The organism is Phyllobacterium myrsinacearum (genome assembly GCF_014138285.1).
Classification (GTDB): domain Bacteria; phylum Pseudomonadota; class Alphaproteobacteria; order Rhizobiales; family Rhizobiaceae; genus Phyllobacterium; species Phyllobacterium myrsinacearum_A.
In genome coordinates this window covers 344,613-459,601 of record NZ_JACGXN010000003.1, presented here as the reverse complement: position 1 = coordinate 459,601, position 114,989 = coordinate 344,613, and the positions used below count along the sequence as shown (strand labels likewise).

General features: G+C 55.3%; 114 protein-coding genes and 9 pseudogenes (2 of these 123 cut by a window edge). 77 read left to right on the top strand and 46 right to left on the bottom strand.

What is annotated here, in order from left to right; genetic code table 11:
• On the top strand, positions 1-865 hold the 3' portion of the coding sequence (locus FHW16_RS14465; protein ID WP_182549889.1) for a type II toxin-antitoxin system HipA family toxin. 458 nt of this gene lie to the left of the window's left edge; the window shows 865 of its 1,323 coding nt (coding positions 459-1,323); the start codon falls outside the window, past its left edge; its stop codon occupies positions 863-865.
• A gap of 17 nt (positions 866-882) precedes the next feature.
• Positions 883-1,161 carry a helix-turn-helix transcriptional regulator gene (locus tag FHW16_RS14460; protein ID WP_182549888.1) on the top strand — a complete coding sequence of 93 codons (279 nt, stop codon included), beginning with the start codon at positions 883-885 and terminating at the stop codon, positions 1,159-1,161.
• Between the two features lie 315 nt (positions 1,162-1,476).
• Here the strand turns inward: FHW16_RS14460 and FHW16_RS14455 are convergent, their stop codons facing one another.
• The 4 genes from FHW16_RS14455 to FHW16_RS14440 all read right to left on the bottom strand — a co-directional run bounded on the left by FHW16_RS14455 (position 1,477) and on the right by FHW16_RS14440 (position 6,187).
• Positions 1,477-2,724, bottom strand: a complete 1,248-nt coding sequence (locus FHW16_RS14455; protein ID WP_182549979.1) for a HipA domain-containing protein — start codon at positions 2,722-2,724, stop codon at positions 1,477-1,479.
• Positions 2,717-3,052 (bottom strand): helix-turn-helix domain-containing protein, encoded by a 336-nt coding sequence (locus FHW16_RS14450; RefSeq protein ID WP_182549887.1) that lies wholly within the window; start codon positions 3,050-3,052, stop codon positions 2,717-2,719. Before FHW16_RS14450 ends, FHW16_RS14455 begins: the two co-directional genes overlap by 8 nt.
• Before the next feature lie 1,300 nt (positions 3,053-4,352).
• Positions 4,353-4,751 (bottom strand): DUF2809 domain-containing protein, encoded by a 399-nt coding sequence (locus tag FHW16_RS14445; protein WP_182549886.1) that lies wholly within the window; start codon positions 4,749-4,751, stop codon positions 4,353-4,355.
• 554 nt (positions 4,752-5,305) lie between these two features.
• Entirely contained in the window at positions 5,306-6,187 is an 882-nt protein-coding gene (locus FHW16_RS14440) for a LysR substrate-binding domain-containing protein (protein WP_182549885.1), read from the bottom strand.
• A 117-nt stretch (positions 6,188-6,304) separates the two neighbouring features.
• Between FHW16_RS14440 and FHW16_RS14435 the strand changes: the two genes are divergently transcribed.
• Both FHW16_RS14435 and FHW16_RS14430 read left to right on the top strand, forming a co-directional pair.
• On the top strand, positions 6,305-7,009 hold the full coding sequence (locus FHW16_RS14435; RefSeq protein WP_182549884.1) for an SDR family oxidoreductase: 705 nt from the start codon (positions 6,305-6,307) through the stop codon (positions 7,007-7,009).
• A 71-nt stretch (positions 7,010-7,080) separates the two neighbouring features.
• Positions 7,081-8,013: a DMT family transporter gene (locus FHW16_RS14430; RefSeq protein ID WP_182549883.1), complete on the top strand. Its 933-nt coding sequence runs from the start codon at positions 7,081-7,083 to the stop codon at positions 8,011-8,013.
• A 35-nt stretch (positions 8,014-8,048) separates the two neighbouring features.
• On the opposite strand, the pseudogene FHW16_RS14425 reads toward FHW16_RS14430, so the two are convergent.
• Positions 8,049-8,225: pseudogene (locus FHW16_RS14425) on the bottom strand (IS110 family transposase); the annotation flags it as partial.
• A 50-nt stretch (positions 8,226-8,275) separates the two neighbouring features.
• Here FHW16_RS14425 and FHW16_RS29285 point away from each other — a divergent pair.
• The 15 genes and pseudogenes from FHW16_RS29285 to FHW16_RS14350 form a co-directional block, all read left to right on the top strand.
• A pseudogene (locus tag FHW16_RS29285) lies at positions 8,276-8,482 on the top strand (hypothetical protein); the annotation flags it as partial.
• A 13-nt stretch (positions 8,483-8,495) separates the two neighbouring features.
• Positions 8,496-8,756: a PIN domain-containing protein gene (locus FHW16_RS14415; protein WP_182549881.1), complete on the top strand. Its 261-nt coding sequence runs from the start codon at positions 8,496-8,498 to the stop codon at positions 8,754-8,756.
• A gap of 261 nt (positions 8,757-9,017) precedes the next feature.
• Entirely contained in the window at positions 9,018-9,572 is a 555-nt protein-coding gene (locus tag FHW16_RS14410) for a hypothetical protein (protein WP_182549880.1), read from the top strand.
• A 350-nt stretch (positions 9,573-9,922) separates the two neighbouring features.
• Positions 9,923-10,561: a class I SAM-dependent methyltransferase gene (locus FHW16_RS14405; protein WP_182549879.1), complete on the top strand. Its 639-nt coding sequence runs from the start codon at positions 9,923-9,925 to the stop codon at positions 10,559-10,561.
• A 291-nt stretch (positions 10,562-10,852) separates the two neighbouring features.
• Entirely contained in the window at positions 10,853-11,503 is a 651-nt protein-coding gene (locus FHW16_RS14400) for a transcriptional regulator (RefSeq protein ID WP_182549978.1), read from the top strand.
• Positions 11,504-11,822: 319 nt separating this feature from the next.
• Positions 11,823-12,317, top strand: a complete 495-nt coding sequence (locus FHW16_RS14395) for a hypothetical protein (RefSeq protein ID WP_182549878.1) — start codon at positions 11,823-11,825, stop codon at positions 12,315-12,317.
• Between the two features lie 204 nt (positions 12,318-12,521).
• Positions 12,522-12,755 carry an AbrB/MazE/SpoVT family DNA-binding domain-containing protein gene (locus FHW16_RS14390; RefSeq protein WP_182549977.1) on the top strand — a complete coding sequence of 78 codons (234 nt, stop codon included), beginning with the start codon at positions 12,522-12,524 and terminating at the stop codon, positions 12,753-12,755.
• A pseudogene (locus tag FHW16_RS14385) lies at positions 12,752-12,958 on the top strand (PIN domain-containing protein); the annotation flags it as partial. The gene FHW16_RS14390 and the pseudogene FHW16_RS14385, both read left to right, overlap by 4 nt.
• A gap of 591 nt (positions 12,959-13,549) precedes the next feature.
• Complete coding sequence (locus tag FHW16_RS14380; RefSeq protein WP_182549876.1) at positions 13,550-14,686, top strand: transporter substrate-binding domain-containing protein; 1,137 nt, start codon at positions 13,550-13,552, stop codon at positions 14,684-14,686.
• A complete protein-coding gene (locus FHW16_RS14375; RefSeq protein ID WP_182549875.1) occupies positions 14,683-15,264 on the top strand; it encodes an ANTAR domain-containing response regulator in 582 nt (193 codons plus the stop codon). The genes FHW16_RS14380 and FHW16_RS14375 overlap by 4 nt, the downstream gene beginning before the upstream one ends.
• Entirely contained in the window at positions 15,264-16,112 is an 849-nt protein-coding gene (locus tag FHW16_RS14370) for an ABC transporter permease (protein WP_182549874.1), read from the top strand. Before FHW16_RS14375 ends, FHW16_RS14370 begins: the two co-directional genes overlap by 1 nt.
• Before the next feature lies 1 nt (position 16,113).
• Positions 16,114-17,034, top strand: a complete 921-nt coding sequence (locus FHW16_RS14365) for an ABC transporter permease (protein WP_182549873.1) — start codon at positions 16,114-16,116, stop codon at positions 17,032-17,034.
• Between the two features lie 30 nt (positions 17,035-17,064).
• Positions 17,065-18,684 (top strand): ABC transporter substrate-binding protein, encoded by a 1,620-nt coding sequence (locus FHW16_RS14360; RefSeq protein ID WP_182549872.1) that lies wholly within the window; start codon positions 17,065-17,067, stop codon positions 18,682-18,684.
• 69 nt (positions 18,685-18,753) lie between these two features.
• Entirely contained in the window at positions 18,754-19,698 is a 945-nt protein-coding gene (locus tag FHW16_RS14355) for an acetamidase/formamidase family protein (RefSeq protein ID WP_182549871.1), read from the top strand.
• A 2-nt stretch (positions 19,699-19,700) separates the two neighbouring features.
• Positions 19,701-21,371: an ABC transporter ATP-binding protein gene (locus FHW16_RS14350; RefSeq protein WP_182549976.1), complete on the top strand. Its 1,671-nt coding sequence runs from the start codon at positions 19,701-19,703 to the stop codon at positions 21,369-21,371.
• 202 nt (positions 21,372-21,573) lie between these two features.
• Here the strand turns inward: FHW16_RS14350 and FHW16_RS14345 are convergent, their stop codons facing one another.
• From FHW16_RS14345 to FHW16_RS14295, 11 genes and pseudogenes are all read right to left on the bottom strand, one after another.
• Positions 21,574-22,476 (bottom strand): NAD-dependent epimerase/dehydratase family protein, encoded by a 903-nt coding sequence (locus tag FHW16_RS14345; RefSeq protein ID WP_182549870.1) that lies wholly within the window; start codon positions 22,474-22,476, stop codon positions 21,574-21,576.
• Between the two features lie 12 nt (positions 22,477-22,488).
• A pseudogene (locus FHW16_RS14340) lies at positions 22,489-22,688 on the bottom strand (ABC transporter permease); the annotation flags it as partial.
• Between the two features lie 440 nt (positions 22,689-23,128).
• Positions 23,129-23,749, bottom strand: coding sequence for a hypothetical protein (locus FHW16_RS14335; protein ID WP_182549869.1), 621 nt, complete (start codon positions 23,747-23,749; stop codon positions 23,129-23,131).
• Between the two features lie 34 nt (positions 23,750-23,783).
• Positions 23,784-24,548, bottom strand: coding sequence for a metallophosphoesterase (locus tag FHW16_RS14330; RefSeq protein ID WP_182549868.1), 765 nt, complete (start codon positions 24,546-24,548; stop codon positions 23,784-23,786).
• A 70-nt stretch (positions 24,549-24,618) separates the two neighbouring features.
• A pseudogene (locus FHW16_RS14325) lies at positions 24,619-24,866 on the bottom strand (pyridoxamine 5'-phosphate oxidase family protein); the annotation flags it as partial.
• A 4-nt stretch (positions 24,867-24,870) separates the two neighbouring features.
• A pseudogene (locus FHW16_RS14320) lies at positions 24,871-25,062 on the bottom strand (IS3 family transposase); the annotation flags it as partial.
• 66 nt (positions 25,063-25,128) lie between these two features.
• Positions 25,129-25,890: an ABC transporter ATP-binding protein gene (locus FHW16_RS14315; RefSeq protein ID WP_182549867.1), complete on the bottom strand. Its 762-nt coding sequence runs from the start codon at positions 25,888-25,890 to the stop codon at positions 25,129-25,131.
• Positions 25,887-26,915 carry a FecCD family ABC transporter permease gene (locus FHW16_RS14310; protein ID WP_348643894.1) on the bottom strand — a complete coding sequence of 343 codons (1,029 nt, stop codon included), beginning with the start codon at positions 26,913-26,915 and terminating at the stop codon, positions 25,887-25,889. The genes FHW16_RS14315 and FHW16_RS14310 overlap by 4 nt, the downstream gene beginning before the upstream one ends.
• Positions 26,916-26,941: 26 nt before the next feature.
• Positions 26,942-27,964, bottom strand: coding sequence for an ABC transporter substrate-binding protein (locus tag FHW16_RS14305; RefSeq protein ID WP_182549865.1), 1,023 nt, complete (start codon positions 27,962-27,964; stop codon positions 26,942-26,944).
• A gap of 249 nt (positions 27,965-28,213) precedes the next feature.
• Complete coding sequence (locus FHW16_RS29090; RefSeq protein WP_182549864.1) at positions 28,214-28,375, bottom strand: WGR domain-containing protein; 162 nt, start codon at positions 28,373-28,375, stop codon at positions 28,214-28,216.
• A gap of 39 nt (positions 28,376-28,414) precedes the next feature.
• Positions 28,415-29,515 (bottom strand): hypothetical protein, encoded by a 1,101-nt coding sequence (locus FHW16_RS14295; protein WP_182549863.1) that lies wholly within the window; start codon positions 29,513-29,515, stop codon positions 28,415-28,417.
• Between the two features lie 286 nt (positions 29,516-29,801).
• Here FHW16_RS14295 and FHW16_RS14290 point away from each other — a divergent pair, with 286 nt between their 5' ends.
• Positions 29,802-30,896, top strand: coding sequence for a hypothetical protein (locus tag FHW16_RS14290; RefSeq protein WP_182549862.1), 1,095 nt, complete (start codon positions 29,802-29,804; stop codon positions 30,894-30,896).
• A 185-nt stretch (positions 30,897-31,081) separates the two neighbouring features.
• On the opposite strand, the gene FHW16_RS14285 is transcribed toward FHW16_RS14290, so the two are convergent.
• On the bottom strand, positions 31,082-31,579 hold the full coding sequence (locus tag FHW16_RS14285; RefSeq protein ID WP_182549861.1) for a hypothetical protein: 498 nt from the start codon (positions 31,577-31,579) through the stop codon (positions 31,082-31,084).
• Positions 31,580-31,919: 340 nt separating this feature from the next.
• On the bottom strand, positions 31,920-32,519 hold the full coding sequence (locus FHW16_RS14280) for a TetR/AcrR family transcriptional regulator (protein ID WP_182549860.1): 600 nt from the start codon (positions 32,517-32,519) through the stop codon (positions 31,920-31,922).
• A gap of 183 nt (positions 32,520-32,702) precedes the next feature.
• Here FHW16_RS14280 and FHW16_RS14275 point away from each other — a divergent pair, with 183 nt between their 5' ends.
• The 3 genes from FHW16_RS14275 (at position 32,703) to FHW16_RS14265 (ending at position 34,913) form a co-directional block, all read left to right on the top strand.
• Positions 32,703-33,557, top strand: a complete 855-nt coding sequence (locus tag FHW16_RS14275) for an alpha/beta fold hydrolase (RefSeq protein WP_246711764.1) — start codon at positions 32,703-32,705, stop codon at positions 33,555-33,557.
• Positions 33,558-33,786: 229 nt separating this feature from the next.
• Entirely contained in the window at positions 33,787-34,323 is a 537-nt protein-coding gene (locus tag FHW16_RS14270) for a dihydrofolate reductase family protein (RefSeq protein ID WP_182549859.1), read from the top strand.
• A 44-nt stretch (positions 34,324-34,367) separates the two neighbouring features.
• Positions 34,368-34,913, top strand: a complete 546-nt coding sequence (locus FHW16_RS14265) for a TetR/AcrR family transcriptional regulator (RefSeq protein ID WP_246711763.1) — start codon at positions 34,368-34,370, stop codon at positions 34,911-34,913.
• A 72-nt stretch (positions 34,914-34,985) separates the two neighbouring features.
• Here the strand turns inward: FHW16_RS14265 and FHW16_RS14260 are convergent, their stop codons facing one another.
• Together FHW16_RS14260 and FHW16_RS14255 are read right to left on the bottom strand one after the other, a co-directional pair.
• Complete coding sequence (locus FHW16_RS14260; RefSeq protein WP_182549857.1) at positions 34,986-35,267, bottom strand: GSU2403 family nucleotidyltransferase fold protein; 282 nt, start codon at positions 35,265-35,267, stop codon at positions 34,986-34,988.
• A 63-nt stretch (positions 35,268-35,330) separates the two neighbouring features.
• The gene (locus FHW16_RS14255) at positions 35,331-36,200 is read right to left on the bottom strand and encodes a helix-turn-helix domain-containing protein (RefSeq protein ID WP_182549974.1); all 870 of its coding nucleotides are present in this window, start codon (positions 36,198-36,200) and stop codon (positions 35,331-35,333) included.
• 95 nt (positions 36,201-36,295) lie between these two features.
• Here FHW16_RS14255 and FHW16_RS14250 point away from each other — a divergent pair, with 95 nt between their 5' ends.
• From FHW16_RS14250 to FHW16_RS14210, 9 genes are all read left to right on the top strand, one after another.
• The gene (locus tag FHW16_RS14250) at positions 36,296-37,612 is read left to right on the top strand and encodes an alpha-glucosidase/alpha-galactosidase (protein WP_182549856.1); all 1,317 of its coding nucleotides are present in this window, start codon (positions 36,296-36,298) and stop codon (positions 37,610-37,612) included.
• A gap of 184 nt (positions 37,613-37,796) precedes the next feature.
• On the top strand, positions 37,797-38,591 hold the full coding sequence (locus FHW16_RS14245) for a DeoR/GlpR family DNA-binding transcription regulator (RefSeq protein WP_182549855.1): 795 nt from the start codon (positions 37,797-37,799) through the stop codon (positions 38,589-38,591).
• On the top strand, positions 38,588-39,553 hold the full coding sequence (locus FHW16_RS14240; RefSeq protein WP_182549854.1) for a BadF/BadG/BcrA/BcrD ATPase family protein: 966 nt from the start codon (positions 38,588-38,590) through the stop codon (positions 39,551-39,553). Before FHW16_RS14245 ends, FHW16_RS14240 begins: the two co-directional genes overlap by 4 nt.
• A gap of 27 nt (positions 39,554-39,580) precedes the next feature.
• Entirely contained in the window at positions 39,581-40,837 is a 1,257-nt protein-coding gene (locus tag FHW16_RS14235) for an ABC transporter substrate-binding protein (RefSeq protein WP_182549853.1), read from the top strand.
• The gene (locus FHW16_RS14230) at positions 40,834-41,751 is read left to right on the top strand and encodes a carbohydrate ABC transporter permease (RefSeq protein WP_182549852.1); all 918 of its coding nucleotides are present in this window, start codon (positions 40,834-40,836) and stop codon (positions 41,749-41,751) included. The genes FHW16_RS14235 and FHW16_RS14230 overlap by 4 nt, the downstream gene beginning before the upstream one ends.
• A gap of 23 nt (positions 41,752-41,774) precedes the next feature.
• Positions 41,775-42,608 carry a carbohydrate ABC transporter permease gene (locus FHW16_RS14225; protein ID WP_432652031.1) on the top strand — a complete coding sequence of 278 codons (834 nt, stop codon included), beginning with the start codon at positions 41,775-41,777 and terminating at the stop codon, positions 42,606-42,608.
• Between the two features lie 11 nt (positions 42,609-42,619).
• Positions 42,620-43,573 carry an SIS domain-containing protein gene (locus FHW16_RS14220; RefSeq protein WP_182549850.1) on the top strand — a complete coding sequence of 318 codons (954 nt, stop codon included), beginning with the start codon at positions 42,620-42,622 and terminating at the stop codon, positions 43,571-43,573.
• Positions 43,570-44,868, top strand: a complete 1,299-nt coding sequence (locus FHW16_RS14215; protein WP_182549849.1) for a D-tagatose-bisphosphate aldolase, class II, non-catalytic subunit — start codon at positions 43,570-43,572, stop codon at positions 44,866-44,868. Before FHW16_RS14220 ends, FHW16_RS14215 begins: the two co-directional genes overlap by 4 nt.
• Before the next feature lie 62 nt (positions 44,869-44,930).
• Positions 44,931-46,007 (top strand): ABC transporter ATP-binding protein, encoded by a 1,077-nt coding sequence (locus tag FHW16_RS14210; RefSeq protein WP_182549848.1) that lies wholly within the window; start codon positions 44,931-44,933, stop codon positions 46,005-46,007.
• Positions 46,008-46,320: 313 nt separating this feature from the next.
• On the opposite strand, the pseudogene FHW16_RS14205 reads toward FHW16_RS14210, so the two are convergent.
• Positions 46,321-46,485: pseudogene (locus FHW16_RS14205) on the bottom strand (transposase); the annotation flags it as partial.
• Positions 46,486-46,617: 132 nt separating this feature from the next.
• Here FHW16_RS14205 and FHW16_RS14200 point away from each other — a divergent pair.
• The 7 genes from FHW16_RS14200 (at position 46,618) to FHW16_RS14170 (ending at position 52,604) form a co-directional block, all read left to right on the top strand.
• A complete protein-coding gene (locus FHW16_RS14200) occupies positions 46,618-47,619 on the top strand; it encodes a LacI family DNA-binding transcriptional regulator (RefSeq protein WP_182549973.1) in 1,002 nt (333 codons plus the stop codon).
• A 153-nt stretch (positions 47,620-47,772) separates the two neighbouring features.
• The gene (locus tag FHW16_RS14195; protein ID WP_182549847.1) at positions 47,773-48,807 is read left to right on the top strand and encodes a sterol desaturase family protein; all 1,035 of its coding nucleotides are present in this window, start codon (positions 47,773-47,775) and stop codon (positions 48,805-48,807) included.
• A complete protein-coding gene (locus FHW16_RS14190; RefSeq protein WP_182549846.1) occupies positions 48,804-49,115 on the top strand; it encodes a MocE family 2Fe-2S type ferredoxin in 312 nt (103 codons plus the stop codon). The genes FHW16_RS14195 and FHW16_RS14190 overlap by 4 nt, the downstream gene beginning before the upstream one ends.
• Positions 49,116-49,195: 80 nt before the next feature.
• The gene (locus tag FHW16_RS14185; protein ID WP_182549845.1) at positions 49,196-50,140 is read left to right on the top strand and encodes a substrate-binding domain-containing protein; all 945 of its coding nucleotides are present in this window, start codon (positions 49,196-49,198) and stop codon (positions 50,138-50,140) included.
• Positions 50,141-50,198: 58 nt separating this feature from the next.
• Positions 50,199-51,404, top strand: a complete 1,206-nt coding sequence (locus FHW16_RS14180; protein WP_182549844.1) for an NAD(P)/FAD-dependent oxidoreductase — start codon at positions 50,199-50,201, stop codon at positions 51,402-51,404.
• Positions 51,404-52,297 (top strand): sugar phosphate isomerase/epimerase family protein, encoded by an 894-nt coding sequence (locus tag FHW16_RS14175; protein WP_182549843.1) that lies wholly within the window; start codon positions 51,404-51,406, stop codon positions 52,295-52,297. Before FHW16_RS14180 ends, FHW16_RS14175 begins: the two co-directional genes overlap by 1 nt.
• On the top strand, positions 52,266-52,604 hold the full coding sequence (locus tag FHW16_RS14170; protein WP_432652030.1) for a LysR substrate-binding domain-containing protein: 339 nt from the start codon (positions 52,266-52,268) through the stop codon (positions 52,602-52,604). Before FHW16_RS14175 ends, FHW16_RS14170 begins: the two co-directional genes overlap by 32 nt.
• 42 nt (positions 52,605-52,646) lie before the next feature.
• Here FHW16_RS14170 and FHW16_RS14165 read toward each other — a convergent pair whose 3' ends face one another.
• From FHW16_RS14165 to FHW16_RS14130, 8 genes are all read right to left on the bottom strand, one after another.
• Positions 52,647-54,158, bottom strand: coding sequence for an amidohydrolase family protein (locus tag FHW16_RS14165; RefSeq protein ID WP_182549841.1), 1,512 nt, complete (start codon positions 54,156-54,158; stop codon positions 52,647-52,649).
• 63 nt (positions 54,159-54,221) lie between these two features.
• Positions 54,222-55,115, bottom strand: a complete 894-nt coding sequence (locus tag FHW16_RS14160) for an ABC transporter permease (protein ID WP_182549840.1) — start codon at positions 55,113-55,115, stop codon at positions 54,222-54,224.
• Positions 55,100-56,146, bottom strand: coding sequence for an ABC transporter permease (locus FHW16_RS14155; RefSeq protein WP_182549839.1), 1,047 nt, complete (start codon positions 56,144-56,146; stop codon positions 55,100-55,102). The genes FHW16_RS14160 and FHW16_RS14155 overlap by 16 nt, the downstream gene beginning before the upstream one ends.
• On the bottom strand, positions 56,143-57,702 hold the full coding sequence (locus FHW16_RS14150) for an ABC transporter ATP-binding protein (protein ID WP_182549838.1): 1,560 nt from the start codon (positions 57,700-57,702) through the stop codon (positions 56,143-56,145). Before FHW16_RS14150 ends, FHW16_RS14155 begins: the two co-directional genes overlap by 4 nt.
• 22 nt (positions 57,703-57,724) lie before the next feature.
• Positions 57,725-58,795, bottom strand: coding sequence for a BMP family ABC transporter substrate-binding protein (locus FHW16_RS14145; protein WP_182549837.1), 1,071 nt, complete (start codon positions 58,793-58,795; stop codon positions 57,725-57,727).
• 124 nt (positions 58,796-58,919) lie between these two features.
• The gene (locus tag FHW16_RS14140; RefSeq protein ID WP_182549836.1) at positions 58,920-59,240 is read right to left on the bottom strand and encodes an NIPSNAP family protein; all 321 of its coding nucleotides are present in this window, start codon (positions 59,238-59,240) and stop codon (positions 58,920-58,922) included.
• Entirely contained in the window at positions 59,237-60,868 is a 1,632-nt protein-coding gene (locus tag FHW16_RS14135) for a GMC family oxidoreductase (protein WP_182549835.1), read from the bottom strand. The genes FHW16_RS14140 and FHW16_RS14135 overlap by 4 nt, the downstream gene beginning before the upstream one ends.
• A gap of 2 nt (positions 60,869-60,870) precedes the next feature.
• Positions 60,871-61,722, bottom strand: a complete 852-nt coding sequence (locus FHW16_RS14130; RefSeq protein WP_246711761.1) for a uracil-DNA glycosylase — start codon at positions 61,720-61,722, stop codon at positions 60,871-60,873.
• A 220-nt stretch (positions 61,723-61,942) separates the two neighbouring features.
• Here FHW16_RS14130 and FHW16_RS14125 point away from each other — a divergent pair, with 220 nt between their 5' ends.
• Positions 61,943-62,623, top strand: coding sequence for a TetR family transcriptional regulator C-terminal domain-containing protein (locus tag FHW16_RS14125; RefSeq protein WP_182549834.1), 681 nt, complete (start codon positions 61,943-61,945; stop codon positions 62,621-62,623).
• A gap of 314 nt (positions 62,624-62,937) precedes the next feature.
• Here FHW16_RS14125 and FHW16_RS29280 read toward each other — a convergent pair whose 3' ends face one another.
• Entirely contained in the window at positions 62,938-63,246 is a 309-nt protein-coding gene (locus FHW16_RS29280) for a hypothetical protein (protein ID WP_182549833.1), read from the bottom strand.
• A gap of 404 nt (positions 63,247-63,650) precedes the next feature.
• On the opposite strand from FHW16_RS29280, the gene FHW16_RS14115 reads away from it, so the two are divergent.
• The 10 genes and pseudogenes from FHW16_RS14115 (at position 63,651) to FHW16_RS14075 (ending at position 70,591) form a co-directional block, all read left to right on the top strand.
• The gene (locus FHW16_RS14115; RefSeq protein ID WP_182549971.1) at positions 63,651-64,127 is read left to right on the top strand and encodes an Hcp family type VI secretion system effector; all 477 of its coding nucleotides are present in this window, start codon (positions 63,651-63,653) and stop codon (positions 64,125-64,127) included.
• Positions 64,128-64,307: 180 nt separating this feature from the next.
• Positions 64,308-65,207 carry a hypothetical protein gene (locus tag FHW16_RS14110; protein ID WP_182549832.1) on the top strand — a complete coding sequence of 300 codons (900 nt, stop codon included), beginning with the start codon at positions 64,308-64,310 and terminating at the stop codon, positions 65,205-65,207.
• Positions 65,208-65,483: 276 nt separating this feature from the next.
• Positions 65,484-65,660: a metalloregulator ArsR/SmtB family transcription factor gene (locus FHW16_RS14105; protein WP_210278127.1), complete on the top strand. Its 177-nt coding sequence runs from the start codon at positions 65,484-65,486 to the stop codon at positions 65,658-65,660.
• A gap of 137 nt (positions 65,661-65,797) precedes the next feature.
• Complete coding sequence (locus FHW16_RS14100; RefSeq protein WP_182549831.1) at positions 65,798-66,094, top strand: SRPBCC domain-containing protein; 297 nt, start codon at positions 65,798-65,800, stop codon at positions 66,092-66,094.
• Positions 66,095-66,741: 647 nt separating this feature from the next.
• Positions 66,742-67,278 (top strand): annotated as a pseudogene (locus FHW16_RS29210) (nucleotidyl transferase AbiEii/AbiGii toxin family protein); the annotation flags it as partial.
• Between the two features lie 41 nt (positions 67,279-67,319).
• Positions 67,320-67,757 carry a GNAT family N-acetyltransferase gene (locus FHW16_RS14090; protein ID WP_210278126.1) on the top strand — a complete coding sequence of 146 codons (438 nt, stop codon included), beginning with the start codon at positions 67,320-67,322 and terminating at the stop codon, positions 67,755-67,757.
• A 285-nt stretch (positions 67,758-68,042) separates the two neighbouring features.
• The gene (locus FHW16_RS28860; protein WP_246711759.1) at positions 68,043-68,543 is read left to right on the top strand and encodes a methyltransferase domain-containing protein; all 501 of its coding nucleotides are present in this window, start codon (positions 68,043-68,045) and stop codon (positions 68,541-68,543) included.
• Positions 68,540-68,908 (top strand): hypothetical protein, encoded by a 369-nt coding sequence (locus FHW16_RS28855; protein ID WP_246711758.1) that lies wholly within the window; start codon positions 68,540-68,542, stop codon positions 68,906-68,908. Before FHW16_RS28860 ends, FHW16_RS28855 begins: the two co-directional genes overlap by 4 nt.
• 318 nt (positions 68,909-69,226) lie before the next feature.
• Positions 69,227-69,853, top strand: coding sequence for a class I SAM-dependent methyltransferase (locus FHW16_RS14080; RefSeq protein WP_182549830.1), 627 nt, complete (start codon positions 69,227-69,229; stop codon positions 69,851-69,853).
• 525 nt (positions 69,854-70,378) lie between these two features.
• A complete protein-coding gene (locus FHW16_RS14075; protein ID WP_182549829.1) occupies positions 70,379-70,591 on the top strand; it encodes a DUF1127 domain-containing protein in 213 nt (70 codons plus the stop codon).
• 300 nt (positions 70,592-70,891) lie between these two features.
• On the opposite strand, the pseudogene FHW16_RS14070 reads toward FHW16_RS14075, so the two are convergent.
• Positions 70,892-71,165: pseudogene (locus FHW16_RS14070) on the bottom strand (SDR family NAD(P)-dependent oxidoreductase); the annotation flags it as partial.
• A gap of 91 nt (positions 71,166-71,256) precedes the next feature.
• Entirely contained in the window at positions 71,257-71,895 is a 639-nt protein-coding gene (locus tag FHW16_RS14065; protein ID WP_182549828.1) for a TetR/AcrR family transcriptional regulator, read from the bottom strand.
• A gap of 98 nt (positions 71,896-71,993) precedes the next feature.
• On the opposite strand from FHW16_RS14065, the gene FHW16_RS14060 reads away from it, so the two are divergent.
• The 4 genes from FHW16_RS14060 to FHW16_RS14045 all read left to right on the top strand — a co-directional run bounded on the left by FHW16_RS14060 (position 71,994) and on the right by FHW16_RS14045 (position 83,991).
• Positions 71,994-73,106, top strand: a complete 1,113-nt coding sequence (locus tag FHW16_RS14060) for an efflux RND transporter periplasmic adaptor subunit (RefSeq protein ID WP_182549827.1) — start codon at positions 71,994-71,996, stop codon at positions 73,104-73,106.
• A complete protein-coding gene (locus FHW16_RS14055; RefSeq protein ID WP_182549826.1) occupies positions 73,106-76,213 on the top strand; it encodes an efflux RND transporter permease subunit in 3,108 nt (1,035 codons plus the stop codon). Before FHW16_RS14060 ends, FHW16_RS14055 begins: the two co-directional genes overlap by 1 nt.
• Positions 76,214-77,289: 1,076 nt before the next feature.
• On the top strand, positions 77,290-83,571 hold the full coding sequence (locus FHW16_RS14050) for a putative Ig domain-containing protein (RefSeq protein WP_210278125.1): 6,282 nt from the start codon (positions 77,290-77,292) through the stop codon (positions 83,569-83,571).
• Positions 83,572-83,697: 126 nt separating this feature from the next.
• Positions 83,698-83,991, top strand: coding sequence for a DUF6916 family protein (locus FHW16_RS14045; protein ID WP_182549824.1), 294 nt, complete (start codon positions 83,698-83,700; stop codon positions 83,989-83,991).
• On the opposite strand, the gene FHW16_RS14040 is transcribed toward FHW16_RS14045, so the two are convergent.
• From FHW16_RS14040 to FHW16_RS14010, 7 genes are all read right to left on the bottom strand, one after another.
• The gene (locus FHW16_RS14040) at positions 83,984-84,568 is read right to left on the bottom strand and encodes a GNAT family N-acetyltransferase (protein WP_182549823.1); all 585 of its coding nucleotides are present in this window, start codon (positions 84,566-84,568) and stop codon (positions 83,984-83,986) included. The two genes, FHW16_RS14045 and FHW16_RS14040, sit on opposite strands and share 8 nt — an antisense overlap.
• Positions 84,568-85,101: a phage tail protein gene (locus FHW16_RS14035; RefSeq protein ID WP_182549822.1), complete on the bottom strand. Its 534-nt coding sequence runs from the start codon at positions 85,099-85,101 to the stop codon at positions 84,568-84,570. Before FHW16_RS14035 ends, FHW16_RS14040 begins: the two co-directional genes overlap by 1 nt.
• Before the next feature lie 30 nt (positions 85,102-85,131).
• The gene (locus FHW16_RS14030; RefSeq protein WP_182549821.1) at positions 85,132-85,662 is read right to left on the bottom strand and encodes a phage tail protein; all 531 of its coding nucleotides are present in this window, start codon (positions 85,660-85,662) and stop codon (positions 85,132-85,134) included.
• Between the two features lie 36 nt (positions 85,663-85,698).
• Positions 85,699-86,229, bottom strand: a complete 531-nt coding sequence (locus FHW16_RS14025; protein WP_182549820.1) for a phage tail protein — start codon at positions 86,227-86,229, stop codon at positions 85,699-85,701.
• A gap of 312 nt (positions 86,230-86,541) precedes the next feature.
• Positions 86,542-86,715 carry a LuxR C-terminal-related transcriptional regulator gene (locus FHW16_RS14020; RefSeq protein WP_182549819.1) on the bottom strand — a complete coding sequence of 58 codons (174 nt, stop codon included), beginning with the start codon at positions 86,713-86,715 and terminating at the stop codon, positions 86,542-86,544.
• 194 nt (positions 86,716-86,909) lie between these two features.
• Positions 86,910-87,842 (bottom strand): NAD(P)-dependent alcohol dehydrogenase, encoded by a 933-nt coding sequence (locus FHW16_RS14015; RefSeq protein ID WP_182549818.1) that lies wholly within the window; start codon positions 87,840-87,842, stop codon positions 86,910-86,912.
• A 217-nt stretch (positions 87,843-88,059) separates the two neighbouring features.
• Complete coding sequence (locus FHW16_RS14010) at positions 88,060-89,229, bottom strand: serine hydrolase domain-containing protein (RefSeq protein ID WP_182549817.1); 1,170 nt, start codon at positions 89,227-89,229, stop codon at positions 88,060-88,062.
• Positions 89,230-89,331: 102 nt separating this feature from the next.
• Here FHW16_RS14010 and FHW16_RS29275 point away from each other — a divergent pair, with 102 nt between their 5' ends.
• Positions 89,332-90,216 carry a LysR family transcriptional regulator gene (locus tag FHW16_RS29275; protein WP_182549816.1) on the top strand — a complete coding sequence of 295 codons (885 nt, stop codon included), beginning with the start codon at positions 89,332-89,334 and terminating at the stop codon, positions 90,214-90,216.
• 415 nt (positions 90,217-90,631) lie between these two features.
• On the opposite strand, the gene FHW16_RS14000 is transcribed toward FHW16_RS29275, so the two are convergent.
• Positions 90,632-90,964: a sensor histidine kinase gene (locus tag FHW16_RS14000; protein ID WP_281410118.1), complete on the bottom strand. Its 333-nt coding sequence runs from the start codon at positions 90,962-90,964 to the stop codon at positions 90,632-90,634.
• 28 nt (positions 90,965-90,992) lie between these two features.
• Positions 90,993-91,730, bottom strand: coding sequence for an SDR family oxidoreductase (locus tag FHW16_RS13995; protein WP_182549815.1), 738 nt, complete (start codon positions 91,728-91,730; stop codon positions 90,993-90,995).
• A gap of 542 nt (positions 91,731-92,272) precedes the next feature.
• On the opposite strand from FHW16_RS13995, the gene FHW16_RS13990 reads away from it, so the two are divergent.
• The 5 genes from FHW16_RS13990 to FHW16_RS13970 all read left to right on the top strand — a co-directional run bounded on the left by FHW16_RS13990 (position 92,273) and on the right by FHW16_RS13970 (position 96,483).
• Entirely contained in the window at positions 92,273-92,644 is a 372-nt protein-coding gene (locus FHW16_RS13990; protein ID WP_182549814.1) for a DUF2255 family protein, read from the top strand.
• Positions 92,645-92,731: 87 nt separating this feature from the next.
• Complete coding sequence (locus FHW16_RS13985) at positions 92,732-93,715, top strand: aldo/keto reductase (protein ID WP_182549813.1); 984 nt, start codon at positions 92,732-92,734, stop codon at positions 93,713-93,715.
• A 190-nt stretch (positions 93,716-93,905) separates the two neighbouring features.
• Positions 93,906-94,700 carry a carboxymuconolactone decarboxylase family protein gene (locus FHW16_RS13980; RefSeq protein WP_182549812.1) on the top strand — a complete coding sequence of 265 codons (795 nt, stop codon included), beginning with the start codon at positions 93,906-93,908 and terminating at the stop codon, positions 94,698-94,700.
• 127 nt (positions 94,701-94,827) lie between these two features.
• The gene (locus FHW16_RS13975; RefSeq protein WP_182549811.1) at positions 94,828-95,721 is read left to right on the top strand and encodes a LysR family transcriptional regulator; all 894 of its coding nucleotides are present in this window, start codon (positions 94,828-94,830) and stop codon (positions 95,719-95,721) included.
• A 366-nt stretch (positions 95,722-96,087) separates the two neighbouring features.
• Positions 96,088-96,483, top strand: a complete 396-nt coding sequence (locus FHW16_RS13970) for a DUF1330 domain-containing protein (protein ID WP_182549810.1) — start codon at positions 96,088-96,090, stop codon at positions 96,481-96,483.
• Positions 96,484-96,491: 8 nt separating this feature from the next.
• Here FHW16_RS13970 and FHW16_RS13965 read toward each other — a convergent pair whose 3' ends face one another.
• Entirely contained in the window at positions 96,492-97,394 is a 903-nt protein-coding gene (locus FHW16_RS13965; protein ID WP_182549809.1) for a LysR substrate-binding domain-containing protein, read from the bottom strand.
• 220 nt (positions 97,395-97,614) lie between these two features.
• On the opposite strand from FHW16_RS13965, the gene FHW16_RS13960 reads away from it, so the two are divergent.
• The 8 genes from FHW16_RS13960 to FHW16_RS13925 all read left to right on the top strand — a co-directional run bounded on the left by FHW16_RS13960 (position 97,615) and on the right by FHW16_RS13925 (position 104,088).
• Entirely contained in the window at positions 97,615-98,184 is a 570-nt protein-coding gene (locus FHW16_RS13960) for a flavodoxin family protein (protein WP_182549968.1), read from the top strand.
• 26 nt (positions 98,185-98,210) lie between these two features.
• Positions 98,211-98,510: a superoxide dismutase gene (locus tag FHW16_RS13955; protein ID WP_182549808.1), complete on the top strand. Its 300-nt coding sequence runs from the start codon at positions 98,211-98,213 to the stop codon at positions 98,508-98,510.
• A gap of 52 nt (positions 98,511-98,562) precedes the next feature.
• Complete coding sequence (locus FHW16_RS13950; RefSeq protein WP_182549967.1) at positions 98,563-99,612, top strand: NAD(P)-dependent alcohol dehydrogenase; 1,050 nt, start codon at positions 98,563-98,565, stop codon at positions 99,610-99,612.
• Positions 99,613-99,624: 12 nt separating this feature from the next.
• Complete coding sequence (locus FHW16_RS13945) at positions 99,625-100,314, top strand: type 1 glutamine amidotransferase domain-containing protein (RefSeq protein WP_182549807.1); 690 nt, start codon at positions 99,625-99,627, stop codon at positions 100,312-100,314.
• 297 nt (positions 100,315-100,611) lie between these two features.
• Positions 100,612-101,619, top strand: coding sequence for an amidohydrolase family protein (locus FHW16_RS13940; RefSeq protein ID WP_182549806.1), 1,008 nt, complete (start codon positions 100,612-100,614; stop codon positions 101,617-101,619).
• A 98-nt stretch (positions 101,620-101,717) separates the two neighbouring features.
• Positions 101,718-102,149, top strand: a complete 432-nt coding sequence (locus FHW16_RS13935; RefSeq protein ID WP_182549805.1) for a DoxX family protein — start codon at positions 101,718-101,720, stop codon at positions 102,147-102,149.
• A 130-nt stretch (positions 102,150-102,279) separates the two neighbouring features.
• Positions 102,280-103,440, top strand: coding sequence for a hypothetical protein (locus FHW16_RS13930; protein WP_210278123.1), 1,161 nt, complete (start codon positions 102,280-102,282; stop codon positions 103,438-103,440).
• A gap of 174 nt (positions 103,441-103,614) precedes the next feature.
• Positions 103,615-104,088, top strand: a complete 474-nt coding sequence (locus tag FHW16_RS13925) for a DUF2750 domain-containing protein (protein WP_182549804.1) — start codon at positions 103,615-103,617, stop codon at positions 104,086-104,088.
• 401 nt (positions 104,089-104,489) lie between these two features.
• Here the strand turns inward: FHW16_RS13925 and FHW16_RS13920 are convergent, their stop codons facing one another.
• The gene (locus FHW16_RS13920; protein ID WP_182549803.1) at positions 104,490-105,386 is read right to left on the bottom strand and encodes a LysR family transcriptional regulator; all 897 of its coding nucleotides are present in this window, start codon (positions 105,384-105,386) and stop codon (positions 104,490-104,492) included.
• A gap of 258 nt (positions 105,387-105,644) precedes the next feature.
• Between FHW16_RS13920 and FHW16_RS13915 the strand changes: the two genes are divergently transcribed.
• From FHW16_RS13915 to FHW16_RS13885, 7 genes are all read left to right on the top strand, one after another.
• Positions 105,645-106,379, top strand: a complete 735-nt coding sequence (locus FHW16_RS13915) for an SDR family NAD(P)-dependent oxidoreductase (RefSeq protein ID WP_182549802.1) — start codon at positions 105,645-105,647, stop codon at positions 106,377-106,379.
• Positions 106,380-106,429: 50 nt separating this feature from the next.
• Positions 106,430-107,182, top strand: a complete 753-nt coding sequence (locus FHW16_RS13910; protein WP_182549801.1) for an SDR family NAD(P)-dependent oxidoreductase — start codon at positions 106,430-106,432, stop codon at positions 107,180-107,182.
• Between the two features lie 31 nt (positions 107,183-107,213).
• A complete protein-coding gene (locus FHW16_RS13905; protein ID WP_182549800.1) occupies positions 107,214-107,816 on the top strand; it encodes an NADPH-dependent F420 reductase in 603 nt (200 codons plus the stop codon).
• A gap of 80 nt (positions 107,817-107,896) precedes the next feature.
• Entirely contained in the window at positions 107,897-108,310 is a 414-nt protein-coding gene (locus tag FHW16_RS13900; RefSeq protein ID WP_182549799.1) for a nuclear transport factor 2 family protein, read from the top strand.
• Positions 108,311-108,413: 103 nt separating this feature from the next.
• Positions 108,414-109,046, top strand: a complete 633-nt coding sequence (locus tag FHW16_RS13895; protein ID WP_182549798.1) for a class I SAM-dependent methyltransferase — start codon at positions 108,414-108,416, stop codon at positions 109,044-109,046.
• A gap of 247 nt (positions 109,047-109,293) precedes the next feature.
• Entirely contained in the window at positions 109,294-109,803 is a 510-nt protein-coding gene (locus FHW16_RS13890; protein WP_182549965.1) for a nucleoside kinase, read from the top strand.
• Between the two features lie 454 nt (positions 109,804-110,257).
• Positions 110,258-111,175 carry an MBL fold metallo-hydrolase gene (locus tag FHW16_RS13885; RefSeq protein ID WP_182549797.1) on the top strand — a complete coding sequence of 306 codons (918 nt, stop codon included), beginning with the start codon at positions 110,258-110,260 and terminating at the stop codon, positions 111,173-111,175.
• A gap of 433 nt (positions 111,176-111,608) precedes the next feature.
• Here the strand turns inward: FHW16_RS13885 and FHW16_RS13880 are convergent, their stop codons facing one another.
• Positions 111,609-112,043, bottom strand: coding sequence for a winged helix-turn-helix transcriptional regulator (locus tag FHW16_RS13880; protein ID WP_182549796.1), 435 nt, complete (start codon positions 112,041-112,043; stop codon positions 111,609-111,611).
• Between the two features lie 87 nt (positions 112,044-112,130).
• Between FHW16_RS13880 and FHW16_RS13875 the strand changes: the two genes are divergently transcribed.
• Both FHW16_RS13875 and FHW16_RS13870 read left to right on the top strand, forming a co-directional pair.
• A complete protein-coding gene (locus FHW16_RS13875) occupies positions 112,131-112,943 on the top strand; it encodes an oxidoreductase (RefSeq protein WP_182549795.1) in 813 nt (270 codons plus the stop codon).
• Between the two features lie 60 nt (positions 112,944-113,003).
• On the top strand, positions 113,004-114,005 hold the full coding sequence (locus FHW16_RS13870) for an NADP-dependent oxidoreductase (protein ID WP_182549794.1): 1,002 nt from the start codon (positions 113,004-113,006) through the stop codon (positions 114,003-114,005).
• 448 nt (positions 114,006-114,453) lie between these two features.
• Here FHW16_RS13870 and FHW16_RS13865 read toward each other — a convergent pair whose 3' ends face one another.
• Both FHW16_RS13865 and FHW16_RS13860 read right to left on the bottom strand, forming a co-directional pair.
• Positions 114,454-114,774, bottom strand: coding sequence for a HigA family addiction module antitoxin (locus FHW16_RS13865; protein WP_182549793.1), 321 nt, complete (start codon positions 114,772-114,774; stop codon positions 114,454-114,456).
• Positions 114,749-114,989, bottom strand: partial view of a type II toxin-antitoxin system RelE/ParE family toxin gene (locus FHW16_RS13860; protein WP_182549792.1) — the 3' portion only. 41 nt of this gene lie beyond the right edge of the window; only the last 241 of its 282 coding nucleotides appear in the window; its start codon lies beyond the right edge, outside the window; its stop codon occupies positions 114,749-114,751. Before FHW16_RS13860 ends, FHW16_RS13865 begins: the two co-directional genes overlap by 26 nt.

Below are 114,989 nucleotides of genomic sequence, written 5' to 3'. Positions count from 1 at the left end.
GGATCGCTTCATGGAAGTCGCCGATCGCTTTGGAATGCTTGCCTCCGGCTCCGGCGGCCTGCAAGGAGAATGGCCGAAGGTCTCTATGACCCAGGCGAATGACGGGCTCTATTATCCTGACAGCTTCGTGACCGACGATGAGGCTGTGCGCCACGTCATCGTCAAGCTGGTACGCAGCAATGAGCCCGTGGACCGCCTGATTCTCGAAGGCGAAGCCCTCTATTCGCGGATCGCTCAAGAGATCGGTCTGAAGGTCAGCGAACCGTCGACCTATGCCGAAGGCGTCCTGATCATTCCCCGCTTCGACCGGAAGAAGAGCGAAGGCGGCGGAGCCGTCCGGCTGGGCCAGGAAAGCCTCGTGTCCGCGATCGGCGTTGCCGATTTCGGCCATGTCGGCACACATGAGGCCTATATCGACGTTCTGCGCCAGTCTTCGGCTGATCCCTTCGTGGACATTGTTGAATACCTTAAACGCGATATCGCCAACCTGGCGCTCGGCAATCCCGACAATCACGGCCGAAATTCGGCTCTCAGCAAGCACCAGAACGGCATGATTCGTCTATCTCCGCTCTTTGATTTCGCACCAATGCGGCTCGCCAAAGAGGGTATCGTTCGCTCTACCCGATGGGCGACGATGCGTGACGATGGTCGCGATCATCTTCCCGATTGGAAGCGCATTTGCGCTGAGCTGATGCCTGATCCTGCAGAGCAGAAAGCTGTAGCGTTTGCGCTTTGCACGTTCGCCGAACACCTGCAGCATGCACCAGATAAGGGGAAGGACATGGGTGCGTCTCCGGAAATTCTGGAGCGTGCAATGGGACGCTGCATGGAAATCGCGGATAGCGTTCTGGCGGCGTGCCAGTGATGCCGGAGGACAGCTAAATGGCCCGCTGGAAGAAACCCACGAAAGAAGAGATTCTTGAAAACCGGCGAACACTGGCCGAGCGTGCGCGAAACGGCGATTTAAGGCTGCCCGAAGCGGTTGCGGAGATCCGTAAGGGGTTTGGTTTGACTCAAGATGAGTTCGCCAGGACGCTATCGCTTACCAGGCGCCAGGTTGCTGAGATTGAAGCCGGCACAGCGAACCCAACGCTCGAAACCTTAGCGAAGATTGGCCGATTGTTCGGATTTGGTGTGGGGTTTGTTCCAAAGGCGCAATGAAGGCTGAATTTTAATCTGGCCGCATTGATGAGCCGAACGTCAAGCTAAAGCCTGAATACGTCGAAAGCCTCGGCGCGGACTTTGAAAAAAGCCCGAAAGGTTTCATCGATTTCCTATTGCTGGACAAGGACGGCAAGCCGCTGATCGTCCTCGAAGCGAAGTCGGAAGATAAAGACCCCCGTATCGGCAAGGTGCAGGCGCGCAGATATTCGTCCCCTGCGAACCAGCTTGGAATAGCCGACCCTAAGTTTTGCAAATCTGAATCGATCCCTCTCAGCCGATCCGCGAATTGAGTCAGCGATCTTGTCGCTGCCTTTATAACGCCAATGCCCGTTTTAGATCATCGTGCTCGAAGGCGCTGGCCATCCGGGTGATCTCGGCGGAACGGGCGCCGGTCGCCTTGGCGGTCTCTCGCCACGTCGCAGTAACGGTCGCTACCTCTTTGATGATCGCGCGGGCCTGTGGAAGCGTGAGGCCGAAGAACTCCGAAGCCGCCTCAAGCAGGTCGAGCGAGCAGGTGCCTTCGTCGAGGTCGATGTTCGTCGTCAGCACACGCGCCTTGAGATCGGTGGGCACGGGGTTCAGGTCATAGGCGGGAGAAAGGGACCATCCCGCCTTGCCGAGCCAAAGGAAGCCATGGTTGCGCAGGTGATCATCGACATTGGAAATCAGCACGTTGAAGACGACCCGCCGATAGAGCGCATGGGCGTCGGTCTTCCCCTGCGCGCCATGTTGTGTAAGAGCGTCGACGATCTCAGGGTAGCTGCCGCGCTCACCGTCCCTGGCGCCCATCATCGCCATCGCTGACAGGAAAGGAATGCGGATTGCGCCGGAACGATCGAAGCGTCGGGACAGCATCACCGCCTTGTCAGCGACCTTGATCAGCTCATGGTGCGGCGTGGTAATGCCGGACTGCTCGGCCAGCCGCAGCGCGATCTCCTCCCATGTCTCCATGCTGTAGTCGTCCGTCTCCTTCGGAAACTTGGCGATGGAGAGGTGTCCGTGCTGGTCGATGACCGAGGCTTTCGGCCGGGCACCGCCGAGGGAAGAGCCGGGGGCAAAGATGAGTTGAAGGTCCTCGTCCGTTTCCTCGTCCCGGAGGATCCGTTCGGTGATCTGGAGCAACCGCCCGAGTTCGATCAGGGCTGGGACGCCGGCGCGGATAGGAGCCTGGAACATCTCTTCGCCTGCCCAGCGGAATCTGAGGGCACCCAGGCGGGTCTCGTCGGCGACGCCGAGCAGGTAATCGCTTTCCGCAAGGGTGCGAACGGCGCGGCCTTCACGTTCGGCAAGACGGCGCTCGGCCCGTTGCATAAGACGGCGCCCCCATGTGTCGGGCGCTGAATCTCCGATGGAGCCGAAAGTCGTCAGTCCGGCAGGAGGGGCGAAGGCACCGCGGGTCAGGGCAAGGGCAGGCTCAAGCGAGAACCGGTCTGGATCGGCGAGCCACCCGGCATCATATTCGAAAAGGATAGTCTGCGTGCCTCGGACGCGATTGCTCCTCGCCAGGCCGATAGGACGCGTGCGGCCGTCCCGGTCGATATGTATCTCGAAATCAGCCACCGCTAGATGATCCGGCTGTTCGCTTGAGATGGACATGCTTCGGCAGTTCCGCGCTGGCCAGCGCTTGTCCGACCGGGTCGTTGCCGATGTCGGCGATCTGGCCCAGACCATCGAGCAGACCGAGCGCCTGAAGGACGCCCGCATAAATGCCGATACTGACATTGGTGTCCCCAGCCTCGACCTTTTGCAAGGTCGAGCGGGACGTGAAGGCGCGCTCTGCGACGACAGACATTGGAAGCCGTCGACGCCGACGCGCATCGTGGATGTCTGCACCGAGCTTGCGCAGGATGCGCCGCACAGCGGCGGGAGGGTTATGTGGTGTAGGCATTTGAAACCTTCGCACTACCGATTGGCGAGATATGTAGCACGAAGATTACAATTTTCCTAGCCTATCGCGCGGTGGTCATCCCGTTGAGGGGCGGCGAGAACTGTTCCAAATTATACGCTAGTCAGATATGAAAATGATTACAATGAGTTGAGTGGGCGTGGTTTTTGCTATGAATTGGACGAAATGAGTGAATTCTGGGGCGTTTTAGCTTCAATTTCGGTTATGTTCTCTTGCAGTATGATTTGGAACAGTTCTTGTCGCCCCCAAGTTGGGTTGGACACCAAACGACGCCGCGAATTGTCCTGCGACGATTTTCGATGTAATCATCGCATGCTTGGCTATCGGTAAGCTTGGATATCATCGGTCATTGAATGTCGAGGCAACGGGTTTGCCGTTGACCTAATTTCAGTGAGAGGCGTCATTGTTTACCCTTGAACACATCATTTTGGCCTTTGTCACCGCGGTGGTGGCGTTCGTGCTTGGCACATTTGCCTATGTGAGTATGGACAAGAAAGGGCGACTTTCCATAGATCGCACCATGTTAGTGATGCTACTGATTCCCATTCTTTCAGCTATGGCCATTTTCGCTGTCGTAATTTTCATATTAAGCTAATCTTATAGCTTGACGATCGGGAAGAGCCGTTGGGAGATCCGGGTGAATTCACCTAAGGCAAATTAGGTTAAGAGCATGTTCGCAGTCAGGAACATTATTGGCCCCCCTTTTAAAAATAAAAGACATCATCGACTACCTCGCGTCGCACAGAACGCACAGGATGGGAGCCGTCGCCGTTAGTCGGCAAGAATACTCGTAACTTCCCTTACGTTGAACGTGAATCTCCCCAGGCGGGGATGGACGCTTGTCAAGCAGACGAAGAACTACGCCTGTTTAACGCCAGCTGTAGATCAGCGGCCCCACAGGACGTTATTTGGGCGAGTCCAAACTCAGCGGTAAGGGCCAAACGATGGGAGCGAGCTGCATTGTCGGTTGCAGGGGCATACAGCAACGCCATCATCTTAACCGCATGCATCCTGGAAGAGGTATAGATATCTGGGTCTACGGTTCGGGTTGGTTCAAGGCAGCCATTTGTACATCGCTGAATTCAAACGCCTGAATGAGCAATTGTGGACTTATTGTCTCTAATCGAAACTACCGAAAACTGCCTGTTATCGGCATTTTCAAACGAACACTTGTCTATGGCCTTTGCGCTTCTGCCGTGCCAGCTTTCTCATGCCGGCAACAGCACCACTGGTTGACGAGAATACGTGACTTTTATTTGCAGTGTCCCGCCTATGCCTGCATCTAACGTTCAACCATTCTTGCGCGCCATGCAACTCCGGACGCCAGTTCACCGAATATGACAATCATTGTGCCGCACGCATAGGCTAGCATGTCATGCCAATCAGGCGTGGCTCCAATGACAATGCGCAGCGTTGGATTAGAAATATGAACACCAAAGTGCACCATAAAATACTGTGTGAGCTCGACTGAAGCGGCCAACCCAAATGCAGCAAATGCCAGATACACAGGCCGCGTTTCCAAAGCAGCTTTGAATATGAAGTATACCCAGATAACGGCTAGTACATCGCCAGCCCAGCTGCGGATCCACCCTAGTTGCGCTCCCAGCGTCGCCAACAAGGCAAGGACACCAAATAGAAGGATGGCTATTAAAAATGATATGCGATCAAAGTGTGTTTTCATCTTCCGTTGTCTAATCTGATCAAGTTTCTATGTCTATCATCCAACAGACCCGTGGCACTTGGATCGATCAGCTTCGTCCGAACGCTCTAAATCATCGTCTCCAAGGCCAGACCGTGAAACCGTTGCTATGATCTGATCGTTTTCTAACGACTTTCTATTTTGTACACATGGCTGTCTGACGCATTTTATAACCACACCGGGGGATTCGAGAGCGTCGCGGGCATATAATAGCTCACCTTCAATATGACGGCTTTCGCTGATCGAAATGACAAAGCTTTTTTCCTGAGATACCGGTGGTTTTCGCATTCAAGACAAGAGCCAGCATTATCATGTTCCGGTGATTGTAAGTCCTTTTGGCTGTTCGTTTCGCGCAAAAATTGATCCGCCTTTCCATTCGCGCCTAACCATGATCATTCCCCTTACAGGCTTGAATTATAAAGGATATATGAAAGGTTGATGGATCACGGCGAAATGAAAAAGTGGTTCAATTTGAGCTTAAAATCAACACGAACAGTCCATAAATTGCTTTCTCAGGTATTTCAGCTGTGAGCTTTTCAAGGTTGGCTCGTCATCCAATCCTGCAGTTTGTCGACTGCGTCTGACTTGCGATATCGCGGTCGCACGCAATAGAAGCCACTTTGGGCAAGGAGGACGCCGTCGAACACCTGTCTAAGTCTGCCTGCCCGGATATCCGCAGAGACGAATGCAAGCGTTGCCATCGCGATGCCCTGGCCTGCTATAGCAGCTTCGATTGCATGGGAGGTCTGCGAGAAACTGATACTGCGAAACAATGCGGGATCGCTGAATCCAAGAAACCGGTCGATGTATTCCGGCCAGAAGTTATGGGTATCATGAAGGAGCGTGTACTGCGAGAGTGCCTTCCCGTCATGGGGCTCAGCGCCGATGGCAATAAGTGAAGGGTTACAAACGGGAATAATTTCCTGATCGAATAGAAGCTCAGCGGCAAGCGCTGTGCCAAATGGAGGGTTTCCATAGCGGATCGCAAGATCGACGCCGTCTGACTGGAAGCTCGAGATTCGATCCGTTGCAAGAATATGAAGATCGAGATCGGGGTGCTTGGCTCTGAAATCCGGCAGACGGGGTATCAGCCACTTTGACGCAAAAGTCGGTGTGGTGCTGACGGTCAGCTTAACGGGCTGCGGCCTCAACTTGGTGGTCGCGTTTGCGATCAGTTCAAACGCTCTGCGGATGTCTGCAATATAAGCTCGTCCTTCTCCTGTTAGCGCGAGTGATTTCGGTAGGCGTTCGAAGAGGGCTAACCCCAGTTCGGCTTCAAGTCCTCGAACGTGCTGGGCAACAGCTCCTTGCGTCACCCCCAGTTCCTCTGCCGCCAGCCTAAAGTTCAGATGCCGAGCCGAGACTTCGAAGGCTCTGAGGCCATTCAAAGGTGGAAGTTTCCCGATTGGGTTCACCATCGATAGTTTTTCTACTGTCAAATTTGAGGATAACTGGTTCGGTATTCGTCAATTCAAATGATACATGAAGCCCAATGGTTGAGCAATTGGTATGAGTTTTTGAAGGGAATGATGGCGATGTCAGTAGAAAAGGTAGCTGTAGTTACGGCTGGCGGTAGCGGCATGGGTGCCGAGGCGGCAAAACGTCTTGCGGCCGACGGGTACAAGGTGTCGATCCTTTCTTCTTCCGGCAAGGGCGAAGCGCTGGCAAAAGAATTGGGCGGCATCGGCATCACAGGTTCGAACCAGAATAATGATGACATCAAACGGCTCGTTGATACGACGGTCGAGAGGTGGGGCCGCATCGATGTGCTGGTCAACAGCGCCGGGCATGGTCCTCGTGCGCCGATCAACGAGATCACTGATGAACAGTGGTACTTAGGTATGGACACATACTTCCTGAACGTTGTTCGTGCGGCACGGCTGGTAACTCCGATCATGCAGGCTCAAGGATCCGGTTCGATTGTCAATATATCGACTGCGTGGGTGTTTGAGCCGACACCGATGTTTCCAACGTCCGCCGTTTTTCGCGCCGGTCTTGCTGCCTTCACAAAGATTTATGCGGATACCTATGCTGCCGAAGGCATTCGGATCAACAATGTACTGCCGGGCTGGATCGATAGCTTGCCGGAAGTAGAGGAGCGCCGCGTCGGCGTACCAATGGGCCGTTATGGAACGAGTGCAGAGGTGGCGGCAACTATCGCCTTCCTGGCATCCGATGCGGCCAGTTATATCACCGGACAAAGCCTCAAGGTCGATGGCGGCCTGATGCGTTCAGTCTGATCTACCAGCATCTGCTATTTGGAGGTCCACCCGCAAGGGCGCGACTTTTTCATTCCAGAAAAGAGCAAGCCATGTTTCGCGCTTATGCCGCACTCGTCACACTCGGCCTCATCTGGGGAACCAACTTCATCTATATGAAATGGGCGACGGCGCTGATTTCCCCCATGCAGGTCGTTTTCATCCGCGTGCTCTTCGGTTTCCTGCCGTTGGCATTGATGGCGTGGAAAGCGAAGGTCATTAGCCGCGCGCAACTAGAACACCTGCCGCATTTCATCATCATGTCGCTGTTGGCGACGACGCTTTATTACTATTGTTTCGTCGCGGGTACTGCGCTGCTTCCGACAAGCGTTGCAGGCATGCTGAGTGGATCGATACCTCTGTTCACTTTCTTTGCAACCTTGCTGTTTCTTCGAGAAGAACGACCTACAGGGCAAATGGCTATGGGAGTTGCGCTCGGATTTGTCGGCATCGCCCTCAGTGCCCGCCCTTGGGACGGCACTTCCGGTACTTCTCTGCAAGGCACTCTCTGGATGCTCGGTGGAACGCTTAGCATTGGCTGTTCCTTTGTCTATGCGCGTAAGTTCCTTTCTCCGCTCAACCTGCCTCCGTTGGCACTGGCGACATGGCAGTGCGGACTTGCCGTACTCACCCTTCTGCTCGTTACAGACTTTAGCGGAATCGGCAACGTGACGACATCCTTGCATGCAACTTTCGGCGCCATAATCGGCCTCGGGATGGTGGGTACGGGCGGCACGTTCCTGATCTACTACTTCATTATTGCAAAGCTCGGACCCGTGAAGGCATCCGGCGCAACCTATATCGCACCAGTTGTCGCCGTCATCATCGGCGCATGCGTTGGCGAGGAGGTTACGGTCTGGGAATTGGTCCCTCTGGCGATGATATTCGGTGGTGTCGTTTTGATTCAGACTGGAAAACGCAGGCCAGTTCCGCCATCGCCAGACGGTCCTCTGACAGCAGTGCAGCCGGCCAGAATATCAACCTGAGGGCAGTAACGGCATGCGATTAGTTTCCGTTGTGATCAAGCATGTTTTTCGACCCACATGCGATCGGCTTTGACGAGCGCATTGGCGGTGACGAGAAGCTTGCGCATAACCGCGACTATGGCGATTTTGGCGGGCTTGCCCGATGCAATGAGGTGCTGATACTTTTCCCTGAGGTCGGGGTTAAAGCGGGCCGCAACGAGAGCGGGCATGTAGTCCCAATCTCAAGGCGGAATGGCGGTATGATCTCTCGGGCGAAAGCGATGCCAGCCTGAACTATATTGATTGGACGGGAGGTCCTTCGTTTCGTCTTGCAAGCGATGTGGCGCTACGCAATGCCGTTCGCTTGGGTTTTGGCGTTGATGCTGTGTTCGATCAGGGGCTGAGTTTCGGACTTGGATATACAACGACCCTTGGTGAAGGTGGTGTAATACGCCACGGCTTTAATACAAAAATCGCAATGCGGTTTTGATCGAGTTCATGCTATGCCCGCCAAGAATAGATCATTGGTTGAAAGCTTTGCTGCCCGACTGGCTGTATTGCCGTTTGACGAAGCAGCGGCGGCCCATGCTGCCAATATCCGCGCTGTATTGGAACGGAAACGGTTGCCGATAGGGGGCTATGATTTGCTGATAGCTGGCCACGCGCGAAGCGCTGGCCTGATGGTCATTACCGGCAATCTGCGGGAGTTTACGAGGGTGGAAGGTTTGATTGCAGAGGATTGGCTTCCGGAAAGCAACCACTGAGATTCCAACCATAGCTGAAGAGTTTGGCCGTTGTACAAGCAGGCTGGGAAGATAAAGCGTTCATCCCTCGCATTAGGAAGTTATGTCGAGATTCGGCGGCGGACTGTTCCGGAGATACTCACACTTTCAGTTGCAAATGACTGAGCAGGTTGCTCTACTGATGCAAGCTTCGATGCAGTAGAATTTCTGAATGCATCCAGCGGACTGGTAAGTTCGGTAGTCTGACGGAATTGTCTATCCAGTATCGGACGGTGAGGGGACATGATAAAACTCGGATTTGCACGTATCGCGCAAGTCGCGACATTGAGCTGTATCGCGCTGGGTACAGCCGTCTTTGCCGCAAAAGCAGGCACGATCATCCAGGATTTCAGCAAGATCTCGCTGCAAATACCGATCCCCGGTCCTTTCAGGTCCAGCGGTTGTGAGCGGGAGAGTGAAGCACAAAGTATCTATTTGTCATGTAGACTCAAATCTGCGTTCTGGCGTCAGCTTTCCATTTATGGAATGACCGGAGGAAGTCGACCGGAATTGTCAAGCCAGCAACCGGCTGCACTGCTAAGACTTGCACTCATCCGGGAATGCCATCGGATCAAGAGCGCTGCGAGCAATTGTACGCCCGTGCAAAGCATCAAATACAGGAATGTGCCGGGTTGGCAGCTATATGAGGCCGAGGGCAAAACCGTCCACACAATGACCTATGGCTTCAGTACTGGCGCACGGGCGGTTCATTTCCGCCTGCTGGCAAACAGCGAGTCTGAAGTCAAAAACCTGGCTGCCAGCTTCGAAAAACTGATATTGCCCAAGATCATCAAGTGATCGGGTTTGATAATCGGCCCCCTCCGGCTGTTCTGTCGCAAAAAATTGTAATCGTCGTGGGCGATACTCCTTACTAGCGAGTTTTGGAGCATCAGATGTTCAAAGGCCGTCATTTCGAATTGCTCGACATGATGCGTAGCGACAGGCAGATACACCTTCAATCCTCAGCCGAGCCTCAAAGAACAATTTCAAATCCTGGCTTGCGACGGCTAGACTATGGGGCACCCCGTCATATCCGCGTTGTGTATCAAAGTTTGCGACAGAACCATCACACGTGGGATTGAATGGCTTCAACGGAGTCAACATCATCCGTTTTGATTGTTCCGGTGGCTGAAAGAGGAAAGTTGACCATGAGCATAGCAAATGACACCCGTTTCTGGGACAGGAGTTCACGAAGGTATGCGGTCAGCAAAATTGCGGATCAGACCGCATACGAGCACACGCTGTCTAGAACCCGAGCTCTGTTGCGGCCTAACGACCGGGTTTTGGAGCTGGGTTGCGGAACAGGTACAACCGCACTCCGGCTCGCAGATGTTGTGAAAACTTATCTCGCGACAGATATTTCCGGAGCGATGATAACGATTGCTGCAGAGAAGGTGGTCGCCAATCCGATTCCGTCGCTCGCCTTCCGCATCGCGACGGCAGAGGGGCTTTTGCCCGAAGACCGGCCGTACAACGCAGTTCTGGGATTCAACTATCTCCATCTCGTCCGTGACCTGCCCGGCACGCTGTTACGCATCCACACATTGCTTGCGACGGAGGGGTTGTTTATTTCCAAGACCCCATGCGTTGGAGAGATGAATCCACTCATCCGTCTTGCCCTGCTGCCCGCTATGCGTGCGATCGGCATGGCACCCTATGCCGGTATCTTCCGCGCATCTGATCTCGCACAATTAATAAGTGCTGCAGGCTTCGATATTCTTGCCTCTGAAATTCACTCAACCAATGGCAACGACAATCGTCCTTATATAGTGGCGCGCAAGAGATGACGTGAAAAGAACAGGTCGTGAGCGGGGCTTGCCATGGTTGCCCTGGTTTTAAGGGCATTGGGCAGCTAACTACGGTGTCAGCCGTTGGTTTCGGTTCAAGGCGTTTGTGGTTTAATTTTACTGCGATTATTTTGTTCAATCATCGATGAGCTAGCTGACGGAAGGCGCTCATGCGGGGAGGTTCATCGCAATGAGGCTGGACCTTCGGCGCCGGAATTGTTATCTGCAGGACTTGTTGCGATGCTGAAGACGTCGCCGAAACATCCGGACAGACACCCAAGGTCTCGTAAAGTGAAAAAAGTACAACGCGGTTTTGCCATCGAGTACAAATCGAGTCGGCGAAAACCTGAATCCAAATCGAACGCGATTTGGGGAAATCTAAATCTCAAGGCTGTTGCACAAGATCTGCAGGAAGAGGCAATACCCTTTTTGCAAGGGGGCACTCAGGATAGTAGCGTTGATGCCGAGGTGTCTTTGTCCGGAGAAGAACAAGCCGGGTCATTATTGACACCGCTGGTCGGACAGCTGACAACTGCAGTAGATTTACAGGAGATAAAAATGGCCGACGAGGAAGACACGACGCTTGATGCTGGAGCGCCGGCTGCCGCGGGGCCCGATGTACCCAGGAAGCAGCGCAAACCTCGTGCCAGGAAGGTAGCCGATGAAACGATGTCCGGCGAAGTTGCCACAGCATCGGCAGCGGGAAAACAGAATAGGGGACGTAAGCCCAGGTCTGAACACGGTGGGAGCAGCGCCAAACGCGCCTATATCAAACGCACCCCGAACGCTGTGCAAGCAGTGACGGCATCGTCGACGGCTGGAATTGATGAGATCGCCGAACTTCGGCAACTGGAAGAGGAAAACCAAAGGCTGCGCAAGCTGCTGGCTGAGAAGCTGCGTGCTGAAAATGCCGATCTGCGAAAGCGGCTCAACCTCGGTTGATCGGCAAAGCCGTTGCAGCCGACCACGGCACTTTCACAGAAGCGCAGTTCATGCGGTCCATAGCATCCGATCTCTCGGGACATCTGATGTTTTCAATTCCCATTGCTCAAGCCCGTTTGAATAATGTCCACACGGTTCAACGCAATTCTTATGAAGAAAGCCCCCTGACCTCATCTTTGGAGGGGAAGAAGGACTTGGTGCGCTTGTGCATCATAAGAGTATTTTAAGCATCGAATTGGTTGCCCCGTTTCGTTCTACCGGACCACTCGCTATAACACTATGCAAAAATACACACCTGCAACGTTAAAGAGGGACGTCCATGAAACTGAACCGACATTTGACAAGCTTATTTGCTGCAGCTTCGCTGAGTGCGTTCATGGCACATGGTGCCGTCGCTCAATCAGGCGGGAAAGCAATGCCAACTGACAGCTCCCGCACCTATTTTGCAGTGTCGAACGGCACTTCGGCAACGCTGGGAGAAACGATGAAGCTGAGCCACACATCAGCACACTTTTCCTTATTGAAAGGGGGAATGAAGCTACGATATTCGGGCGAGCGGAAAAGCGATAATGATAGTGATACGGAATTCAGCGGAGACGTTTATGAGGTGCTGAACGCCGATGAGTTTTTCTCTCTCAACAAAGGCAAGAACGGCTTTTGTGACAAGCCGGTCCGGTGGGTCACTATCAAGGATTCAAGCGATAGTATTGGCGAAGGGACCGTTCGCGTTGGCATGTTGAGCATCAACGACTGGCACAAATATAATCCCAACTCACTCGATGCGTGCAGCGCGGATTCATTCAAGCTGAAATAATCTCTGTTTAGCTGAGACGCGGACGCAATTTACGTTCTGACCGATAGGGCAGCGCAAATGGGGTGTATTGCCTCGAGTTGTGTAGCGATAATACGCGAGATGAGTTGCGGATTGGCAATAGTCTGCTGTTGAAGCAGGGAGAAATATTTGAAACCGTGCCTCAAAGGCATTACCTTCTGTGGAGCGATTATTACCGAGGCAGAAATGACAACTACCGTGACGACAAAGGGGCAAGTGACCATTCCCAAGCCAGTGCGTGATTTTCTTGGAATCGTACCTGGCAGTAAAATCGATTTTCATAGAGCCAGCAACGGAAGCGTTGTGATTACTCGTGCTGACAGACATCAGCCGAAGAGCCGATTTAACAATCTGCGCGGTCATGCTGGAGAGGGGCTTAATACGGACGCGATCATGGCGCTCACGCGCGATGAAGGATGACCCTTATTGATACGAACGTGCTGCTTGATCTTGTTACAGATGACCCAAATCGGGCGGATTGGTCGATTGCACAACTGGAAACCGCTTCGTTGCGCGGCCCGCTGTTAATTAACAATATCGTCTACGCCGAGCTGGCAGTGCGTTACAAGACTATTGAGGAACTTGACGCATTTGTTGATGCTGCAGGTCTTGAAGTTCAGCCAATCTTTTTCTAACGACTTCCATATTTGTATAAACTCGCCACTGCGGCATTTTTTGGGTGTATCTTATACCACAGTGCAATCTAGGAGACGGCCCAGATAACGCAGAGCACAAGTTGAAGCGATCGCTTGAGTAGTGCTATTCAGGGGGCTCGGGGCAGATTTGGGGCCGGTGACATTCGAATGGGCCGAGTAGCTGGCGACAGGGTTTCAAGCCGTGTGCTGCAGTAAGACTGGCCAGAGGCGGGATGGGGTTCTTTTCATCCCCTCAATCAAACACAGATAAGGCCTTTGTTTGCGGATAAACGCTGTGTTCGCCTGCGCTGATCTCATTCAACAGAAGTCCGGCTGATCAGACAAACCTACGGATTTATTCGTAGTTCTACATATGTCCTGTTTGGCGTATGATTTGGTGGGAATCTTGTCATGGCCCCTGCTTGACAAGGGTGGCTGCACGTATTTTAATCGTGCCTGCAGATTGAGCAAAGACTCAGCTGCATCCACATGACTTCGATAGTCGACGGGCAGTTTGGCCCCATGACGCCCCATCTTCGATGGGCGCTGCGTCATGGGGCTTTTGGTTTTGGGGGATAAATGGGCGACGCAGTCAAAATTGGGATTCTTTATTCGACGACCGGCCCTTACGCCGCTATTGGCCGCGACAGCCGTGACGGCGCCGAATTTGCCATGGAAGAAATAGAGGCTGCGCATCCCGGCACCGTTGAAGCGGTCTATATCGATCCGCAGGGACACATACCGGATTATCTCGAAGGTGCGCGCTCGATGCTGCGCGAGTCCGGTTGCCGCCATATCGTCGGAACCATCACTTCCATCGCCCGCAAGGAAGTCATTCCGCTCGTGGAAAAACATGACGGCCTGCTCTGGTATATGTGCCCCTATGAGGGGTTCGAGGCCAACGAGAACGTCATCTATACAGGCGCTTGTCCCAACCAGCATCTGCTGCCGCTGTTCGATTACCTCCTGCCGCGTTATGGTCGTCGGCCCTATCTTGTCGGCGCCAATTATGTTTGGGGATGGGAGATGAACCGGCTTGCGCGCGAGCTGATCAACAATGCTGGCGGTGAGGTGCTCGGCGAGCGCTATCTTCCGCTCGAAGAAACTGCTGTCGAGCGCATCATTCTCGATATCGAGCAGCGACAGCCCAGCTTTGTCCTCAATAATCTGATTGGCCCGGCGAGTTATGCGTTTCTTCGGGCATTCCGAGAACTCGGTGAGCGCGATCCTGCCTTCCTGCCGGAAAATTGCCCCGTCGTCAGTTGCGACCTCTCGGAATGTGAGCTGGACGAGATTGGTGCTGGGGTTGCTACGGGGCATCTGTCCGTGGCTGCTTATTTCGATAGTCTGGTTTCGCCTGAGAATCTCGCTTTCAAGTTGCACGCCTCCGAACATTTCGGCCCGGATCGTCACTTCTCCAACATCTTTGCCAGTGCCTATACGGCGGCCAAGCTATGCGCCGAAACGATTATCTCCGCCGGAACGGACGATCCGCAAACCGTGCGCCGTCTGGTGTCGGGCACATTGCTGTCGACCGTATACGGCCCGGTGAAGATCGATCCTGACACCAATCACATGGCATTGCCGTTCCACCTCGGCCGGATCAATGATGACAACGGGTTTGACATCGTCAATTCACAGGCGGCTATAGCAGCCGATCCGTACCTCACTCGGCGCCGCACCAAAATGCCCGTCAGATTGCGGATCGTTTCATGAGAGAGACCCCCAATTTTACCGGCTGGCATGCCACGATCCTGCATCGCCCGGAGGCAACAACCGAACGCCTGACCCGCCAGCTCAAGCTGCTGGGCCTGACGGTTTGCGTGCAATGGCAGCCGCTCGGCGCGCACGAACTGCCGGATATTGTGCTCATTGATGCTGATCAGGGTTGGGATGACCTTCTGCCATGGAATGACGGCAAAGCATCTCTGCCTGTTGTTGCCCTGCTGGGTTCCGAAGCGCCTGGCCGTATTGCCTGGGCAATGCAACAGGGCGCGGGCGCAATCATCGCCAAGCCTGTGGCAACGTCGGCGGTCTATCCTGCCCTGGTCATGGCTGTTGCCATCCATGAGGAAAGGGCCGCAGCGGCCAAGCACTTGCAGCATCTGGAAGAGCGTGTGCGGCTGCGGCCGCTGGTGCACGCGGCTGTGCAGAAAATCATGATGGCGCGCAAAGTTGATGAGGAACACGCCTACAGCATCCTGCGCAATTGCGCGATGCAGCGGCGCTTTCCCATGGAGCAGGTCGCAGCCCTTATTCTCGCCGGTGCAGAACCGCTGCCGGAGGCCGGTTGATGCACGTTCTGAAGACGATGCTGCGCCAGCCATCGGCATTGTTCGGGCTGATCATCGTGACCGTCGTCGTGCTGATGGCGCTCGGCGCACCATGGATTGCCCCCTATAGTCCTGACAACCAGATGTTCGATGGTCTCTCCATTGAAGGCGCACCATTGCCGCCCAGCACCCGGTTCCTGCTTGGCACCGACACGCTCGGGCGGGATCTGTTCTCGCGGTTGCTGTTTGGGGCACGCACGTCGCTGGTCATCGGACTTGTCGCCAATGGCATTGCCGTCGCCATTGGCCTGCTCGTCGGTGTTCTTTCCGGCTATCTGCGTGGGGCCGTTGGCGGCCTGTTGATGCGGTTCACCGATCTGATGATGGCCTTTCCTGCGCTGCTGCTCGCCATTGTGCTGGCGGCATTGTTGCACCCGAGCCTGTGGATCGTTGCCATGGTTATTGCGCTGGTTAACTGGGTGCAGGTGGCGCGCATCGTCTATACGGAAACGCGCGGGCTGGTGGAGCGCGACTTCATCCTGGCCGAACGCTCGCTCGGCGCCGGGCACCTGCGCATTCTCTTCGTGCATATCCTGCCGCATCTGATGCCGACGGCGATTGTCTGGGGCACACTCGGCATTGCCACCACAGTGCTGCTTGAGGCGACGCTGTCGTTTCTCGGCATCGGCGTCCAGCCGCCGCAGCCGTCCTGGGGCAACATCATTTTCGAAAGCCAGAGCTATTTTCAGGCCGCGCCATGGCTGGTGTTCTTCCCCGGTGCGATCATTCTGTTGACAGCCCTTTCCTTCAATCTGGTCGGCGATGCGCTGCGCGATATTCTCGACCCGACCCAGCGCGGGAGGGGCTGACATGCTGCTTCTCGTTCTGCGCCGTCTGTTGCAAACCGCGCTGATCCTGCTGGGCGTTGCCGCGATCACTTTCCTTTTGCTTTATGCCTTGCCCGCAGATCCTGCCCGTATGATTGCCGGACGCAGCGCCACCGCGCAGACCGTCGCCAATATCCGCCGGGAACTTGGGCTCGATCAACCTTTTCCCGTGCAGTTCTGGACCTATCTGCACGGTATTCTTCAGGGCAATCTTGGCCGCTCCTATGCACAAAAGACAGATGTCGGCGCGCTGATCATGGCCCGTCTGCCTGCAACCCTGATCCTGATGGCCGCCGGTATTTTCGTCGAAGTGGTGCTGGGACTGATCCTCGGCATCATCGCCGCATTGCGCCGTGGCGGACCTGTCGATCGCGTGGTGATGATGGCTTCATTCGTCGGCGTTTCGGCGCCGCAATTCGTCGTTGCCCTGTTGCTGCTTTATGTGTTTGCCGTCACGCTCGGCTGGTTTCCGATGAGTGGATTTGGCAGCGCCGCGCATGTTGTCCTGCCCGCCGCAACCCTCGGCATTCTCGGCGCAGGCTGGTATGCGCGCATGGTTCGCTCAGCGATGATCGATGTGCTCAATCAGGATTATGTGCGCACGGCGCGCGCCAAGGGCTTGTCATCGGCCCGCATCGTTCTGCGGCATGCGTTGCCCAACGCGCTTCTTCCTATCATTGCGATGATCGGGATCGATATCGGCCAGTTCATGGGCGGCGTGGTTGTGGTGGAAGCTGTCTATGGCTGGCCCGGCATTGGCCAACTGGCATGGCAGGCCATCCAGCAGGTCGATATCCCCATCATCATGGGCGTGACCCTCGTTTCTGCGCTGGCGATCGTGCTTGGCAATCTGCTTGCCGACATCATCGCTCCGCTGATTGATCCGCGCATCCGTGCGCGTTGAGTTTGAACCAGAACAAGAAAAGGGAACACAATGTTAAATCGCTGGCTTCGCAACACCACCCTGGCAACGGTGCTCGCCCTGTCGCCATTGCCCGTATGGGCACAGGAAACGCCGAAACAGGGCGGCGACGTGCTCATCACCTATAAGGACGATATCGCCACGCTCGATCCGGCAGTCGGCTATGACTGGGTCAACTGGTCGATGATCAAGAGCCTCTACTCCCGGCTGATGGACTACACGCCGGGAACGCCTGACCTGATCCCTTCGCTGGCCGAAACCTTTGACGTCTCGGCGGATGGCCTCACCTACACGTTCAAACTGCGCAAGGGCGTGAAATTCACCAATGGCCGTGAGGTTATTGCCTCGGATGTGAAATACTCGATCGAGCGCGCGGTCAATCCGAAGACGCAAGGCCCGGGTGCGGGTTTCTTTGGATCCATCAAGGGTTATGAGGACGTGTCCGGCGGCAGGTCCACAACGCTCGAAGGCATCGAAACGCCGGATGATGCAACCGTCATCTTCCATCTTTCGCGCCCAGACGCGACGTTCCTGCATGTGCTTGCCATCAACTTTGCTTCGGTCGTTCCGCACGAGGCCGTTGAGGCGGCGGGCGGCGATTTCGGCAAGAAGCCTGTCGGCTCCGGCACCTTCATTCTGAAGGAGTGGACCATCGGCCAGAGGCTCGTGTTCGAGCGCAATCCCGATTACTTCGTCAAGGAAATGCCGCATATCGACAAGTTCACGGTCGAAGTCGGTCAGGAGCCGCTTGTCGCTCTGCTGCGTCTGCAGAAGGGCGAGGTCGATATTGCCGGTGATGGCATTCCTCCGGCGAAATTCCTTGAGATCAAGAATTCCCCCGATGGCGCCAAAATGATTGTTGATGGCGAACAGTTGCATACCGGCTATGTCACGCTTAACACCAGGATCAAACCCTTCGACAATGTGAAGGTGCGTCAGGCGGTGAATATGGCCGTCAACAAGGAGCGCATCACCCGTATTCTCAACGGTCGCGCCACCGCCGCCAACCAGCCCTTGCCACCGGCCATGCCGGGCTATGACAAGAGCTTCACCGGCTATGTCTATGATGTGGCCAAGGCCAAAGCGCTTCTGGCGGAAGCCGGTTTCCCCGATGGCTTCCAGACCGTGCTCTATTCCACCAACACCGATCCGCAGCCGCGTATTGCCCAGGCCATCCAGCAGGATCTGGCGGCCATTGGCGTCAAGGCGGAAGTGCGCGCGCTGGCCCAGTCCAACGTGATTGCCGCAGGCGGCACCGAAGGCGAAGCCCCGATGATCTGGTCCGGCGGCATGGCGTGGATTGCCGATTTCCCCGATCCATCAAACTTCTACGGACCAATCCTTGGTTGCGCCGGTGCTGTCAGCGGTGGCTGGAACTGGTCATGGTACTGCAATGCCGATCTCGACAGGCGCGCGGTTGCAGCGGACTCCATGTCCGATCCGGCGAAGACCATCGACCGCGCCGCCGCATGGGGCAAGATATTCACCGACATCATGGCGGATGCCCCGTGGATTCCTGTCATCAATGAACGTCGTGTGGTTGCCAAGGCGGCGCGTATGGGCGGCTCCGACAAGATCTATGTCGATCCGACCCGCGTCATCAATTACGATGCGATTTTTGTAAAACAATAACGCATTGCGCTGACATTTTCCCGGGGGAACATGCCCCCGGGACCTCATTCAATTTCCGGGAGATCTGACATGTGCATCGTTTGCACCCATACCATTCATCGTGCCAAACATCACTTCGGCTGGAGCCGTGATTTTGAACCGGCGCTGGTTGCCAAGGCTGGTGAGACCATTCATTTCGAATGTTTGGATTCCTCCGGCGGTCAGCTCGGCAAGGGTGCGACGGTGGAAATGCTTGGCACGCTGGATTTCGGCAAGATCAACCCGGTTACCGGCCCCGTCTATGTCGAAGGCGCCAAGCCCGGCGATGCGCTGAAAGTGACCATCCGCCGCTTTGTCCCATCAGGTGTAGGCTGGACGGCGAACATTCCAGGCTTCGGTCTCCTGGCCGATCAGTTCAAAGAGCCCGCCCTGCACATGTGGAATTATGATCCGATCAGCATGGCTCCGGCCTTGTATGGTCCGGGCGGGCGCGTGCCATTGAAACCTTTTGCCGGAACCATTGGCGTTGCCCCGGCAGAACCGGGCGTACATTCGATCGTTCCGCCGCGCCGTGTTGGCGGCAATCTTGATATCCGTGACCTGACATCAGGGGTCACGCTTTATCTCCCCGTTGAAGTCGACGGGGCGCTGTTTTCCATCGGCGATACGCACGCGGCGCAGGGTGATGGCGAGGTGTGCGGCACCGCCATCGAAAGCCAGATGGAAGCCGAAGCCACCATTGAACTTGTGAAAGACGCCCGGCTGAAAAGCCCGCGTTTCACCACCACCGGGCCGGTGACGCGCCATCTTGATGGCGCGGGTTACGAGGTGACGACAGGCATCGGACCGGACCTGATGACCGGCGCGCGCGAAGCACTGATGCGGATGATTGATCTGCTGGGGGAAGAACATGACATGAGCGCTGTCGATGCCTATCTGCTTTGCTCGGTCTGCGGCGATCTGCGCATCAGTGAAATCGTCGATGCGCCAAACTGGGTTGTATCATTCTACTTCCCCAGGATCGTGTTCGCGTGACAATGTCTGCCCCAACGCCTATTTTGACAGTCCGCAATCTCTGCGTCGATGCCCGCACGCCCGAAGGCCGGCAGCGGGTACTCCACGATGTCAGCTTTGATCTGATATCAGGCGAAACATTGTGCATTGCCGGGGAATCGGGGTCAGGCAAATCCGTCACTTCGCTTTCTATCATGGGACTGTTGCCGAAGGCCTCGTTGCAGGTTGCATCCGGTACTATCAGGCTGGGCGAGAAGGATCTGGTGGCTTTGTCCAATCGCGCCATGCGCAGCGTGCGCGGCGGTGATATTGCCATGGTGTTTCAGGAGCCAATGACCTCGCTCAATCCGGTCATGTCCATCGGCGCGCAGTTGACCGAAGCGATCCGTGAGCACCAGGGTCCGGAAGGCGGTGCGGCGGAGACAATCGCCCGCCAGATGCTGGATGCGGTACATATCACTGAACCGGTCCGCCGTCTGACGCAATATCCACATGAACTCTCCGGCGGGATGCGCCAGCGCGTTATGATTGCTATGGCGCTGTCCTGCCGTCCGAAAGTGCTGATCGCTGACGAGCCAACCACGGCGCTCGATGTGACCGTACAGGCGCAAATCCTCAAACTGATGCGTGAGCTGAAACAGGAATTCGGCGCGTCGATCATCCTCATCACCCACGATATGGGCGTGGTCGCGCAAATGGCCGACCGTGTCGCCGTCATGCAGAACGGCCGCATCATTGAGCAGGGCGACGCCCTGTCCATATTTGAAAATCCCAAACAGCCTTACACGCAGGAATTGCTCGCCGCCGTGCCGCGTCTGGGTGCCCATGCTGGCAACGACGCGCCGCCGCGCGTCAGTGCAATCACCGCACCAAGCGTTTCCGTATCGCCTGCGCCAATCCTGCAGGTGCGTAATCTCGATGTAACCTATGGCAGTCCGGTGCGCAGGCTGTTCAGGGGTATGCTGCCGGCCGCCGCCGTCAGCGAGGTCTCGTTTGAACTGCGCCCCGGCGAAACGCTGGGGCTCGTCGGTGAAAGTGGTTCCGGCAAATCAACCACCGGCAAGGCGGTACTGGGCCTTATACCCTTTACCGGCCACGTGGTAATTGACGGACAGAATATTGCGGGCCTGAGCGCCCGCCAGATGCGGCCGGTTCGCCGTTCGGCACAAATGATTTTTCAGGATCCCTATGCCTCGCTCGATCCGCGCATGGCAGTGGGCGCGGCCATTGCCGAGCCGCTTGTTATCCATGGGCTTGGCGACAGGAGCGAGCGTGACGACCGGGTTGCCGAATTACTGCGGCATGTCGGTCTCCAGCCGGATGCGGCGACGCGCTATCCGCACGAATTCTCTGGCGGTCAGCGCCAGCGCATCTGCATTGCCCGTGCGCTCGCTTTGCAGCCCAAACTGATAGTGGCGGATGAAAGTGTGGCGGCGCTCGACGTGTCGGTGCGCGCGCGTGTTCTCGATCTGATGCTCGAATTGCAGGAGACGATGGGCCTCGCCTATCTCTTCATCTCGCACGACATGGCCGTGGTCGAGCGCATGTCGCACAATGTTGCGGTCATGCGCGGTGGCCGCATCGTCGAGATGGGGACACGGCGTGCCGTGTTTGAAAATCCGCAGGATGATTATACGAAAGCGCTCATGGCAGCAGTGCCGATCCCGGATCCCCGGGCCCGGCACATCGCCTGATCAGACGCATTCCAGCACCTGCCGTACGTTTGGCGGAGATGGAGCTCTCTGATCTATTCGGCATGTAAGCCCCTTAATCCACGGGAAGATGACGATATCTTCGTTAGCAATCATAGTTTGCGACAGATCCCTGTGACGTGGGTAACGAAGTTTACCTGTCATCCGCGTTATAAGATCCGAACGAAAGCCGAGTCTGCTGAAGCTATGTGTTTGAATCAGGTACTAGGTCTCGCCAATTGAAATTTTCTGTAAAACCCAGAACTTCTCTTATTTTTCGGTTGGATAGAGGCGCTTCAAACTCACCCAGATCACGGCGCAGCGGTGTGTTAGGGCAATATTTTTGAAGAAACTCGCGTGTCGGAAGCAACGCCGTAATTGTGTCGTTAACAGCGTTAAATACCTGAAAGCCCAAACCGTTTTTGCGTATCGCCAAATCGACAATCTGACCAAGATCACGAGCGTCAATATAGCTCCAAGCATTTCGTTTGCGCGACATAGGCTTGGCTAAAAAAGCCGGAAACAGATTATATTCATGAGGTTCGATGACATTGCCTATCCGGAGCGCATAGATATCTGCAGCGTAACGCGTGGCAAAAGCTCGTGCGGTGTTTTCATTGACGAGTTTCGAGAGACCATAGCTGTCCATGGGATCAACGTCGTAGTCTTCCTCAAGTGGGAAATGGTGAAAATCTTTGTCCCCTTCGGCAAAACACACGCCATAGGTCGTCTCGCTCGACGCGATAATGATCTTCTTTATGCCAAGCTTAACAGCCGCTTCAATAACGTTATACGTTCCTATGGTGTTAATCTGAAAAGTCTCGTTATCCGGCTTGATCAGGACACGCGGTACAGCGGCAAAGTGAACGACTGCGTCGATTGGCGCTGGACCTTTGCCACTTTCAAAGTCCTTGAACGCGAAATGGCTGGATAAGGCGTTAAACATCTGCCCGCTATCGGTGATATCCGCAAAGAGCGTATTCACGCCGGGTTGGTCCAATGGCGTCAGGTCCACGTTCAAGATATCGTAGCCCTTGTCGGCTAGATACTTCACGACATGACGTCCCGCTTTTCCGGTGCCGCCTGTAAAAATAATCCGCTTATTCATACCTTATATTCCTTATTGATTTTGCCGGAACTTACGCAGCCTATCGAACAGTACTGCCACCAAGATGGCTCCTCCTATGAAGCAACCCTGCCAGAATACATTGATACCGAGCAAGCCGAGGCTGTTGCGAATGAGAGGCTGTTGCGAATGATTTCAATCAACGCTGAGCCGACCAATGCACCGAATGCGGTTCCTACACCTCCCGCCAAGTCAGACCGTGAAACCGTTGTTATCATCTGATCATTTTCATCACTTGCATATTTGTACAGGGCGGCCTTCTTCTGAGTTGGAAGAACAGCAGGCAAGGAAGAAGCCCAAGAAGAGCAAAGTAGGCGACGAGGCAAATCCAGTTGAGAGTATCATCTTTGGCATAATGAACTAACGATAGGGCATCCGAGATAAATACGACGCCTGGCAGCAATGCGGGAATAGCAAGGACTATCGCCGTAATCTTGAGAAACCGATGCGAGGGAAATACAAACAGAAGTGCAATAGCGACGCAGGCAAATGCCAGAGCCGGTAGGCCAAAGAGTATAGCGCATATGCCGTCCAAGTTAATTCGGATATCTGACACCTCTGGCTATCCTTTGATCTTGCGTTCCTTGGAGTTGGTTACACGGGCGCGCGACAAAAACACCGCTCATGGCCCCTGTTAGGGAGAGGGAGAATTGAGATTCAGTTCGGACCGATTGAGCCAGCCTCTGACAGGATTTTCTCCGCCGAAATAGGCGACCTCCAGCCAGTCCTCCTTTCGCGACAGGATGACGACAGGATCGTACTGCACAACGAAGGGAGCGCGGCCAGGCTTCGCGTTAGGTTTAGAACGAAGAATCGCCTTCTTCACAGAGATCATTCCCACTCCCACCCAGCCGTTGCCTTCGGAAACCTTGCTCAACTCGAAGGGTTTTGTGACCATGTCTCCGGACGTCATCGCACATCCGGCCTGGTCTTGATCCAGTTTGAGCGAAGCGGTGCCGCGGCTAAACGTAAGGGTGCCATGGATCACATCTTTATCACCTGGCGCCCAGGTCACGATAGCGGCGTGATCATCAATAAGGCTGCCCTTCAGCATAAAGATGCAACTGAACTGCGGCGCATCATCAGTGCCGTTGCCAGTCCTGTATTCCCGAAAGGCGCCCGTCACCTGTTCGCCAACCACCGAGACGGCGAGGTTGTCGTACTGACCGGAAAGCTCTTCCGGCGCATCGCCGGCGTAACTCATATAAGGGAAAAGAATTGTCAATACTGCCAACCCCAAACAATAGCGTGTCATACGTCGCACCATAAACTGGATAGCCCCGAGTTTGTTAAACACCTTGCGTTTTCGGCATAAATCCCGTGCGAAGTGCATGGGCCCAACTGGGTTGGCCTGCTCGTTCGGCCTGTTGAGCTGCGGACTCCCAGTCATAAGTAACGGCAAAAAATTCGAAATTTATGGCGCCATCGCCGTCGATCTCGACCCTGCCATAGCGTGCATGGGGCGAGCCCTGTTGCGAAACATGCATTGGTTCGGTGTCGTCGAAGTATGCGGGCTCACCGACGCTTCCGGGATTGAAAATCACCCGGCCGTCTGGAAGACGCAACAGCTCGGGGCGATGGCTGTGACCGCACAGCAGCAACCGGAAGGCAGGATCAAGCTTGTGGAGCCTTTTCTCAATTGCTTCCAACGCTGCTGGTACGAGATGACCATCAACGATGGCATCTGCAAGATAGCGCTCGTCATGATCGGGCCTGGCGTGGAAGGCGAGCACTGACGGCGCAATTTCCAACTGTAGGGGAAGGGTCGCTAGCTTGTCTCGTTGGGCAGGTGTCAGTCGTTCACGAGCGTATCGATCAGACGGCCACATTTCGTCTGTCCCGTCCTCGGCAACGCGGCGATCATGATTACCACGCACGGTGGGTGCGGCAATCTCCTCGAGACGTTCAAAGGTTTCACGCGGCCAGAGAGGACCGGAAACGCAGTCGCCGAGATTGACGATGAGGTCTGCTCCACCACGCAGCTCTAGATCATTCAGAACTGCGTCGAGCGCCATGACGTTTCCATGGATGTCTGCGATGACTGCTATTTTCACTGACTGCTCCTATTGTCGCTGAACGGTTAACAGGTGGCAGCAGAAATGTCATGTGGCTCGGCTCATGCAGTTAGTAAAGTGTCCTCGTGTATTCACTTTCCAGATCGTCATCTATTTTGTGCATCTCGTCCTCATCGCTCGGCGCGCCAGGCGTTTCATCCAGAATGATCTTTACAAGTGATGGCATCTCTGTGCGATCCTGAAAATGATCCGGGTTCCATAAATGAAACGCCGAAATGCCTTTGCACAGTGCATGAAGACCTCGTCCACTACGACGACAACAGCGAGTTTGGGTGCACGACCATTTACACTGATGCTTTGTTCAAAGTGTGCCGGGTGACAGCATACCGTTTCTAACATGTTTGCGCTGCGGGTTATAAAACATCTCGATACAGTCGAACACGTCCTGCCATGTTTCGTCTCGTGTTCTGTATGTTATGCGGCGAATGCGTTCTCGTTTCAACAGATTGAAAAAGCTCTCCGCGACAGCATTGTCGTGACAGTTGCCCCGGCGGCCAGCTTTGGAATAACAAATGTTCCCGTAGAACTGCCTTCCTCCGCAAACCAGGCAATTGGTCATCTACCGCACGAAATGGATATGTGGGTTTGAATGATATGGCGAGCTTTCAACCCTGGCATCGACCGAGAACACCTCGCGCAGCAATGCCTGTGTGATGACGTCCTCCGGCGATCCTGACGCTACGATTCTACCTGATTGCATAACGATCAACTCGTCGCAGAACATCGCCGCGTGATTGAGGTCGTGGAGCGCAATAATACTCGTGATCGGCAACGCAGAAACAAACCGCAGCAGATTGATCTGGTGATGAATGTCGAGATGGTTGGTCGGCTCATCGAGGATTAGTTCCGCAGGCGATTGCGCCAATGCGCGCGCAAGGTGGGTCCGCTGCTTTTCGCCACCGGAAAGACTTTGCCAGTGGTCATTTCGCTTCGCTGTCATCTCGGTCCGCTCGAGAGCATATGTTACGGCTGCATCGTCCGCAGTCGACCAGCCGGAAAACATGGAACGGTGCGGAAAGCGGCCGAGCTTGACTACGTCAATGACCTTCAGGCTGGCATTTGTGGTTGCGTGCTGCTCGATGAAGGCTACGCGCTGAGCCATCGACCGTCGTCCGATCTGAGCGATGTTCTTTCCATCGAGCGTGATCCGCCCGGATGTCGGCTTTTTCAGACCAGCAAGCAGTCGCAACAACGACGTCTTGCCGGAGCCGTTTGGTCCCAGCAAGCCAATCATTTTTCCCTGCTGGGCAGTGAAGGACAAGCCATCTATGATGGTCTTCGAGTCGATCTTCCAGACGAGATTGTCAGCTTTGATACTCATGACGCACGCCGGAACCGGTAAAGGATAATTGCAAAGAACGGCACGCCGACCAGCGCAGTTACGACGCCGATGGGAAGAACCTGCTGAGGGATAAGAACCCGTGAGGCTATGTCTGCGGCGACCATGAAAATGGCGCCGACGATCGCGCAGGCAGGCATCAGTCGCATATGCAAGGGACCGACGACAAAGCGCGCCGCATGCGGAACCACCAGCCCGACGAACCCGATCGTTCCGACCATGCTGACGATCGTAGCCGTCATGACAGCTGTGACGCCGAACAGCAAAAGTCGTGCACGGCTCACATTAACACCAAGTGATGCGGCGGCTTCGTCACCGAATACAAACGCATCCAGCACGCGAGCATAGAAGAGGCACACGATCAGCCCGATGCCCACAACGACGGAGACGAGCGCAAATTCTGGCCATCGGACCGCCCCAAAGCTGCCCAGCAGCCAGAACATCACGTCACGCGCCTGCTGTGCATTTCCTGATGTGGTGACGATGTAAGATGTGGCGGCATTGAACAGTTGCGAGGCGGCGACCCCTGCGAGAATGGTCTGGTCCGCACCGCCTCGCGCGCCATTGGACAGCAGGGCCACGAAGAAAAAGGCGGCAAAAGCGCCAATGAATGCACCCGCAGAAAGTGAGATCGACCCGGCACCGAGGCCCAGGATGATCACGGCGACGGTCCCAGTCGAGGCACCGGCGGAGATGCCGAGAACGTAGGGCTCCGCCAGCGGATTACGGAGCAAAGATTGCAGGATGGCGCCCGAGAGCGCCAAGCCTGCCCCGCAGAAGACAGCGACCAGAGCACGGCTGAGGCGGTAATCCCAAATGATCGTTTCGTGGATCCGGTTCACGTCGACATTCGTCCAACCCAGCCGGTTGGTAATGGCGGCGTAAGTCGAGCTGAGCGGGATCGGCATGTCACCAATCCCGACGCTGACACCGACGATCAGCGATATGCCAACAGCAGAAGCGACCAAGATGGCGATTAGCACAGCGAAACGGCTGTAAAGCCGCACGCTGCCACCTTTGACTGCGGTAACGCTCACTGGCGCAGACCAAGCGCTTTAAGCTGCTCGGCAATACGTTCTGCGCCAAATATTGTCTGGATTGTCGGGTTCATGGCCTGACCCTCCATGATTACGATGGCATTGTTTTTGACAGCTGGCATCTGGCTCGCGGCAGAGTCGCTTTTCAGAAACTTGATCTTTGCTTCTGCCTTGTCGAGCTCCCAGCGATTACGGTCGACTTTGGCAACGACGATGACGTCAGGGTTCGTAGCAATGATACTTTCCCAACCAAGTGCCGGAGAATCTGCCTCGGATGTGATCGCGTTCGTTCCTCCAAGCACATCGGCAATAAAGCCGGACGGAGTGTTCTTTCCAGCAAGGTAGGCGTCCGCAGCAGGCGAGGGACTTGAGAACCAGAATACGAAGGAGAGCTTCTTGCCATCCTTTGGCACGCCGGCGCGCAGGGCAGCCTCGCGCTCCTTCAGGTCCTCGATTAGCGCCTGTCCGCGGCCGCTCACATCGAAGATCTGAGAAAGTTCTGCGATCTCCTGGTAGAGTGTCGTCATATTCCAGAGCTGGGCGCGATTGCCATAGCCGAACTTGTCCTTGGCAACGCCTTCAGCAACACAAGCGCTCGGTGACAGATAGGCCGGGATGCCAAGCTTCTCGAAATCTTCACGTTTTGCGACTTTACTCGATGGCCCCATGAGACTCGGGAGGGCAGCCGCCACGAAGTCGGGCTGCTGTGCAAGCACGGACTCGAACGTTGGAAACTCGATGGAAAGCAGCTTGACCTTTGCATAAGCCTCCGCGAGCTGTGGAAGGGGTTTGTTCGGCCAGAAGGCGGTTCCCACCATTTTGTCTTCCAGGCCGAGCATCAACATGATTTCAGCGCTGCCCTGGCCCAGACCAACAGCGCGCTCAGGTGCCTCTGCGAACGTTACCTTTACTCCGCAGTTTTCGACAGTCAGCGGATAGGCCGTGGCAGCCGCGGATGCGGAGCAGGTTGGTGAGATAGACAGAGCGCAAAGACCCGCGAACGCTAGTAACTTTCTCATTGCTGATGCCCTCTTTCTCGTCAACGCTGACTGTTGAGCCGGTAGTTCTCCTCGGTCGTTTAGCTACGTCCAGGTGTAAAAACAAGAGAAAATTACTCATGTTTATGTGTTTTTGTCAGCGTTTATTGTCCAGTTGGACTACGCTTGCGTACCACAGGCGCGGTCTCGTGATTTCGCGCCGCTTTTGACACGCCAGCCTTTCAAGGATAGTGCAGCATCAGTAGTGTCCGAGAATATGGACGACTTTTGTTATCCCATTGTTCCGATCCGGCCCCACGTGCGCACCAAAGCGATCTCTACAAACAAAGTGGGCTGCAGCGACAACGAATTATATCGGGCCATATTCGGTTCGGATTGGCTCGACTGATTCAATTTGATGATGAATGGCGGGTTGGTCGCGCGCAGCTCCATAAAGCCCGTTGCGTAACTTTCAGCATAGGCACGTAATTCTCATTTCCAGCTCGTGTAATCACCAGCAACGCAGCCAAACGGAGCGCGATCCTGACCGAAGCGCTTCTTCAGCTGCTCACAACCCCACTTGTTCAGCGGCGCGGGCATGAGGTTGTTGATGTCCATGCCAGGCGACTGAAACTGGGTCGTAGAATACGTTACATACCAGAGCCAGAAGCCAAATACGCCCACGACGATTAAAAGCAACACGCCGAAAAAGCTTCGGAGACGCTTCCAGATCGAGACCGTCTTTTTCGGTTCGTCGACCAGAAGCGGGATATTCTGATCGCCCTCATACTGATAGGCGAATGGTGCAAGAGCTGCTGCACGCTCGTCTTCGGTCAGATTGATGCGCTGCAGGCTATTGTCCAGAAGCACGGGTAGTGCGGTATTGCCGTGCCTGACAGCCAGTCCAACGGCCTTGCCATTGACCTGTCCGACAATCAGAGGCTCCTGTCCGTCCTTCATCCGCGTGTACGCCGATCGGCCGGTCTTATCATTGGCAATCTTGTCATTGTACGTGATTGAAAGGACGCTGCGTCTGCGATCAAATGCCGTGATTTCTACGGGGACAGGCTGCAACTTGGCTGGCTGGCGCAGCTGGCGATTGACACGCCAAATGCGCAGGCCGAAAAACATCATTGCCAAGCTCATGCCACCAAGTAGAACGACAAACACGCTGAGCGTCACGATCCGGTTCCAGAGCATATCCAGACCGAGGCTCATCGTCGCCAGCTCCGGATGGTCGGCAGAGATCACCAGGCCCGTCTCATAATCGCCGGTGTGAAAATCGATGAACATAATTTCGACCGAGGTATCGTAGTTCTGTCCTTTGTAAGCATACACAAGACGAGCCTCGCAGTCTGTGAAGATGGCTCTGCGCGTCGTGCAATGCCCGTTCTGCACTTCACCGTTTTCGAGCGTCAAAGGATTTTGGCTGATCTGGAAATCACGGATCACCCCCGGTGCTTCCCAGATGAACAGGAACACGGTGATTGCCAGGATAATGGGGGTCGCCCAGAAATAGGCGTTCGGTGTAGAGATCACATATGGCGCCAAAGAGAGCTGGCGATTGGGAAGGACAAGAGAAGGCGGCGACATGGAATCTCTCACATTTGATAGTAGATGACGCTATCGAAGCTTCAAACGGCGTGCGAAGACTTGACGGTATAATATGGTGGAAGCTTTGCAACATTAACTTCTGGAAGAAGTATAAGGAACTGTGGAGCGTCTGCCCCAGATTGTGAGTGGTGGTTTCCATAACGAATTGCAGATCTTTGCAATTTCACATTGACCCGCCAACTCCTTGCGTAGCTTATTCAAATCTTCGCTCCATCCCCGGTAGGTATGGTCAATCGCAGTTGAAATAGTGGATCAATTGGCTCCAATGAACGACACCTTCGCCGCTTCAACCAAACCCAACTACACGCTGGCCGATTTTCTCAGCACCTATCGCTATTGGGCGTTGTTTTTTTCTTCGCTTTTTGCAGCTGCAGGCGTGCAAGGTCTGATGTCAGTCTTTCCTCTGATTGCGCAAAATGCTGCGAGCACGCCGCAAACTGTAGCTGTCTTCTATCTCGGGTCGACTGTCGGATGGGTTGTTGGCGCCTTCGTGGCGTTTATCATAGCGGCGCGCAATGGCTGGGCTGCACTGATTTCGTCCACTCTCGTCTGCGGCGTTGTTACTGTCGGTTTTCTGGCGGTGCCGTGGGCGTGGGGATCACTCGTGTTTCTGTTTCTGTTCGGAGTGGCAGTCGGAACAGTTCGGGCTGTTTTCCCTCTTGCGATCGCGATATTGCTGGTAAGTGGGCGGCCGGGCAAAATCGACTTCGCCTGCGCCCTTACGCTGATGTCGACGACAATATTGATATCAGCCCTTGCCCCAATGGGCGCGGCCATGTTGTTCGTCTTCGATCAAAGCGGTTTATCTGTCATCTGGAGTTTTCCGGTCTGCCTATTGCTTGCAATACTGGTTCTACTGCCAGCTCGACACTTCGACTTCGACGAGGCTCCCCGCCAACGCCACAAGCCGTTACCGCAGCATGAGCGATCACCTGTTGTCGTCGCTATTATCTTTTTAATGCTGCCGATACTGCTCTTTCTGATCGGTCTCGGCACCCATTTCTTTCAGGTTAATGTATTCGACAATGTTTTCTTCCTCGTCCCACTGGTGTGCGCCGCAGCCGGCGCTATCATCTATTTTGCTTATTGGGTTCACCATATCCATGGAGAATTGGCGGGAGCGGCGGCCTCTCAACGGCTGCTCACGCCCCTTGGTGCTACACTGATCGCTATCTTTGTGCCGCTTGGATTGCCGGTCCTGGTTATGACCCTTGGTGACCTTCTCAATGATCGCGTACGTGACAGGGGGAAGGGGGCTTTGATCTCGATCACCTGGCTAGCTGTCTGGAGCGTCCTTCTGCCACCCCTTGCCATGGCCATGATACAGAATGGGGCAAACAAGAGCTATGCCACCGCCTAGATCCAAAACGTGATGACGGTCCTAGAAAGTAAAGAGGCAGGGTGCAGTTTGGGGAATAGCACGCATTTATCTTGAAATGATGCGAGCAGCCCGGTCGGCGAGCGCCGCCCGAAACGGAATTGTCACGGCTTTTTCAGAGCCGATCCGCCGATCACCTGCGCGAAGATCTTTTCGCCCAGCTTGGGCTATTCATAACAGAGAAAATCAAGTGTGGCCGAAGCCGTTGCGGAAACGGCGCCGGCTGTCGTGAGGTTTGCTTTGAGAGCTACCTGCATGCATCCAACGTCGGATAGCCAGAAACCGATATAGACCGGTGTGTTGTCGGCAGCGGTGGAAGGTACGGTCACGGTACTGTCCAGTAATTTGCGCAACTTGACCCGCGCGTTGGCGGTTGTTTTGTTGGTCGACGTTTCCTTCGCCACCAGCCGCAGCTTGGTATTTGTTGGAAGAGCAGGTGTGGTATTGATGCGTACGATCACAATGGCCGAAGACGATGCATTCTCGCCGATAATTACGTTGCCAAGGCCTGGCGCGTCTGGCGCCAGCACGTCTTCGGAGAAGAAACCTGTCCGGCTGTGAAACAGTCGTGCCTCAATCTTCAGGGCCGGCTTTACGTCCTGCGCAAAAGCAGGCGGCGCGGCAAAGACAACAAAGGTGAAAAAGCAATACATTACGCTTCTCAAGGCCACTCCCTTGGTTTCCGCTATGCTATTGGCTTTCGCAAGGAACCAGACAAATGGCCCCGTGTCTATGCACACCACGTGGCGCATTAAGCTTGATGGCGGGAAAGCGAAAGGCCGAGTTCCATAAATCCCCTTGCGTGAATTTTGGTCTGGTGAAGTCTTCACATGGACCGGTTGTGCCGCAAACAGATTGCTGTTCAATTGTGATCATGGCGGTTTACATTGCTGGCAGTCATGTGCCCGTTAAGACGACGCTCCGACGGAGAGGATCGAGGTCCTTGCGTCAGCTTCTTGATTTGAATAGCCCCGTCTATGCCAAGCTCCCTAAAGGGGGTGTTTTTTAATCAATGAGGCTCCTGGCCCTGATGCCGGCCACGACTTCACTGGCGATCTGCTTAAGCTCTTCCCGGGAGGCGCCGTCGCGTGCCTGGACTGAAAGACCTTGCAGGATGGTGACGAGGTAACGGGACAGGGACGCGGCGCCATCCTGATCCAGCCACGGTTCGAGTTTGAGCGTAATTGTGTCCCGCATCAAACCTCGGCGTTGCGCCAGTTCCCGGGCAAGTTCGGCGTGGTCGCCGCCGCATTGGATCATGCCACTCGAAATCATGCAGCCGCGTTCATTGCCAGGCTCTGTGACGGCATTGATGGCGCTATCGAGGAGGGCTTCTACGGCTTCGTAAAGACTGGTGGTCTGACCGAGATTGTTCAATGCTTTCGGCAGACCGGAATATCGATCGAGCGCCTCACGGTAGAGACCAGCCTTGCTGCCGAACGCCGCATAGAGGCTCGGCGGCGCGATGCCGATCGCCGCCGTCAGATCGTTCAACGAGACACCCTCATAACCATGGCGCCAGAACAGGCGCATGGCGGTATCGACCGCGTGGTCCCTATCGAAGGTCCGCGGCCCGCCCCGCCGTTTCTTCACGAGCTTATCCATAGCGATCACTAAAGACAACTTGACAGCATAAAGCAAGCATTTATCTTGTAGCGATCACTAAACATAAGGATGAGTGTTGTGAATAATCGGATGTTGATGATGCAAAGTGAAGAGCTACCGGCAGGACCAGCCGCCAGGCGTACCAGCCTCGCCTTGATGACGTGCGCGTTATGGTTGGTCCTGATGATGATTATGTCCTCGGTCGCGATGGCGGGGCAGAAGGACTATATTGTGAAGTCGCCGGATGGTGTCGACATCGCGGTTCGGGAAGCGGGTAATCCATCCGGGCGTCCCATTGTCTTCATTCACGGATTACTCGGGAGCCATCTCGACTGGGAGAGCCAGTTGAACAGCCCCGACCTTTTGCGTTATCGCCTGATCACATTCGATCTTCGCGGCCATGGACTTTCGGGCAAGCCACAGGATGCGCAGGCCTATGTCGACGGACGCCGCTGGGCTGATGATCTGCGCGCCGTGCTTGAGGAGACGAAGGCGAAAAATCCGGTTCTTGTCGGTTGGTCGTTGGGCGCAGTAGTCGTTTCCAACTATCTTGCAGCTTACGGCGATCACGGGATCGGAGGGGTGGTTTATGTGGGCGGCGTCATCGAACTGAAAGCCGAGCTTTTAAAGCCGCATCCCGAAGTCTATGAAGGTCTTGCCTCGGACGACCTGAAGGTCCACCTCGACGCAATGCGTGACTTTCTGGCGCTGTGTTTTGCAACGCAGCCGGATCGAGCGCTCTTCGAGCGGCTGTTATCCAATGCGGCTATGGCATCATGGACCATGACTCGAACGGTGCCTTCCATGACGGTCTTTGCGGCGGAAGGGTTGCCCAAGGTCAAGGCTCCAGTGCTGATGCTTTACGGCGAAAAGGATGCCTTGGTTATGGCGCGCCCGAGCCTTGAGCGGGCGAGGGCACTCAACCCGGCAGTTCGCTCGCAGATCTATGCCGATTCCGGACATGCTCCGTTTCTGGAGGAAGCGGAGCGCTTCAATCGCGACCTGGCCAACTTTAGCGAAACTATTTCAACGCACTGATGATGATGGTGAGAGTGGGCTGGCGGATCGATAACCCGCCGGCCTGCTTCTGTTCTTCGTCCGTGCTCTGAACCTCAAAGGTGCGTGGCGCGGAAGCTACCGCTTGACCGCTTTGGGGCCGTGAACAGACGGTCAGCTTTCTGAGCGGTACGGGCAAGAGCGGACCGTCGAGCGCATTGACATTCGTTAGAGATCCATATTTATACGATGTATAATTATGGAGACGAAGATGGTCACCGGACACGTATTTATCGCAACAAGCCTTGATGGGTTTATCGCCCGCGAAAGTGGCGACATCGATTGGTTGCTAAAGCACGACCAAACTGGCGAAGATCATGGCTATGATGATTTCATAAGCGATATCGACGTTATCGTAATGGGGCGAGGCACTTATGAGGCGGTCCGAGGCATGGGAGACTGGTTCTATACCCGCCCGGTCCTCGTTTTGTCGGCGCAGCTTGCACGACAGGCAGTGCCTTCCGAGCTGAAAGGAAAAGTACGCTTTTCGGCAGAGTCACCTGAACAAGCGATGGCGATGCTTCAATCCGAGGGCGCACGACACGCCTATGTGGATGGAGGACGCATCATTCAATCTTTCCTCGCGCTCGACATGATCCGCGATATGGTGATCACGAGGGTGCCGATCTTGCTCGGTTGTGGCCGGCCTCTTTTTGGCAAAGGTCAGCGTGATGTGGCGCTTGCGCACAAGGGCACAAGGTCTTTCCCTTCCGGATTGGTCCAATCTCATTATGAAGTCATGATATGACACCAAGGGGGCGAGGTCGGCCACCGGCCGGCGGAAAGACCGTTTTGCCGGAGAGCATTCTTTCCGAGGCTTTGAGCATCCTCAAAGTCGACGGCCTCGACGGCTTGAGCATGCGCGCATTGGCAGCACGTGTGGGCATCAATCCGATGACGATCTATCACCACTTCAAGGATCGGGATGGGCTGATCAAGTCACTAGCGGAGTGGGTATATGCGGACGTCGCCGCACCTGAAACGGGTGATGCACATGCACGCGCCCGCAGTCTCCTCACAGCCTACTACACCAAGGTAGTGCTCTACCCCGCTCTGACCTTGGCGATCTTTGCCCAACCAGCCGTTTTTCCTGATCATGCCAAGAGGATAACCCGTGAGTTGATGAGCTACTTGAGCGAACGCAATCACTCCTCACAGCGCTCGTTACGTTGGACGCATATCCTTGTTGACTACACTCATGGTGCCGCTCTCGCTGTCGCTACCCAGGATGCAAGCATAGGGCGGCCCCCACAGGGAGCAATGCTGGATGATTTTGAAAGCGGACTTGACGAGCTACTGGAAGCGTTCAGGCGTTCTTCTGATCACCCGAGCGTCTAGATCAAGTTTTCGTCCGCATCCCCAGTGGGTCAGTTCGTGCCGGAAATGAAAAGGCAGTCTTTAATTTACATGTCAAATTGAAGTATCGACGTTATCTTTCCCCAACGCCAAGGCTATTTCATTTGGCATTTGAGCTAGACTGGCGGTAGCCTTGTCGCGCCAGGAAGCTCCTCGCTCACAAAGCTCCTGCCACAAATCTTTCAGATCGTCTGGACGTTGAATGGCCAGCACGCCGATTAATGCCCGAGCCTGCTCCAGATCCTTTCGAGATTTTGCCGCACTTTGCTGATCATAGAGAACTACGCCAAGTCGCCACCAGCATGTGGCATGAAATAACACCCATGAAAATGGCATGAAAAATTACGCAAAGATCGAACTACGTCGACTACCAAGTTAAGGTTACAGTGCCAAGGAACCCTATCCCAACGCTGGCGGCGTACGAATAATCATTGATTCTCGGAAGTGGCGCGGCGTTGTGCCAGTTCGGTCTTTGAAAAGGTCGTAGAACCGGCTGCTTGAACCAAAACCACAGTCGAAGGCGATTTGCAAAACCGGATCTTCAGTATCGGTGAGCCGTTGCATTGCTCTGGCAAGTCGATAGCGCGTGAGATACTCGTTGACAGATATACCAAGAACGTCACCGAACGCCTTGTTGGCTGTGCTTGCATGTATGCCCGCGAGTTTGGCAAGATCGGGTACATTTACCGGATCTGAGTATCGCGAATTAATGAGATCTGTGAGAAGTTCCACGTGCCGAACCGCGTGGCTGGTCAGTGTCGATGCAGGCGCATATGCAGGAGATTTTTCAACCTCCAAATTATCCAGGATTAAACGCCTGATCCGTATCCCGATTTCATCCAAAATCAGTCTTTGGCGCGCAGTGCTACCCAAGCGCCATTCGGTTTCCCATCGCGGCAAAGCTTCAGCATCGCCGGCTACCCAATGGCCTTCCGCCAAAAACCCTCCCTGCATAATTGCTTGCCGCGCATCCTTGTCGATGGGCAGGGTAAGGAAATCGACTAGTGGAATATATATGCAAACAAGAGGAGCATTTGCGCTGACCGCAATCGTCTGGTGAGGGATAGCGGCCCAGAATAAAACAAGCCGTCCAGCTTGGACTTGTTCTTGTCTCCCGTTGAAGAGATACGTCATCTGGCCGTCCAGCAGCAGATTCAGTTCAATATGATCATGCCAGTGTGCGGTGGCCATAGTATCTGCCGTGTGGCGCTCAATCAGGAATTCTCCTCGTGAGACGGCCCAACCCTGGCGCTCTTGCAGATGTTTCATCTTCGCGCTCGAATCCCGGAATAAATAATGAGATTTCAGGAAGAAATTCTCGATTAGAAGAGTCATGAAGAAGCACGATCTGAAAGGAGATTGCAATGCCAAAGATTTGTCTGGTAGGCGCTGGCAGTACCGTTTTTGCACAGAACATTCTGGGAGATGTCTTGTCTTCCCGGAGCGGCGGTGACTATTTTATAAGTTTGTTCGACATCGACCCCGAGCGACTGAAGACTTCCGAGATTGTGGCCCGGCGGATATGCGAGTCGCTCCAGCTTGAAAATGTCAGGGTCGAAGCAACGCTCAATCGGCGTGAAGCACTACAAGGTTCGGACTTCGTGATCCTGATGATGCAGGTCGGTGGCTATAAGCCGGCCACAGTGACCGATTTTGAGATTCCGAAAAAATACGGCTTGAGGCAAACCATTGCCGACACACTGGGAATCGGTGGTATTTTTCGCGGGTTGCGGACGATACCTGTTCTTGAAGCGATATGCCGCGATATACAGGAGGTCTGTCCGCAGGCTATTCTTATGCAGTATGTCAATCCGATGGCTATCAATTGCTGGGCGATCAGCCAGTTGGCCCCGGAAATCCAGACCGTCGGATTGTGCCACAGTGTGCAGCATACCGCCGGTCACCTTGCGAGTCTCCTCGGCGAGAATATAGCCGATGTGAACTACGTTTCGGCCGGCATCAATCATGTGGCGTTCTTTTTGAAATACGAGAAAGTACACAGTGACGGGCGGGGGGAAGACCTTTACCCAAGATTGAAGGCGCTGTCTGCCGAAGGCCGCGTTCCCCCAGACGACCGTGTGCGGTTTGATGTCCTTAAACGGCTTGGGCATTTTGTAACGGAGTCCAGCGAACACTTCTCTGAGTACACTTCTTGGTACATCAAGGAGGGTAGGACTGATCTTATCAATCAACTGAACATTCCTTTGGATGAATACATACGCCGTTGCGAAGACCAGATAAGTGAGTGGCATGCGTTGCGCAAAGAGCTTGAAGGCGACAGGCCAATCGAGGTGTGTCGCAGCAACGAATATGCTGCTGGCATTATCCACGCGGCAGTAACCGGCGATTCCGCGTTGATTTACGGGAACGTTCCCAACAATGGTTTGATCGAGAATCTGCCTGATGAGTGTATCGTCGAAGTGCCCTGCCATGTCGACAGAAACGGGATCCAGCCCATCCGTATCGGGCGAATACCTTTGCAGCTGTCTGCGGTGATGAATTTGAGTGTTTCAGTTCAGCAGCTGACAGTTGAAGCCGCTTTGACAAAGAACCGTGAGCGCATTTACCAGGCTGCACTTCTCGATCCCCATACCTCTGCGGAACTGTCGCCCGACCAAATATGGAGTCTCGTTGATGATTTGATCGAACAACATGGCGATCTTCTACCCGAATATCACTGAGACGGTCGTCTTCGTAGCCACAAACCGAAGTGCATTTCCAAGATACGCGTCGTTACACCAACGGCGCGTATTTTCTATTTATGCGAAATCAAAAAGATCATAAAACGTCATAAAAATGATTGACTATGATTTTTTGAGATGCATATATGATTGATATTGGACATAAAACAATGGGGAGCGCGGGTTGTCTCAGGCATCAGGAGTCAAGGTGGATCGTCTCGACGCTATTCGCAGCCACCTTTACGCAAACGGCTTTTCCACGATCCAGGCCCTTGCCGATGCTCTCGGCGCATCGCTGGCCACTGTGCGAAGAGACTTGCAGATTCTTGAACAGGAAGGCGCAATCGATCGAGTCCATGGTGGCGCGCGTATTGCCGATGGTTCATCGGTAGAAGTCGCGTTTCAGGAACGGGAAAAACGCCATCTATCGGCTAAACGGGCGATTGCTACCGTAGCCTATGATCTGCTTCATCCTCGCAGCGCAATCTTTCTCGATGCAGGAACAACCGTGCTCCAGCTGGCGCGCCTCATTCGCATTAATCCAATGCCGCTCAGGATATTCACCAATGGCTTGACGGTTGCGCAGGAATTCCTGAACGTTCCGAATTTGGAAGTGGTTTTGCTCGGCGGACAGCTTCGAAGCGAAAACGCATCCATAGTCGGGCCGCAAGCTGAGGCAATGCTGGAAACAATATGGTTCGACCAGCTTTTTCTCGGTGTAAGCGCTGTTAGCCCGGACGGCACGATTTACAGCGTCGACAGTGCTGAGGCGAGCCTCAACCGGCGTATGCTCACTCGATCGGCCAATCGTTTCGTTCTCGCCGACTCCTCAAAGTTTGGAACGATGGCGACCTACAAGGTGGCCCCGTTGAATGCTGCAAAAGTAATTACCGATTCCGGGCTCTCGGACCAGTGGCGTGGAGAGCTTGCCGGCTTGGGCGTCGATGTCACAATTGCCGACCTGGGGACAAAAGAGTGAGTGACGAACTCATCCTTGGAATCGACGGGGGCGGAAGCAAAGTGTTGGTGGCCCTTGCGGACAAGAGTGGAAAGATCGTGCGGACTTCGCGCGGTCGCGGGGTTAATCCCATGGACAATCCGGATTGGCATCGTGAGTTAGAGCAGCAACTGCTGCCCTTTCGCGACGAGGCAGGATTGGCGGCAATAGCTGCAGCTCTTCCGGCTTATGGCGAGGTCACACATTTCTCAGAGCTGCAGCGCAGCGCGATAGAGAGCCTATTCCCAAACATTCGCCAGCAAGTCCTCAATGACGTCGATGCTGCGCACCTTGGCGCTTTCGCCGGACAACCGGGAATACTCATTCTTTCTGGCACGGGCTCAATGGCATGGGCCCGCAATGAGAAAGGTCAATATGCCCGCACGGGAGGGTGGGGTGACGTGATTGGTGACGAGGGCAGCAGCCACTGGATTGGTCAAAGGGCGTTAAACCTGGTCAGCCAAAGTCTGGACGGGCGCGCCCCCGCGACGACCCTGGCAGATACACTACTCGTTCACCTTGGCATTGACGCCGCCGATCCCATGAATGGCCTCGGGCGCTGGGTCAGTTCCTTGTCGAACCAACGGGCCGATATTGCGGCGATTTCGGTTCTCGTGGATCAGGCAGCTGAAGGCGGCGATGAAGGCGCGATCAAATTGATCGAGTTGGCCGCAGATGAACTTGCCAAGCATTATCGCGCGATTGCCGGGCATTGCGGTCCGGACGCATTATGGACCTATGCGGGCGGCACTTTTTTGAGCCGGATTCTGCTGGAAGCGCTCAAGCGCAAAATCGGGAAAACTCCGGCCTCGCCCAAGCTTCCTCCAATCGGTGGCGCCCTTCTGGTTGCTGCCAAACTTCTCGGCTGGCCTTTGGACGAGGGCTGGTTCGGACAAGTCGCGGCCAGTGCTGACAACGCTGCTGCGCATCTGGATAAAAACTGAGCATCAAAAACAATAAAGGATGGGAACATGCATAAGTTTATCTTGCCATTGCTCGCTTCAGTGGCCCTGGCAATTGCCTTGCCTGCTGCCGCAAAAGACCCCAAACCGCTCGCAGGTCAATCGATTACGGTATTGATGCCGTCGCCGCAGGGGCCGAATATCGCCGCCGATTTCGAAGCGGAAACTGGTATTCACGTCGATCTGCAAACGCTTTCCTGGGATGACATCCGTCCCAAACTGGTGACTGCCTTGGTGGCCGGGACTGCTCCGGCCGACGTTACTGAACTCGATTGGTCATGGACCGGCCAATTTAGCGCTGCTGGCTGGTTCCTACCACTGAATGATGCGATTGACGCCGATACCATGAAGGACATCGGTGTCGCGAAGATTTTCACCGTTGATGGAAAACTGCTGGGTGTTCCTTACACCAACGACTTCCGCGTCATGCTGGTAAACAAGAAGCATTTCGCTGATGCGGGTGTTGCGGAAATGCCGAAAAAACTTGACGATCTTGTCGCCGCGGCAAAGAAAATCAAGGAAAAAGGCATTGCTAAATATCCGATCGGTTTGCCGCTTTCAGCAACGGAAGGGGCATCGACAAGCTGGTATCTGCTGACCAAAGCGTTCGGAGGCGAACTTTTTGACAAGGACTTCAATCCTCTCTTTCTGTCACCGGATTCCGCTGGCTACAAGGCTCTCGCCTTCGAACTGATGCTTCTTAAGGAAGGCCTGGTTGATCCGGCGTCTACGGGCCTCAAGGATAGCCAGATCAACGAAAGCATGTTCTCGCAGGGCATCACAAGTATCATGATCTCTGGCGAGCCTGGCCGTTTGGGTCAGATGAATGACCCTAAGCAATCGAAAGTGGCCGGACTGGTCGAAGCTATTCTTGTTCCTACCGTGAGTGGGCAAACCCGCAGTTTTGGTCTTCCTGAAGCGCTGGCTATTCCTAATGTTTCGCAAAACAAGGAAGCGGCAATCGCCTTCGTCAAATGGTTCACGAGCAAAGACTACCAGAAGAAAAACGCGGTGAACGGGGCTCTGCCGACACGTACCTCGGCGCTGTCTGAGCTCAACGAGTCCGGAAAGCTGAACAGTGGCGATGCGCTTGTTGCACAATCCAAGACGGTTGAGCCACTCTTTCTGCAGGGCACACCACCTTGGTATCCGCAGTTTTCCAGCGGCGTTAATACAGCTATCAACAGCGCTGCCAAAGGGCAGATGACTGTGGACCAAGCCATGCAGGCAATCGCTGATGCAGCCAAGCAGGCGATGTCGCAATGACCGTATTTGCGACCAATGGTCCTGCGAGAAAACGTGGAGTCGGCCTCAATGCCGACGCCACGCTTGGTTTGCTGCTGGTATCGCCGATTATAATAACCATGGCCGCCCTGGTCTTCTATCCAATGGGAAGAACCGTGTGGGACAGTCTTCACAGGGTCAACCCCATGCAGGCCGGCGCACCATTCGTCGGGCTGGAGAACTACAGCCGCATGCTGTCCGACGGACAGCTCGGTGCGACCTGGACCAATACACTGATGTATGTCCTGCTGGCAGTCGTTGCGGAAACAGTGTTCGGCATACTCGCGGCGACGCTCATCAATCAGATCAAGGTCGGAAGGCAGTGGGTACTTGCCGCTGTAATCCTGCCCTGGGCTCTTCCTGGTGTTGTCAATTCGGTTATCTGGCTTTGGATTTATCAGCCCGGTGCGGGTTTGCTGAATGGGATACTCGTTGCAATCGGGCTCCCGTTTGAAAACCACGTCTGGTTCAACGACCGTACAAGCGCCATCATTGCAGTCACGGTGGTTCACGTCTGGCGCATGATGCCTTTGACAATCGTCATTGTTCTGGCGGCGATGCAAAGCATACCCGCGCATCTTTATGAGGCTGCGCGAATTGATGGGGCCACGCGCGTTCAAATGTTCGGTCTGGTCACTCTGCCGCTTATTCGCAGCGCAATTGCCGTAGCCATGACGAACGCAACGGTGAACGCTTTCAATCTTTTCGACGAGGCTTGGGTACTAGCGGGCGCCAGTCTCGAGACACGGCCGGTGCTCGTTCAGATTTACCTTGAGACGTTCCAGAACCTTCGTTTCTCATATGGCATGGCGCTCTCGGTGGTGATCACCCTCGTGTCTCTGCTCATTTCACTCGTCTATGTCCTTCGCGTTTATCGCAACACACGGTTTGACTGATGAAACCTACCATTCCCTATAGAATTTTGATTTGGACCGGCGTTGCCGTCCTGCTGATCTGGTCGCTCGGACCAATCTACTGGACCATCGCCAGCTCGGTCACGCCGACAGACGACTTCTCGGTTCGGCCGATACACTTCTTTCCTCAGCATTTCACATTGGATCACTACTCACGGCTGCTCGGCATCGACATCGCACGGATTGGTGGAGTGGAGGTTTTCAAGCAGTTTCGTGCGGCACTGGTGAACAGTATCGTGACATCAATTGCTGCCACATTCCTTTGCGTCGCTGTCTCGGCCCTTGGCGCTTACGCTTTTACCAGGCTCCAGTTTCCGGGACGTAAAGCGCTCTTCATTGCTGTTGTCGCGACATTGGCCATACCGGCTTATGCTGTCTTAATCCCGCTTTACCAGATCATGATCAAGCTACACCTCGTTGATACTTATGTCGGCGTTGCACTAATTTATGTTTCGGCCTTCCTGCCGTTGTCGCTGTGGCTGCTTAGAAGTGTGTTCGAAGCTCTTCCGATTGCACTGGAGGAAGCAGCGCAACTTGATGGAGCCGGCCGCCTTTATATCTTCTTCAACATTGTGCTTCCGCTGGCTGGACCTGGACTGACCGCCGCGGCGATCCTGACATTCCTCGGTGCATGGGGACAGTACCTCGTGCCGCTTATCTTTTCCCCGCAGGCGACGAAGCCTCTGACGGTTTTGATCCCGGAGTTCGTTACCAAGAACTTCATTGATTACGGCCTCATCACGGCAAGCGGCTCGATCGCGATCATTATTCCCGCACTCGTCGTCATTTTCCTCAACCGTTATCTCGTCAGCGGACTGCTGGCTGGTTCTGTCAAGTAATCGGAGACCACATGAACACGACCGAAAAGGTTATTTTTGAACAATTCCCGTACTGGGAACAAGCAATCGGCTCGAATTCAGCAACCGATAGGGCAGAACTACTGGTTTTTGTAGGATGCGGCACATCCTTCAATCTCGCACTCTCTCTTGCGGCTTATTCGAATATGGCCGGACACAAGGCAATTGCCGTCCCGGGTGCCGAATGGCAAAATCGGCCGCATGCTTTTTGGCCGGACTGGCGCAATACGCATGTCGTTGCGCTCTCCCGCAGCGGTGAAACGACAGAAACAGTAGCAGCGGCTAGAGCAAGCCGTGCGTCTGGTGCTTTCGTAACAGCCATAACCGTTGAGCCCGCAAGTTCGCTGGCAAAAAACTGTGATCGATTGATCGCGGCCGAGACCCACCCGGACGAAGGTATCGTGATGACGGTTTCGGCAAGTCTAATGGTTCTCCTGGGTCTGCAAATGATTGGACAGGAGATACCCTCTTCGACTGTCGATCATGCTGGCCGACTTGTGGGCGCTCTCGATGCGATACTTCCCGAGGTCATTGCGGGGCGTTCCCATTTCGTGTTTCTCGGCGGCGGTCCCCTGTTTGGCATCGCTTTGGAAGGTGCGCTCAAGCTCATGGAAATGAGCCAAATCATGACGCAGGCCTTCCATCCGCTTGAGTACCGCCATGGCCCAATAAGCTTGGTCGACAACAATACTGCTGTAGTGATGCTTTATAGCTCCGATCAAGAAGAAGCCGAAGCAAAGCTAGTCGATGAGCTGCGAGAGAAGGGGGCGATCGTTATCGGCATCGGTGGACCGGGCGACGTTGAACTCGCAGTAGATGTTGATCTCTCGCTTGCCGGTCTCGTTGTTCTTCCAGCGCTGCAGATCCTGGGTGAACGTGCGGCACAAGCCCGCCAGATCGATACCGTTTCACCGCGTCACCTGACCAAGGTTGTGAAACTCGCATGACGTCAATTGATGAGAACCGTCAGATCGCACTTCGAAAGCTTTTCGGTGCAAGAAATTTGCCTCTCCCCCGTGGTATCATGTCCGTTTGCTCGGCTCATCCCCTGGTTATTGAAGCTACATTGAGGCGTGCTGTTGTGGAAGGCCGAGCGGTTCTCATCGAAGCCACCTGCAATCAGGTTAATCAAGAAGGTGGCTATACCGGCATGAAACCAGCCGACTTTCGGCGATTCATCCACAGCATCGCAGCCAAGACCGGCTTTCCGGTAGAACGCATCATTCTTGGAGGAGACCATCTCGGTCCTAATCCATGGAAGAAGCTTCCGGCTGAAGAAGCGATGATACGTGCAGAGGCTATGGTCGCGGCCTACGTTGAGGCCGGGTTCGAGAAAATTCATCTCGATACCTCAATGGGATGTGCAGCCGAGCCACTAGCGCTGGCAGACGAATTGACCGCCTCCCGCGCTGCCCGCCTTGCTAAAATTGCTGAAGAAGCAGCGCTTCGTTCTGGCTTGCGGCCTCCGGTCTACATCATTGGGACGGAGGTTCCGCCTCCGGGGGGCGCGACCCATGTGCTGGAAGAACTGGAGCTTACAAAGGCGGAGGCGGCGTTGAAAACGCTAGCAGTTCATCAGACGTCATTTGCCAAGGCGGGTGTGGCTTCCGCGATGGAACGCGTTATAGGCATCGTGGTTCAGCCCGGCGTGGAATTCGGCAATGCCAATATTGCTTTGTACAGGCCTGATCGGGCCAAGAATCTCATTGCCGCGTTGGACGAAATGCCGGGTATGCTTTTTGAAGCGCATTCAACGGACTATCAACCAACTGAAGCGCTGTCCGCTCTTGTTGATGGTGGCTTTGCCATTTTGAAGGTTGGGCCCGGGCTGACTTTTGCATTGCGTGAAGCGTTATATGGTCTGGACGCGATCGCTGATGTGGTCGCCGGTAAACCGAGAGACACGGGTCTGATTGCGAGGATGGAAACGATCATGGTCGAGCAGCCACAGTACTGGTCAGGCCACTATAACGGAAATGCCGAGGAAGAACGGCTCCAGAGGCATTTCAGCTACAGCGATCGCATTCGCTATTACTGGCCTGACCCGCGGGCATCTGATGCAGTCGACAGATTGTTTAACCGGCTTGATGACGATATTCCGGAAACCCTGATCAGCCAACATTTGGGGCGATTATACCCGGACGTCGTATTAAAGCGGATCGTTCCCAAGGCACGAGAACTCTGCCTCGCTGCGATCGACGCGGCATTGGCTCCCTATGCAACTGCCACAGCAACAAGATAAAAATCCTGCCTCCATCTGGCAAGCGGAGGCGGCATATACGAACACAGAGCCGGAGAAAAAATATGGCGTCAGTAAGTGTGGCCAATGCCCGCAAAAGTTACGGGCACTTCGAAGTTTTGCACGGAGTGGATATTGATATCGAGGACGGCGAATTCGTGATCCTCGTTGGTCCTTCCGGCTGTGGTAAGTCAACCTTGTTGCGCATGATCGCGGGGCTTGAGGAAATTTCCGATGGCAAGATTTCCATCGGCAGCAAGGTCGTGAACAACGTTGCGCCCAAAGAGCGCGATATCGCAATGGTCTTCCAGTCCTACGCGCTTTATCCGCATCTGACAGTGGAGGCGAATATGGGTTTTTCGTTGAAACTGGCGAAAGCACCGAAAGAGCAGACAAAACAGCGGGTTCGTGATGCTGCCCAGATACTCGGTCTTGAACATCTTCTTGACCGTTATCCTCGAAACCTTTCGGGCGGGCAGCGCCAACGTGTGGCGATGGGCCGTGCAATTGTCAGAAATCCGCAAGTCTTCCTGTTTGACGAACCATTGTCGAACCTGGATGCGAAACTGCGCGTTCAGATGCGTTCGGAAATAAAACAATTGCATCAGCGGCTCAAGACAACGACGATTTACGTGACTCATGACCAAATCGAAGCCATGACGATGGCAGATCGAATTGTTGTTATGAAAGACGGATACGTAGAACAGATTGGCTCGCCGCTTGACCTGTATGACCGTCCGGCGAACCTGTTCGTAGCGGGTTTCATCGGTTCTCCGGGCATGAATCTCATTCGTGGTAAGGTTAGTACTACCGAGCCGCTTGTATTCATCGCCGACGGCGGAGGCGAATTGCCGTTGCCGCATGGAGCATGCGTAACACAAGGGATGGAAATCATCTATGGCATTCGCCCGGAGCACATCACAATTGGACACGGTACAGTCACAGCGGAGGTTGTCCTAATCGAGCCGACTGGCGCCGAGACTCAAGTGACTACCATGCTGGGAACAGATCAACTTGTAGCGACTGTAAGAGAACGGTTAGACCTTCATGCGGGCGATAAGCTTGTGATGACGCCAGACCTCGACAGACTACACCTTTTTGATGTGAAGACGGAACAGCGTCTACCGACGCGACCAGACTGACCCATCTGCCAGTCCAGCCCACCGTGCCCACCCGGAGGCCGGATGCGCGGTGGCCGGGTTGGCCGAGGACATTTCGCGCGCAGATGATCGAACCCGCTCGGCCTACGGACATCAGGTCGAGCAGTACCTCGAGCTTCTGGCCGGGTTGACGCCGGGTACGGACACCGCTGGTGATCGACGTCGCGCCTGCTTGGCACTCAGCGCACTGGTTGGTGCCCTTGCCATGGCGCGAGCAATCGGCGAAGGGGCCTGTCCGACGAAATCCTCTCCGAGACCGCGATGGCACTCAAGGAATTCCAGGCGGTGTGGACATTTACCTTAGCCATATGACGATAGCCGTGAGAGTGACAACTGCGCGGTAGTTGCGGGCGGTTTTCTCGAAGCGTGTTGCGACCCGGCGGAATTGCTTGAGCCTGTTGAACATGCGCTCGATGCGGTTCCTGTCTTTAACGCAGCGAAATGTCAACTTAACGGGATTTGGTCATCGCGCCGGTTACCTTTTCAGTTATATGCGCTTGCGGACATGGTAGCATCGATGATGCCCGATCTGACAGATTGAGAGTGATTGGACGATCCCATCAATGGGAAACCGGACTGGCGGAGGACGATGTTGAGCAAACCAAGCTACCATGATGTTGCGAAACTCGCCGGCGTAGGGACGGCGACGGTCGAGCGGGTCTTGAATGGACGAGGAGGAGTTCGGCAGGAGCTCGTTGCAAAGGTCGTCTTGGCTGCCAGACAGTTAAACTATCCGCGCGTCCTGCCAGAGATCCACAGAGCTATGCTCCGCATTGACGTCATCATGGTTAGACCTGAAACGACGTTCTATAGTCGCCTTTCCAAAGCGTTCGAAAGAATTGCAGCGACTCTCGACCCGATCGTGGTTGTCCATCGCCGATTTGCCGAGGAAAGCAATGCGCAAGAAATCGCTCGCTATATCGCCCTTCCTGACGCGCCGCGTGCGGGTCTTATTCTCGCCGTTCCAAACAGTCCGCTGATTGACGTTGCGGTAAAGAAGGTGATTGATCAAGGCATTCCTGTTGTCCATATAGTCACGAGAGCGTCGCAAGACGAAGCTGAGTTTGTCGGGATCGACAACTACGCCGCTGGACGATCTGCCGCGCATTTCATCTCCAGGATGACGAGGGCGCAAGGGTCCGTCATCGCACTATGTCACCCAATATATCAGGTTCATCAAGACAGAATTCGCGGCTTCTCCGAGTACTTTCGGGATCATCCGGGCCCGATTGCATTCAAATGGCTTGGGTTCACTCGCGACGAGGAATTGTTCAGCGTCGAAACATTGCACATGGGACTTTCAAAATTCCCGGACCTCATAGGCCTTTACAATGCGGGAGGGGCGAACGCGGCCGTCATCGACGTGATGAGCCGTCAGGAAAGAGGCAAAGAGATTCTCTTTGTCGGACATGAACTCACCGACTATACGCGCAAGGCTCTTGCCGACGGCATCATGGATGTCGTCCTAGACCAAGCCCCAGAAGCTCAGGCTCGGCGCGTACTTGACCTGATGCTGCGGCGCATCGGCCTGACAACCGTCGACCCTGACCAGCAGCCAATCCGCTTTATTACTATTACGGCTGAGAACCTTTGATCTAATCAGATCAACGAACCCTTCGAACCTTCGGCAGCTGCCTGCTACCGTTGCTTCAGGAGGAGGGCCTTCGCTTCGTTAACCGACGTGATTGCGCTCTCCCATGAACCACGGGATTTGCGAGGTCCCTTAGACCTCATACAGGAGCGCGCAATGGACGATCTGAAGCATGGGACACGCAACAAGCGGGGTGACTGGGCTCCGCATAAGCCCGTCGAGTATGCGCCGCTTTTTGTCTTCCCGATGCGGGCAAAGGCCATCCTGAAGTGGGTGCCACATTACTTCTTTCCCTGGAACGTCATCTTCGCGGCATCGGCGGTGGCCTATTGGGCGTGGGTTATTCCCTCCACGGAAACGATGCAAACTCTAAGTATCGGTTGGGCCGCATGGCTATACGCGGTCAACGCGGTGTGTGTCCTGCTGTTCTACGGTGCCTTCGAGATGCACCTTTATGCCCTTAAACGGCAGGCTAACCGGTTCAAATACAACGGCAAGTTTCCCGCGGAAAACAAGAGCAAGGCCTTCTGGTTCGAGCGCCAGAATGTCGATAATATCCTGCGCACCTTCTTGTCGGGCGTGACAGTCTGGACAGCTATCGAGGTCGGCATGCTATGGGCTTATGCCAATGGCTATGCCCCCTGGCTTACCTTTACGGATAGTCCATGGACGCTGGCGATCGTCGCTCTCGTGGTCCCAATCATTCACGAGTTTCATTTCTTCTGTGTTCACAGGTTGATCCATACCCGTTTGCTCTACAGGTGGGTCCATTCCGTCCACCACAACTCAGTTAACCCTTCACCTTGGTCGTCGCTGTCGATGCACCCGGTCGAACACCTGCTCTATTTCGGGACGGCTTTCTATCACCTGATCCTGCCATCCAATCCGATCATCATGCTCTACCAGCTGCACTATGCAGGCTTTGGTGCCATTCCCGGCCACGTCGGTTTCGACAAGGTGGAGATCGGGGAAGAGAAGACGATCGATAGCCACGCCTATGCGCATTACCTCCACCACAAATATTTCGAGGTGAACTACGGCGATGCGCTTGTCCCGCTCGATAAATGGTTCGGCACCTGGCACGACGGGTCTGCCGAAGGCGATGCGCAGATGCAGGCACGCTATCGTAAGCGCAAGGAAAAGCTGGCCGCTCGCAAAAAGGATGGCGAAGCAAGGGAGGCTGCCGAATGACCTGGGTCACTGCCTGCCAGCTCGCTGAAATTGAACAGGAAGGCGCCAAGCGCTTCGATCATGAAGGCCGCACCTATGCGCTTTATCGTGCGCCGGACGACAGCGTGTATTGCACCGCCGGTCTTTGCACGCACGAAGCGATCCATCTCGCTGATGGGTTGGTGATGGATTATGAGGTGGAGTGTCCCAAGCATTCCGGCGTCTTCGACTACCGTACGGGTGAAGCCCTACGGCTTCCAGCCTGCGAAAATCTCAAAACGTATCAAGTGGAGGTTGTCGACGGGGAGGTTCGCGTGGCTATCGGCTAGAGCCCTCGATGACGACGAAATAGGTCCAGCTGGACTTCCGGGTGTGTTCGAGTGATCCGGCACTCAATCGGGAGGAAAAAATGAAACTCATTTATATGGGGGCCCTCATGGCCGCCTTGATGGCCGGAACTGCTTCAGCCGGGACGATTGGCGTTTCCATGCAGAGCTTCGACAACAATTTTCAAACGCTTTTGCGGGAAGGACTTCAAGCAAGGGCGTCTGAGGTCAACGGCATTGCCATCCAGTTCGAGGATGCCCAGACAGATATTTCCAGGCAGATGAACCAAGTCAACAACTTCATTGCCGGCGGAGTCGATGCCATCATTCTGACTTTGGCGGATGCTTCCGCGGCGGATGCAATCAGCCAAGCGGCGCAAAAGGCCGACATCCCTCTCGTTTATCTAAATCTTGAGCCCGGCAATATTGGCAAGCTGCCTGAAAAGCAGGCCTATGTCGGCTCACGCGAAACCGATGCCGGGAAACAGGCCGCCACCGCCGCGTGCGACGCGCTCAAGGCCAAGGGTAAGGTAGACGATGCACAGGTCTACATTCTGATGGGAGATCTTGCACACCAGGCATCCCGCGACCGCACATCGTCATTTAAGGACGCGTTGGCGGCTGGCGACTGTAAAGGTGCGAAAATCGCTGACGAGCAATCAGCGGCTTGGACGCGCACCAACGCCATGGACATGATGACCAACTGGATCACTGCCGGCCGCCCGATCGATGCTGTCTTCGCCAATAATGACGAAATGGCACTTGGTGCCGTTCAGGCGCTGAAGTCAGCAGGTGTGTCAATGGACAGTGTGGTCGTTGTCGGTATCGACGCAACACAGGATGCCCTCGCTGCGATGGCCGCTGGCGATCTGGATGCCACTGTTTTCCAGAACGCGAAAGCCCAGTCGGCGACCGCGCTCGACACGGCTGTTGCCCTGATCCGTGGAAAGCCAGTCGAGAAACAGGTCATGGTACCGTTCGAGCCTGTAACACCCAAGAACATGGCAGACTACGCAAAGCGGAACTGATCCTCCCTGACAGGCACATCACGTGTGATGTGCCTGTCTTTTTAAAGCTGGAGCTTATATGGACGGGATAGTCATCGTTGGTGCAGGTGAGTGTGGTACCCGGGCGGCATTCGCTTTACGTGAAGCCGGCTATTCGGAGACCGTCACCTTGATCGGAGCCGAACCACATCTTCCCTATGAACGGCCGCCGTTGTCAAAGCCGGCGAGCGAGGGCGTGCAGTTAAAATCAATCTGCACGAAAGACGCGCTGAGAGCCGCACGCATCGCCTATTATCAAGGCACATCCGCAGCGAAGCTTGACGTTCACTCGAAATTACTGACCCTCGATGACGGCAATGCTGTGAAGTACGATGCATTGCTTCTTGCCACGGGAGCCAGTCCCAGGCGGCTGACATGCACAGGCGCCGAATATGTGCTGGACTTCAGGACGTACTCCGACGCGCGCGCGATCTTCTCTCTTGCCAATCATGGCGCGCGTTTCGCCATCGTCGGCGGCGGGTTGATCGGTATGGAGCTCGCAGCGGTACTGCGGGGAAAGGGCGTGGCTGTCAGTGTTATCGAGGCTGCACCCCGACCGCTCGGGCGCGCTGTTCCTGCCCGTTTTGCGGCCAAGCTTCATGCCCGCCATGTGGAAGAAGGTGTCAGCTTTTATCTCGGACAGGGTATTGCGGCGATCACAGTCGGCGCGGTGATACTGTCCGACGGAACTGCGGTACCAGCCGACGTCACGGTGTCGGCGATTGGTGTCGTTCCGGAAATCAGCTTGGCGGAAGCAGCAGGACTGGCAACCGGCAACGGCGTCCTGACAGATGCAGGCTTACGCACATCCGATCCTCACATCTATGCCGCTGGCGACTGCGCCGCGGTGCTACAAGCTAATGGCAGCCATGTCCGTTTTGAATGCTGGCGCAATGCTCGTGCCCAAGCGGAAACGGCTGCCCGCAACATGGCGGGCACGACGGTTAACTTCACGACTATCCCGTGGTTCTGGTCTGATCAGTATGATCTCGGCTTACAGGTCGCCGGATTGTCGCAGCCCGGTCACGCAAGTGTAGTCCGGCCGCTTTCGAATGGAGAGATGGAGTTTTATCTCGATGAAGGTCGGCTAATAGCTGCCGCTGGTCTCGGGACAGGAAATAGCGTTGCGAAGGACATCAAGCTTGCGGAAATGCTAATTGCCGCCGGTATCAGCCCTGACCCCGATCTATTGGCGGATCCGGCTGTAAACCTAAAATCGCTGTTAAAAAATGTGCGGGCTGCGTGATGCAGAAACTCCTTGTGTTTCAATCGCTCTGGGCCATGGAGCGCCGCCACACCGACGGGCATGAGCATAGTCTCGAGGAGATTATCGCCATGATTGTGCACGGGGGATTTGACGGGGTGAGCGCGCATTACACCAACCGTGAAGATGTGGCACGATTGAACGATGCGATCGCCGGTACCGGTCTGCGCATAGAAGGCGTTTGCTTTCCCACCAGCGTTGATGACCTGATCCCGACGCTTGAACTGGCAAGAGAGTTTCCCGTCACGCATATCAACTTGCAACCCGACATCCGGCCGCGACGCGTAGAGGACTGTCTGCCATTTCTTGACGGATGGATGGACCTTGCCAATAAGGCTGGTGTACCGGTGTTCATCGAGACCCACAGGGATCGAATGACCACCGATCTCCATTTCACGCTAGATCTCCTCGATCACCGGCCGGATCTACCGCTCCTGGCCGACCTTTCACATTTTCTCGTTGGTCGGGAATTTGCCGTGCCGGTGCAAGAGGCGAACCACACATCGATCCGTCGAATATTGGACAACGCGCATAGCTTTCACGGGCGGGTGGCGTCGCGCGAACAGGTTCAGATCGAAATCACCTTTTCACATCATCGTCCATGGGTCGATCTTTTCATGGGATGGTGGGAGTACGGCTTCACTCGCTGGCGGTCTCGTTCCGCCACAGACGCTGATTTGGTCTTCACCTGCGAACTAGGGCCCAAGCCTTATGCTATCACGGGGAGGGACGGCAACGATACCACGGACAGGTGGGCAGAGGCTCAGTTGTTGCGGGAGATGGTGCGTGACCTATGGTCCGCGTCGATAAAAGAAAGCGGTCACGCGCTACCGTCGCCCTTGCATCAGGAAAGCCTTTGGAAATCCTCGAGCTAGACGTGGAACCGCCAGGGAAGGGAAAGGTCCTGGTCAAAATCACGCATACATCCGGGAGTTGGAAAAACAGGGTCAAGAGATTAACTTGCAGGTTGATGGCCAGTTCGACTTCAGCGATGAATCGCTGGTTATCCGGGCAGCGATCGAGGGACACGGCCTGGCATTGATTTGGGAGGACGTCGCGCAATCGTCGATCTTGGAAGGCGTGGTTGTTCGCGTGCTCGATGACTGGTGCCAAGCATTCTCAGGATATCATCTCTACTACCCTGACCGGCGCCATCCATTACCTGCCTTCACTGCTTTTTGAATGAACTGCCGCTGACCGAATGATGGCACCTGCTACGCAGATTCACGTGCCGGGATCTCCGGCATAGCGGTTCATGCCAATGTCTGTGGACGTGGCGCGCCGATGGATTTCGGCCATGGTGGAGTGGAACGCTGCGTTCCGGGCTTCCAGTTCGGCATGCGCGGCGAGGTGCGTCGGGAGAAGCTCACGGATCTCGGCCAGTATCGCGGCTTCGTCGATTGTTTGCAGGCGGCCATCATGAACAACGATCTGCCCCGCTATCATCACCGTTTCGATGGAAGAACCATTCTCTGCGTAGACGAGATGCTTGACGATATCGTTGAGCGGGGTGAAATAGAGGGTCGTTAAATCAAGGATCAGCAGATCAGCGGCCTTGCCGACTTCGAGCGAACCGGTGACATTCTCGAGCATGGCACTGCGTGCCCCGCCGATCGTTGCCATGGTGAGGATATCGTCGGCACGAATCCACTGATCATGATCCGGGCCTGAAACACTATGGATCAACCCGGCCACCCGCATGACGTCAAAGATGCGAGCAGTGTCATTTGACGAAACACCATCGGTCCCAAGACCAATGGTTATGTCGGCATTCATCAGACGGCGAACGGGAGCAATCCCAGCTCCGAGTTTCTGGTTGGAGATGGCGTTGTGGGCAATTGAGCATCCCGCTTCTGCCATCATTGCAATGTCTTTCTCGCTCACCCAGACGGAATGGGCGATGGTGGTGTTGCGGGACAGAACGCCCAGATCGTGCATGTAGGCAATCAGACTCTTGCCGTACATTTCATGGCCAGTCACGGCCTGTGTCTTGGTTTCCAGGACATGGGTATGCAGCGGCACGCCCATGTCAACAGCGAGTGCATGGCAAGCCTGCAGCAATTCCGGGGTGCAGCGTTGCGGCGCCGACGGTGCGATCATGAAGTTGAGCCGACCGGCCCTGCCGTGCAGTGACGCAAAGACGGAACGGCAATAATCCATGTAGGCATCGGCCGACATCGGTGGCCCGAAATCAAGCTTTTCCTGGAGATGGAGTGGCATAACCTTCCGAGCGTAGGGCAAGGCATCCAGAGTATGCACATTCATTGCCGCGCTCGATATATTGGCGCGGATGCCCGCATCCTCATAGGCCCTAAAAACAGTCGCTAGCCGTGAGAGATCATGTGCAGGTGGATCGAAGAAGTCGTCGCAAATCGTTGTGACGCCATTGCGGAGTGATTCCATGGCAAGAAGAAGACTGCGCAGGTAAAGTAATCTGTCATCAATGACTGGACCCATCAATAATGGGTAGGCGTAGAGTAACCAGATTTCCAATGGCATGCCTTCATATCGGCCACGGAAGAAAGTTTCGCTCGAATGGGTATGGGCATTGATGAGGCCTGGCATCACGAGGCGGTTGCGGCCCTCCATAACGGTCGCCTTCGGATTGGCCACGAGGTTTTGGCCGATGGCAGCGATGCGACCCTTCTCGATCAGAATGTCGCCTTCGAACGGCTTGCTTCCGTTCTGAGCACACATCGTCAAGAGGGTGGCATTCTTGATCAGCGTCTGGGGCATGGGCATGTCCTATTCGTCGTGCCGCCGCGTCGGCTCCGATGTGGAGCGACGCTGGGCCGGTGTCTATTGGTCGCGCAGTTCACCGAAGCCACTGGCAGCTTTGGTGCCCCCGCGCAGGTGCGTGCTGAGCCAGATGCCGAGAACGGTAGCCAGGTAAGGCAAGGCGAGCAGCAGGTCATGCGGTACGCGATCGCCGAAGGTTAGCTGCGCCCTGATGCCAAGTGCGCCAACAATGGCAAAGAACAGGGCTGCCAAAGCCGCGCCGATGGGATGTCCAGCGCCAAATATGACAGCGGCAAACCCCATGAACCCTCGTCCGGCTGTCATGTTTTGGGCAAAGATCTGAAGGCTGCCCGCCGCAAGCTCTGCGCCAGCCAATGCACAAAGCACGCCGCTGATTATCAATGCAACGAGGCGCATTAGGGCCGGATTGATGCCGACACTGCGCGCGGCAAAAGGGTGCTCGCCAGCGGCAGCCAGGCGCAGTCCAAAACGGGTTCGTCGCAACATAAACCACATTGCCAAAACGATTATCGGCATGATCAAGACGAGGATCGATAAGGACCCGAATGATCCAAAGGCAGAGCCGATGCGCGGCAGACCGAATGGCGCGCTTACAGCCGCCTGCGTCCCGAATATCGACTGGACGGCGAGGGCAGTACCGCCAAGCCCCAGTCCCGTCAGCCCGAGGCCTGCGATAATTTGGTTGGCCTTGAGTTTTTCGACCACGAACCAGAACAGAATAGATCCGAGAACGCAGACCATAATGGCGCCGAGAAGTGCGAGCCAGATTGATTGCATGAGCACAATGCCGAGAACAGTCGCGCAAGCTCCGGCAATCATCAGACCTTCAAGGCCGAGATGCCAGATACCTGCTCGCTGAGCAATGACACCGGCAAGTGTCACGTAAATCAGCGGAGTGCCTGAGCGCAGGATGGCGATTACGAAGTCTTCCATATCCGTCCTCCGAGTTTCGCTATCCGGTCGACGGTACTGGATTTTGCGGTGATGAAGAGAGCGATGGCTGCATTGATGATGTCGATTGCCGAGGAGGGCAGGCCAGCCATGATGGGCAGGTAGAGGGCGGCGGACGCAAGCCCGCCAAAAAACAGCGCCACAAATGCCGTACCGACAACTGAGAAGTTGGCAACGAGCGCGATCAGGATCGCAGTGAACCCGTGGCCGGGCAGAAAACCGCCGGTCAGCCGTCCATTTGGCCCCATGAATTCCATAGTTCCCGCAAGGCCGGCAAGCGCGCCGCTGAGGAGAAAGCTTGCCAGCCCTATGTGCCAGGTCCGCGCGCCTTGCCACTCGACCATTGTCGCGTTGCGGCCGGCGAGGCCAGAAAGTATGCCAAAGGAAGTTCGATTGACCAGAAACCACATCGCAAGACCAACGATAACGGCGATGATAATGATTGTTGGAGACAGACCGAGCGAGTTACTGATCCGATAGACACTCGCAAGTGGCCGGCTTGACGCCTGCTGTCCGGTTCCCGAGGGATCTTTGAGGGGCCCAGCGGTGACATAGAGCAGAACGAGGCCTGCAATGAAGTTGCCCATCAGTGTGGTAATCACTTCATCGGTGCCAGATTTCAATCGCAGCAGTCCAGGCCAAAGCGCCCAGAGTGCCCCACCTGTCATCCCGGCAAGAAAGCAAGCGGTGATAAGGACAGGTGCGGGTGCACCATTGAGCCATTCCGCCATGAAGGCGGCCGCGATGGCTCCCATGTAGAACTGGCCTTGGGCACCGATATTGAAATAGCCGGCTCGAAAGGAGACGGCTACGCCAACGGCCGTTATAAACAGCGGAAGTCCCCAGCGAAGCACCTGCTGCAGTGCGCCGGGTCTAAGAAATGCGCCATCGGCGATGGATTGGAACATCAGGGGGGCTGAATAGCCTGCAGCCTGAAAGATCACACCGCAAAGCGCCAGGCCAAGCACAATGAAGATCAGCGCACGGAAAACGGAGACGAAGCGGTCAATCATCTAAGCATTCCAGTCATGGCTGCGCCGACTGCGGCAAGGTCATAAGGGGGGCGGAATTCGGCGACGATGCGCCCGGACAACATGACAATGATACGGTCCGAAATGTCGAGGATTTCGTCGAGATCCGATGAGATGAACAATAAACCACACCCGCGCGCGCGGGCGTTTCGCATCGACTCCCATACGAAAGATGTTGCGCAGATATCCAGACCACGTGTTGGCTGCGCCGCAAGAATAAGACGTGCGTCTTCATCCATCTCGCGCGACAGGATTACCTTCTGGGCGTTTCCGCCCGATAAGGAACCCGCACGCTGACTGACGTCGGAATAGCGGACATCCCATTGCTTGAGGGCGGTATCGCATTGCCTGCGGATGGCGGAGGGACTGATGGTGGACAAGAGTGGTATCTGAAGAAGATTACGTGCGGACCAATTTTCCCAAAGGGAACTGGTCATGCTAAGTCCTTCAACATTCCGCTCGAAGGGAATAATGCGCAGTCCGCTCGCCCGTCGTGCGGCGAGTGGGGCGCGGGTCACATTTGTGCCATCAATGGAAATCTCGCCATTGACGACATCGGTCAGTGCTGAGATTGCGCGCACAAGTGTTTTCTGCCCATTGCCCTCAACGCCTGCGACGCCGATAATTTCGCCTGGACGAATGTCGAGGGTGATCCCGTCGAGCGCGGGGCCTTCTGGATCGGCGCGTGTGGAAACAGCGCGCATCTTGAGGACGGGGGCAGCGTGGATGTCTGCATGCTGTTCGGCATGCGAGATAACTGCTGCTCCGGTCAAAGCTGCCTTGTCTTCCGGTTTGAGGTTGCGGGCAACTGCTGGACCAATGATCAGCTCTGCCAGCCTGTTTGCGTCAATCCCGTTGCAGGGCAGCGGCCCATCAACGAGCTTTCCGCCACGCAGAACCGTGACCGTGTCCGCAATTGCCAGAACTTCCCGTATTTTGTGCAGGATAAGGATGACGGTCACGCCGCGCTCCTTGAGGCGCCGAACTCGGTCGAAGAGCTTTTCAACGCCTTCGGGAGCCAGGACTGCCGTGGGTTCATCCAAGATGAGCAGTTTTGCATCCGAGACAAGGGCTCTGGCGATTTCAACCCCTTGTTGGGTCTCGACCGGCAGGTCGCGGATACGCTGCCTCGCGCTCACCTTCACGTCGAGCGCGTCAAGGTGGGGCTGCCAGCGCTTTTCAAGATTTGCCTTTGTAAAGAATCTTCCGCCTTGCGCGCCGAACTGCATTGCTTCGGCGACTGTGAAAGAAGGGGGCAGCGCGAAGCTCTGGTGGACGAGTTCAACACCCGAACGCCGGGCGTCTTTGACATTGCCACCCGCAAGCGGGCGGCCGTCGATCTTGATCTGGCCCGATGCAGGGCGGACGAGACCAGCCAGGACGCGGGCAAACGTCGTCTTGCCTGCGCCATTCTGGCCGACCACGGCGTGGATCACACCACGTTCGAAAACGGCTCCGACATTGGAGAGCGCGAGGATATGGCCGTAGCGAACGGTCACATCGCGGCATTCGAATATGGGTAGGCTGACTTTTGTCATCGGGGCATGATCCAGTCGCGGGTCAAAGCTTCGTATTGAACGGAACCTTCAGTGATCCATTGAGGATCGCTGCTCGTGCTGCCGCAATCTCGGGCGCTGCTTCCTTTGCCTTGGCCACAATATCAGCCGGCCCCTGTTCAGCGAAGAGTGGCGACGGGATGAATTCAATAACGCCTGTTCCCAAACCGGTATGCTCATGGGTCCCGCCGGCAAATCCACTGCCAAACGCCTTCTTTACTTCATTATAGAGCGAGGTTCCGAAGTCGAGACCGACGATTGAAATTACGGATTTGGGACCTTGGGGGAATTGGGCAGGATCGAGTACGCTCACCAAGCGGCCTTCCGCCTCTTTTGCTGCGGCAATGATACCGAAGTCGGTCGCTGCTGCATCAGTCTGGATAAAGTCGATGCCACTCGAATACATCTGGGTTGCGATTTCCTGCCCCTTTGCCGGGTCCTGGAAAGAGCCGGCAAAGGCGATTTTGACCGATGCATCCGGGCGAACGGACAAGGCGCCGGACTTGAATGCATTGTAGTCGGCATTGATTGGCGGAATAGATACGCCTCCGATGAAGCCAAGCTTACCCGACTTGCTTACACGCGCAGCAAATATGCCGGAGAGATAACAGCCGAGATAGTAATCATAGGACACCGTCACGATATTGGGGATCGCCGGCTCGAAAGGATCAGCGAAAAGTTGAATCCACTTGGTATCGGGGTAGGAAGGGGCGAGCGCTTTGAAGGGTTCTGCGACCTCGTTGAAGGTCGAAACGATCACTGCCGCGCCAGCATCGCCGAGAGTGCGGAAAATGGTCTCATAGGTCGCGGGGTCTTGAGCGTATACCGCGCGATATTGAAAACCCAACTCCTTGGAAAGCTGTGTGAGCTTGGCGATCATTGAGTCTACCGGGCCAGCATCACCCGCTGCCTGCGTGTGAACCAGCGCGACGAGGCCGCCCGCAGCACGCGCAACATTTGTCAGCCGGCCACCTGCAATTGTAATAGCGGCCAATCCGGCCGAGGCCTTGAGGAGTGTGCGGCGACCGACCGGCCTATGCAACATATTCATTTCATTTGAAGTCTTGTTGTTCATGTTCCCATTTCCTTGCTCTGGAGGTTGTATGTCAGCAACTTGTTATTGGGGCTGCTTTATTCGCCGCCCGGTCGTCATCGGGGTCCAGGATTTTGGACCCCTCTCGCTTCAGACACTGCCCGTCTCAGGCGCCGGGAGAAAATGGTGCCGGATTCATAATCATCACGTCCTGACTCTGAATGGCGTCGAGAGACCAGACGCCGGAGATGAATGCCTGCCAATCCGGGTCAGCATACATGGCTGCCCGTCTTGCCTCCCGGTCGGCAAGACTGTCATAGCGCCACATCAGAACCGTCCTGTGCAGGTGACCGATCTCGCTGACGTAAAGGCCGAGGAATGTGTTGAGGTGCCGTTTCTGGATCGGCAGGCCCTCGGTCTCGTATTTTTTCAGCCAGCCGTCGACTGTCCCCGGGCGGAATGTATAGGTGCGATGTTCGACGATCATATGGTTGGCTCCTTGAGAATGAATTCAGCGGCCCGCTCCCCGATCATGATCGCCGGGGCATTCGTGTTGCCGCTTGAAATGATTGGCATGATCGAGGCGTCCGCGACGCGCAGGCCCTTTATGCCGTGAACTTTCAATCGAGAGTCGACGACCGCCATTTGGTCATTGCCCATTTTGCAGGTACCGACCGGGTGGAACGTCGTCATGGCATTGGCACGCAGCCACTTGATCATTTCCGCGTCGCTTTCAACGGCGGGACCAGGAGCAAGCTCCTTGCCGCGATACTTGTCGAAAGTTGTCTGCTTGATAATGTCCCGCGTCATACGGATCGCGTTGATCATCGTTCGAATATCAAATTCTGTTTGCAGATAGTTCGCGGTGATGCACGGCCTGTCCATCGGATCAGCGGAGCGCAGCCTGATCTCGCCGCGGCTCTCTGGATTGACCGGCCCGACACGCAATGAAAAGCCATGATTGGCCTCCACACGCTCTTTCTTGAACGGGTTTGGAAAATGCAGGTTCGCTGTTTTTTCGAGCGCCGGCATGAAATGGAGCTGGATGTCGGGCGCAACCAGGTCCTGGCGCGATTTGACGAAGGCTCCGGCTTCATAGGGGAAAGTCGTAGCGATCCCTTTTCCGAACAGCATGCCTTGGATCATCGACCACGTAAGCTTGTCTGCGCGCAGGTCCGAATAGAGTGTGACCGGCTCCCTGCATTCATAGGACATGACGCAATCGACATGATCCTGAAGGTTTTTGCCCACACCGGGAAGGTCCTGGACGATGGGGATATCGTGCTGTGCGAGTTCGTCGGCAGCACCGATCCCCGAAAGCATGAGAATCTGCGGCGAATTGACAACACCAGCTGACAGGATCACCTCACGGTCTGCATAGACTATCGAAATGTTGCCTTTTTGACTGAACTCGACGCCGATAGCTCGGCCATTCTCGATAAGAACGCGCCTTGTATGGGCGCGAGTGATGATCGTCAGATTCGGGCGTTTCTTTGCCGGACGCAGGAAGGCATGGGCTGCCGAGCAGCGTTTGCCCTTGGCTATGGTGAAGTCATAGCGACCGAAACCTTCCTGCTCTTCACCATTGAAATCGTCATTGAGAGGATATCCCGCCTGTCCGCCTGCCTCGCTGAAGACATCGAGAAGGCTGTTCCAGCCGCGTGCCCGGCAGACGGTCAGTTCCCCTGCGGTATTGTGGTAGGCGCCGTTGCGTTGGACATGGCCCTCTGAACGGAGGAACGCCGGTAACACCTCGTCGTAGGACCATCCCGTGGCGCCCATCTGCGCCCAGCGGTCGTAGTCGTGCCGGTTTCCACGAACATAGATCATACCATTGATGGTGGATGTGCCGCCGAGCACCTTGCCGCGAGGCCAATAAAGAGAGCGTCCATTCAGATGCGGCTCGGGCTCTGTGTGGTAGTGCCAGTTATAAATGCCCGAATGGAACAGCTTGCCCATCAGCATGGGCAACCGGAACAGCGGGTTGAGGTCGCGGCCGCCGGCCTCGAGCAAAAGCACCTTGTTGGCGGGATCGGCCGATAAGCGGTTTGCCAGAACGCAGCCTGCCGAACCGGCGCCGATGACGATGAAATCGAATATTTTCGTTGCCGCCATGGTTACCATGCGATGGGACGAGAGCCCATCTCCTCCAGATAATCGTTGCAAAGAATGAATGGATTGGGTTTGGAAAGGACGGCTTCAGCGCGTGCGGGATGATCACGCAGAACGCAGCGAAGATGCCCGCTGGCAGACTCGTCAACGCCGACTTCGGCGAGCGTGTCCGCGGCGGCGCCACCGAACCCAATGAACACCAGTGGCTTTCCCCGTAAGGCAAGCGCATGCAAGGTTTCCACGATCAGCGGTCGCCAGAGCCGGAGATGGCCTTTGGTCTGATGTTCATCCATATCTACCCTGAAGCGGGTGAGCGTCAGCGAGGCATTCAGAAGCAGGACGCCTTTGGAGACCCAGTAATCTGCGATATCGGACGGATGCTGAATGTCGACTGTACCGCTTTGCATGGCAGCAAGTGTCTTCGGCCAGTCGTCGAAGCTGCGGGCATAAGACAGGTCGCCGGTGCGCGCTGCCACGATCATCTGCATATATGCCCGAATACTCTTGGAGAACATCTTGTCGAGCTCGTGCCATCCCGCGAGGTTCCCGGCTTCAAAGGCACGTCCGGTGGCAAACGCCGGTTCAGGATAAGGATCCTGGCCCAGAATGACACAGGTGACCTCCTCCGGTGCGATGCCGTCGAATGCCCTTAGGCAATGTGCACCTGCAGGCATGCCCGGAAAATGCTTGCCGCGACGAACCGGAAAGATCGGCTCCCAGACTTCAAGCTCGAGTTCGGATGCGATCCCGTCAATGTCTGGCACCGCACACCCGATCAGCGAACGCCACGGTGCGTTCAGATCGGCGGACCAATCTGACAGAAATTCCTCCATGGCGGCCTTTAACAATATTGGCATTCGCAGTTCCCCCAGATGGTCGATTTTGGCGGTCTCTCCAAGAACCTGACAATTTTGTCAGCTTTTCATGAAAAAACTTGACCAAATTGTCAACTTCTTTTTTATTGGCACCATGATTCTTTACGGACCACTCAATGGGACTGACGTACCTCTGAAGGGAAAGGAGTGTTGACGTGGGCGGTTATTCAGACAAAACCTTGTAGAAAATAACGGGATACCAATGGCAGAAGAACTTCGCGAACCTCATGCCTCCGCTGAAAAAGGGCTCACCGTGCAAGCCGCGTCGGATGAGCCGATCAGAGCACGTAATGTGCTCAAGATCCTGACAGCGGCTGTCGAGATATTCTCGCGCAAGGGCCTTGATGGTGCGCGCATCGTAGAAATCGCCAAAGCCTCAGGGCTGCCAAAGGGCAATGTCTATTACTATTTCTCGTCAAAAGAGGAGATCTACAACGCGGCAATCGATCACCTGATCCATAGTTGGGATGATGCGTTCCGGCATATTTCTGCCGATCGTGAGCCCAGCGATGCGATCGAGGCCTATGTGCGCGCAAAGCTGGACAATGCCAGGGAGAATGCCGCGGAGACGCGCCTTTTCGCAAACGAGATATTGCAGGGGGCAGGACATCTCTCGATCAAGGCCCGTGACCACATGCGAACCGTCACATCCGAGAAGGCGAGGGTAATCGATGCATGGGCGGCGGTTGGAAAGATCGAGAAAATCGATGCGCGCCACCTGTTCATTCTGTTGTGGTCGGTGACGCAATTCTATGCCGAATTCGAGGCATTGGCCTGCGATGCGCTCAATGTCAGCGAACTAACGGCAGAGGACTATGACATGGCTGCAAAAACGATCACGCAGACGGTATTGGGGGGGCTTCTGTCTCGTCCGTCGGGATGATTCAGTAAAGGCAAGATGGTCTGCCGTCGGCTGGCGCGAATACCCGTCATTTCGGCAACTGAACCAATCGCCGATCTGAAAGCCAAGACAGATGAATGATCAATCCCGCTATAACAGTGGATTAATTGTATCAGCCCCCGCCCTTGCGCAGATCGCGGGCATCGAGCCCGCGCCTGTCCGTTTTTCTTGAAAGCCGCGTCTCTCCCGCGTCTTCAGCAAAAAGTCTCGGCTGGCTTACGCTTGCCGAGGTTTTTTCAGATTCAGGAAGTGTGGCCGCCAATTAGAAATGTCGCTTGTTGTGCAAAGTTAAAATGTCATCCTGACAGATGCCGAGGCTCATCCACGCGCAGGGCGGAGACTTCCATATCGCAGCTCTGCCCGGCCACAGTGAATAGATTTGTAGCGGCCTGCCCCTGTAGTCTCCGCTCCCTTCGTTCCTCGACCCAGCTGTTGTGTCGTGACGGTTTGCGTGCGCGTTTTTGATAGGCGATGACCTCGCTGTTGGTCTTCACCTTGGGTGCAGGTAGCGGGTCCTGATGGGACTTGATCAACGACAATACTTCACCAAGCCGCTTGTTCTCGGTCACGGCCGCATGGGTGACACGCTGACCCTTGTCGAACACTGTGTAGGGTAAGGTTGCGCCTTTCCAGCCATCTCTAACCGTCCATCGGCAAAGGCGTAGGTGTCGATATATTTGCCCACCAGACCACGGATAATCTACGGTCGCACCAAAATCGATCTGCTTGAAGCGCGATTGACCACAGCAACATAGTAATCATTCGCCGGAAAATGTGCGTCAGAGCCAATTGGTGATGCAACTCACATCGGGGATCGGGTCAAAATGTTTGCGCCCCCAGATTTCCTATATGCACTAGTGCAACGGGAGATGTTTGTTTGCAGACCTGCACATGCAAAAATCGAAGGCGATTGCAACTGGGGGTATTGCGGACTGGGAATTTCTTGGCGGCTTTGCAGATGCAATTTGAAAATGCACCGATAATTCACTTTAAAGATGAAGGAGCCACAATGCCGATCTACCTACAACTTGGCGAGATCAAGGGAGATGCTACTCAGGAGGAGCATAAACAGTGGATGGATATCGAAGCCATCCATTGGAATATAGGCCGTAAAATGAGCACGTCCGCCGGCTCCGCAGCCAACCGCGAAGCTTCGGAACCCACGATTAGCGAAGTTGTCTTGACGAAGGTCAGTGATTCCTCTTCGGTGAAGTTGTTTAAGGATGCCGTTTCTGGCAATTCGGGCAAGCTGGCAACCATTCACCTGGTGACAACCGGAAACCCCGGCCAGACTTATATCGAGTACAAGCTAACCAACACACTCATCGCGAGCTACTCGGTTGATTCCAATGGTGATCGTCCGATGGAGAAAATTCGTTTGAATTTCACCAAGATGGAAGTGAAATACACGCCATATGACGAAAACCAGAAGCCGCAGTCGCCGACGATAGCATCTTACGATCTCGCAACTACGCGTGCGGCCTAGCTACCAAGCGAGGCGGTTGATGTCATCTTCAGGCCAGGGATACAAATCCAAAAAATAACGGAAATGAACTTAGCCTATGCCGCCCTTTGACGGCATCACCAGCCGGTGTGCTTCTTCACTTTGAGGGCCGTTCGAGCGTAACTCAATGCCAAAAATAGACAAGGAAGGAGGGGAGCCTGCATGCAAACTGATAATGTTACCGCATCCGTCATTCATAACGCGGCACGGCCTGAAATAATCGAAGCGCGGCTTACAAACTTCGAGATGGGAGCTACGTCGCTCACTACGGGCCATATGCTAACGCTGGATCGATGGATTGTCCCGGTTCTTGTTGGCGGGGGTAGCGTGTCAATAATAGGGATCAATAGTGTCGGCGAGAACATAGCTATGAAGCGTGCGAACGCCGTTTACGACTACTTGAATGCATGGATAAAGGGCGTCAATGCAAAGGTAGGAACGATGTATGCCTCTAGCGGACTTGATCAGACGTCTCCACCCCAAGTCGATACCCTCACGACAATGGCAGACTCCAAAGATCCTCTCCACAGAGCTGTTCAAGTTGCCGCGTGGAAGGGGTCAACGCCCCCAGCCATTTCTCGGCCCAACTTTGGCGCACATCCAACATTGGTTAAGCGCGTTATTCGCGCCAGCAGGACGACAATGGAACATAGAGAGATTGGCGGAGAAAACTCGAAAAGAATATCTGGGTTCAAGTTGGGTGTAGATGCGATAAAATCCGCCAACAGTAAACATTTCTCAACGCCCGGATTTCAACCAAAGTATGATTATAGCTACATACCGCAAAATCATACGCTCAATAGCGTAATATATTCAGTATTAAACAGAGCCATCACCTATACCGGGGAAACAGTAAATTATCAGACCAAAGTAATAGAATACATATACGGTGATCCTTCTCCATCTGTAACCTATACAAAGAGATCGGCAGATTATTATGCGAGTTCGACCAATACCAAGATCGTTGAAATGACCCCCGAGAAGGCAGACTGGCGGGTTGATCAGGCAAAGGTCATTCTTCGAAAGGATATCGAAAGGGAACTGTCAGATTCACGTTTGTGAGTATGATTCGATGAATTATACGCTGAGAAATTTCACTAATTTTACCAATATCTTACGTAAACAGTATTTAATATAAGGTGGACGAAATTAGATCTGATCACGAGACGAACGCGTTGATTTGTTTGTTATTTGTTCTTTACTTCGATTCTTAGCGCATGATTTGAAACAAATCTTGTCGCAACCCCTATTACAAGAATCACTCAATGGCACCTCCGGGCGCCGCGGCGACCGCTCAGTGTAACTGAGCATCCAATCCTCGATCAGTCTTTCGCCGCCTTGGCCGACCCTATCCGGCGTGCCATCATCGCGCAGCTGTCGGAGGGCGAGGCGACGGTGCAGGACTTGGTTCGACCTTTTTCGATAAGCCAGACGGCGATCAGCCGCCACCTGAAGGTGCTGGAGGATGCAGGACTGATCGAGACCCGTATTAACGGCACGGCCCTCGCAGCCTGAAACCTGACGCTGTGGAGGCGTTTTGGCTGGGGCGATACCGCGCGCTGTGGGAGGCGCGATTTCGCCCATCCACCTGCCCGCGTTTGGCGCGCGTTGCGCTGATCCCCCAATAAACGGGTGCGATGAAACGCTGCGAGATGGACCTGCGTCCGGGCGGGACTTTTCTTTGTGAATGGGAAGAGTTCTTTTTCTCGGGGCCAATCCTGGCCGTTGATGCCCCGCACCATATGACCCATGTCGAATACTTCAATTGCGATACAGCTTCGGCTGCCACGATGATAACCGGTCTGGTTGCGCGTGGAACCGGGACCCGCATGACCATAGTGATGCGCTATGCAAATGCCGGGTCGCGCACCGCCGCGATTGCGATCGGCATATCTCACGGCTTGGACGAAGTTTATGGCATGCTAGAGGCACTGCTGATCGCGGAGTAAGGGCTTTCGGGGGTATTTGCGGAAGAGTGTGGAATCCTAAGATTCAAAGATTGAATCGGAAAGGCTCCTTTGATTCAGTCCGTTGATGAATGGAGTGTTGGCGCGCTGAGATCCATAAATCCCGATATCCACATCTGTTTTGTAGGCGTAAAGTTAAAATGTCGCTTTGAGCGAGACGCTGATCTCGACGCTAAATAATTTATTACGGTCATTCCTGAAGTCAACCGATCCTTAAGGGCAGAGTAAGGGTGGCGCGAAATCGACCAGATCCGAGGCGACCAGCCTCCAATGACGCACCTTCCGGAAAATGGGCTTTGACGCGATGGGCAACATTGGCAAGAGCGATACCCAGGCCTTGCACCGACTTGGTCGATAGGGACGCGGCAACATCGTTTTCAACTGTCAGATCGAGCGTCTGTCCGTTTCAACATATTTGTTTCTGGCATGTTACCGGCATCAACCTTGATGTTGCGATACGCTGAAGCGCCAACTATGACTGAAGACAACAATTCTCCTAAACGCGCCTTTTGGACGGCCGGGTACAATCAATGAACACAAATAAGAATGTGGTTGTAACCGGGGTCTCCGGGGCGCTCGGCGCTGCAACATCTGCCAAACTGAAGAGCGCCGGTTGGAATATTATTGGTATCGACCGGATCCGTGAAGAGCTTGAATATGGCGGCGTGCGATTGCGGACAACAGCGTCGATCAGTGGTGCCCGCGTCGGCCTGATCATTGACATCGGGTTTGGAGACGCTACGGAGCCTGGTGCAGAAATGCTGGATTATCCTTCTATGCTGGAGTTTCCTGCGCCCAGACTGCGAGCCTAAGCTCGCGAAACGGTGATCGCCGAGAAATTCCAGGCAATGGTAGCGCTGGGGCGCGTTAATACCCGCATGAAGGATTTTTACGATATCTGGATTTTGAGCCGAACGTTCGCATTTGATGACAATAGATTGGCTCGGGCTATTTTCGCTACTTTCGAAAGGCGCCAGACGGCATTTCCCGAAGACCCGCCGGATGCGGTGACGCGTGCCTTCGCAGCGGACGAACAAAAGCAACATCAATGGCGAGCGTTTATCGAGGATGTGGCACACGATCCGGGGGATCTTGCCAAAGTCGTGGCAGACATAGCGGAATTCCTCATGCCGCACGCTATAAGAGCGAGGAGCATGGGTCGGTGATCGATGTTATATGACACTCAGCTATGGATAGGGGTTGCACGTTGTTCAAGATCAGGCCTGCCGAACGCGGTGACGCAAAGGCGCTTACCCAGTTGATGCATCAATCGAGTGCCTATGGTGGCAACTACGCCAGCATTCTGGACGGCTATGCCGTCACGCCCGCCCAGATAGACATTGATGTCTTCTACGTTGCTGACCTTCAGGATGATATCGCTGGCTTCTACAGCCTAACGCTGGCCGACGAACCGGAACTGGACCTTATGTTTGTTGCGGATCACGCTCAAGGAACGGGAATAGGTGCGAAGCTATTTCAACACATGGCGGCTGAGGCAAAGCGGCGTGGGATTCCTTCAATTAAGATCGTTTCCCACCCACCTTCGGTCGGCTTCTATCAAAGGATGGGTGCCACGATCGTTGGAACTAAACCGCCAACGATGAAGGTGACATGGGCGCGCCCGATCCTGAACCTGGCCATCTAACCTTCACAGTGGACCGAGGATGCCTGATTTTGCGCAGGGGACGCAATGAAAGTAGACTGTCAGCATCGGGGCCGAAATTAGCCTGTCCGCTTTCGGACCCGAAACGGCCGATAACTGCCACTCTTCCAGCTGCATGCAGATGGCGGGTTGCGATCTTATCTCGGCCGTTCATGGCAGGGAGGCGAGGACGCCTGGAGCGGACCTTGCAGGTCGACATTGACCTGGATCATATCTGTCGCATGTTTCGGACTTTCGCGACAGGAATCTATGGAGCTGGTTCTGCTGATGACACCTGACGAATTGAAGATCGTGCGGCGAGCTTATGCGAAGCAGATCACGGCGGCTGTGAAAGTTGTCGATGAACGTGTTGAAGCAGCCTTTGCCGAAGTACCACGAGAAGATTTCCTTGGTCCCGGTCCGTGGCCGATCTTCCGAATGCGAAAAGCCTATGTTCTGACCCCGACCGCCGATCCGGTCTACCTCTATACGGATGACGTTGTTGGTATCGTCCCTGAGCGCCACATCAACAACGGACAACCTTCACTTCATGCCTTCCTGCTTTCGCAGGCCGCCCTGCGAGTAGGCGAGCACATCGTGCATGTTGGTGCTGGTGCCGGCTACTACTCTGCGATCATGGCGAACCTCGTTGCCGCATCCGGCAGGGTGACGGCGATTGAGTTCGAGCAGGAGCTTGCTGCGCGGGCGAGAGCAAATCTCGCGGCCTATCCGATCATTTCCGTGGTCCAGGGAGATGGCAGCTCCGTAGCTTTCGATTCAGCCGATTGATCTACGTGAACGCCGGTGCGACCCGGCCGGCGGATATCTGGCTCGACCGGCTCAATAATGGTGGAAGGCTGATCCTGCCACTTACGACCGATCTTGGATTTACAAGCAGCACCTGGAGCAACATGCACCTTCGTGGGGCGGTGTTCCTTGTGACGCGTAGGGGTGAGGAATACCACGCGCAGTGGATTTCGCCGGTGGCCATCTTCCCCTGTGAAGGAATGCGCGATGAGGAATCGGAAAAAGCGCTCGCGGCGGCATTCGAGAGCGGAGAGCACAAGCGGGTGACCCGGCTGTATCGTACTGATGAGGTGCCGGCCGAGCGATGTTGGGTTCGCGCTCCCGGCTGGTGCCTGGCCTATGCTTAGGCAACGGTTCGGCATCATACCGTCGCGTAATTCCTAAGTTCCGCGACAGTACCGGAAGCGCTGATTTTCAAGGGGTTTTCTATCGTAAGTATCAGCCGCAGAAATGGACACTCTGCGACCGACTTCTGCAATACCAAAATGCGGTCGCATTGCCGCCCGTCATATTGGCAATCGGTCGGTGGTGTTTCTGACAGCATTTCTGCTAAAGCTGGGAAGAAAATCGCCCGTGAAGTCACCAACTGTCCAAGTGTGAAGGGCGCAACGGGCTGATGGGTCTGTCGCTCATCAGGTCTCTTGTCTTGAAGGAGGAGCGCTGGGATGAGCACCAACCTGGATACCGTGCGGTCCTATGATACGGTCGCGGCGGAGTACGCCGCCGAGGCCGCCGCGATGCCCGAATGGGTCGCGACTGAGATCGATGCGTTCGTGACCGGGCTGGGCGGCTCGGGCAGGGTGCTTGAGATCGGAAGCGGTGGCGGGCGAGATGCACTTGAGCTTGAGAAGCGGGGAATTAGCGTCCGGCGCACCGACATTTCAAAGGGTTTCGTCGAACTGCTTCGCGAAAGTGGCTTCGAGGCCGACCTGTTGGACCCGCTGAACGAAGACTTGGCTGACCCGCAGCGTCCCGGCACGCCGTACGACGGGATCTGGGCCTGTGCCTGCCTGATTCATGTCGCGCGCGAGGATTTTGGCACGGTGCTTGGGCGGTTTGCCGAGGCGACCCGGACCGGTGGCCGACTGCACGTCTCGGTTAGAGAGGGTGATGGCGAGAATGTGTCCACACACGGCAGTGCTGCAGCGCCCCGGCGCTACGTCGAGACGTACTGGCGCGAGTCTGCCCTGCGGTCCGCACTCACAGACGCCGGCTGGATCGTCAGCGAGGTCTGTCGGTGCGTCGGAAAGCCCCATGATCGGTGGCTGAGCGTTCGGGCGAGTCGGGCGTGACCCACACAGAACTTGCGGGAATGGTTCGTCGTGGCGTGACTATGAACTTTAGGCTGTCACAGCAATGGCGGCTTCGAGGCGAAGGCAAAAATTCCCGCATTGGAACTCGGCTCTTTGAACGCACCGGTTCTGGCGTCCGTCAGTCCATCAGCCCGAAGCTGTGATCAGCCAAAGATCACAATTAAGGGTGTTGCTGTTCTGCAACGAACGTCTGCGTCTCTTCTATAATGCAATATTGCATATTTGTTTATCAGCTAATGTCATATAGCGTGATGTTACAAGAACTCAAATTAGAGGAGACGTAAAATGACATCCATTATCGTGTTTACGTGCCTCTCGGGTGAAGTGGCTTCGATGCGATACGCATCCCGCTCAAACTAACATCCCCACCAAGGCCTCTAAGCCCCGAAGTTCTGCCGTTTGGCATTTCCCCATTACCCTGACGTGATCGGCTGATTGTTCAGCATTTGCGCGTCTAGTGACCTTCGAAAGGACCGGCTGCGTCATTGCACCGGATAGAACACCATGCCCAAAGCACAAGCTTTTGTTGTTGATACCCTTGCGGAAACGGTTGACGAACTGTGCCGAAAATTCGGCGTCTGGAAGACGACGTACGCCCTGATCCTGGCCGTCTGGAGGCGCCACCAAACAACGAACCAGGTCTCCAACCTGTCAAATCACATGCGCCGCGATATCGGCCTTGAGGATGTGCCGGGCGAAGCCAGAAAGTTATTTTGAATTAAGACGCCGCTGAAGCAGCAGCGTCCATTGTCGGGGAGTATAGCGTTTTGTGAGACGGGCAAATTACACGGCCCCCAAGCTTGCCATTTTCCTAACCTGGAACCGAATGCAAGTACGGTTCTTTTTTAGATTCAACACATCTGTGTTTCCCGAGGATGGCATTATGAATGGGAGACCACCACAAGGCGAGAAGCAAATTGACGGCCTCGTGAATGCCATCTGATACCGGTGAAGTTGGAGGGCTTGAGAGCGCTCGACTTCAACATGCCGAATAGAGAAGTTCCATAAATCCCGTTTCGAGGATTCCTCCGCGCCACCAAGCAGACCCATGCCAGCATTATTGACAAGCAGATCAATGCGCCCGGCCTCGGCCAGCACGTCATCCACCAGTTTCGCCACGGATGCATTGTCGGCCACGTCGCAAGTCAGCATGGTAACGCCGTCGCTCGTCTGGGCGACGGCTGGTTCCGAACACGCGAAAGCCCGCATTCTGTAGGGCCGCGGCCGTTGCCTGCCCGATGCCGGTGGATGCCCCCGTCACGAGGGCGACGCCGAGATTGGTCTTGTTCATCGAAAGTACTTCTTTCTTTATGCTGGATTGCATTTCGAAAATGTCGGTCGGCCTGCCGGCCGTAATCTGGTGTTGGGAAAGACAGGAACGGTTAAAGACAGTCTTCAATCACCGGTTGGTCCGGTGCTCGCGCCGGTCCATTCGTTCGTCCATTTTCACCGCTTGCAATGCGCCTGACTTCGTCAGTGGCTGCGTCGAGGATGCCTCGCGCCAAATTCTCGTCCTGCATGATGCGGGATAGCGTGACGGCGCCCACCATCAGAGACAGTATCGCCATTGCCTCGCCGCTGGGATTGGAGCTCTTGGCATCGTTCATTAGCTCATCCAGCACCTCAAAGTGAGCGCGGATACCGTCCTCAAATGGACGCCTGACCTCTTCGCTTTGCCGCGCCGCGTCGGCTCCCAACGCCACCAATGGGCAGCCGTCTGCCTTTTCCCCACGATGATCCAGGGAGAGGTAGAACTCCATCACTGCTTCGAGGGGATTGGAGCTTGTTGCTGCAGCAGTCGACCATCTCCGCGTGGCGCTTTCCATCGCGCGCCTTGACGCAAGTGCGGCAAGGTCGTCCTTGGACGAGAACTGCTTATAGAACCCGCCTTGCGTTAGGCCAGCACCCTTCATCAGATCCTTCAGGCCGATACCATCGAAGCCATGCTCTCGAAAGAGACGGCTCGCAACATTGATTACCGTTTCCCGATTTTCATCGGCCTGTGCGCGGCTCACTCTCATGTCAATCTCCGATTAGATTTCATTTGACATCTATAATATAATTAGATTTAGATCGCAATCTAATTTGTGCAGATCGCTCGTCAAGTAGAGAATGTAAAATGAAACGCAAATACGCCCTGATTTTTGTGGGTCTCCTAGGAGTGGCGGCCGCCGCCGGCTTTTACCTGGTTTCCGAAACTGCTGAACCGAAAGCCGAAACCGCAGATCCAAGGACGGTTGCTCCGTTCGTAAGTGTGGCCGAGGCGAAAAAGGCTGGAACGGCCGAACGGTCGTTTACCGGAAATGTCGCTTCGCGTGTACAGAGCAATCTCGGGTTCCGGGTTCCGGGCAAAATTGTCCAGCGGATGGTCGATGTGGGTCAGCAGGTGAGACAAGGCCAGGTCCTGATGCGCATCGATGAAACCGATCTCCAACTCGCGCTTACAGCGAAGCGCAATACGGTCATCGCAGCGCAGGCCGTTCTGATCCAGGTACAGGCAGATGAGAAACGCTATGCGGCGCTGGTGAAGAATGGATTGGCTGCCACCCCACAGCGATATGAACAGGCGAAAGCGGCCCTCGACACGGCCTCGGCTCAGCTGGCCGCCGCTGAGGCTGACACCAAGGTCGCAGAAAATGCAGCCACCTATACGGTTCTTCTTGCAGATTCGGATGGAACAGTCGTCGCAACGCTTGGAGACCCCGGACAAGTCGTGGCAGCGGGTCAGACGGTCATTCAACTCGCGCAGGCTGGTCCGCGTGAAGCCGTTGTCTGGCTACCTGAGACTTTGCGGCCCGATATAGGATCCGAAGCGCACGCAAGTGTCTACGGAGGCGACGGTCTCAGCGGAAAGGCCCGCTTGCGACAGATCTCCGATGCAGCCGATCCGCAAACCCGTACTTACGAGGCGCGCTACGTTCTCGATGGCGCCGCCGCCTCTGCCCCGCTCGGTTCGACGGTGACGATTAAAATCCTGGACGCGCACAGGCAGTCAGAGGTGGCTGTTCCAGTAGGCGCCATCCTGGACGACGGTAGCCGGACAGGCGTGTGGGTTGTCGACGGCGCCACTTCCACCGTGAAGTTCACGCCAGTCAAAATTAAACAGATCAGCGAGGAAATGGCATTTATCACCGGTATTGGCATTGGTGAGAAGGTGGTCGCTCTGGGCGCACATCTTCTGGAAAATGGCGCAGTCGTCAGAGTTGCCTCGCAGCAAGAGGTGACAAAATAATGAGCTTCAATCTCTCAGCCCTCGCGGTTCGCGAACGCGCCGTTACTTTATTCTTTATCGTTCTGTTGGCGGCTGCGGGCGTATACGCTTTCGTCAAGCTGGGACGCGCCGAGGATCCTTCCTTCACCATCAAAACCCTGACGGTCACTTCAGTTTGGCCAGGTGCCACTGCTCGTGAAATGCAGGATCTTGTCGCTGAGCCCCTTGAGAAGCGCATTCAGGAACTCAGCTGGTATGATCGTGTCGAAACGACAACGCGTCCTGGCTACGCCTTCCTCACCGTGACTTTGAAAGATAGCATGCCGCCTGCCGCCGTCGAAGAAGAATTTTATCAAGCTCGCAAGAAGCTTAGCGATGAAGCCCGAAATCTCCCTCCAGGCGTCATTGGTCCCTTCGTCAACGATGAATATTCCGATGTGAGCTTCGGTCTTTATGCACTGAAGGCGAAGGGGATGCCGATGCGCGACCTCGTGCGACAGGCGGAGGTCATCCGTCAGGATCTCCTGCATGTTCCGGGTGTGAAGAAAATCAACATCCTCGGGGAACGCCCCGAACAGATCTTCGTCGAGTTCTCTTACGCCAAGCTGGCGACGCTTGGAATATCGGCGCAGGATATCGCCGCAGCATTGCAGAGACAGAACACGGTTACACCCGCAGGCTCGATCGACACGCGTGGGCCACAGGTTTTCATCCGTTTCGATGGAGCCTATAACAACGTGCAGGCAATTGCCGATACCCCGATCGCCGCGGCTGGACGCACTCTAAAACTTTCTGACTTGGCGGATATACGGCGCGGGTATGAAGATCCGGCGACCTACATCATCCGCCATGAGGGCGAGCCTACAATCATGCTGGGTGCCGTGATGCAACAGGGCTGGAATGGTCTTGAGCTCGGCAAGGCCCTTGAAGCGCGATCCGCCGCAATCGCGCAGACTCTGCCGCTGGGCATGACCCTTACCAAGGTCAGCGACCAGGCCGTCAACATCGAAGAGGCGGTTGGCGAATTCATGCTCAAGTTCGCTATGGCACTTGGCGTCGTGTTATTCGTGAGCCTGGTTGCCCTCGGCTGGCGCGTCGGCATCGTTGTGGCGCTTGCCGTGCCGCTGACGCTTGCCGTCGTCTTCCTCATCATGCTGGAAACCGGGCGGTTCTTCGATCGTATCACGCTCGGCGCATTAATCCTTGCGCTTGGCCTTCTCGTGGACGACGCTATCATTGCCATTGAGGTGATGGTGGTGAAGATGGAGGAGGGCATGGACCGCATCAAGGCGGCCGCTTTTGCCTGGAGCCATACGGCAGCGCCGATGCTGTCCGGCACCCTCGTCACAATCATCGGGCTGATGCCCGTGGGCTTCGCAAGATCGACTGCCGGTGAGTACGCCGGAAACATCTTTTGGGTCGTGGGCTTTGCGCTGATCGTTTCGTGGTTTGTCGCAGTCATCTTTACCCCTTACCTTGGCGTTAAGATGTTACCTGATATCAAACCGGTTGAAGGTGGACATCACGCCATCTATGACACGCCGAATTACCGTCGCCTTCGCTCTCTCATCGAGTTCGCGGTTCGGCATAAATTCATGACGTGCGCAGTGGTTGGCATCGCGATGGCTATCTCAGTTGTCGGGATGGGAGGCGTAAAACAGCAGTTCTTTCCGACATCGGATCGGCCTGAAGTGCTGGTCGAAGTTCGCATGCCCGAAGGCACAAGCATCGAAACCACGACAGCCGCTGTGGAGAAAGTCGAGGGCTGGCTGCAAGTTCAGCCGGAAGCAAAAATCGTCACCAGCTATGTAGGGCAGGGTGCGCCCCGATTCTTCTTTGCCATGGCACCTGAATTGCCCGACCCTGCCTTCGCCAAGATCGTTGTGCTCACCCCCGATGCGCACGCACGCGAGGTTTTGAAGCATCGCCTGCGAGCCGCCGTTTCGGATGGACTTGTTCCTGAGGCATCCGTGCGCGTAACACAGCTTGTCTTTGGCCCCTACACGCCGTTTCCGGTCGAATTTCGGATCATGGGACCGGATCCGGATGAACTTTACAAAATCTCCGAACAGGCTCTTGCTATCATGAAAAGCGTTCCAGATGTCCGACAGCCCAACCGGGATTGGGGCAACCGAACTCCGGTGCTGCGGTTTGTCCCGGACCAGGATCGGCTCAATCTGATCGGTCTCTCACCCTCTGAGGCAGCCCAGCAGATGCAATTGCTGCTCAGCGGCATCCCAGTTACTCAAGTGCGCGACAACATCCGCAATGTTCCTGTTGTCGCGCGTAGCGCTGGTGATAACCGGCTTGATCCTTCGAGGCTGGGCGATTTCTCGCTCATGAGCAGGGATGGCCATCAGGTCCCCCTTGATCAGATCGGCCATTCGGAGATCCGCTTTGAGGAGCCGATCCTGAAACGCCGCGACCGCACGCCGGTAATTACCGTACGCTCTGACATCAACGAGGCGACACAACCCCCGGAGGTCTCACAGCAGGTCATGAAGGCCCTCCAGCCATTGATCGCATCACTTCCTGTCGGGTACCGCATCGAAATGGGTGGTAACATCGAGGAATCCCTCAAGGCCAATATCGCACTCGCCAAGATATTCCCGGCCATGATTGCAGCGATGTTGATCGTCATCATCCTCCAGGTTCGCAGCCTGTCAACGATGACGATGGTCATGTTGACTGCGCCACTCGGACTTGCCGGGGTAGTCCCGACGTTGCTTATCTTCAATCAGCCTTTCGGCTTTAACGCAATTCTCGGATTGATAGGATTGGCAGGTATCCTCATGCGCAACACGTTGATCTTGACAGAGCAAATCAAGGAAAATCAAGCTGCCGGTCTCGATGATTATCACGCCGTTATTGAAGCGACGGTGCAGCGGACACGCCCTGTCATCCTGACTGCGCTGGCTGCCATTCTCGCCTTCATACCCCTAACTCATTCAGTGTTCTGGGGATCGATGGCTTATACGTTGATTGGCGGAACGGCTGCGGGCACAGTCATGATCCTGCTCTTCCTTCCATCTCTGTACGCAGTGTGGTTCCGGATCAAGCCAACTAAAGATGACCACCGCGAAGAGGCGAAAGAACTGGCGCAACAGAGGGCAATGGCCGCGCATTAGTGTACTTCGTGTGCAAAAAATCCCTCCGGTTTTTAAGTGGTTTTCTCATGCCTGCCGGTATGCGTAAGGGAAACGGAGCTCCAGAAAAATCGGAGGGGGCCAAGGATATGCGATCAATGATGCTGTATTGTGTGCTTGTGGTACCTCATCATCATTCAACGTGGCGATTGTATCATGCAAATGACCGGTCTGGCGTGATCAAATCGGGATCAGGCATCGGGCTGCCCGGGGGCTTGGGTCGTCAGTGTTTGGATAATAGGGAATAGCGCGGCGGCGGGCGGATTCAGTCGTGATGCAGTGCCGGCATTTTGCTGAACGAAGCTTCGAGTGCCGAGGCAATTGCCTATAAAGTCTCAATACTTAAGCGCGAAGTGACATTTAGATTACTAACATTTATATAACTAGTTGAACTTTTCTGAATTATTTTAACTTTACAGAGTTTACTGTGATTCTTGTATCATGACGATTTTAATGATCATACTGTATCGCCTTTATCACAAAGCATTATTATCTGTCATTATAAGCCTAAACACTCACTATTATTTCTCATGCATGTTGACTTATTTTTTTCTTACGTCATTCAATAATTTGGCGTTGAGATATCAGTTGTATTTGATATTTTTCCGTTAATATATGGGGGCGATTGGAGCTTACTTAATGCTCGATCACATTCTCAGCCGGGGGGCGAGATGGGGAATATGTCAGCTTTTGGTGGCCGGATCAGTCGTGTTCCGGACAACTTTCTTACGATCTGCATGGGCTTTTTCCTGCTTTTTGGCGTGAGCTTGCTATTTTCAAATCCGGCCTCAGCTCAGAATTGCGGACCGTACAACATCTCAGTTGCTCATGGCGGCTCTACACAGCTCACGGTGACGTGCGATCCGTTCGGCCTGAATAACCCCTCAGTCCTCACGCAACCGGCACATGGAACAATAACTGTTCTGAATATAAATTCGGGGTTGATTGAGTATTCGCACAACGGCGGCGCTGACGTTGCGACGTCTGATAGCTTTGTACTTGCTGGCGCTTCGGCCCAACCGATCCAGGTCTTCGTTACGATCGGCGCGGCTTCGACAATGACCATTTCGCCCGGCGCACTTGGCTCCATGCGGGCTGGGGTCAGCTTCAGCCAGACTCTGTCTGCCAGTGGCGGGGTTGCGCCCTATACGTTCTCGCTTGTGTCCGGTGGTGTGCCGGGAATAAACCTCAGCGGCAGCACCTTGTCGGGTACGCCAACGGAGCGAGGGGCGCATACACTGGTCGTTCAGGCGACCGATAATGTGGGTGCAACGGCTCAGAAATCCTACGGCGCTACGGTCGCCAATCCGATTTTGACAACGTCACCACTCAATCCGACTTTGGCTGTGGGGCAGCCGAGCACGGCATCATTTACGACCACAGGTGGCATTGCGCCTTATACCTACAACGTCAATACCGGGACATTGCCTCCCGGCATCAGTCTTGCATCAAATGGCAGTCTGACAGGGACACCAAGTGCAGCTGGAACTTATGCGTTCGATATCGTAGCGAGGGAGAGCAGCACCAGTTCAGATTGTAACTGCCCCTTCTTCAAAGTGGATACTGTCACGGTCACTGTAGCCAATGTGGCGCCGCCGGTTGCCAATGCGGTCTCGGCTGTCGTTACCTACAATTCGGGTGCCAATCCGATCACCCTGAATCTTTCGGGCGGTGCAGCGGCTTCGGTGGCCGTTGGCAGTCAGGGTGCGCATGGCACAGCCACCGCTTCGGGAACGTCGATAACCTACACGCCAATAGCCGGATATGCCGGACCAGATAGCTTCACCTATACCGCGACGAATGCCGGCGGCACCTCGGCTCCGGCCACGGTGACGATCACCATCAGTCCGCCCACGCTGGGCATGATCCCGGCGTCTGGAGCCTTGCCCGCTGCAACTGCCGGCACTGCCTATACACAGACATTTGCGCCATCCGCTGGTACCGCTCCCTATACCTATGCCCTCACGGCTGGGGCCTTGCCTGCCGGTCTCAATCTGAACCAGTCAAATGGTACTCTCAGCGGCACGCCAACGACAGCTGGTTCGTTTGGTTTCTCAGTCAGAGCAACCGACAGCTCAACGGGAACTGGGCCATTCACTGTCACTCGAAACTATACTCTAACGATCAACCCGCCCGCACCGGTTGCGAATCCGGTCTCAGCGACGGTCGCGTTCAACTCGAGTGCCAATCCGATCACATTGAACATCACGGGCGGCGTAGCGACATCGGTCGCTATTGGTACGCAAGGCACAAATGGTACTGCCACTGCATCTGGAACATCGATAACCTATACGCCGATAGCTGGGCGCGCCGGTTCTGACAGTTTTACCTATACGGCGACGAATGCTACCGGCACTTCGGCACCGGCCACGGTTACGATTACCATCAGCCCGCCCAACTTGGCTTTGGCTCCGGCGGCTGGTGCGTTGCCTGCTGCGACTGTCGGTGCAGCCTATAGCCAGACTTTCACAGCATCTGGCGGCACGGCCGCTTATAGCTATGCCGTCACTGCAGGTGCTCTGCCCGCCGGTCTTACCCTGTCAGGCGGTGTTCTCAGTGGCACGCCGACAACAGCTGGTCCGTTCAGTTTCTCCGTCACGGCAACCGACAGCTCGACCGGAAGCGGTCCGTTCAGCGTCACACAAAACTATTCGTTGTCTGTCAATCCAGATGCGTTGGTCTTGCCGGCCACCACCTTTACCAACGGCCAAGTCGGCGTGGCGTACTCCGCCTCCATCAATCCTGCGACGGGCGGCACTGCGCCTTACACATATGCTGTGACATCTGGCTCATTGCCTGCGGGCGTATCAATCTCATCAAGTGGAAATATTTCAGGAACACCAACTGCTGGGGGCACGTTCAATTTCACACTCACGGCCACCGACAGTGCATTTGTAACGGCCAGCCAAACTTATTCGCTGACGATGGCAGTGCCGACGCTGTCCATGACACCGGCAGCTGGAACGCTTGCACTGTCTTATGGCCAAGCCTATTCGCAAGCATTCGTCGCTTCTGGAGGTACTGCACCCTACACCTATGCCCTTTCGGCGGGTGCTCTACCTGCGGGGATAAGCTTAAGCTCAACGGGCACGTTATCGGGTACGCCGACTGTGCCTGGATTATATACTATCAGCATTCGCGCAACCGATAGTTCGACAGGCACGGGCGCGCCCTTCGCTCGAACCCAGAACTATGTGCTAACGGTATCAGCACCGACTATCGTCGTGGCACCCGCAACGCTGCCCAATGGCACTGCCGGCACCTCCTACGCTGCCACTCTCTCGGTCTCCGGTGGCGTTGGACCCTATACCTTCGGGTTGACCAGTGGCAGTTTGCCAAGTGGAGTTTCGTTCAACGCGGCCGGTGAATTCTCCGGAACGCCAACCGTATCGGGAACATTTTCAACGACAATCACTGCGACCGACGCCAATGGGCAGACCGGGACGCGGGCCTATACATGGGTCATTGATGCGCCAACTATCGTCGTGACACCTGCGACGCTGTCCAACGGCACTGCAGGGACGCCCTATACTGCCAACCTGTCAGCCTCGGGCGGTGCGGGGCCCTATAGCTTCTCTCTCAGCGCGGGCGGTTTGCCGAGCGGGATTAGCTTCAATTCGGCGGGTCAATTCACAGGAACACCAACGGCATCAGGGTCATTCTCGACCACTGTCACCGCGACTGATGCCAACGGCTTTACTGCCGTGCAGGTCTATAATTGGATTATCAATGCACCGGCGATCGTTGTGGCGCCTGCGACACTGCCCAATGGTGCAACCGGTACGCCCTACGCTGCCACTGTGTCAGCCACGGGTGGTGCGGCACCCTATAATTTCTCCTTGACCGCGGGCAGTTTGCCGATAGGGGTTTCGTTCAACTCGGCAGGTCAGTTCACGGGAACACCAACATCGTCCGGGACATTTTCAACCACTATCACCGCGACCGATGCCAACGGCTTTACCGGTAGCCAAGTTTATACCTGGGCAATCAATACAGGGACTGTCATTGTCAGCCCCGAAACATTGGCTGCGGGAACGGTGGCCGTTCCTTATTCGCAAACAGTCAGCGCGAGTGCAGGTATCACTCCCTATACGTTTGCAGTTACAGCGGGCAGTCTGCCAGCGGGCATCACCCTGAATGCAGCAACCGGCGTGCTCAGTGGTACGCCGACGGCTCAAGTTAGCGCGAACTTCACAATTACGGCCACCGATAGCAGTACCGGAACGGGGCCAGCCACTGGCAGCCGTTCGTATACGCTGATCATCAACGCACCAACCATCACCTTGCCGCCGACAACACTTGCGGGCGGTGTTGTTGGTGCGGCCTATTCGGCCACGCTCAATGGGGCGAGTGGGGGTACGGCTCCCTATAGCTATGCTGTGACGACCGGTGCCTTGCCGACCGGTCTTAGCCTGTCTGCGGCGGGTGTCATCAGCGGAACGCCGACAGCGATCGGCAACGTTAATTTCACTGTTATAGCAACGGATAGCAGCGGAGCCCCGGGGCCATATACGGCAAGCCAGACGTATTCATTGGCGGTTGTCGTTGCAGTCCCGGTCGCGAACGCGGTCTCTGCGACAGTTGCCTATAATTCGAGTGCCAATCCGATCACGCTAAACATTACCGGCGGCGCGGCAGCTTCAGTTGCTGTGACCAGTTCGCCGGCCTTTGGCACTGCGACAGCTTCGGGAACGGCGATCACCTATACCCCGACAGCCGGACATGCCGGGACCGATAGTTTCACCTATACGGCGACGAATGCATCCGGCACTTCAGCACCAGCCACGGTTACGATAACGATTGGTGCACCAACGCTTGCTCTGACACCGGCTGCAGGTGTCTTGCCAGGCGCGACTGTCGGTACGGCCTATAGCCAGACATTCACAACATCGGGTGGTACCGCAGCCTATACCTATGCTGTCACGACTGGCGCGTTGCCAGCGGGTCTGTCTCTGTCGACGGGCGGCGTCCTGAGTGGGACACCCACAGCGGTAGGCAATACCAACTTTGCCATTACCGCGACCGATGGTTCGACAGGAACCGGGCCATTCACGGTCACGCAAAACTATTCGGTGACCGTTGTTGACGCCATACCCGTGGCAAATCCTGTTGCCGCGACAGTGCCATTCAACAGCGGTGCCAATCCGATCGCGCTCAACATTACAGGCACGGCAACATCCGTGGCGATTGCAACGACACCGTCGTCGGGTACAGCTACAGCCAGCGGCACTTCCATTACCTACACGCCCGCAACAGGCTTCTCCGGTACGACTTCCTTCACTTACACCGCAACCAATGCAACCGGCACGTCAGCGCCGGCCCTTGTGACCATAACGGTCAATGTGGCACCACCGGTGGCTCAGCCGCAGACCCTCGCCGTTGCATTTAATCAGGCAAAGGCCTTTACGGTCACGGCGACAGGGGCAGGCCCGTTGACCTATTCTCTCGTGACAGCACCATCCAACGGCACGGCTGTGGTGAGCGAGAGCGGAAGTGCCACCTATACGCCCAACAGCACATTCAGCGGGACCGATAGTCTGGTCTTTGCCGCAACTGGTCCGGGCGGTGCAACCAATGCAACAGTGACATTCAATGTGGCGGCGCCGGTGGCGATTGCGGACCTGTCGGCTCTGTCGCCAAGTTCGGGGACGCTGCAGCCCGGATTCTCCTCCTCTGTCATCAGTTACACGGTCGAAGTGCCCAATATCACCGAGACCATGTCGCTGACACCAACGGCCACCGCACCCAGTGCAACTATCACCGTTCAGGGCCAAACCGTTGGTTCCGGTTCATCCAGCACCGCGATACAGCTGCCGGTCGGACAGACCCGCATCGCAGTTGTTGTCACGGCGCAGGACAACACGACGGCGAAGACCTATGAGGTCACTGTCCGGCGTCTGCCGCCAGCACCAATGGCGGCATCGCGTACGGTGGAAGTCCTGGCTGGACAAACAGTGCATGTTGACCTGACACAGGGATCGACGGGCGGGCCCTTCTCCAATGCGCGCATTTTCAACATTTCTGACAGGTCGGCCGGTTCGGTGAGTATCGATGCCAACCAGCCTGCCTTTGACATGGTTTATGCGTCGGATCCCAACTATGCAGGCAATCTGCTGGTGCAGTACACGCTGGCCAACCCGTATGGCACGTCGAGCCCGGCAACGATCACCTTTGTTGTCACGGCCCGTCCGGATCCATCAAAGGATCCGGAGGTAATCGGTTTGCTTACAGCGCAGGCAGACAGTGCCAAGCGCTTTGCTGCCAACCAGATTCAGAACTTCAACTCACGCCTCGAGCAACTGCATGATGAAGGCGACCGGCGGAACAACAGCATGGCCATAAGACTTGGCTACACGCAGGACAATGAGCCGGATGAAATGGACGAACCGTTCCGCAAGCTGATGGAATCAAATTCCGTTCCCGGACTGTCGAATGGTGCGCCTGATTTCTCCATGCATTCGTTCGCCGAAGAGAACCGCAAGAAGCAGCAGAAACAGAACCAGCCGGACCTGAACCTTGGCCGACTGGCAGTGTGGACGGGCGGCTTCGTGAATTTCGGTGATCGCAATGATAGGGATCTGGATTTCGATTACACCACGATCGGTGTGAGCGCGGGTATGGACTACCGGTTCTCGAAAAAGTTCGTTGCCGGTTTTGGTTTCGGTTATGGCCGCGATGCATCCGATATTGGCGACAACGGCACCGAAAGCCGCGCCCATGCCTATAGCGCTGCAGTCTACGCCAGCTATTCGCCGGTCAAGTCGATCTTCATCGATGGTTTGATCGGTGGAAGCTGGTTGGATTTCAGCAGCCAGCGTTACATCACCTCGACCGGAGATTTTGCCTCCGGTGATCGTGACGGCCAGCAGATATTCGGGTCAGTGACGGCAAGCTATGAGCATCGCACCGATGCCTGGCTGATATCGCCCTATGGACGGTTTGATTTCTCCCGCTCGTGGTTGAACGGCTTTACCGAAAAAAGCGGCGGCGCGTATGCGCTGAAGTATGGCGACCAGACCGTTGATACGCTCTCCGGTATTCTCGGTCTGCGCATAGAATATACCATCCCGATGGACTGGGGTGCGTTGAAGCCCGGTGCCCGCGCCGAATATACACATGACTTTGAAGGATCGAGTCAGATCAGGCTTGGTTATGCTGATACGGCGGGACTTCCCTATGACCTGAGTACAGAGAGCAGCGGCAGCGACTATGTCACGCTCGGCCTTTCGCTCGATGCACAACTTGATACCGATTGGAACGCGAACTTTGACTACCGAACAACCGTCGGCGCAGACAATCAGAACCATGCATTCGGGTTGCGCGTGGGCAAGAAGTTCTAATGTATCATGATACGTGAAAGGCCCTGGGGAGAAGTGTTTGCTTCTCCCCAAACTCTTGATAGCGTTCGGTTCTAAACAAAGAACAAGCCTTTGCAGTGAAGGCGCAAGTAAACAATTGGGGATGGGATGGAGATTGTAACGCTGGATCATTTCGCCCGCTGTGTCGGCGAAGGTTTCGAGATCGATATGGGGACAGGGTCTCTTCCTTTTACATTGACCGAGGCGCGGCCTTTGCCTGAAACTGGATTCAATGGAATAAGAAGAGCGCCGTTCTCCCTGCTTTTTCGTAGCACTTCACAAGTTGTGTTGCCGCAAAAAATGTACAGGTTGAAGAATATGGCGCTTGGAAGCCTGGACATCTTTCTGGTGCCCGTCGCCAGAGATAAGGACGGGATCATCTATCAGGCTATCTTCAATTGATGTTCGCAGTGCTGTCCATCATTCTACGCAAGGCTTTCTGAGGTAACCATTCCATTCCTGTGTGGGTTTCGGTGGCTTCCGTGACCTCAAACCCCAAGGACTGATAAAGCTTCTGCGCGCGCATATTTGTATTATCAACATGCAGGGCAATACCAAGGCCTGCGGTTGCGGTCATCGCATCTTGAATGTCCCTCAGTATCGCAAATCCCAGTCCACGACCGCGCCACTCAGGCAACAATCCGATATCGATGACAAGCCATTTGGCGGCACTCAGATCGATATAAAGCCGGCCTATGCGCATGCCGTCCTTCTCGATGATCAGGAAGTCGGCTGGCGAAAACACAGTGGTGTAATAGCGGTGCTGCAGACTGAACTGCTGGTCCAGAAAAGCCTGTTTTTCCTGGAGAGACCAAGGAGCCTGTTCCAATTCACCCAAGCGAAATGAGCGATAAAGCAGGCACAGGAATGGTAAATCACTTCTCTTAGCGGGCCGCAGGGCAGCCGCGGTGCTGGAGAGCAGGACATCGCCCGTGCGCAGGGGAAAGTCCGGCAATTGAGCCGTCGCATCCTTGTCCATCAACTGAAGGCTGGAAATATGCCATTCAGGGCGATGCTGAAGTTGATTGCCAGATAAGGCTGACGGTTTTCATGCGGTTGACTGCTGCCTGCAACGCCGATGACATTTTGTCCGAACTGCGTGTTCGGTTGCACATTGGGCAGGAACGGACTGCTCGAATTCGGCACACTCAAACCATTGCCCGAACTGGGCGAGGGCGCTCGCTTGCCGGGTTCGCTCTGATTGTAAATGGTCAGGGAATGAGCGTGTGCCGGCATCTCCGGTTGCGTCAGCGTTACACTGTTGCCTCCGAAGGTTTCGCCGATGGTTCGCGGGGTCAAACCTGCGCCTTGGCCCTGGTTGCAGCCCGCACGATTGGTAAAGTTGGGCAGCTGGAATGTGGTCGTGCCATTGCCGCCATACTGGATGCCGAGCAGAGCGAACAATGCGCTGTTCTGTTGGATGCCGAGTGTCGCGCCATTGCAGCTTGCCCAGCCCCGTGGAGCAAAGTTGAAACCGAACAGTTGGATCTCACCGATGAAAGGTTCTGTCATTGCAGTGTCCTTTTAATGTGTGTGGCACGGTCAGCTTTGTGAGGGAAAGATGCCTGCATAGGCGATGCAATATTGCACCGTCAGGGTCGGCATCGTGTTGTCATGCATGACGGTTGATCCGCTCATACTGGTCGACGCCGGCGAAGTTCGGATCCCAGTGGCGCCGCTTAAATCGGTCGCATACATCGTGTCACCGACGATTGCGCCGAGCTCGACTGCCGGTCCAACCGATACGGTGTTGGCGAGGCCGGGGGTGGCAAGATAGGGATGCGTGTGCGTCGGCATTTGCGTGGGTAAAAGCGTGATATTCTCGCTGCCGGCGGACTGGCCGATTACATATGTCGACAGGCCCGGGCCGGTGCCTTGATGGATCGGCACGCGTCCGCAAAGATTGGGCATTGCAAACGTCGTCTGTCCATCGCCGCCATAGGTCGTGCCAATCAAAGTGAACAACGTCTCGTACTCCGAGATGGGCTGCAGCGAGTTATTGCAGGGCAGCCACCCGTTGGGCACTCGGGAAAAGCCGAACAGCCGGATTTCTCCGACATAAGGAGCGCTCATCGTTGGTCCTCCGTACGATGGGTTGATTAGAGGTCATTAATTGCGAGACGGAAAAATTCCCGACAGTGCAATGCAATAATTGATAACGTCGTAGGGCTGTATGTTGGCGTGTGGCTGACCATTACCAGCAGGGGTAACAGTCTGACTCGCCAGCACAACCTGGCCTCCGTTGGAAGGGCCATAAATATTGGCACTGTTGGTGCCGTAGAGCGCATTGCTCGGATTGCGCAATGTGCCGTTGCTGGTCGTCCCGGTTGCCACGTGAGTGTGTGCGGGCAATTGTTGTTGGAGCAGCGTCACATTCTCGGTGCCGCTGGCTTCGCCAATCGAGTAAGGTGACGGTTGCCAGGAAGAATCGACCGATGATCCGAATCCGACCGCTGTGCGGCTTTGCATATTGGGCAAGGCGAACGTCGTCGTCCCGTTGCCCCCATAAAAAGTGCCCAAAAGAGAGAATAACGCCTGGTTCTGAGCGATGGCCAACAGTTGCCCATTACTTAAAGCAAAGCCCTTCGGCGCAAATTGAAATCCCGCAAGCATAATCTGGCCAAGAAAAACTTCAGACATACCCCACCCCTCGGATATCTTAATATATCGAATGTATATCATCGCTCTTTCAGCGTATAAAATGCAAGAACAATTTACTTTAAACATACATAGAAATTGTGGGCTATTTTTCATTGCTACGGTAGCTGGCAATTTCTATTTGCTAAGCAATACTCTTTAAAAGTATAAATATATCATCTCAAGATGATATGCCTGTGGTATTGGATGTTCACCATCGTAGTCGATTTCTCAGCGATATTTCTGGGTCTAAATACTTTCTGCTCGCCATGACAACCGGCCCTCGCGAAGTTAACGAAGAATCTATGGATCCGATTAGGCTGAATAAAACGTGACAACACCTTCAAGATAGTTCCGGTAGATAGCCGCCGCCTGAGTCCGATTGTGCACCTTGAGCTTGCGGATCAGATTGTGAACATGGACCTTCACCGTATGGTCCGAGAGAATCAGCCGGTCAGCTAATAGTATTGTTTTGCACGTCCTCCGCAATAAACTCCAGAATTCGACGTTCGCGCAATGTCAATGGGCTTGGCTCCGGTAGTGCTCCCGCCGATGCCATTGGTAGTGGCCGGTTGACGGTCGCGCATGGGGTTCTCTTTTGCGATTTGTTCCAGCGACTGCAGGACACGGTTTGTCGTCTCGAAGGTGCATTTTAGAACAGTTCTTGTCAAAATGCGACACGCTCATTCCATGGAAACGAGGGCCTTTCCTGCAAGTTTTCGACCATTCTCGAGAGCAGTGATGAGGGCGATCGCTTCAGCGAGAGGCACGGTCTCGGCGATCGGAAGACGAAAGTTTTCCTTCGTGGCTGCTTGCGCGATGCGATCAAGAATTTCAGCTGTCGGCGTGCATACCACAACCTTTAGACGTTGACTGAAGATCGCGCGGATGAATTTCCCAAATGTCGGCTCAAGGTCTAAGAATCGTCCCTTCTCACGCAAAAGTCTGTACCCCAACGCCCTTGGCATCGCGGCAGCGGTGTCATAGACCACATCAAAGCGCTCCTGAACTGTGGAAAGATCAGTTGTGCGGTAGTCAAAGACAGTTTGAGCGCCCAAGGCGCGTGCGCGTTCCATAGCGCCTGCACTACAACTACCCGAAACCGTCGCGCCTAACATCCGCGCTACCTGCACCGCCGCTTCGCCTACTGCACCGGTGCAGCCATTGATGAAGACACGCTCGCCGGCGGTCACTTTCGCTTTGTCGACCAAGCCATTCCAAGCGGTGGCTCCAGGAGTTCCGAGGCAGGCAGCATCTTCAAACGAAACCGCATCAGGTTTCTTGGCCAAGAAAGTTTCTTTGGTGATCACAGCCTGCCCGAGTGCTCCGCTTTGCTTGAAGCGCGCGAGCCCGAACACAGCGTCGCCAATCTTAAAGCGCGTTACTCCGGCACCGATGGCAGTAATTGTCCCGGAAATATCCATTCCCATTGCGCGGGGGAAAGTCTTGCCGGTAACAATCTTCATCTGGCCGGCACGCAGCTTCCAGTCAATGGGATTGATGGCTGCAAACTTGACCTTAACGGCCACTTCTCCTTTGTTAGGCGAGGCCAGTTCAAATTCTTCGAGCCGCATCAGATGTGGACCGCCGTACTGGTAATATTGTATACGTTTCATAGTCGATCTTTCTTTTTCGTTCATTTTTAAGGGAAGAAGTGCGTGGTGATCTCGTCAAAGAGCAGGGGTTGCTTCGCCATCGGTTCACGCATTTTTATGAGCGATGCAGCCCTGTGAACCGTCTGTTTGAGGACTGGATGGGGCTTTGCAAAACATCTGCGATGGTTGGCCCAATACCGGCGGCCGATCGTGAATGCCGACCGCCGATATCGTAGCTTTACGAAAGTGGCATCGAGGTCGCCGCTGCAATGCTTTGGGCGAATCTGCCCGACATTCCCTCGTAGGCAGTGTTTGTCAAAGAGACGACGCTTCTCTTCCTGGTGAAGTCGATTGCCCACCAATTGCCATATGTTCCACCCCAGGAAACCGATCCATTGCTCCATTGGCTGCCGGTAGACGTCGGGTCGATCAGCACGGCGCCCAGCCAGGAAAACCCCCAGCCGGGACCCATCGCTTGTGCCTCTGCGCCGACTCTCGGCGTCCTTGCAGCTTCACGCAAATCCTCGCTCAAAAACGAGCCGGTGCGATGGGCTTCAAGCAGGGCCAGTACGTCGCGGGAGCGGCCAGCCATGCCAGCGCCTCCCGAGGGCCAAGCGGCCGCGTCTCGAATGCGCCTCGGATCGAAGCGAACACCCGCACCCTCATTGTATTGCTGCGGCAACTCAATACCGGCCGTCATTCGCACCGGTGCCGGTTTGCCGTCGTAATAGGGAACAGCAAGATCTTCGTCCAACCAATGAAACGCGGAACTCAATTTCAGTGGTTTGGTTACCAGGGTACTGATTGCCTCGCTAAGCGCTGTGCCAGTAATAGCCTCGATGACGCCACCAAGAACATCTGTCGCAACCGAATAGCGCCAACCCTCTCCGGGAATGCGGTTCAGCGGCACGCTTGCTATACGGGCGAGATTGGCATCAAGCGTGCCTTGGCTCTCATCAAGTCCATCCGACACCTGAGCACGGGCATAAGGTCCGTCTGCAGGTTGCTGGGATCGGTAGTCCAAGCCCGCCGTATGCGCCATCAGATGACTGATCCTGATGTCCGCGATCGAACTATTGGGGAGACGAGGAACAAAATTTGGAAGGAACTTCGTCACCCTGTCTTCCGGCGACAAACGTCCGGCTTCTATCAATTTCAAAATGGCCATGGTTGTGAACGCTTTCGTCACGGAGGCGAACCGAAACGGCGTCTCGATCTGCATCTTCCTGCCCGTCTCGCGGTCAGCCTGGCCCGCTGCCCGCTCGTAAACGACTTTCCCGTCTTCGGCGACCAGCACAACGCAACCAGCGATGCGGCCTTCAGCAAGTGCGTCCTCAATCGCAATATCAATCGTGTTCGCTAGGCCGTTTGGCAGGCTCGGTGTCTGTAAGTCAGGATCTTCGATCATTGGTAACTCCAGGTCAAAAGTACGATGGACCTTTAGATACTCCGCCTTGATCGTGAAGTTGAGTTGGGATATGCTTAAAGGGTCTTGAAGTGGAGATTAACGATGGGGACCGACCTTTTTTCGCTTCTGCCGACGTTTCGTATGGTCGCAACGACTGGCGGTTTCACTGCTGCGTCCGGCCGTCTTGGTGTAACGCCATCCGCGGTGTCGCAAAAAATCCGACAGATTGAACACCTTCTCGGAGCACGGCTCTTCGAGCGCACCAGTCGCAGTGTCCGGTTGACTGAGGCTGGCCGCCTCCTTCTGCAAAATACCGACCGAGCCTTCATCGATATCGCTGATGCGCTTGACCTGGTTCGGACTGTCGAGAAGCGCCCCGCCGGCAATTTGCGAATTAACCTGTCGCGGCTGGCAGCTCAGGTCTGCATCTTGCCGCGACTGGCTGCCTTCGTCCGGCACTATCCGGATATCGTGGTGGAACTCACAACCGATGATCGACCAGTAGATATTGTTGCTGGTGGTTTCGATGCAGGCATCCGTTTCGCAGACACTTTGGAAATGGATATGATCGCTCGCGCTATCGGGCCAGTTCTCCGTCGTTCGGTGGTGACCTCCCGCATCTACCTGGAAGCCGCCGGCGTCCCTCAGCATCCCGATGATCTCGAAAACCATCACGTTATCCGTTACAGGCTCCCGGAGAGCCAGCGATTGGTACCGCTGACTTTCAATGTCGCCGGTCAGGAACTCCGAATTGATCCACCACCAAGGCTGGTGTTCGATGACAATCACCACTTCGACTTTGCCCTTCGCTCGGGCTTGGGCGTCGCCCAGCTTTTTAGAGAAACTGAAGTAAACGCAATCGATGCAGGAGAATTGGTTGAACTTCTGACACAATTCGAGCCGCGTCCGGTCCAGTTTCAGCTGTATTACCCTACCCGTAATCGGCCGCCAAAACTTCGGGCATTTATTGAGTGGTTTTGTGATTAGTACCGGTATCATACATGCGGGCCGAAGCAGAGAAATGATTGCTTCTTCCACCCTTCTCAGGGGCGCCGATTGCAAACATTGGTGCTTCCATGACCGGAGCACATGCCCATTGCGACTTCAGATGATAATCTGATCGTCGAGCATTGGGACTTTTGCTCCCGACGGAATACTGTTGGATTGCAATCCGAGCAGTTGTATTGAGACTACGATATCCCGATCAGCGTGCAGGAGGAGGGTGATAATCGAGCCCGGATAGAGGCGAGTGCGCACGAGATCATGGAGGTGGCGCGAACGAATGCCGCCATGTCTCGATTCCAAACATCAAACAGAAAATATTGAGCGCACCCTTGGCATCAATAGCTCCTGATGAAAACCCCTTCTGGGGATTGAGGGCGAGATGTCGGCGCGTTGAATGCTACTCTCGCTGCAGATAGATCTGTACAACTGCGCCACCACCCGTTCTGTTCGCCAGCTGCAAATGCCCTCCATGGGCGATTGCTATGGCCCTTGCTACTGAAAGCCCCAAACCTGTTCCGCCTGTAGCACGAGAGCGGGACGGATCGCCTCGCCAAAAGGGATTGATCGCAACTGCTTGCATGTCTTCTGGAAAGCCCGGTCCACGGTCGAGCAAGCGTATAATCACACTTCCATCCGGCAATTTCTCTGTCTCACAGCGCAGCGAACCACCGGTAGATGCATAGCGACACGCGTTTTCCAAAAGGGCCAGAACAGCTTGACGGATACGCAATGAGTCCGCCGAAATCCGAGAGGATGCCTCAGCGGCTGTTCATGCGCTCGAACAAGGTCTCGCCCATCCGCCGCGTATCGGCCGAGACACCGACAAGAACCTCGTCCTTGCCGGCTTTAAGCTGAGCAAGCGCTTCCGTGGCGAACTCTTCAGGAGATACCATTATTCGGCTGGTTGTCCCTCCGCTGCGCGTGCCGCCGCCAAGGTCCGTATCAACAATCGGAGGGGCAATCTCCACCACTCTGATGCCTGTTGATTTTAACTGGTGACGCAGACTGAGGGTGAATGAATGGATGGCCGCCTTGGTGGCACAATAGACTGGAACATCCGCCATCGGAGAAAACGCCAACCCCGAACTGATGTTGATGAGAACGGCTTGCTCCTGTTGCCTCAACATGGGCAGGAGCTCGGCGATCAGGTGGATTGGTGCTGTGAGGTTGATTGCCACCTCCTGATCGAGTGTTTCGATGGCTGGGTCATTGTTGAAGTCGCGCCGATGTTGAACGCCGGCGTTGTTGACGACGACATTGAGGCTCGGATAATTCGTCTTCAGCCACTCAACCATCGATCGCCGACTATCGGTGTCCGCGACATCGCAGATGCGTGTGATCAGTCCTGGTAGTTCGTTTTGTGCGCTCAAAAGAGCGGCTTCGCTTCTCCCGCACACGATCACCTGATTGCCTTTTTCAAAAAGGCGCCGTGCGAGAGCCAATCCGATGCCGGTTGCGCCGCCAGTGATGAGAATCGTGTTTTGTGTGAGCCTCAAGGTCGTACTTCCTTCTGATGGAATTGGAAGGTGCACCGAGGATGACATAGGGATATCAACGGACACACCTTTGCGACCGGCAAGCCGGTCTCGGGTGTCGCGGATACCCCTAAGGGAGGAGTTGCCATCATACTGACAGCGACCGGGCTACCATCCGGCCAGCACTCTTTCGACCGGCGTTTGTTACCAAATTTCCGGTCAAACTGCAATCGGCTACATTGTTTTCCATTTACGCCGTACCGGTTATTGATAACCGGATTTGCCCCAACATTCTCCCAGAAACCGGTAAAGGAAAGAGACACGCATAGGATAGTTGGTTGCGCGTGAATACGTGCCAATCGTCCCCAATCTGATTGATTAGCCTCATTCACAAGTTCATGCAGATTTCCACATCTAATCGAGGTTGGGCAAGCGCACTACATTCAGTGCTACTTAACCAGACTTGGCGCTGTTGTCGCTGGCGGACCGCGGTTTGCATAACTTGCCGAATCAACGGCCATTTTTTCGACAACTGCACTGGCAACAACCTATGGGTACCGGTAATGAACTGGTCACACGACGAGCTTAAGAACATCAACGACGCTGACGACCTCAAGATAGCGCCGTTTCGTGAGGACAACGCGACTTATGGCACTCCGACATGGATCTGGGCGGTGGTGGTGGACGGGGCGCTTTATGTGCGCGGCTACCATGGTCGTAAATCCAGCTGGTATCAGGCGGCTGTTCGCCAGCGTGCTGGACGGATTATTGCCGCAGGCATGACGCGGAAGGTTGCCTTCGAGCCAGTCGACGGCTTGATCAATGACCAAATCGACGGGGCCTATCGAGAAAAATATGGCGAAAGCCCATATTTGGTGCCGATGATCAGCGACAGGGCACGGGCGGCGAGCGTTCGGATCTCCCCTACGACATAAAATCCTGATGCCAAATTTCGGATTGAATGGCGCTTCGCGCACTCCAAGTTTGGTCTTTTAAAGCAATTTCAGAGAAGGAGACCCAATATGATCAGGCGTAAACTAGGCCAAGGCCTTGAAGTTTCGGCGTTATCGCTGGGAGCCATGGGCTATGGAAGGGCGCGGGAGCTTCCCGATCGGGCGGAAATGATTGCCCTTCTTCGAACAGCGGTTGATCGCGGCATGGATTTCTTCGATACGGCCGAAGTCTATGGTCCATGGACCAACGAAGAGATGGTGGGCGAAGCGCTCGCGCCAGTTCGAGACAAGGTCAGGATTGCGACCAAATTCGGCTGGGACATCGATCAGGAGACCGGTCAGCATCGTGGCGGCGTCAATAGCAAGCCGAAGCAGATTCGCAACTCCGTCGAAGGAAGTCTGAAGCGTCTGGCAACTGATCACATCGATCTGTATTATCAGCACCGGGTCGACCCCGAAGTGCCGATGGAGGATGTTGCCGGAACGGTGAAGGACCTGATCAACGAGGGGAAGGTTTTGTGGTTCGGCATGTCCGAAGCTGGAGTGCAATCGATCCGGCGCGCACATGCGATTCAGCCTGTCGCGGCGCTGCAGAGCGAATATTCCTTGTGGACGCGCGAGCCCGAAGACGAAATCATACCGACGATTGAAGAACTTGGCATCGGGCTAGTACCCTACAGCCCGCTCGGTAAGGGATTTCTGACCGGTAAGATCGAGGTCAACACACGATTCGACCGTTCAGATCTCCGCAATGAAATCCCTCGCTTTTCGGAAGAGGCCCGCAAAGCCAACCAGAAGCTGGTCGACTTGATCCGCAGGATCGGTGAGAAGCACGCCAGTACGCCCGCGCAGGTCGCGCTTGCCTGGTTGCTGGCCCAGAAACCCTGGATCGTACCATTGTTCGGCACACGCAGGCTTGAGCGGTTCGATGAAAACATCGGGGCTCTAAACGTTGTCCTGGACGAGGCCGATTTAAACGAGATTGAGCATGCCAATATTGTCATAAATGGTGCTCGCTATCCCGAAGCCATTTTGAGCCGTTCGGGGCTCTAATTCGCCGATCTGGGCCACCAAGCGTCCCACAAAGACAAGCGTGGATTGGGGAGCGGGGCCGAATACACCGAACTTGCCCATGTTTACAACCATACTCTATGAACCCGGCGATATTGGTCATCCGAAGGTTCAGAAACGATCCTGAGAATCTGCGGATCATGTCGGGTAACCAATGCTCAAGGAGATAACAATGAAGAATATTCTCGCCGCCACTGCGATTTCGCTCGCGATGGGTGAACCTGTTTTTTCTCAGGAAGGAACCGGAGGTGGAGCTATCCCCAAGAGCGCTTCATCATTGCCGGTTAGTGATATCCAATCTGTCTCACCCGCTCTTGCCCGATATGCTGAAGAAAATCTGAACGCAAAACTGTGGCGGCGTCCGCAGCTTTCGCAACGCGATCGTAGTATCGTAACCTTGTCCATCCTGATTGCCCGAAATCAATCAATCGACATGACGCACTATGTAAACGTTGCCCTCGACAACAGCGTGACACCAACTGAAGTCTCCGAAATCATCACACACCTTGCGTTTTACGCCGGATGGTCCAACGCGATGTCAGCAATTGCTGCAACGAGGATTGTGTTCATGGATCGGGACATAGGGGCCGAGCAGCTGCCAATGGCATCTCCACAATTGTTACCTCTTAACGAAGAAGCAGAGCAGCAGCGGGCTGTCACCGTGGAGAAAAATGTTGGAGAGATATCGCCTGGACTGGTGGAATTTACCGCAACCCCGCTGTTTCTGGATCTTTGGCAGCGTCCCGGGCTTTCTCCGCGAGACCGAAGCCTTGTGACCGTTAGTTCGCTCATCGCGTCAGGGCAAAGTGCGCAAATTGGCTATCACCTCAACAGGGCGATGGATAACGGCCTGACTGCAGAGGAGGCGGGAGAGGTAGTTGCGCAGGCTGCCTTCTATGCCGGCTGGCCGAATGCGTTTTCCGCGGCCACCGTGGTTGGAGAGGTGCTGCGCAATCGGGCGAAGTGAAGTATGTACAGAATTGGCGAGCACTTGATCGTTCAACGCAAAGGTGATCGGTGCCGTCGCTTGCTCGCTACCATTTCATGGCCCCGAGTCTATAATCAGATGTTGTGGCCATGAAAGGGAGTCATTTTTGGAGCGGCAGGATGTCAACGATCTGATGGTGTTTCTGGCGGTTGCGCGCGAACGCAGCTTTACGAAGGCTGCCGCCAAGTTTGGTCTGTCGCCATCAGCACTCAGCCACACGATCCGCCAGCTCGAAGCTCGGTTGGGCGTGCGTCTTTTGACCAGAACAACACGTAGCGTGTCCCCGACTGAAGCAGGAGGCCAATTGTTGCAAGACATCAGTCCGCTTTTTGAGGAAATTGGTTCGGCGATCGATGCACTGAATATACTCCGAGACACCCCCGCCGGAACAATCCGGCTGACTGCTGGAGATTACCAGATCCAGCAATACATATGGCCAAAACTGCGCAGCTTCCTTCATCAATATCCAGACATCAAGCTTGAGCTCGACGTAAACTACGGTCTGCAGGACATTGTCAGCGACGGTTACGATGCCGGCGTGCGGTTTGGGGAACAAATCGCCAAGGACATGATTTCAGTCAGGATCGGCCCGGACGTGCGCTTTGCGGCAGTGGCCGCAAAATCCTATTTCGCACGTCAGGATATTCCCACCCACCCGAAGGAGTTGCTCCAGCATCGCTGCATCAATCTTCGGCTTCCAACCTATGGCGGTCTCTACGCTTGGGAATTCGAAGAAAATGGACGTGAGATCAAGGTTCGGGTGGATGGCCAGCTCGTTTTCAATACTATCTACAATGTTCTCGAAGCTGCTGTGGACGGTTTTGGATTCGCATATGTTCCTGAAGACATAGCCAAACCCCACCTTGAAAGCGGGCGCTTGCATCGATTTCTTGAAAACTATTCACCTTATTGGGAAGGATTTCACCTTTATTATCCCAGCCGCCGCCAAGCCTCTCCGGCTTTTTCTCTTTTGGTTAACGCTTTGCGCCACCCGACCTGATAGGTAAAAATCCGCGATATTTTTCAAAGTCCCCGCAATTGATCATCGTGAAAATGCCTTCAAAAACAGGCGTTGCGAATGATAGTTATTATTAATCCCACTTTATTCATGAGTGTCCTTCACAACCTCGTCAAATTGCCGGCCGCTAATGTCAAGCTGGTTGAGATGGTATGCTCACGTTCCCGAAAGCGGAGGAGGAGTTTGGGTGAGTACCGTCGACGTACAAAAGCAGGCACTGCAATTTGTATCGCTGTCTCGTGATCGTAGGGTACCCGTGCCTCAGCGCGAAGCTCCGGTAAAATCTGTCTACCTCGGAGCCGCTGTGGAGTTGTACAATGCTGGTCTCGTCACGAGAAAGAACGTGAAATGACAATCAAACTTACATTTCTGTCAGTAATATTTGCGGCTTTATTCGCGTTTGCAGGCGCTAGCACCTTATGGGCACAAAGCCATGTATCGAGCGGAATCGCACCTGCGTATTATATCGCCGAATTTGAGGTTACTGATCGTGAGGCTCTTAAACCCTACACACAGCAGGTGGAGTCGACCTTCGCCCCCTTCAGCGGCCGTTACATCGTTCGTGGCGGTTCGATGGACGCGCTCGAGGGGGACACACCCAAATCTCGCCTCGTGATCATTGTGTTCGACAGTCTGGAGCAGGCGCGGGCTTGGTACAGTTCTCCGCAGTACGCAAGCATTCGCCCGATCAGGCAGCATTCCGGCCATACGAACGCTTATATCGTCGAAGGTCTGCCGAACTGACGGACCTCCTACTCGAACCGTTTCGGCAATTCGCTCGCAAGTGCATCGATCGCCAGCCGGGACCGCAGCGGCAGATGCTGTGCAGCCGGCCAGACCGCGTAGGACTCTATCGTAGCGCTTGGCCTATCCGGCCAAAGCTCCACCAGATTGCCTGCGCGTATGTGGTTGCTGATTAGCCAATAGGGTAGCCAAGCAAGCCCCATGCCTTCGATGGCGGCGTCGGCAATTGCTTCGAGGTCATCAAAACGCAATCGGGAGATGACAGGCACCTCAACGATGTTGCCGGACATATCGGGCAACCGCCAAGGCAGTGCATAATCGTTGCGCCAATAAACGAGCGTATCCCGATCTCTTAGGTCGGCAAGGGAGTGCGGCTGTCCGTGTGCAGCGAGGTAGGCGGGAGCGGTACACAGTACCTTTCGTTGGCTGACAAGCCTCCGCGCACGCAGCGAGGTTCCATTGCCGAGCGTGCCGTTACGAACGGCGAGGTCGAAACCATCGGCGATCATATCAACCTGGCGGTCATTAAAGCTGAGTTCAAGTTCAAGTTTCGGATGTTGGCGGGCATAGGCACGCAGGATGGGTGCGACGCAGTAGCGGCCGAACAATACGGGTAGCGATACGCGTAGTTTGCCGGCGACCTCACGCCGTCCGGATTCCAGCAGGGATTCACCGGCGCGCAGTTCCTCGATGGCACGCACACATCGCTCGTAATACTGCTGACCGTCTTCAGTGAGACTCTGCGTACGCGTCGTTCGCTGAAATAGGCGAACGCCAAGCCGCTCCTCCAGACGCGCAATGGCCTTGCCAACCGCCGAAGGAGAGAGGGAGAGCCGATCCGCTGCTTTCGTAAAGCCTCCAGCTTCTACCGCCTCGACAAATACTTGCACCCCGTCAAACCTGTCGCGCACAGAGAAACCCCTTTCAGAAGGTTTGATGAGGCGATTGCGGAATGCAGGGAAGTAAACAAGTGAAAAACAATCGCCACTGCTGAATGCCATTCTACGATATGGATCAAATCAAGCAAACGATATTCTCGAGGCGATCCTAGTCGAAGCAGCCATGAGCGACATTGTGCAAGCACATCGTCTCATCATCGCGCACCATTTCCTCGATGGAAAGGACAGCATATTGTTGATTTCAATTGTCTATGACAGCGGCTTCGGCCATACTGCGCGCGTCGCTAAAGCGGTTGCCGCCGGCATCCAAGAGGTCCAAGGGGCAGAGGCGAAACTTATCGCCGTAGCGGACGGTTTGATAGATTGGGAATCGCTTGAGCGAAGCGATGCCATCATCTTCGGGTCGCCAACTTACAACGGCCTCATCAGCGCCAGGTTCAAGCAGTTCTTCGAGGATTCCACCAAGGCAGCCTGGACGGAGCAGAAGTGGCGCAACAAACTTGCTGCCGGATTTACCAATTCCGGAGCCCAGCACGGCGACAAACTGAACTCGCTCGTGTCGATGGCGTTGTTCGCAGCCCAGCATGGCATGATCTGGGTCGGCCTCGATATGATGCCTGGAAACAGCAGCAGCACCGGCAGTGCCGATGACCTTAACCGGCTCGGAAGTTGGCTTGGCGTCATGACCCAGTCGAACACGGACCAGGGGGCGGATATCACTCCCATCAAGAGCGATCTGGTGACCGCTGCCTATCTGGGGCGGCGTGTTACCGAGACTGCGCGCCGACTTCAGCCCGCTTGAGCTGTTTTCAACCAAGGAGACTTACTATGAAACTGCTTTGCCTCGACATCCCCCAGCCCGGCGCCAGCCTGGAAAAGTATCAGCCGCATATGGCAGATGAAGCCCGGCACGCTTGGCAGATGTATAAGGGCGGTATCGTCCGCGACATCTATTTCCGCCAGGACCGACCCGGTGTGGCCATCATCGCCGAATGCGAGTCGGTCGAAGCCGCCAAGGAGGCCCTCCGCGAGTTCCCTCTCGCTAAGGCTGGGCTCCTCGACTGGGAGGTTATCCCGCTTGGCCCCTTCCTGAACTGGGAATCGCTCTTCGCGCCAGGTAACGGCTAATATTGCCAGCCTGTCACTGAGATATCGGGTGCGAAACAAAGGAATACCGACCATGGACGTTATGGGCTATGCCGCTCAATCGGCTACAGATGCTCTTGCACCTTTTTCCTTCGAACGGCGAGACCCGCGGCATGACGACGTAGTCGTCGACATCTTGTATTGCGGAGTCTGCCACACGGACCTGCACCTGGCTCGCAACCACGGCGGCTTCACGACTTATCCCCTTGTCCCGGGCCACGAGATCGTCGGCCGGGTTCGCGAAGTAGGCGATGCGGTGAGTCGCTTCAAGGTCGGCGATATGGTCGGAGTTGGCTGCATGGTCGACTCATGCCAGCAGTGCAAACCCTGTCTTAAGGGATGGGAGCAGGACTGCGCCGAAGGTCCGACCTTCACCTATGCCAGCATCGACAGGCATGACGGGACGCCGACCTGTGGCGGCTACTCCGACACCGTCGTGGTGACGGAGAACTTCGTGCTCGCGCTTCCTGACGGGCTGGATCCGGCTGGGGCTGCACCACTTCTATGCGCCGGCATCACCACCTGGTCGCCGCTTCATCGCTGGAACGTCGGCGAGGGCAGCAAGGTCGCGGTGATCGGTCTCGGCGGCCTTGGCCATATGGCGTTGAAACTCGCCAGGGCACTCGGTGCAGACGTCACCCTCTTCACGCGCTCTTCCGGCAAGGAGGAAGATGCATTCCGTATCGGAGTCAATCATGTCGTGCTCTCGAGTGATCCGGCGCAGATGGCGGTCGTGGCCGGCCGCTTCGATGTGATCATTGACACTGTACCGTATGACCACGATGTCAATCCGTACATGCCGACACTGACGCTGGAAGGCGTGCTCGTCCTCGTCGGCTATATGGGGCCACTTGGTACGCCGGTGAATGCCGGCGGTGTCGTGCGCGGCCGGCGGGCAATCACGGGATCGTTCATCGGCGGCGTACCGGAAACCCAGCGAATGCTGGACTTTTGCGGGAAGCACGGCATCGTATCGGACGTTGAAATCATCCCCATCCAGCAGATCAATGAAGCCTACGAGCGCATGTTGCGGAGCGACGTCAAGTATCGCTTCGTCATCGACATCGCCTCGCTCAAATCATGAGGAGCCAAGACAATGGCAGATAAGATCAAGCCCGTCCTTTGCGTGGTCACCAGCCATCCGATCCGCGGCGATACCGGCGAGCCCACTGGCTTTGCGATGGTCGAGCTCACCCATCCACTCGACGTTTTCCGCAACGCAGGCATTCCGACGGAAATCGCCTCGATCCGCGGCGGACATCCGCCGATCGACTTCTTCGATCTGTCCGATCCGGTCAACGACAAATTCTGGAAGGACAAGAAATTCCGTGCCGAACTCGCCGATACCAAGATCCTCGCAGATCTCGACCCGTCCCGCTATTCGGCGGTTTTCTTCGCAGGCGGTCACGGTACCATGTGGGATTTCGCTGATACCAAAGCCGTGCAGCACGTAATCCGCGAGATCTGGGAAGCGGGCGGCATCGTTTCGGCAGTCTGCCATGGCCCCGCCGCACTGGTGAATGCAACGCTCTCGGATGGCAGCTATCTCGTTGCGGGCAAGAAGGTCGCCTCGTTCACGGACGAGGAAGAGGCTGAAGTCAAGTATACCAAGGTCGTACCCTATCTGCTGGCGACGACCCTCAAGGAGAGGGGCGCGCTGCACCAGCCAGCGGCGAACTGGACGGAGAAAGTGGTGGTCGACGGTCGCCTGATCACAGGGCAAAATCCGGCATCTGCACATGGTGTCGGCCAAGCCGTGTTGGATCTGCTCGCGGCAAAGTCATGACCAACAATAATCGGGTTCATTCGGCCTATATGAGGTGAAGAACTTCTTCGAGGAAAGGTCGATCAGATCGGCTGGAGTATCGCTGAAGAAATACCGTTGGGCGCTGCTCAGGCCGGGTCTGGCCCCACTTTAAAGTAAAGATTGGCTCCTTCGGGGAGTGCCGGAGCCATGTAAGCATTCAACACGCGAGGTATAGCATTATGGTAGCTCGCATTATCTTGCGTCGTGGATGACAATACGCGTACGGGGGGCACTCCAGGGGCAAGGCCAGACGGCGTATATTCAAGGATTTCAAAGATGAAGATCATCGCAATCGAAGAACACGTCCTTCCGAATGACATCAAGCATGCGTGGAACACGATTCCAGGCGCGGATGATGGAACCCTCGGGCTCAATCCGGGCGTCATCGGCGAACGGCTCGCTGATCTTGGAGAACAACGGCTGGCTCTAATGGACGAGACCGGTGTCGATGTTCAAGTTCTCTCCTTGACGACACCGGGCCTCAACAATCTCGGGCTTCATGGCATCGATCTTGCTCGTCGCGCCAACGATCTTCTGGCCGGGATTGTTTCGGCTAACCCATCCCGATTTCAGGCCATGGCGGCTCTCTCCTTTGCGCAGGCGGACGATGCCGCGCGCGAATTGCGGCGAGCGGTCAAAGAACTCGGCTGCAAGGGTGCCGTTCTTTTTGGGCGGGTCGGTGACAAGAATCTGGATCATGATATATTCGAACAGACATTCGCCTGCGCGGCCGAGCTTGATGTTCCGTTGCTCATCCATCCACAGATCCCGCAGACGAACGTTCGCGATAGCTATTATGCGGGCTTCAGTGCGCCCGTCGATCTTGCCTTGTCCACATTCGCCCTTGGATGGCACTTCGAGGCGGGGATGCAGTTTGTACGCCTGATCCTGGGGGGCGTCTTTGACCGCTACCCGAACCTTCAGGTGATCCTGGGTCACTGGGGCGAACTGGTGCTCTTTTATCTTGAGCGGCTCGTTATGCTGGATCGGGTATCCAAGCTCCGGCGGCCATTCATCGATTATGTCCGTAATAATCTCTATCTGACGGCCAGCGGCATGTTCAGTCCCGCCTATTTGCAACAGGCGATAGACGCGGTTGGCGTCGATCGCATTTTGTTCTCGACGGACTATCCGTATCAGTATCGCCCTGGAGGAGACGCACGGCGATTTGTTGAGGAACTTCAGCTCAGCACTTCCGATAAGGCAAAGTTTGCACACCAGAACTGGGAGCGCTTGACCGCAAACGGCAAGTTGGTCTTCCCCCTTAAAAGTGATCCTTTATGAAGTATGGCATTACCTATACCTCCCTTGATAGATGACAAAGCCAAATTGGCCATCAGCCCGTAACCACTTCCAAAATTCAACTAGGACGAAGGAGCATCATGAAACTGGTTCTTCCATTCCAGCGCCCGCTCTATGATGCGCTGGAGCCTTACGCCTACCTTCTGGTACGGATAACAGCTGGGCTTCTGCTCGTTCCCCATGGTGCCCAGAAGCTCTTCGGGTGGTTCGGCGGAGATCCCGCTCGGGTCGTTGACTCATTCCACGCCATTGGTTTTGAGCCGGCAGCATTGTTTGCAATGATAACTGGTGTCGTGGAATTTTTCGGCGGCTTGCTTGTCGCCGTTGGTCTCCTCACGCGACCCGCGGCCGCGATCTGCACCTGTCTCCTTGCTGTGACGATCTGGGTTACGTCGGCAAGGGGGTGGGCGGCCATGGAATACAGCGTCCTTTGGACAATTGTTTGCCTGACAATTGCAGTGCGTGGCGGGGATAGGATGTCCATCGATCGTGTAATCGGCCGGGAATTCTAAGGCAATTTCCGGTATGAGTAAGTCTAGACACCGGCACCGTTCAGATTTGGATTTGATAGCTTCAGACATTGCACTTATGGGCTGATAACTTTGGCGCAAAATCCGTTGGACCTATCGTTAAGAGAATGAAATGTATTTCAGGGTGAAGTGTTGGAATATGAGTTTTTGGCGGCGAATGGTGTTGGCTTCGGTTGGATTGCTCCTGTCTATTCAGAACGCAACTGCCAATGATTTAGTTAAGGAAGAAAATCTTTTACTTCCGATTCAGCTCGGGTCCAAGACAGAGAAGCTTGAAACGCTAGTAGTTCGGCCTGTTGATGGTGACCACTTTCCGCTTGTGTTGATCGTCAACGGATCCGCCGGAGCCAATCAATCCGAAATGCATCCTGAGTGGCTGGCACACATCGCGCATGATTTTGCGCATCGGGGCTGGATTGCGGCATCAATCGTCTGGCCTGGATACGGTCGCTCCACGGGGAGCTTTATGAACGATGCGGGAGACTGCTCAAGGCCCAATGTTTCTTTGTTTCTCAACGCGCATGGCGATGAGCTTGCCGCTGCTTTGAAGACGCTTCGAACACGCCCGGACGTCAATCCATCTGTAACTTTGGGCCTGGGCATATCGATCGGCGGGGCTTCAATGCTCGATCTTGCAGGACGCACGGACAGACCGTTGACGGCTGTCATCAATATTTCCGGCGGCGTGTATCACTATACGACTGTAGGGTTGGCCGATTCCAATTGCTCGCACTTCCAGGACGATCTTGTACGAAACTTCACCGAGTTCGGTCGTGGCAATCCGACACCAACTCTTTGGTTTTACGCCGCTAACGACCCTTATTTCGGACCGGATCTCGCACAAAGGCTGTTAGCTGGATATCGTTCAGGGGGTGGAGCCGTGGACTATGTCGGGCTTCCACCCTTTGGACAGGATGGGCATACATTGTACAAGCAAACGGCGAATTTACTGCTCGAACCCGGGGTTGACGATTTTCTGCGGCGCAATCATCTGCCATCGGCGAATGAAGATGAATTGACGCCTTTGCTTTCCGCGTTAACGCCTGTTGATCGCTCAAGCGCACAGCTTTATTTGAAACAAGTGACCGAGAAAGCTGCGGCCATAGCAGTTGATGGAAGAGGGTTTTATTGGTCCTATGGACTTCGATCAATCGAAGACGTCCGTCAACAGGCGCTAGCCCGTTGCGAAAATAAAAGTGGCAAAATATGTAATATCATTGCGGAGAACGCGCATTTGGTTGACGGCTGGCAACGTACGATCACCAAGCGATAACAACGGGTCCATATTGCGGCTAGCTCTATTCCGTGAACGCGTCGTGCCTCTCGTAGACAATGCGCGCGAACTTGATCATGGATTAGATAGGCCGCACAGGTCCAACGCATTGGCCTCTTTGAGAACACTGCCATCTGCCCATGCTGCAGATATTGGCTGAACTGTTGATTGCCATTGGGAACGCTTGCGGCGCACAAAGATCAGCCGCTTGCGCCCAAAAGCGAACTGGGTTGGGAAGACTTGACACCATATCCGAGAGTTTTCAAACTCTCCCATGCGCAGCGCTATAAACACTTCATCAAAAAGTCGGTAGAAACATATACCGTATATACAATAAATGTCGGTGCTAACTCTATCGTTGTGAATAATGTTGCCGGAACATCGATGTGTTGCCCCCTATGGCCAGCTGCTATCTTCGCAGAGTTGTGGATGGGCCCATCTGCCCAAGGCGCTGCCGCGCTGTTCAACCCCTTTTTGCCAGCTTTGAAACAACGCGGACTTAAAGCCGGGATATGCTTTGATCGTGCGACATGTGGGCCGGTCGAACCAGCAAATAAGGTGATCGCCGATATCAAAAGTGAGATCCAAGCGGGTTTTTCCTACCAGATCCAATGTGTGTGGAACACTGACGCCGCCATCGCCCAATGATACCTGTTCTGGTACCATTCACCGAACCAGCAGCGCATTGTTGGATTTTCAGATCTTTTGCGAAGTTGTAACTAGGAGTGAGCGGCCAAATTTCCTCCCTAGCGAGCAACTCGATGCAGTATTGGTCACTATCCACTAACATATTGAAACTGATCGTATAGCTGGCGGGATTTTCAAAAGCTTTTCGGTTCGTATCCCTTCATGGCGAGGGACTCAAAATGGGCTCTTCTAAAGCAACAATTGAGCTCGAGCACTTGAATGACCGAAATGGGGCCGGGAGCGGACCGTCCACTATGCGTTTCGATTCGTGGAGAGCGGCCACTCCGCGGCCTGTCCCACTTGGCAATGCCAATTTCCATCAACAGTTTCCCTAGCCCATTTTTGGCATTTGGCACTGGACGTCAGCCGCGCGATATGGACCGCCCGGCGAGGAGCGGAGCGTACGCGGCGAGTCGGTGGGATATGAACTCTGTGAAAAGCCGCACGCGCTTTGTCTTGCGTGTCTCCCCCTGCGTGAGAAGCCAGATCGTCGCAGGTGATTTCAGATCGATGCCCGGAACTCTCGCCAGCAGGTGATCGGCATCTCCGACGAAACACGGCAGTTTGGTCATGCCGATCCCTTGCCTTGCCGCAGCGATCTGCGCGTCGGCGTCCGGCGTCCTGAACGGAATCCCTGTGGCGCGAAACTCCCCTTTGTCGACCCAGTCCGGAACAGCCTGACCGCCGATGACGATGGGCCGGATTGGAGCCGACGCACCCGCACGCCACGCGGCCATTCTATCGCGGGACATATAAACACCCGCGAGCAGATCCGGACCTTTCAGGCCATGAAGATTGAGCGGCAGGGTCTTGCGATCGGAGACCATCCGGATCGCCACATCCGCCTCCCGGTTGGTCAGGTTCACGACCTCGCCGGTCGATACGATCTCCATCTCGATGTCCGGATGCAGACGCGTAAAATCTGCGATATCCGGCATGAGCAGGTGTGTCGCAAGGAACGGGGGCAGCGTCACCCGCAGAAGCCCGCGTACGCTCTGATCTCGCCCGAAGACGCGCGTCTCCAATTGGTGCGACGAGGCTTCCATCTGGTTCGCGAACTCGAGAACCTCCTCGCCCGCGCCTGTCAGGCGGTAGCCCGAAGGCAGCTTTTCGAACATTTGCGCCCCGAGGTGTTCCTCAAGCTGAGCAATGCGTCGCAGCACGGTCGAGTGATTGACTCCCAGGCTCTTGGCGGCAGCCCGCACTGAGCCGCCACGCGCGGCGGCAAGAAAGTAGCGAACGTCATCCCAGTCAATCATGGTGTAATTCGGCACCGCGTGGTGCGCCTTGAAAGCCCCGTGTCACCTACATGGTACAGCAGTACGGGCGGCGAGTACAGCTATGTCAACAAGCGCAGCTCAATTCCGAACGGCGAGTACCGATCGTCGCAGCCGATGTCGGGCTGGATCGTTTTTGCACCACCGATGTGCGTACTTGCGCACTGATACGCGCCGAACTTTGCACCTACTTCAACGATGCACAGGGTTTCCGTGCAACTTCAACAAAGGATGCACAACATGACCAGATTGAATGGAAAGACCGCCGTGATCACGGGTGGCGCTACCGGTATCGGCCTCGCCGCCGCCAGGCGTTTCATCGAGGAGGGTGCCTTCGTCTTCATCTACGGCCGTCGACAGCAAGCACTCGATGCGGCTGTGGCCGAGCTTGGACCCGACGCTCGCGCGGTGAAGGGCTCGGTCTCGGATGAGGGCGATCTGGATCGGCTCTACGCGGCGGTGAAAGCCGAGCGCGGAAGCCTCGACATCGTCTTCGCCAATGCCGGGGCCGGAAGTCCGCTTCCTCTCGGCCAGATCACCGCCAAGCACATCGACAACACTTTCGACACCAACGTGAAGGGCACGATCTTCACGGTCCAGAAGGCGCTGCCACTGATGGGCCCGGGCGGCTCGATCATCCTGACGGGATCGAGCGCCGGGACCACCGGCGCCCCGTCATTCACTGCCTACAGCGCCAGCAAGGCAGCGGTGCGCAATCTCGCACGGACCTGGGCGGAGGATCTGAAGGGCACCGGTATTCGGGTCAACGTGCTGTCGCCCGGCGCGACGGCGACCGAACTCGCGAAGGAAGCGCTGGGAGAGGAGGGCCAAAAGGCCTACGGCGCGATGACCCCGCTCCAGCGCATGGCCGCTCCGGCGGAGATCGCGGCCGCGGCCGCCTTCCTGGGGTCGGACGACAGCAGCTTCATGACCGCCAGCGAAGTCGCCGTTGACGGCGGCCTTGCTCAACTCTGACCCCGGCGCGGTTCCGTGCCTAACTCACACACAACGTAGGATAAAAGATTATGAAAGCACTCGAAGGTAAAATCGCAGTTATCACGGGCGGAAGCAGCGGGATCGGCTTGGCCACAGCCAAGCGTTTCGTGGAAGAAGGTGCGAAAGTCGTGATCATTGGGCGACGCGAGAAAGCCTTACAAGAGGCCGCGGCGCTTATCGGGAAAAACGTGACAACAGTCGTGGGCGACGTCTCGCGCTTGGAAGACCTGGATCGGCTCTACGCCACCGTGAAGGAGAAACATGGTCACATCGACATTCTCTTCGCAAACGCGGGCGCAGGTACAGTCGCGCCGCTCGCGGCAGCTACTGAGGTCCATTTTGACCAGACCTTCGATGTGAACGTGAAGGGCTTGTTCTTTACGGTGCAGAAGGCCCTTCCCATTTTCAAAGACGGCGGATCGATCATTCTGAACTCTTCGGTCTCGAATGTGATGGGGCTGCCAGCGTTCAGCGCCTACGCAGCAAGCAAGGCGGCTGTTCGCAGCTTCTCGCGGTCTTGGACCCAAGAGCTGAAGGACCGCAATATCCGCGTCAATACGATGAGCCCCGGCGCGATCGAGACTCCCGCCTTGGCGACAACGACCGGCCTCACCGCCGAGCAAGCCGAGGAGGCGGTCGCCCAGTTTGCTGCACAGATCCCAATGGGTCGCAGGGGCAAGCCAGAGGAAATCGCGGCTGCGCTCACGTTTCTTGCCTCCGATGAAAGCTCGTACATCACCGGTATAGATCTCGCCGTCGATGGCGGTTGGGCGCAGGTCTGACCCAACCTTAACACAGGATCGGAGAAGCATTATGAGCTACTCAATCATCGGCTTCGGCAATATCGGCCGAGCTCTGGCCAAGGCCTTTTCACGCAAGGGCATCGAAGTATCTGTTGCAACCACGCGGGACCCGGAAAGCTTTGCAGCTGATGCGGCCGCGATCGGGCCCAAGGTCATTGCTAGAACACTAGCGGAAGCCGTCAAGGCGGATATCATCTTCTTGGCAGTCCGTTTCGAGTCGCATCCAGATGTCGCAAAGGCGCTCCCCACCTGGCAGGGGAAGACCGTCATCGATGTGACCAATGCCTACGGCGTGCCCCCTGAGCAACTGGGAGGACAGCCGTCTTCCCAGGCCGTTGCGCAGGCTTTCTCCGGCGCAAGGCTGGTCAAGGGCTTCAACCATCTGCTCGCTGCCACCCTTGGCCAAGACCCGGCCGTGCAGGGCGGCAGGAGAGTCGTGTTCCTGGCGAGCGACGATGAGGACGATGCGGCGGAGATTGGTGCGCTCGCGCACAATCTGGGCTTCGCGCCGATCAAGCTTGGCGGGTTGTCGGAAGGCGGGCTGCTGATCCAGGCGCGCGGAAAGAGCTGGGGTCATCTGATCTTCAAGGATCTGGTGAAGTTCGACGGTTAAAACGACGGCCCCATCGACAAGGCCAAGATGTACGGATCGGATCGAGTGCGATCCGATCACACCGAAATGGAGATATTCCCATGAGTATTGAAAAGAACATCCAAACCGTGAAGGACTTCTTCGCGGCGATAGGCCGCGGCGACAGACTGGCTCTGTTGGCGCTGGCTGCCGAAGACATCAAGTGGATCATTCCGGGCGAGGACTGGCCGCTGGCCGGCACCTACCGGGGGTACGCGGGACTGGCAGATTTGCTGGATACGGCATCGAGGTCGATGGAAACCTTCACGGAACCCCGGGAGTTTGTCGCACAAGGAGACCGGGTTCTCGTCGCCGGCTTCGCCAGCGGGAAGGTCAAAGCCACGAACAAGCCGTTCGAGGACGACTGGATCTTCGCCATCACGGTCCGGGACGGCAGACTGACCAGCATCCAGGAATACATCGACACGCAAGCGCTGGCACGCGCAGCGCAGATGGACGCCTCCGGGCCCGTATAGCGCAGGTCTTCTGCAACCATCGGCTTTCGCCGAAGGTGAATGAGCGGATCGCCGTCTCGCGTGCCGCGCGCTCGTAGAATACCCAACCGTAAAGGAGATTCCGATGTACGACCAATCCAAACTATCCGAGTTGATCCGGTTCGCACGCATTGATGCAGGTGCTACCGTCATCGACGTTTATCCAGGCGCCGGCGACTGGACGCGCCTGTTCTCCGACGTCGTTGGACCCGAAGGTCGAGTCACCAGCTTCGTGCCGGCCGAAGTCGCGCACTTCAAGAACGATCCGGTCGGCCTCATGCGAACTATCGCGCAGGAGCCAGGCCGGGAAAACGTCGAAGCCGTCTCAGCGGACCTCGTGGCAATGCCGGAGATCACGCAGCCAGCGGATGTCCTGTGGCTGCACCTGTTCTACCACGATCTCCACACTGCACTGATGCAGGCCAGGGGCACAACGGCGGCTAATTTCAATCGAGCTGTCTACGAGCGGCTGAAGCCCGGTGGGTTCTACGTCATTGTCGATCACGCCGCGGCCGCCGGAGCCGGCACAGGTGATGCCCAGTCATTGCATCGCATTGACCCTGCCACCGTGCGCGAGGAGGTGGAGGCTGCCGGCTTCGTACTGGATGCGGAAAGTACCCTGCTCGCGAACAGGAACGATCCACACGCGATCAAGGTCTTCGATCCCTTGATCAAGGGCGAGACCGATCGCTTCGCATATCGGTTCGTGAAGCCCTGACAGAGGCCGGCGCCAACCTCAGGTCGACCTCCCAAGGATGCCAGGATACTGCTCAACTGCGCCAGTCCGCAGCAACGTCAGCTTTCGTAACTCGCTGGAGAGCCTGCAAAGGTCAAGCTTGGGGCGCGAGGGACGTGGCGGCACTAGCGTGGCAGGCGGACAACTGACCTGATCGGTTAGAGATTGCCTGAGCTCTCCCAGGCGGATCGTCTTCTCACCCGATTGCAAGCCATGATAAACAATGACTATGGGCATCAAGAACTATCTGATCGAAGGCGGTTCCGGCACTGGAAAGACATCTGTCGCTACAGAACTGGAGCGGCGGGGCTACCATGTCATCCATGGTGATCGGGTCTTGGCTTATGTCGGTGACCCCGAGACGGGCCAGGCACTCGCAGGACCACCCGAAGGCGCAGACCGCATCGCTTGGGGATATGCGCACTGGATCTGGCCCGTTGACAAGGTCCGGACCATTGCTGCCGACATCACCCACCCTGCCACATTCTTCTGTGGCGGCTCGCGTAATTTCCAAAAATTTCTGCACCTGTTCGACAAGGTATTCGTGCTCGACATCGACGTTGAGACGTTGAACCGAAGATTAGATGGACGGCCGAATGAGCCTGGCTTCGAACCGGCAGAGCGGGCACTGGTACTCCACTACCATCGTACTCGGGAATATCTTCCTGCCGGCCTCACCATCGACACGTCAAATACCGTCGCACGTGTCGTCGAAGCTATCCTCGCTAACCTCACCTGAAGCCTTGCAGCGATTGTGATCGGAAAGGAAGCGCCCGATTTACTGCGGGATAATCGAAGTCGCGGGAACCGGTCACTGTGCGTGGTCACGGGCGGCTGTCGGAATGACAAGCCGGGTTGCCAAACGGTCGGAATGCGGGCGCAAAGCGGACATTCGAATTTATGACAGGCCAGACATCGGCACCAATCAGATTAAACAAAACAGCTTTCATCGGCTTTTTCAAAAGAACAGGATTTGAGGCCAGCGCTCCCTTTGATACCGGACCATCAAACAGCATCGATTGCCTCAATGTCTATGTTCCGACAAACCTCTTCATACATTTCAGCATAGACCTTATGCGCTGGGTTTATGACGGTTGGACTTTACTATCCTTCGATTAAGGATATTAAATATCCGTAATTGAAAATATGGCCCTTCCCATCGGTTCTAATTCCATGGTCAGCAGGAGACAAAAATGAGCCTACAGCACCTTTCACATTCCATTACCACATTGCGTGACGAGTTGGTTCCCTCGCGCTATGCCCTGAAAATTGGCGACATAGAAGTATTGGTGGTCAGCGACGGAGTGCTGCCGCTTCCAACGGTGATGTTGGGACACAACGCTGATCCTGCGGTTCGGGCAGCCTGGATGAAGGATATGTTCCTGCCACAGGATGCTTTCGACTGGCCGCTGAATGCGGTGGTGGTGCGCAGTGGCGAGCAGACGATCCTCCTTGATGCCGGACTGGGTCTGGACCCGGACTTGCATCTGCCGCGGGCCGGGCAGTTGATCAAGCGGCTGGAGGCTGCCGAAATCGAACTTGCATCCGTGACCGACGTGATCCTCACGCATCTGCATATGGACCACATCGGTGGCCTACTCATCGAAGGAGTAAAGGACAGGCTGCGTCCCGATCTGCGCATCCACGTGGCAGCAGCCGAGGCCAAGTTCTGGGAAGCGCCTGATTTCTCCCAAACACAAATGCCTGAGGGATTTCCAGACGCGCTTCGGGCGACTTCGAAGCGGTTCCTGAAAGAGTATCAGGATCAGATACAGCTGTTCGATGATGAGTACGAGGTGGCATCTGGGGTAGTCGCGCGTCGTACTGGCGGACATACTCCGGGACATTGTGTGATCCGCGTCGCGTCTGGAGGCGAAGGCCTGACATTCGCTGGCGATGCGGTATTTCCGGTCAGTTTTGACCAGCCAGATTGGCACAACGGCTTTGAACATTACCCCGAAGAGGCATCTCGCGTCCGGGTTGGCCTTTTGCGGGAATTGGCGGCCAGCGGCGAACTGCTGGTAGCCACTCACCTGCCGTTTCCCTCAATTGGCCGGGTGGCGATTGCCGGTGATGCCTTTCGCTGGGTGCCAGTCTTCTGGGACTATTGAGCGCTGGAGCTAGTTATCGCAAAGTCCCGGGTGTTCATCATCTCGCTTAGGCGTTTGCGGGTTTGAGCATCGGGCCCAATACGCCTCCGAACAATACCGCGCAGATGGTGAATTTGGAACGTCTGCGCGACCACGAGGTGAAAGTCGCACGGTTCTTCGCCGTTTTGACAACGGCTCAAGTCTGGTATTGCCAGTGCTGTCGAGCGGGCACTTTCATACGTGTTTTGCCAAATCAAGTATTTATTCGGAGCGAGAAGGGATACCCAACGGGTCTGCAGTCTGCCGCGACATGACAAGAGTGCCGCCACCGACAACCACGACTGTCTTCACGGTAGTAAGACAGGTTTTCGGGGGCCAGACCTGATTGGAGGTCGATCACCTCCGAAGCTTACAGCTTTCTGCCGATCTTGGTGGCAATACATTCCGGTTCAATTCATTCGGGTTCAGCGATGCGAATGGGACGGGTCCCGATTTCGGCGCCGGTCGCCCGGTCAATGGTGACCGGGTCAATTTCGGTCCCGGTTTCTGCGTCAAAAAACCGGGTCACTTCAGCGCCACCGGCCCGATGTTTGCGTCCCCATGCGCCGATTGTAAACAACACCGGCAGAAAGTCGTGGCCCGCTGCCGTCAGCACATATTCGTCCCGTGGCGGCCGCTCCGAGTAGCGGCGTTTCTCCAGCAAGCCGTCTTCTGTCAGGGCTGCCAGACGCCGGGTCAGGATCGTTGGCGCAATTCCCAGACTCTTGCGAAAATCATCAAAGCGGGTCAGCCCCGCATGGGCATCGCGCATGATGAGTATGCTCCACGCATCGCCCACAAGGGCAAGGCTGCGGGCGATGAGGCATGGCTGGTCTGAAAGATTCTTCATGTCGATATCTTTTTGATAGTGACTTAGTATCGAAATGATAGTATATGATCCTCAGACAATAATCCATACCAAAAGAAAGACAATGAAATGAGCAAGACACAACACGGCGTTGCCCTGATCACAGGCGCGTCCTCCGGCATAGGGCTGGCAACGGCGCGAGCACTGCAACGCGATGGTTACCGGGTGTTCGGAACCAGTCGAAAGCAGGTTGCCGATCTTCAGGGCATTACAATGCTGGTCTGCGATGTCACAGATGAAGAATCGATACAAAAAGCGGTCGACGAGGTCTTACGCCTTGCTGGACGGATAGATCTTCTCGTCAACAATGCCGGGATTGGGCTGCTTGGCGGCGCTGAAGAATCCTCGGCTATGCAAGCCAAGGCTCTGTTTGATGTAAATGTGTTCGGCGTCCTGCGGGTAACGAATGCGGTCCTGCCGGTCATGAGACGTCAGCGAAAAGGCAGAGTTATCAACATGAGCTCCATTCTCGGGTTGATCCCTGCACCCTACAACGCGCTCTATGCATCCACAAAGCATGCAATCGAGGGCTATTCCGAATCCTTGGATCACGAAATCCGCACGCAAGGCATTCGCGTCGTTCTCGTTGAGCCCGGCGCTACCCGTACCTCTTTTGAGGAAAATCTCACCAGAGCAGATCAGCCGATGCCTTTGTATGATACCGTTCGTGCCGACGCAGAGAGGCTGATGCGTGAAATTGTGGAAGCAGGGGACACGCCCGAGATGGTCGCCGATGTGGTCGTGAAGGCAGCAAACGCATTTTCTCCCAAAAGACGCTACACTGTGGGGAAGATTGCGGGACAAGTTCACTTCCTGCGTCGCTTCCTGCCAGAGTCATTCGTCGATAAAAACCTTCGCAAATACAATAAGCTTCCTGCCTGAACAATTACCGCTGGATTGTGTTTTCCGGCGGATCGCTAACTCGTACATAAGGGCGAACCCATGAAAGCGTTTCTGGTCGATCGATATGCAAAAGGCGCGGCTTTGCGGTTCGGTGAAAGTCCTGAGCCGGAGCTGCGGGAGAGCGACGTCATGGTCCAGATCCACGCTGCCAGCGTCAACGTTCTGGATGCCAAGATCAAAGACGGTGAATTCAAGCTTATCCTGCCATACCGGCTGCCCCTGATCCTCGGCAACGATGTGGCGGGTATTGTGGTTCGGGTAGGGTCAAAGGTTAGGCGTTTCAAGCCGGGTGATGAGGTCTATGCTCGTCCGGGGCAAGACCGCATCGGCACGTTCGCGGAGTTCATTGCAATAAATGAGGACGACGTGGCCATAAAGCCGAAAAACCTGACAATGGAGGAGGCTGCCTCGATCCCGCTTGTCGCTTTGACCGCATGGCAGGTGCTTGTTGAGCAGGCGGAGCTGAAACAGGGGCAGAAGGTACTGATCCACGCGGGCTCCGGCGGTGTAGGCACAATTGCCATCCAGCTTGCCAAATATCTCGGGGCGGTGGTGGCAACGACCACAAGCACTTCAAATGTCGATCTCGTCAAAAGTCTCGGAGCGGACATCGTGATTGACTACAAGACACAGAATTTTGAAGAAATCTTGCGGGACTATGATGTCGTGCTGAATAGTCTTGGCACGGACACGCTGGAGAAATCACTCCGTGTACTGAAGGCCGGCGGGAAACTTATATCGATCTCCGGTCCGCCTGATCCGGCCTTCGCCAAGCAGAACGGTTCAGGCTGGTTGCTCCAGCAGGTCATGCGCCTGCTGAGCTTTCGTATCCGAAGGAAATCGAAACGCCATCATGTCAGCTATTCGTTCCTGTTCATGACGGCAGATGGCGGACAACTCGGCAAGATCACGTCGCTGATAGAAGCCGGAGTCATACGGCCGATAGTGGATCGGATCTTCCCGTTCGACAAGACAAATGAGGCGCTGGCTTATGTCGAGACGGGCCGTGCGAAAGGTAAGGTTGTCATTGCTATGAAATGATCGTCGATGCCACCTCAGGGCAAAACACTGCCAAACATCTGATTAATGTTGTGGCGCCGACAATCTTACGCCGCACGTTTGAATGCCTGACCAAATAGCCGCAATGGTGAAATTTAATCGGGAAGATCGCTTAATTCAATTCGTCGATCAATGAAGAGATGAAGCACAGAACTCCATAAATCCTTCTGTGATTTCCGGTTTAGAAGGTGAATACGGTGTACGTGAGTAAGCGGTAATGCCTTATTGTCTCATTGTTTTTACTATTTAATCGAACTTTTTCTGATAACCTTTTAGTTTGTACAAAGTGCGCAGCGTGAATTTTGTGGTGAGTAAATACGGGATTGAATAAGCTCTCCGGAATGGCACTACCGGCGACAACTACGCGCGATGACCGGCGGCATGTATCCGGCTGATAAATCACCTGTCGTCGCATCTGCCAGTATCGTGTTTACGCGGCTCTTGGTTGTATTTCTGATAGATCACGACTGATCACCCGACGCCGTTCCATCAGATCGAAATCGGTTTGAAGGCCAAGAAAGAAACCTTCGGAAACCCCGAAATACCGAGCCAGGCGTAGATCCGTATCTGCCGTCACATCACGCTTTCCAAGTACAATCTCATTGATACGGCGAGGCGGCACATGGACAGCACGGGCCAAAGCATTCTGGCTGATGTGTAATGGTTCAAGAAATTCGTACAAAAGAATCTCACCTGGATGCGGGTTGGGCAACAGGTCTTCCGCCTTAGTGATAATCGACGATGCTGACATTATTCGGACCTCCTTGTTGCCAAATAAAACAAATGCGCCATTGCCCACTAATTCTGATCGAATATTGCCCTGACCGGGTGCCTTTCAAGGCTTCAATACGGTTACCGGGAGGGATACGAAGATCATCCAGAACTTTAGCCTGCTTGAGCATACGCAATTTACGAAGCGCAATCGCTTGAATATCCGACGGCAATTTTCGGCTTCGCACACCAGAC

Bases quoted from the DNA above. Each gene is read 5' to 3' on its own strand.
- FHW16_RS14460 (WP_182549888.1), top strand. From the start codon at position 883: ATGGCCCGCTGGAAGAAACCCACGAAAGAAGAGATTCTTGAAAACCGG.
- FHW16_RS14450 (WP_182549887.1), bottom strand. From the start codon at position 3,052: ATGCCTACACCACATAACCCTCCCGCCGCTGTGCGGCGCATCCTGCGC.
- FHW16_RS14445 (WP_182549886.1), bottom strand. From the start codon at position 4,751: ATGAAAACACACTTTGATCGCATATCATTTTTAATAGCCATCCTTCTA.
- FHW16_RS14440 (WP_182549885.1), bottom strand. From the start codon at position 6,187: ATGGTGAACCCAATCGGGAAACTTCCACCTTTGAATGGCCTCAGAGCC.
- FHW16_RS14435 (WP_182549884.1), top strand. From the start codon at position 6,305: ATGTCAGTAGAAAAGGTAGCTGTAGTTACGGCTGGCGGTAGCGGCATG.
- FHW16_RS14430 (WP_182549883.1), top strand. From the start codon at position 7,081: ATGTTTCGCGCTTATGCCGCACTCGTCACACTCGGCCTCATCTGGGGA.
- FHW16_RS14415 (WP_182549881.1), top strand. From the start codon at position 8,496: ATGCCCGCCAAGAATAGATCATTGGTTGAAAGCTTTGCTGCCCGACTG.
- FHW16_RS14410 (WP_182549880.1), top strand. From the start codon at position 9,018: ATGATAAAACTCGGATTTGCACGTATCGCGCAAGTCGCGACATTGAGC.
- FHW16_RS14405 (WP_182549879.1), top strand. From the start codon at position 9,923: ATGAGCATAGCAAATGACACCCGTTTCTGGGACAGGAGTTCACGAAGG.
- FHW16_RS14395 (WP_182549878.1), top strand. From the start codon at position 11,823: ATGAAACTGAACCGACATTTGACAAGCTTATTTGCTGCAGCTTCGCTG.
- FHW16_RS14390 (WP_182549977.1), top strand. From the start codon at position 12,522: ATGACAACTACCGTGACGACAAAGGGGCAAGTGACCATTCCCAAGCCA.
- FHW16_RS14380 (WP_182549876.1), top strand. From the start codon at position 13,550: ATGGGCGACGCAGTCAAAATTGGGATTCTTTATTCGACGACCGGCCCT.
- FHW16_RS14375 (WP_182549875.1), top strand. From the start codon at position 14,683: ATGAGAGAGACCCCCAATTTTACCGGCTGGCATGCCACGATCCTGCAT.
- FHW16_RS14370 (WP_182549874.1), top strand. From the start codon at position 15,264: ATGCACGTTCTGAAGACGATGCTGCGCCAGCCATCGGCATTGTTCGGG.
- FHW16_RS14365 (WP_182549873.1), top strand. From the start codon at position 16,114: ATGCTGCTTCTCGTTCTGCGCCGTCTGTTGCAAACCGCGCTGATCCTG.
- FHW16_RS14360 (WP_182549872.1), top strand. From the start codon at position 17,065: ATGTTAAATCGCTGGCTTCGCAACACCACCCTGGCAACGGTGCTCGCC.
- FHW16_RS14355 (WP_182549871.1), top strand. From the start codon at position 18,754: ATGTGCATCGTTTGCACCCATACCATTCATCGTGCCAAACATCACTTC.
- FHW16_RS14350 (WP_182549976.1), top strand. From the start codon at position 19,701: ATGTCTGCCCCAACGCCTATTTTGACAGTCCGCAATCTCTGCGTCGAT.
- FHW16_RS14345 (WP_182549870.1), bottom strand. From the start codon at position 22,476: ATGAATAAGCGGATTATTTTTACAGGCGGCACCGGAAAAGCGGGACGT.
- FHW16_RS14335 (WP_182549869.1), bottom strand. From the start codon at position 23,749: ATGACACGCTATTGTTTGGGGTTGGCAGTATTGACAATTCTTTTCCCT.
- FHW16_RS14315 (WP_182549867.1), bottom strand. From the start codon at position 25,890: ATGAGTATCAAAGCTGACAATCTCGTCTGGAAGATCGACTCGAAGACC.
- FHW16_RS14305 (WP_182549865.1), bottom strand. From the start codon at position 27,964: ATGAGAAAGTTACTAGCGTTCGCGGGTCTTTGCGCTCTGTCTATCTCA.
- FHW16_RS29090 (WP_182549864.1), bottom strand. From the start codon at position 28,375: ATGGAGCTGCGCGCGACCAACCCGCCATTCATCATCAAATTGAATCAG.
- FHW16_RS14295 (WP_182549863.1), bottom strand. From the start codon at position 29,515: ATGTCGCCGCCTTCTCTTGTCCTTCCCAATCGCCAGCTCTCTTTGGCG.
- FHW16_RS14290 (WP_182549862.1), top strand. From the start codon at position 29,802: ATGAACGACACCTTCGCCGCTTCAACCAAACCCAACTACACGCTGGCC.
- FHW16_RS14280 (WP_182549860.1), bottom strand. From the start codon at position 32,519: ATGGATAAGCTCGTGAAGAAACGGCGGGGCGGGCCGCGGACCTTCGAT.
- FHW16_RS14275 (WP_246711764.1), top strand. From the start codon at position 32,703: ATGATGATTATGTCCTCGGTCGCGATGGCGGGGCAGAAGGACTATATT.
- FHW16_RS14270 (WP_182549859.1), top strand. From the start codon at position 33,787: ATGGTCACCGGACACGTATTTATCGCAACAAGCCTTGATGGGTTTATC.
- FHW16_RS14260 (WP_182549857.1), bottom strand. From the start codon at position 35,267: ATGCCATTTTCATGGGTGTTATTTCATGCCACATGCTGGTGGCGACTT.
- FHW16_RS14255 (WP_182549974.1), bottom strand. From the start codon at position 36,200: ATGAAACATCTGCAAGAGCGCCAGGGTTGGGCCGTCTCACGAGGAGAA.
- FHW16_RS14250 (WP_182549856.1), top strand. From the start codon at position 36,296: ATGCCAAAGATTTGTCTGGTAGGCGCTGGCAGTACCGTTTTTGCACAG.
- FHW16_RS14235 (WP_182549853.1), top strand. From the start codon at position 39,581: ATGCATAAGTTTATCTTGCCATTGCTCGCTTCAGTGGCCCTGGCAATT.
- FHW16_RS14230 (WP_182549852.1), top strand. From the start codon at position 40,834: ATGACCGTATTTGCGACCAATGGTCCTGCGAGAAAACGTGGAGTCGGC.
- FHW16_RS14220 (WP_182549850.1), top strand. From the start codon at position 42,620: ATGAACACGACCGAAAAGGTTATTTTTGAACAATTCCCGTACTGGGAA.
- FHW16_RS14215 (WP_182549849.1), top strand. From the start codon at position 43,570: ATGACGTCAATTGATGAGAACCGTCAGATCGCACTTCGAAAGCTTTTC.
- FHW16_RS14210 (WP_182549848.1), top strand. From the start codon at position 44,931: ATGGCGTCAGTAAGTGTGGCCAATGCCCGCAAAAGTTACGGGCACTTC.
- FHW16_RS14195 (WP_182549847.1), top strand. From the start codon at position 47,773: ATGGACGATCTGAAGCATGGGACACGCAACAAGCGGGGTGACTGGGCT.
- FHW16_RS14190 (WP_182549846.1), top strand. From the start codon at position 48,804: ATGACCTGGGTCACTGCCTGCCAGCTCGCTGAAATTGAACAGGAAGGC.
- FHW16_RS14185 (WP_182549845.1), top strand. From the start codon at position 49,196: ATGAAACTCATTTATATGGGGGCCCTCATGGCCGCCTTGATGGCCGGA.
- FHW16_RS14180 (WP_182549844.1), top strand. From the start codon at position 50,199: ATGGACGGGATAGTCATCGTTGGTGCAGGTGAGTGTGGTACCCGGGCG.
- FHW16_RS14175 (WP_182549843.1), top strand. From the start codon at position 51,404: ATGCAGAAACTCCTTGTGTTTCAATCGCTCTGGGCCATGGAGCGCCGC.
- FHW16_RS14165 (WP_182549841.1), bottom strand. From the start codon at position 54,158: ATGCCCCAGACGCTGATCAAGAATGCCACCCTCTTGACGATGTGTGCT.
- FHW16_RS14160 (WP_182549840.1), bottom strand. From the start codon at position 55,115: ATGGAAGACTTCGTAATCGCCATCCTGCGCTCAGGCACTCCGCTGATT.
- FHW16_RS14155 (WP_182549839.1), bottom strand. From the start codon at position 56,146: ATGATTGACCGCTTCGTCTCCGTTTTCCGTGCGCTGATCTTCATTGTG.
- FHW16_RS14150 (WP_182549838.1), bottom strand. From the start codon at position 57,702: ATGACAAAAGTCAGCCTACCCATATTCGAATGCCGCGATGTGACCGTT.
- FHW16_RS14145 (WP_182549837.1), bottom strand. From the start codon at position 58,795: ATGAACAACAAGACTTCAAATGAAATGAATATGTTGCATAGGCCGGTC.
- FHW16_RS14140 (WP_182549836.1), bottom strand. From the start codon at position 59,240: ATGATCGTCGAACATCGCACCTATACATTCCGCCCGGGGACAGTCGAC.
- FHW16_RS14135 (WP_182549835.1), bottom strand. From the start codon at position 60,868: ATGGCGGCAACGAAAATATTCGATTTCATCGTCATCGGCGCCGGTTCG.
- FHW16_RS14130 (WP_246711761.1), bottom strand. From the start codon at position 61,722: ATGCCAATATTGTTAAAGGCCGCCATGGAGGAATTTCTGTCAGATTGG.
- FHW16_RS14125 (WP_182549834.1), top strand. From the start codon at position 61,943: ATGGCAGAAGAACTTCGCGAACCTCATGCCTCCGCTGAAAAAGGGCTC.
- FHW16_RS14115 (WP_182549971.1), top strand. From the start codon at position 63,651: ATGCCGATCTACCTACAACTTGGCGAGATCAAGGGAGATGCTACTCAG.
- FHW16_RS14110 (WP_182549832.1), top strand. From the start codon at position 64,308: ATGCAAACTGATAATGTTACCGCATCCGTCATTCATAACGCGGCACGG.
- FHW16_RS14100 (WP_182549831.1), top strand. From the start codon at position 65,798: ATGGACCTGCGTCCGGGCGGGACTTTTCTTTGTGAATGGGAAGAGTTC.
- FHW16_RS28860 (WP_246711759.1), top strand. From the start codon at position 68,043: ATGACACCTGACGAATTGAAGATCGTGCGGCGAGCTTATGCGAAGCAG.
- FHW16_RS14080 (WP_182549830.1), top strand. From the start codon at position 69,227: ATGAGCACCAACCTGGATACCGTGCGGTCCTATGATACGGTCGCGGCG.
- FHW16_RS14075 (WP_182549829.1), top strand. From the start codon at position 70,379: ATGCCCAAAGCACAAGCTTTTGTTGTTGATACCCTTGCGGAAACGGTT.
- FHW16_RS14065 (WP_182549828.1), bottom strand. From the start codon at position 71,895: ATGAGAGTGAGCCGCGCACAGGCCGATGAAAATCGGGAAACGGTAATC.
- FHW16_RS14060 (WP_182549827.1), top strand. From the start codon at position 71,994: ATGAAACGCAAATACGCCCTGATTTTTGTGGGTCTCCTAGGAGTGGCG.
- FHW16_RS14055 (WP_182549826.1), top strand. From the start codon at position 73,106: ATGAGCTTCAATCTCTCAGCCCTCGCGGTTCGCGAACGCGCCGTTACT.
- FHW16_RS14050 (WP_210278125.1), top strand. From the start codon at position 77,290: ATGACCATTTCGCCCGGCGCACTTGGCTCCATGCGGGCTGGGGTCAGC.
- FHW16_RS14045 (WP_182549824.1), top strand. From the start codon at position 83,698: ATGGAGATTGTAACGCTGGATCATTTCGCCCGCTGTGTCGGCGAAGGT.
- FHW16_RS14040 (WP_182549823.1), bottom strand. From the start codon at position 84,568: ATGGACAAGGATGCGACGGCTCAATTGCCGGACTTTCCCCTGCGCACG.
- FHW16_RS14035 (WP_182549822.1), bottom strand. From the start codon at position 85,101: ATGACAGAACCTTTCATCGGTGAGATCCAACTGTTCGGTTTCAACTTT.
- FHW16_RS14030 (WP_182549821.1), bottom strand. From the start codon at position 85,662: ATGAGCGCTCCTTATGTCGGAGAAATCCGGCTGTTCGGCTTTTCCCGA.
- FHW16_RS14025 (WP_182549820.1), bottom strand. From the start codon at position 86,229: ATGTCTGAAGTTTTTCTTGGCCAGATTATGCTTGCGGGATTTCAATTT.
- FHW16_RS14015 (WP_182549818.1), bottom strand. From the start codon at position 87,842: ATGAAACGTATACAATATTACCAGTACGGCGGTCCACATCTGATGCGG.
- FHW16_RS14010 (WP_182549817.1), bottom strand. From the start codon at position 89,229: ATGATCGAAGATCCTGACTTACAGACACCGAGCCTGCCAAACGGCCTA.
- FHW16_RS29275 (WP_182549816.1), top strand. From the start codon at position 89,332: ATGGGGACCGACCTTTTTTCGCTTCTGCCGACGTTTCGTATGGTCGCA.
- FHW16_RS13990 (WP_182549814.1), top strand. From the start codon at position 92,273: ATGAACTGGTCACACGACGAGCTTAAGAACATCAACGACGCTGACGAC.
- FHW16_RS13985 (WP_182549813.1), top strand. From the start codon at position 92,732: ATGATCAGGCGTAAACTAGGCCAAGGCCTTGAAGTTTCGGCGTTATCG.
- FHW16_RS13980 (WP_182549812.1), top strand. From the start codon at position 93,906: ATGAAGAATATTCTCGCCGCCACTGCGATTTCGCTCGCGATGGGTGAA.
- FHW16_RS13970 (WP_182549810.1), top strand. From the start codon at position 96,088: ATGACAATCAAACTTACATTTCTGTCAGTAATATTTGCGGCTTTATTC.
- FHW16_RS13955 (WP_182549808.1), top strand. From the start codon at position 98,211: ATGAAACTGCTTTGCCTCGACATCCCCCAGCCCGGCGCCAGCCTGGAA.
- FHW16_RS13950 (WP_182549967.1), top strand. From the start codon at position 98,563: ATGGACGTTATGGGCTATGCCGCTCAATCGGCTACAGATGCTCTTGCA.
- FHW16_RS13945 (WP_182549807.1), top strand. From the start codon at position 99,625: ATGGCAGATAAGATCAAGCCCGTCCTTTGCGTGGTCACCAGCCATCCG.
- FHW16_RS13940 (WP_182549806.1), top strand. From the start codon at position 100,612: ATGAAGATCATCGCAATCGAAGAACACGTCCTTCCGAATGACATCAAG.
- FHW16_RS13935 (WP_182549805.1), top strand. From the start codon at position 101,718: ATGAAACTGGTTCTTCCATTCCAGCGCCCGCTCTATGATGCGCTGGAG.
- FHW16_RS13930 (WP_210278123.1), top strand. From the start codon at position 102,280: ATGTATTTCAGGGTGAAGTGTTGGAATATGAGTTTTTGGCGGCGAATG.
- FHW16_RS13920 (WP_182549803.1), bottom strand. From the start codon at position 105,386: ATGATTGACTGGGATGACGTTCGCTACTTTCTTGCCGCCGCGCGTGGC.
- FHW16_RS13915 (WP_182549802.1), top strand. From the start codon at position 105,645: ATGACCAGATTGAATGGAAAGACCGCCGTGATCACGGGTGGCGCTACC.
- FHW16_RS13910 (WP_182549801.1), top strand. From the start codon at position 106,430: ATGAAAGCACTCGAAGGTAAAATCGCAGTTATCACGGGCGGAAGCAGC.
- FHW16_RS13905 (WP_182549800.1), top strand. From the start codon at position 107,214: ATGAGCTACTCAATCATCGGCTTCGGCAATATCGGCCGAGCTCTGGCC.
- FHW16_RS13900 (WP_182549799.1), top strand. From the start codon at position 107,897: ATGAGTATTGAAAAGAACATCCAAACCGTGAAGGACTTCTTCGCGGCG.
- FHW16_RS13895 (WP_182549798.1), top strand. From the start codon at position 108,414: ATGTACGACCAATCCAAACTATCCGAGTTGATCCGGTTCGCACGCATT.
- FHW16_RS13890 (WP_182549965.1), top strand. From the start codon at position 109,294: ATGGGCATCAAGAACTATCTGATCGAAGGCGGTTCCGGCACTGGAAAG.
- FHW16_RS13885 (WP_182549797.1), top strand. From the start codon at position 110,258: ATGAGCCTACAGCACCTTTCACATTCCATTACCACATTGCGTGACGAG.
- FHW16_RS13880 (WP_182549796.1), bottom strand. From the start codon at position 112,043: ATGAAGAATCTTTCAGACCAGCCATGCCTCATCGCCCGCAGCCTTGCC.
- FHW16_RS13875 (WP_182549795.1), top strand. From the start codon at position 112,131: ATGAGCAAGACACAACACGGCGTTGCCCTGATCACAGGCGCGTCCTCC.
- FHW16_RS13870 (WP_182549794.1), top strand. From the start codon at position 113,004: ATGAAAGCGTTTCTGGTCGATCGATATGCAAAAGGCGCGGCTTTGCGG.
- FHW16_RS13865 (WP_182549793.1), bottom strand. From the start codon at position 114,774: ATGTCAGCATCGTCGATTATCACTAAGGCGGAAGACCTGTTGCCCAAC.